The sequence below is a fragment of the Candidimonas humi genome, from assembly GCF_019166065.1.
Lineage (GTDB): Bacteria > Pseudomonadota > Gammaproteobacteria > Burkholderiales > Burkholderiaceae_B > Candidimonas > Candidimonas humi.
Window position 1 is genome coordinate 228808 of record NZ_JAHTBN010000003.1, and the last position, 110312, is coordinate 339119.

General features: G+C 62.6%; 124 protein-coding genes and 3 riboswitches (1 of these 127 running past the window's edge). Of the genes, 59 read left to right on the forward strand and 65 right to left on the reverse strand.

What is annotated here, in order from left to right; genetic code table 11:
* Positions 1-177: 177 nt before the first annotated feature.
* The 4 genes from KVP10_RS07950 to KVP10_RS07965 all read left to right on the forward strand — a co-directional run bounded on the left by KVP10_RS07950 (position 178) and on the right by KVP10_RS07965 (position 4467).
* Positions 178-642 (forward strand): NINE protein, encoded by a 465-nt coding sequence (locus KVP10_RS07950; RefSeq protein ID WP_246600481.1) that lies wholly within the window; start codon positions 178-180, stop codon positions 640-642.
* Positions 643-683: 41 nt separating this feature from the next.
* Positions 684-884, forward strand: a riboswitch (yybP-ykoY riboswitch).
* A gap of 124 nt (positions 885-1008) precedes the next feature.
* Positions 1009-2013 (forward strand): sodium:calcium antiporter, encoded by a 1005-nt coding sequence (locus KVP10_RS07955; RefSeq protein ID WP_217964513.1) that lies wholly within the window; start codon positions 1009-1011, stop codon positions 2011-2013.
* Positions 2014-2114: 101 nt separating this feature from the next.
* Positions 2115-2972 (forward strand): cytochrome c oxidase assembly protein, encoded by an 858-nt coding sequence (locus KVP10_RS07960; protein WP_217964514.1) that lies wholly within the window; start codon positions 2115-2117, stop codon positions 2970-2972.
* Complete coding sequence (locus KVP10_RS07965; protein WP_246600482.1) at positions 2965-4467, forward strand: M48 family metalloprotease; 1503 nt, start codon at positions 2965-2967, stop codon at positions 4465-4467. The genes KVP10_RS07960 and KVP10_RS07965 overlap by 8 nt, the downstream gene beginning before the upstream one ends.
* A 74-nt stretch (positions 4468-4541) precedes the next feature.
* Here the strand turns inward: KVP10_RS07965 and KVP10_RS07970 are convergent, their stop codons facing one another.
* The 4 genes from KVP10_RS07970 to KVP10_RS07985 all read right to left on the reverse strand — a co-directional run bounded on the left by KVP10_RS07970 (position 4542) and on the right by KVP10_RS07985 (position 7473).
* On the reverse strand, positions 4542-5633 hold the full coding sequence (locus KVP10_RS07970) for a YheT family hydrolase (protein WP_217964029.1): 1092 nt from the start codon (positions 5631-5633) through the stop codon (positions 4542-4544).
* Positions 5634-5770: 137 nt separating this feature from the next.
* The gene (locus tag KVP10_RS07975; protein ID WP_217964030.1) at positions 5771-6193 is read right to left on the reverse strand and encodes a YybH family protein; all 423 of its coding nucleotides are present in this window, start codon (positions 6191-6193) and stop codon (positions 5771-5773) included.
* A 29-nt stretch (positions 6194-6222) separates the two neighbouring features.
* Positions 6223-6435, reverse strand: a complete 213-nt coding sequence (locus tag KVP10_RS07980; RefSeq protein ID WP_217964031.1) for a zinc-finger domain-containing protein — start codon at positions 6433-6435, stop codon at positions 6223-6225.
* Positions 6436-6552: 117 nt separating this feature from the next.
* On the reverse strand, positions 6553-7473 hold the full coding sequence (locus tag KVP10_RS07985) for a branched-chain amino acid transaminase (protein WP_217964032.1): 921 nt from the start codon (positions 7471-7473) through the stop codon (positions 6553-6555).
* A gap of 321 nt (positions 7474-7794) precedes the next feature.
* Between KVP10_RS07985 and KVP10_RS07990 the strand changes: the two genes are divergently transcribed.
* From KVP10_RS07990 to KVP10_RS08000, 3 genes are all read left to right on the forward strand, one after another.
* Positions 7795-8502, forward strand: coding sequence for an AzlC family ABC transporter permease (locus tag KVP10_RS07990; protein WP_425514650.1), 708 nt, complete (start codon positions 7795-7797; stop codon positions 8500-8502).
* Entirely contained in the window at positions 8499-8834 is a 336-nt protein-coding gene (locus KVP10_RS07995; protein ID WP_217964033.1) for an AzlD domain-containing protein, read from the forward strand. The genes KVP10_RS07990 and KVP10_RS07995 overlap by 4 nt, the downstream gene beginning before the upstream one ends.
* A gap of 259 nt (positions 8835-9093) precedes the next feature.
* A complete protein-coding gene (locus KVP10_RS08000) occupies positions 9094-10476 on the forward strand; it encodes a DEAD/DEAH box helicase (RefSeq protein WP_217964034.1) in 1383 nt (460 codons plus the stop codon).
* An 8-nt stretch (positions 10477-10484) separates the two neighbouring features.
* Here the strand turns inward: KVP10_RS08000 and KVP10_RS08005 are convergent, their stop codons facing one another.
* On the reverse strand, positions 10485-10829 hold the full coding sequence (locus tag KVP10_RS08005) for a thioredoxin family protein (RefSeq protein WP_343218706.1): 345 nt from the start codon (positions 10827-10829) through the stop codon (positions 10485-10487).
* A 222-nt stretch (positions 10830-11051) separates the two neighbouring features.
* On the opposite strand from KVP10_RS08005, the gene KVP10_RS08010 reads away from it, so the two are divergent.
* The 3 genes from KVP10_RS08010 (at position 11052) to KVP10_RS08020 (ending at position 13609) form a co-directional block, all read left to right on the forward strand.
* On the forward strand, positions 11052-11849 hold the full coding sequence (locus tag KVP10_RS08010; RefSeq protein WP_217964036.1) for an EI24 domain-containing protein: 798 nt from the start codon (positions 11052-11054) through the stop codon (positions 11847-11849).
* Positions 11850-11894: 45 nt separating this feature from the next.
* A complete protein-coding gene (locus KVP10_RS08015; protein ID WP_217964037.1) occupies positions 11895-12701 on the forward strand; it encodes a competence/damage-inducible protein A in 807 nt (268 codons plus the stop codon).
* A 101-nt stretch (positions 12702-12802) separates the two neighbouring features.
* Positions 12803-13609, forward strand: coding sequence for an IclR family transcriptional regulator (locus tag KVP10_RS08020; RefSeq protein ID WP_246600483.1), 807 nt, complete (start codon positions 12803-12805; stop codon positions 13607-13609).
* A gap of 180 nt (positions 13610-13789) precedes the next feature.
* Here KVP10_RS08020 and KVP10_RS08025 read toward each other — a convergent pair whose 3' ends face one another.
* The gene (locus KVP10_RS08025; protein ID WP_217964038.1) at positions 13790-14773 is read right to left on the reverse strand and encodes a tripartite tricarboxylate transporter substrate binding protein BugD; all 984 of its coding nucleotides are present in this window, start codon (positions 14771-14773) and stop codon (positions 13790-13792) included.
* A 692-nt stretch (positions 14774-15465) separates the two neighbouring features.
* Between KVP10_RS08025 and KVP10_RS08030 the strand changes: the two genes are divergently transcribed.
* Together KVP10_RS08030 and KVP10_RS08035 are read left to right on the forward strand one after the other, a co-directional pair.
* Positions 15466-16041: a phasin family protein gene (locus KVP10_RS08030; RefSeq protein ID WP_217964039.1), complete on the forward strand. Its 576-nt coding sequence runs from the start codon at positions 15466-15468 to the stop codon at positions 16039-16041.
* 365 nt (positions 16042-16406) lie between these two features.
* Complete coding sequence (locus KVP10_RS08035) at positions 16407-19505, forward strand: autotransporter family protein (protein WP_217964040.1); 3099 nt, start codon at positions 16407-16409, stop codon at positions 19503-19505.
* Between the two features lie 46 nt (positions 19506-19551).
* Here the strand turns inward: KVP10_RS08035 and KVP10_RS08040 are convergent, their stop codons facing one another.
* The 17 genes from KVP10_RS08040 to KVP10_RS08120 all read right to left on the reverse strand — a co-directional run bounded on the left by KVP10_RS08040 (position 19552) and on the right by KVP10_RS08120 (position 38683).
* On the reverse strand, positions 19552-20589 hold the full coding sequence (locus KVP10_RS08040) for a quinone-dependent dihydroorotate dehydrogenase (protein ID WP_217964041.1): 1038 nt from the start codon (positions 20587-20589) through the stop codon (positions 19552-19554).
* A gap of 48 nt (positions 20590-20637) precedes the next feature.
* Positions 20638-21375 carry an arginyltransferase gene (locus tag KVP10_RS08045; RefSeq protein ID WP_217964042.1) on the reverse strand — a complete coding sequence of 246 codons (738 nt, stop codon included), beginning with the start codon at positions 21373-21375 and terminating at the stop codon, positions 20638-20640.
* Positions 21376-21451: 76 nt separating this feature from the next.
* Positions 21452-22219 carry a leucyl/phenylalanyl-tRNA--protein transferase gene (gene aat, locus KVP10_RS08050; protein WP_217964043.1) on the reverse strand — a complete coding sequence of 256 codons (768 nt, stop codon included), beginning with the start codon at positions 22217-22219 and terminating at the stop codon, positions 21452-21454.
* A gap of 174 nt (positions 22220-22393) precedes the next feature.
* Positions 22394-22993 (reverse strand): NUDIX hydrolase, encoded by a 600-nt coding sequence (locus KVP10_RS08055; protein WP_217964044.1) that lies wholly within the window; start codon positions 22991-22993, stop codon positions 22394-22396.
* Between the two features lie 125 nt (positions 22994-23118).
* Entirely contained in the window at positions 23119-23766 is a 648-nt protein-coding gene (locus KVP10_RS08060; protein WP_217964045.1) for a DUF2946 family protein, read from the reverse strand.
* Positions 23767-24239: 473 nt separating this feature from the next.
* Positions 24240-25391, reverse strand: coding sequence for a mandelate racemase/muconate lactonizing enzyme family protein (locus KVP10_RS08065; protein WP_217964046.1), 1152 nt, complete (start codon positions 25389-25391; stop codon positions 24240-24242).
* A gap of 100 nt (positions 25392-25491) precedes the next feature.
* Complete coding sequence (locus KVP10_RS08070) at positions 25492-27141, reverse strand: GMC family oxidoreductase (protein ID WP_217964047.1); 1650 nt, start codon at positions 27139-27141, stop codon at positions 25492-25494.
* A complete protein-coding gene (locus KVP10_RS08075) occupies positions 27138-28133 on the reverse strand; it encodes an ABC transporter substrate-binding protein (protein ID WP_217964048.1) in 996 nt (331 codons plus the stop codon). Before KVP10_RS08075 ends, KVP10_RS08070 begins: the two co-directional genes overlap by 4 nt.
* A gap of 93 nt (positions 28134-28226) precedes the next feature.
* Positions 28227-29045: an ABC transporter ATP-binding protein gene (locus tag KVP10_RS08080; RefSeq protein WP_217964049.1), complete on the reverse strand. Its 819-nt coding sequence runs from the start codon at positions 29043-29045 to the stop codon at positions 28227-28229.
* 51 nt (positions 29046-29096) lie between these two features.
* Positions 29097-29879, reverse strand: coding sequence for an ABC transporter permease (locus KVP10_RS08085; RefSeq protein ID WP_246600484.1), 783 nt, complete (start codon positions 29877-29879; stop codon positions 29097-29099).
* Positions 29880-29962: 83 nt separating this feature from the next.
* Entirely contained in the window at positions 29963-30760 is a 798-nt protein-coding gene (locus tag KVP10_RS08090; protein ID WP_217964050.1) for a GntR family transcriptional regulator, read from the reverse strand.
* A gap of 118 nt (positions 30761-30878) precedes the next feature.
* Positions 30879-33179 (reverse strand): molybdopterin guanine dinucleotide-containing S/N-oxide reductase, encoded by a 2301-nt coding sequence (locus tag KVP10_RS08095; RefSeq protein ID WP_217964051.1) that lies wholly within the window; start codon positions 33177-33179, stop codon positions 30879-30881.
* 4 nt (positions 33180-33183) lie between these two features.
* On the reverse strand, positions 33184-34182 hold the full coding sequence (locus tag KVP10_RS08100) for a Bug family tripartite tricarboxylate transporter substrate binding protein (RefSeq protein ID WP_246600485.1): 999 nt from the start codon (positions 34180-34182) through the stop codon (positions 33184-33186).
* A 24-nt stretch (positions 34183-34206) separates the two neighbouring features.
* Positions 34207-35241 (reverse strand): M14 family metallopeptidase, encoded by a 1035-nt coding sequence (locus KVP10_RS08105; protein WP_217964052.1) that lies wholly within the window; start codon positions 35239-35241, stop codon positions 34207-34209.
* A 32-nt stretch (positions 35242-35273) separates the two neighbouring features.
* Positions 35274-36467, reverse strand: coding sequence for a cystathionine beta-lyase (gene metC, locus KVP10_RS08110; protein WP_217964053.1), 1194 nt, complete (start codon positions 36465-36467; stop codon positions 35274-35276).
* 9 nt (positions 36468-36476) lie between these two features.
* Complete coding sequence (locus tag KVP10_RS08115) at positions 36477-38060, reverse strand: rhodanese-like domain-containing protein (protein WP_217964054.1); 1584 nt, start codon at positions 38058-38060, stop codon at positions 36477-36479.
* Positions 38061-38095: 35 nt separating this feature from the next.
* Complete coding sequence (locus KVP10_RS08120; protein WP_217964055.1) at positions 38096-38683, reverse strand: cysteine dioxygenase family protein; 588 nt, start codon at positions 38681-38683, stop codon at positions 38096-38098.
* A gap of 118 nt (positions 38684-38801) precedes the next feature.
* Between KVP10_RS08120 and KVP10_RS08125 the strand changes: the two genes are divergently transcribed.
* On the forward strand, positions 38802-39680 hold the full coding sequence (locus tag KVP10_RS08125) for a LysR substrate-binding domain-containing protein (protein WP_217964056.1): 879 nt from the start codon (positions 38802-38804) through the stop codon (positions 39678-39680).
* 134 nt (positions 39681-39814) lie between these two features.
* Here the strand turns inward: KVP10_RS08125 and KVP10_RS08130 are convergent, their stop codons facing one another.
* From KVP10_RS08130 to KVP10_RS08140, 3 genes are all read right to left on the reverse strand, one after another.
* On the reverse strand, positions 39815-40816 hold the full coding sequence (locus tag KVP10_RS08130; RefSeq protein ID WP_217964057.1) for a 2-dehydropantoate 2-reductase: 1002 nt from the start codon (positions 40814-40816) through the stop codon (positions 39815-39817).
* Positions 40817-40833: 17 nt separating this feature from the next.
* On the reverse strand, positions 40834-41598 hold the full coding sequence (locus tag KVP10_RS08135; protein WP_217964058.1) for a class II aldolase/adducin family protein: 765 nt from the start codon (positions 41596-41598) through the stop codon (positions 40834-40836).
* Between the two features lie 65 nt (positions 41599-41663).
* Complete coding sequence (locus KVP10_RS08140) at positions 41664-42428, reverse strand: GntR family transcriptional regulator (protein ID WP_217964059.1); 765 nt, start codon at positions 42426-42428, stop codon at positions 41664-41666.
* Between the two features lie 299 nt (positions 42429-42727).
* Here KVP10_RS08140 and KVP10_RS08145 point away from each other — a divergent pair, with 299 nt between their 5' ends.
* From KVP10_RS08145 to KVP10_RS08185, 9 genes are all read left to right on the forward strand, one after another.
* A complete protein-coding gene (locus KVP10_RS08145; RefSeq protein WP_217964060.1) occupies positions 42728-43594 on the forward strand; it encodes a fumarylacetoacetate hydrolase family protein in 867 nt (288 codons plus the stop codon).
* A gap of 79 nt (positions 43595-43673) precedes the next feature.
* Positions 43674-44693 carry an ornithine cyclodeaminase family protein gene (locus KVP10_RS08150; RefSeq protein ID WP_343218708.1) on the forward strand — a complete coding sequence of 340 codons (1020 nt, stop codon included), beginning with the start codon at positions 43674-43676 and terminating at the stop codon, positions 44691-44693.
* Positions 44694-44808: 115 nt separating this feature from the next.
* The gene (locus tag KVP10_RS08155; RefSeq protein WP_217964062.1) at positions 44809-45945 is read left to right on the forward strand and encodes a cupin domain-containing protein; all 1137 of its coding nucleotides are present in this window, start codon (positions 44809-44811) and stop codon (positions 45943-45945) included.
* Positions 45942-46445, forward strand: a complete 504-nt coding sequence (locus KVP10_RS08160; protein WP_217964063.1) for an aromatic-ring-hydroxylating dioxygenase subunit beta — start codon at positions 45942-45944, stop codon at positions 46443-46445. The genes KVP10_RS08155 and KVP10_RS08160 overlap by 4 nt, the downstream gene beginning before the upstream one ends.
* A 23-nt stretch (positions 46446-46468) precedes the next feature.
* Positions 46469-47737: an aromatic ring-hydroxylating dioxygenase subunit alpha gene (locus tag KVP10_RS08165; RefSeq protein WP_217964064.1), complete on the forward strand. Its 1269-nt coding sequence runs from the start codon at positions 46469-46471 to the stop codon at positions 47735-47737.
* Positions 47734-48057, forward strand: coding sequence for a non-heme iron oxygenase ferredoxin subunit (locus KVP10_RS08170; RefSeq protein WP_217964065.1), 324 nt, complete (start codon positions 47734-47736; stop codon positions 48055-48057). Before KVP10_RS08165 ends, KVP10_RS08170 begins: the two co-directional genes overlap by 4 nt.
* A 79-nt stretch (positions 48058-48136) precedes the next feature.
* Positions 48137-49363, forward strand: coding sequence for an NAD(P)/FAD-dependent oxidoreductase (locus KVP10_RS08175; protein WP_217964520.1), 1227 nt, complete (start codon positions 48137-48139; stop codon positions 49361-49363).
* 35 nt (positions 49364-49398) lie between these two features.
* Entirely contained in the window at positions 49399-49824 is a 426-nt protein-coding gene (locus KVP10_RS08180) for a nuclear transport factor 2 family protein (RefSeq protein WP_217964066.1), read from the forward strand.
* A 174-nt stretch (positions 49825-49998) separates the two neighbouring features.
* Positions 49999-50985, forward strand: a complete 987-nt coding sequence (locus KVP10_RS08185; RefSeq protein WP_217964067.1) for a Bug family tripartite tricarboxylate transporter substrate binding protein — start codon at positions 49999-50001, stop codon at positions 50983-50985.
* A 98-nt stretch (positions 50986-51083) separates the two neighbouring features.
* Here KVP10_RS08185 and KVP10_RS08190 read toward each other — a convergent pair whose 3' ends face one another.
* From KVP10_RS08190 to KVP10_RS08205, 4 genes are all read right to left on the reverse strand, one after another.
* A complete protein-coding gene (locus tag KVP10_RS08190) occupies positions 51084-51320 on the reverse strand; it encodes a hypothetical protein (protein WP_217964068.1) in 237 nt (78 codons plus the stop codon).
* 307 nt (positions 51321-51627) lie between these two features.
* Positions 51628-52734 carry a D-alanine--D-alanine ligase gene (gene ddlA, locus KVP10_RS08195; RefSeq protein ID WP_217964069.1) on the reverse strand — a complete coding sequence of 369 codons (1107 nt, stop codon included), beginning with the start codon at positions 52732-52734 and terminating at the stop codon, positions 51628-51630.
* A 289-nt stretch (positions 52735-53023) separates the two neighbouring features.
* Positions 53024-54802 (reverse strand): uracil-xanthine permease family protein, encoded by a 1779-nt coding sequence (locus tag KVP10_RS08200; RefSeq protein ID WP_217964070.1) that lies wholly within the window; start codon positions 54800-54802, stop codon positions 53024-53026.
* A gap of 147 nt (positions 54803-54949) precedes the next feature.
* Positions 54950-55876 (reverse strand): LysR family transcriptional regulator, encoded by a 927-nt coding sequence (locus KVP10_RS08205; protein ID WP_217964071.1) that lies wholly within the window; start codon positions 55874-55876, stop codon positions 54950-54952.
* Positions 55877-56069: 193 nt separating this feature from the next.
* Here KVP10_RS08205 and KVP10_RS08210 point away from each other — a divergent pair, with 193 nt between their 5' ends.
* Positions 56070-57053 carry a Bug family tripartite tricarboxylate transporter substrate binding protein gene (locus tag KVP10_RS08210; RefSeq protein WP_217964072.1) on the forward strand — a complete coding sequence of 328 codons (984 nt, stop codon included), beginning with the start codon at positions 56070-56072 and terminating at the stop codon, positions 57051-57053.
* 20 nt (positions 57054-57073) lie between these two features.
* On the opposite strand, the gene KVP10_RS08215 is transcribed toward KVP10_RS08210, so the two are convergent.
* From KVP10_RS08215 to KVP10_RS08250, 8 genes are all read right to left on the reverse strand, one after another.
* The gene (locus KVP10_RS08215; RefSeq protein ID WP_217964073.1) at positions 57074-57502 is read right to left on the reverse strand and encodes a nuclear transport factor 2 family protein; all 429 of its coding nucleotides are present in this window, start codon (positions 57500-57502) and stop codon (positions 57074-57076) included.
* A gap of 3 nt (positions 57503-57505) precedes the next feature.
* Positions 57506-58285 (reverse strand): fumarylacetoacetate hydrolase family protein, encoded by a 780-nt coding sequence (locus KVP10_RS08220; RefSeq protein ID WP_217964074.1) that lies wholly within the window; start codon positions 58283-58285, stop codon positions 57506-57508.
* A gap of 2 nt (positions 58286-58287) precedes the next feature.
* The gene (locus KVP10_RS08225; RefSeq protein WP_217964075.1) at positions 58288-59490 is read right to left on the reverse strand and encodes an alpha-hydroxy acid oxidase; all 1203 of its coding nucleotides are present in this window, start codon (positions 59488-59490) and stop codon (positions 58288-58290) included.
* 6 nt (positions 59491-59496) lie between these two features.
* Entirely contained in the window at positions 59497-60402 is a 906-nt protein-coding gene (locus KVP10_RS08230; RefSeq protein ID WP_246600486.1) for a TauD/TfdA dioxygenase family protein, read from the reverse strand.
* 275 nt (positions 60403-60677) lie between these two features.
* Positions 60678-61382, reverse strand: a complete 705-nt coding sequence (locus KVP10_RS08235; RefSeq protein ID WP_217964076.1) for an RNA polymerase sigma factor — start codon at positions 61380-61382, stop codon at positions 60678-60680.
* A gap of 123 nt (positions 61383-61505) precedes the next feature.
* Positions 61506-62132 (reverse strand): hypothetical protein, encoded by a 627-nt coding sequence (locus tag KVP10_RS08240; RefSeq protein ID WP_217964077.1) that lies wholly within the window; start codon positions 62130-62132, stop codon positions 61506-61508.
* Between the two features lie 408 nt (positions 62133-62540).
* Entirely contained in the window at positions 62541-63833 is a 1293-nt protein-coding gene (locus KVP10_RS08245) for an LLM class flavin-dependent oxidoreductase (RefSeq protein WP_217964078.1), read from the reverse strand.
* Positions 63834-63847: 14 nt separating this feature from the next.
* A complete protein-coding gene (locus KVP10_RS08250; RefSeq protein ID WP_217964079.1) occupies positions 63848-64630 on the reverse strand; it encodes a 3-oxoacyl-ACP reductase in 783 nt (260 codons plus the stop codon).
* 47 nt (positions 64631-64677) lie between these two features.
* Positions 64678-64776, reverse strand: a riboswitch (TPP riboswitch).
* Positions 64777-64840: 64 nt separating this feature from the next.
* Positions 64841-64948, forward strand: a riboswitch (TPP riboswitch).
* A 59-nt stretch (positions 64949-65007) separates the two neighbouring features.
* On the opposite strand from KVP10_RS08250, the gene KVP10_RS08255 reads away from it, so the two are divergent.
* Entirely contained in the window at positions 65008-66462 is a 1455-nt protein-coding gene (locus KVP10_RS08255) for a sodium:solute symporter family transporter (protein WP_217964080.1), read from the forward strand.
* A gap of 359 nt (positions 66463-66821) precedes the next feature.
* On the opposite strand, the gene KVP10_RS08260 is transcribed toward KVP10_RS08255, so the two are convergent.
* The 8 genes from KVP10_RS08260 to KVP10_RS08295 form a co-directional block, all read right to left on the reverse strand.
* Complete coding sequence (locus tag KVP10_RS08260; protein ID WP_246600488.1) at positions 66822-67841, reverse strand: tyrosine-type recombinase/integrase; 1020 nt, start codon at positions 67839-67841, stop codon at positions 66822-66824.
* A gap of 46 nt (positions 67842-67887) precedes the next feature.
* Positions 67888-68109: a DUF4224 domain-containing protein gene (locus tag KVP10_RS08265; RefSeq protein WP_217964081.1), complete on the reverse strand. Its 222-nt coding sequence runs from the start codon at positions 68107-68109 to the stop codon at positions 67888-67890.
* Between the two features lie 66 nt (positions 68110-68175).
* A complete protein-coding gene (locus KVP10_RS08270; protein WP_217964082.1) occupies positions 68176-68388 on the reverse strand; it encodes a hypothetical protein in 213 nt (70 codons plus the stop codon).
* The gene (locus tag KVP10_RS08275; protein ID WP_217964083.1) at positions 68372-68893 is read right to left on the reverse strand and encodes a macro domain-containing protein; all 522 of its coding nucleotides are present in this window, start codon (positions 68891-68893) and stop codon (positions 68372-68374) included. Before KVP10_RS08275 ends, KVP10_RS08270 begins: the two co-directional genes overlap by 17 nt.
* A 181-nt stretch (positions 68894-69074) precedes the next feature.
* On the reverse strand, positions 69075-69323 hold the full coding sequence (locus tag KVP10_RS08280) for a Y16D family protein (protein ID WP_217964084.1): 249 nt from the start codon (positions 69321-69323) through the stop codon (positions 69075-69077).
* A complete protein-coding gene (locus tag KVP10_RS08285) occupies positions 69320-69556 on the reverse strand; it encodes a hypothetical protein (RefSeq protein ID WP_217964085.1) in 237 nt (78 codons plus the stop codon). The genes KVP10_RS08280 and KVP10_RS08285 overlap by 4 nt, the downstream gene beginning before the upstream one ends.
* A gap of 2 nt (positions 69557-69558) precedes the next feature.
* A complete protein-coding gene (locus KVP10_RS08290) occupies positions 69559-69840 on the reverse strand; it encodes a hypothetical protein (protein ID WP_217964086.1) in 282 nt (93 codons plus the stop codon).
* Complete coding sequence (locus tag KVP10_RS08295) at positions 69837-70046, reverse strand: hypothetical protein (protein ID WP_217964087.1); 210 nt, start codon at positions 70044-70046, stop codon at positions 69837-69839. Before KVP10_RS08295 ends, KVP10_RS08290 begins: the two co-directional genes overlap by 4 nt.
* A 142-nt stretch (positions 70047-70188) precedes the next feature.
* Here KVP10_RS08295 and tnpB point away from each other — a divergent pair, with 142 nt between their 5' ends.
* Positions 70189-71322, forward strand: a complete 1134-nt coding sequence (tnpB, locus tag KVP10_RS08300) for an IS200/IS605 family element RNA-guided endonuclease TnpB (protein WP_217964088.1) — start codon at positions 70189-70191, stop codon at positions 71320-71322.
* Positions 71323-71361: 39 nt separating this feature from the next.
* Here tnpB and KVP10_RS08305 read toward each other — a convergent pair whose 3' ends face one another.
* From KVP10_RS08305 to KVP10_RS08385, 17 genes are all read right to left on the reverse strand, one after another.
* On the reverse strand, positions 71362-71559 hold the full coding sequence (locus tag KVP10_RS08305) for a hypothetical protein (RefSeq protein ID WP_217964089.1): 198 nt from the start codon (positions 71557-71559) through the stop codon (positions 71362-71364).
* A 2-nt stretch (positions 71560-71561) separates the two neighbouring features.
* Positions 71562-71810: a hypothetical protein gene (locus KVP10_RS08310; RefSeq protein WP_217964090.1), complete on the reverse strand. Its 249-nt coding sequence runs from the start codon at positions 71808-71810 to the stop codon at positions 71562-71564.
* Positions 71807-72388, reverse strand: coding sequence for a hypothetical protein (locus tag KVP10_RS21265; RefSeq protein ID WP_246600489.1), 582 nt, complete (start codon positions 72386-72388; stop codon positions 71807-71809). The genes KVP10_RS08310 and KVP10_RS21265 overlap by 4 nt, the downstream gene beginning before the upstream one ends.
* Positions 72388-73719 carry a hypothetical protein gene (locus KVP10_RS08320; RefSeq protein WP_217964091.1) on the reverse strand — a complete coding sequence of 444 codons (1332 nt, stop codon included), beginning with the start codon at positions 73717-73719 and terminating at the stop codon, positions 72388-72390. Before KVP10_RS08320 ends, KVP10_RS21265 begins: the two co-directional genes overlap by 1 nt.
* The gene (locus tag KVP10_RS08325) at positions 73716-73928 is read right to left on the reverse strand and encodes a hypothetical protein (protein ID WP_217964092.1); all 213 of its coding nucleotides are present in this window, start codon (positions 73926-73928) and stop codon (positions 73716-73718) included. Before KVP10_RS08325 ends, KVP10_RS08320 begins: the two co-directional genes overlap by 4 nt.
* The gene (locus KVP10_RS08330; RefSeq protein WP_217964093.1) at positions 73912-74112 is read right to left on the reverse strand and encodes a hypothetical protein; all 201 of its coding nucleotides are present in this window, start codon (positions 74110-74112) and stop codon (positions 73912-73914) included. Before KVP10_RS08330 ends, KVP10_RS08325 begins: the two co-directional genes overlap by 17 nt.
* Complete coding sequence (locus KVP10_RS08335) at positions 74093-74389, reverse strand: hypothetical protein (protein ID WP_217964094.1); 297 nt, start codon at positions 74387-74389, stop codon at positions 74093-74095. The genes KVP10_RS08330 and KVP10_RS08335 overlap by 20 nt, the downstream gene beginning before the upstream one ends.
* Before the next feature lie 106 nt (positions 74390-74495).
* Entirely contained in the window at positions 74496-74951 is a 456-nt protein-coding gene (locus KVP10_RS08340) for a hypothetical protein (RefSeq protein ID WP_217964095.1), read from the reverse strand.
* 29 nt (positions 74952-74980) lie between these two features.
* A complete protein-coding gene (locus KVP10_RS08345) occupies positions 74981-75541 on the reverse strand; it encodes a hypothetical protein (RefSeq protein WP_217964096.1) in 561 nt (186 codons plus the stop codon).
* Between the two features lie 59 nt (positions 75542-75600).
* The gene (locus KVP10_RS08350) at positions 75601-76074 is read right to left on the reverse strand and encodes a hypothetical protein (RefSeq protein ID WP_217964097.1); all 474 of its coding nucleotides are present in this window, start codon (positions 76072-76074) and stop codon (positions 75601-75603) included.
* A gap of 478 nt (positions 76075-76552) precedes the next feature.
* Entirely contained in the window at positions 76553-77716 is a 1164-nt protein-coding gene (locus KVP10_RS08355; RefSeq protein WP_246600490.1) for a reverse transcriptase/maturase family protein, read from the reverse strand.
* Positions 77717-77903: 187 nt separating this feature from the next.
* Positions 77904-78305, reverse strand: a complete 402-nt coding sequence (locus KVP10_RS08360) for a four helix bundle protein (protein ID WP_217964098.1) — start codon at positions 78303-78305, stop codon at positions 77904-77906.
* Positions 78306-78343: 38 nt separating this feature from the next.
* Positions 78344-78871, reverse strand: a complete 528-nt coding sequence (locus KVP10_RS08365; RefSeq protein ID WP_217964099.1) for a hypothetical protein — start codon at positions 78869-78871, stop codon at positions 78344-78346.
* A 415-nt stretch (positions 78872-79286) separates the two neighbouring features.
* Positions 79287-79757 (reverse strand): DUF1566 domain-containing protein, encoded by a 471-nt coding sequence (locus KVP10_RS08370; protein WP_217964100.1) that lies wholly within the window; start codon positions 79755-79757, stop codon positions 79287-79289.
* Positions 79758-82115: 2358 nt separating this feature from the next.
* A complete protein-coding gene (locus KVP10_RS08375; RefSeq protein ID WP_217964101.1) occupies positions 82116-82391 on the reverse strand; it encodes a DUF3800 domain-containing protein in 276 nt (91 codons plus the stop codon).
* Between the two features lie 75 nt (positions 82392-82466).
* Positions 82467-83063, reverse strand: coding sequence for a hypothetical protein (locus KVP10_RS08380; RefSeq protein WP_217964102.1), 597 nt, complete (start codon positions 83061-83063; stop codon positions 82467-82469).
* Positions 83064-83125: 62 nt separating this feature from the next.
* Entirely contained in the window at positions 83126-83533 is a 408-nt protein-coding gene (locus KVP10_RS08385) for a helix-turn-helix domain-containing protein (protein WP_217964103.1), read from the reverse strand.
* An 83-nt stretch (positions 83534-83616) separates the two neighbouring features.
* On the opposite strand from KVP10_RS08385, the gene KVP10_RS08390 reads away from it, so the two are divergent.
* Complete coding sequence (locus tag KVP10_RS08390; protein WP_217964104.1) at positions 83617-83853, forward strand: transcriptional regulator; 237 nt, start codon at positions 83617-83619, stop codon at positions 83851-83853.
* Positions 83854-83920: 67 nt separating this feature from the next.
* Here KVP10_RS08390 and KVP10_RS08395 read toward each other — a convergent pair whose 3' ends face one another.
* Positions 83921-84118 carry a hypothetical protein gene (locus KVP10_RS08395; RefSeq protein ID WP_217964105.1) on the reverse strand — a complete coding sequence of 66 codons (198 nt, stop codon included), beginning with the start codon at positions 84116-84118 and terminating at the stop codon, positions 83921-83923.
* A 63-nt stretch (positions 84119-84181) separates the two neighbouring features.
* Here KVP10_RS08395 and KVP10_RS08400 point away from each other — a divergent pair, with 63 nt between their 5' ends.
* From KVP10_RS08400 to KVP10_RS08475, 16 genes are all read left to right on the forward strand, one after another.
* Positions 84182-84745: a hypothetical protein gene (locus KVP10_RS08400; protein WP_217964106.1), complete on the forward strand. Its 564-nt coding sequence runs from the start codon at positions 84182-84184 to the stop codon at positions 84743-84745.
* Complete coding sequence (locus KVP10_RS08405; RefSeq protein WP_217964107.1) at positions 84745-85035, forward strand: hypothetical protein; 291 nt, start codon at positions 84745-84747, stop codon at positions 85033-85035. The genes KVP10_RS08400 and KVP10_RS08405 overlap by 1 nt, the downstream gene beginning before the upstream one ends.
* A gap of 10 nt (positions 85036-85045) precedes the next feature.
* Positions 85046-85873, forward strand: a complete 828-nt coding sequence (locus tag KVP10_RS08410) for a ParB/RepB/Spo0J family partition protein (RefSeq protein WP_217964108.1) — start codon at positions 85046-85048, stop codon at positions 85871-85873.
* Complete coding sequence (locus tag KVP10_RS08415) at positions 85870-87678, forward strand: DNA cytosine methyltransferase (RefSeq protein WP_217964109.1); 1809 nt, start codon at positions 85870-85872, stop codon at positions 87676-87678. The genes KVP10_RS08410 and KVP10_RS08415 overlap by 4 nt, the downstream gene beginning before the upstream one ends.
* Complete coding sequence (locus KVP10_RS08420) at positions 87675-88181, forward strand: hypothetical protein (protein ID WP_217964110.1); 507 nt, start codon at positions 87675-87677, stop codon at positions 88179-88181. Before KVP10_RS08415 ends, KVP10_RS08420 begins: the two co-directional genes overlap by 4 nt.
* 132 nt (positions 88182-88313) lie before the next feature.
* Positions 88314-88838, forward strand: coding sequence for a hypothetical protein (locus KVP10_RS08425; RefSeq protein ID WP_217964111.1), 525 nt, complete (start codon positions 88314-88316; stop codon positions 88836-88838).
* Complete coding sequence (locus KVP10_RS08430) at positions 88835-89188, forward strand: DUF4406 domain-containing protein (RefSeq protein WP_217964112.1); 354 nt, start codon at positions 88835-88837, stop codon at positions 89186-89188. The genes KVP10_RS08425 and KVP10_RS08430 overlap by 4 nt, the downstream gene beginning before the upstream one ends.
* Positions 89189-89473: 285 nt before the next feature.
* A complete protein-coding gene (locus tag KVP10_RS08435; protein ID WP_217964113.1) occupies positions 89474-89662 on the forward strand; it encodes a hypothetical protein in 189 nt (62 codons plus the stop codon).
* Positions 89663-89772: 110 nt separating this feature from the next.
* A complete protein-coding gene (locus KVP10_RS08440; protein WP_217964114.1) occupies positions 89773-89937 on the forward strand; it encodes a hypothetical protein in 165 nt (54 codons plus the stop codon).
* Positions 89938-90006: 69 nt separating this feature from the next.
* Positions 90007-91197 carry a replication protein gene (locus KVP10_RS08445; RefSeq protein ID WP_217964115.1) on the forward strand — a complete coding sequence of 397 codons (1191 nt, stop codon included), beginning with the start codon at positions 90007-90009 and terminating at the stop codon, positions 91195-91197.
* The gene (gene dnaB, locus KVP10_RS08450; RefSeq protein WP_217964116.1) at positions 91194-92588 is read left to right on the forward strand and encodes a replicative DNA helicase; all 1395 of its coding nucleotides are present in this window, start codon (positions 91194-91196) and stop codon (positions 92586-92588) included. Before KVP10_RS08445 ends, dnaB begins: the two co-directional genes overlap by 4 nt.
* Before the next feature lie 40 nt (positions 92589-92628).
* Positions 92629-92982 carry a RusA family crossover junction endodeoxyribonuclease gene (locus KVP10_RS08455; protein WP_217964117.1) on the forward strand — a complete coding sequence of 118 codons (354 nt, stop codon included), beginning with the start codon at positions 92629-92631 and terminating at the stop codon, positions 92980-92982.
* Positions 92979-93149 (forward strand): hypothetical protein, encoded by a 171-nt coding sequence (locus KVP10_RS08460; protein WP_217964118.1) that lies wholly within the window; start codon positions 92979-92981, stop codon positions 93147-93149. Before KVP10_RS08455 ends, KVP10_RS08460 begins: the two co-directional genes overlap by 4 nt.
* Complete coding sequence (locus KVP10_RS08465) at positions 93133-93474, forward strand: hypothetical protein (RefSeq protein WP_217964119.1); 342 nt, start codon at positions 93133-93135, stop codon at positions 93472-93474. The genes KVP10_RS08460 and KVP10_RS08465 overlap by 17 nt, the downstream gene beginning before the upstream one ends.
* 204 nt (positions 93475-93678) lie before the next feature.
* A complete protein-coding gene (locus tag KVP10_RS08470; RefSeq protein WP_217964120.1) occupies positions 93679-94128 on the forward strand; it encodes a hypothetical protein in 450 nt (149 codons plus the stop codon).
* Entirely contained in the window at positions 94125-94421 is a 297-nt protein-coding gene (locus KVP10_RS08475; protein WP_217964121.1) for a hypothetical protein, read from the forward strand. The genes KVP10_RS08470 and KVP10_RS08475 overlap by 4 nt, the downstream gene beginning before the upstream one ends.
* Positions 94422-94668: 247 nt before the next feature.
* Here KVP10_RS08475 and KVP10_RS08480 read toward each other — a convergent pair whose 3' ends face one another.
* The gene (locus KVP10_RS08480; protein ID WP_217964122.1) at positions 94669-95310 is read right to left on the reverse strand and encodes a DUF4145 domain-containing protein; all 642 of its coding nucleotides are present in this window, start codon (positions 95308-95310) and stop codon (positions 94669-94671) included.
* 500 nt (positions 95311-95810) lie between these two features.
* Between KVP10_RS08480 and KVP10_RS08485 the strand changes: the two genes are divergently transcribed.
* The 17 genes from KVP10_RS08485 to KVP10_RS08565 form a co-directional block, all read left to right on the forward strand.
* Complete coding sequence (locus KVP10_RS08485) at positions 95811-96224, forward strand: hypothetical protein (RefSeq protein WP_217964123.1); 414 nt, start codon at positions 95811-95813, stop codon at positions 96222-96224.
* Between the two features lie 365 nt (positions 96225-96589).
* Entirely contained in the window at positions 96590-97042 is a 453-nt protein-coding gene (locus KVP10_RS08490) for a terminase small subunit (protein WP_217964124.1), read from the forward strand.
* Positions 97039-98706, forward strand: a complete 1668-nt coding sequence (locus KVP10_RS08495; protein WP_217964125.1) for a terminase large subunit — start codon at positions 97039-97041, stop codon at positions 98704-98706. Before KVP10_RS08490 ends, KVP10_RS08495 begins: the two co-directional genes overlap by 4 nt.
* A 66-nt stretch (positions 98707-98772) precedes the next feature.
* Positions 98773-100779: a phage major capsid protein gene (locus KVP10_RS08500; protein WP_217964126.1), complete on the forward strand. Its 2007-nt coding sequence runs from the start codon at positions 98773-98775 to the stop codon at positions 100777-100779.
* 62 nt (positions 100780-100841) lie between these two features.
* Positions 100842-101108, forward strand: a complete 267-nt coding sequence (locus KVP10_RS08505; protein ID WP_217964127.1) for a hypothetical protein — start codon at positions 100842-100844, stop codon at positions 101106-101108.
* Positions 101108-102469 (forward strand): phage portal protein, encoded by a 1362-nt coding sequence (locus tag KVP10_RS08510; protein WP_217964128.1) that lies wholly within the window; start codon positions 101108-101110, stop codon positions 102467-102469. Before KVP10_RS08505 ends, KVP10_RS08510 begins: the two co-directional genes overlap by 1 nt.
* Positions 102457-103548 (forward strand): collagen-like domain-containing protein, encoded by a 1092-nt coding sequence (locus KVP10_RS08515; protein ID WP_217964129.1) that lies wholly within the window; start codon positions 102457-102459, stop codon positions 103546-103548. The genes KVP10_RS08510 and KVP10_RS08515 overlap by 13 nt, the downstream gene beginning before the upstream one ends.
* Positions 103545-103883 carry a head-tail connector protein gene (locus tag KVP10_RS08520; protein WP_217964130.1) on the forward strand — a complete coding sequence of 113 codons (339 nt, stop codon included), beginning with the start codon at positions 103545-103547 and terminating at the stop codon, positions 103881-103883. Before KVP10_RS08515 ends, KVP10_RS08520 begins: the two co-directional genes overlap by 4 nt.
* A 1-nt stretch (position 103884) precedes the next feature.
* The gene (locus tag KVP10_RS08525; RefSeq protein WP_217964131.1) at positions 103885-104481 is read left to right on the forward strand and encodes a hypothetical protein; all 597 of its coding nucleotides are present in this window, start codon (positions 103885-103887) and stop codon (positions 104479-104481) included.
* Positions 104463-104804 (forward strand): phage head closure protein, encoded by a 342-nt coding sequence (locus tag KVP10_RS08530; RefSeq protein ID WP_217964132.1) that lies wholly within the window; start codon positions 104463-104465, stop codon positions 104802-104804. Before KVP10_RS08525 ends, KVP10_RS08530 begins: the two co-directional genes overlap by 19 nt.
* A gap of 2 nt (positions 104805-104806) precedes the next feature.
* Positions 104807-105346: an HK97 gp10 family phage protein gene (locus KVP10_RS08535; RefSeq protein WP_217964133.1), complete on the forward strand. Its 540-nt coding sequence runs from the start codon at positions 104807-104809 to the stop codon at positions 105344-105346.
* Positions 105336-105719, forward strand: a complete 384-nt coding sequence (gene gp17, locus KVP10_RS08540; RefSeq protein WP_217964134.1) for a tail completion protein gp17 — start codon at positions 105336-105338, stop codon at positions 105717-105719. The genes KVP10_RS08535 and gp17 overlap by 11 nt, the downstream gene beginning before the upstream one ends.
* A gap of 95 nt (positions 105720-105814) precedes the next feature.
* The gene (locus KVP10_RS08545) at positions 105815-106474 is read left to right on the forward strand and encodes a phage tail tube protein (protein WP_217964135.1); all 660 of its coding nucleotides are present in this window, start codon (positions 105815-105817) and stop codon (positions 106472-106474) included.
* 3 nt (positions 106475-106477) lie between these two features.
* Positions 106478-106795: a hypothetical protein gene (locus KVP10_RS08550; protein WP_217964136.1), complete on the forward strand. Its 318-nt coding sequence runs from the start codon at positions 106478-106480 to the stop codon at positions 106793-106795.
* 47 nt (positions 106796-106842) lie between these two features.
* On the forward strand, positions 106843-107112 hold the full coding sequence (locus KVP10_RS08555; protein ID WP_217964137.1) for a DUF1799 domain-containing protein: 270 nt from the start codon (positions 106843-106845) through the stop codon (positions 107110-107112).
* Complete coding sequence (locus KVP10_RS08560) at positions 107112-109991, forward strand: phage tail tape measure protein (protein ID WP_217964138.1); 2880 nt, start codon at positions 107112-107114, stop codon at positions 109989-109991. Before KVP10_RS08555 ends, KVP10_RS08560 begins: the two co-directional genes overlap by 1 nt.
* Positions 109991-110312, forward strand: partial view of a hypothetical protein gene (locus KVP10_RS08565; protein WP_217964139.1) — the 5' portion only. 26 nt of this gene lie beyond the right edge of the window; 322 of the gene's 348 nt are visible here — the first part of the coding sequence; its start codon is at positions 109991-109993; its stop codon lies off the right edge, out of view. Before KVP10_RS08560 ends, KVP10_RS08565 begins: the two co-directional genes overlap by 1 nt.

A 110312-nucleotide genomic window follows, 5' to 3' on the forward strand; every position in this document is an offset into this window, starting at 1 on the left:
ATGATCGAGTCCGGCGCCCGGGCCCGGGATTCGTTTCAAGAATCCGGGTCTGGAAGAGCCCCGGATTATGATTCCGGAGGCCCCGCAGTTTTTGCCGGACGTCCCGTTCATTCATTTTAAGCGCCGGCGGCGCTCGCGTACGCCCAGGCGCGCAATGCCCCCAGAGGTTTTCCGATCATGCAGCCGCAATCCAGCCCGGCCTCGGCCATGGCTACCCCCGCCTCAGTTACGCACCGCAGCAAGACCACCGTCGCGTGGCTGGCGTGCCTGCTGGGCATGTTCGGCGCCCACTGGTGGTACCTGGGGCGCCGCAGGGCCTGGGTGTTCACTGTGTATTCCTGCGTGATGCTGGCGCTGGCCCACCTGTATCCGGTGTGGTGGGACAATCCGGCCTTCCTGCTCTTGCTCCTGCCCATTACCGAGGGCTACATCGAGGCCCTGATCTTCGCCGTCAAGCCTGACGACAAGTTCGACCAGTTGTACAACCCCGATTCGGGCGTGGCCACCCATACCCGCTGGGGCCCCATCCTCGCCGCCATCGTTACCCTGATACTGGCAGGCACCGTGGTGGTGTTCGGCATAGCGCTCACGGTCATGCACATCTATGTCGCGATGGGCTGGCTCGACGGCCTGCAGCTATAGGCTGCTGCGCCCGGCGCAGCCAAGTCTGTTAGAATCCACCCACTTCCGTCATTGGGGAGTAGCCATTTTCGGGCTGCTGTCCTGTCCGGCCTGCCCATGGCATAGGCCCGCACGACACGACACCCTGAAAAGCCTGCGTCAACAAACTTGGCAATCCACAGCCATGGCGCAGGCACTGATGGCCCAGGAACACCCAGAGCCGGCGGCTCGAGGCTGACTGCCTTCCAGGCAGCCGGCTCCATGCCGGATCGGCAGAGGTTCCCCACGGGCCGGCAGCCGGCGAGACCTTTGGCCGCAAAGCATCCCCCCTGCCGGGCGAGATGCGCTTGCGCCATGGTCCTCGTGTTTCGCCCGGCTGTGGACGTCATGCTGCTCACTTTCCTCCTGTTTTTCCTTTCCGCCGCGGCCATTTATTTCGCCTGCGAATTCTTCGTCAATGGCATCGAATGGACCGGCTGCCGCTTGAACCTGGGCGCCACCGCCGTGGGCACCGTGCTGGCGGCTTTCGGCACCGCCTTGCCCGAGAGCGCGGTCACGTTCATGGCCGTGATGTTTGGCGGCTCGCCAGAGCACAAGGACGTGGGCGTGGGCGCGGCCCTCGGCGGCCCGCTGGTGCTGGCCACCGTGGCCTATGCGGTGGTGGGACTGGCGGTGCTGCGCCGCGCGCGCCGCCGGCCGGCCGAGCCCTCTAGCCTGGTGGCGAACCAGCGCAGGCTGGCCTCGGACCAGGCCTGGTTCATGGCGATCTTCGTGGTCAAGGTAGGGCTGGGCCTGCTCGTGTTTTCCTGGAAGCCCTGGCTCGGATTGTTGTTCCTGGCGGCCTACGGCATCTATGTGCGGCACGAATTGAAGGCCGAGGACGACAAGCTCGACGCCGTCGGCCTGGAACCCTTGCGGCTGCGCCCGCGCGATCCGCTGCCTACGCTCGCCTGGGCCTTGCTGCAGACTATATTGGCTCTCGCGGTGATCGCGCTGGCCTCGCACGTATTCGTCGACCAGATCTATACGATAGGGGTGTGGGCGGGCATGCCGGCGCGCATGGCCGCCGTGCTGCTGTCGCCGGTCGCCACCGAGCTGCCCGAAATCATGAATGCCCTGATCTGGGTGCGGCAGGGCAGGGAGCGCCTGGCGCTGGCCAATATTTCGGGCGCCATGATGATCCAGGCCACCATACCCAGCGCGCTGGCGATCTTCATGACGCCTTGGGAACTGGATGCGCCGCTGCTGGTGGCGGCGGCGCTGACCATGGCGTCCATCGCCTTCCTGTGGACGCGCTTCCGGCTCGGCCGCATGCGTGCCGGCTCCCTGGCCCGCGTAGGCCTGCTCTACCTGGTTTTCGCGGCCTATATCCTGGCGCGCCTGGAGACATAATGTAGCGGCCGGGTCAGGCTCCCGAACGCACGGGCCACGGCGCCCGGACGGTCTCGGGCGGCCGCGCCTTGGCTTACAATCGAGGTTTCGACGGACGCGAAATGGACTGGCTGGACTGGCTCATCCCCTGGGAATTTTCCCCCACTCTGGTGCTGCTGTTTATTATCGGCGGCGGCCTGTACGTGCGCGGCGTCCGGGTGCATCGCGTCACGCGGGTGCGCCAGGCGCTGTTCTGGACGGGGATGGTGCTGCTTTATCTGTCGCTGCACACGCGGGTCGACTACTACGCCGAACGCCTGTTCTTCGCGCATCGCCTGCAGCATCTGGTACTGCACCACCTGGGGCCCTTGTTGATAATGGGGTCCTATCCCGGCCAGGTCATGCGCGCCGGCCTGCCCGCGCGCTGGCGCCGCATGCTGCTGGAATTCCGCCGCAGCCTGACGGGCCGCATCCTGGAATCCCTGCTCACCAACAAGTTCCTGGTGCCTTTCCTGTTCGTGTTGCTGGTGGTGATATGGCTGGTGCCCAGCATCCAGTTCTATTCCATGCTCGACTGGCGCCTGTACCGTTTCATGAACTGGTCCGTGGTGGCCAGCGGTTTTCTCTACTGGAACCTGATCCTCGATCGCCGGCCCAGCCCGCCCGCGGTGATGTCGCCGGGCAGCCGCATCATTTCGCCCATCATCACCATGGCGCCGCAAATGCTGGTGGGGGCGATCATCACCTTCACCCAGCACGATATCTATCCGGTGTTCGCCCTGTGCGGACGCGCCATACCCATGTCCGCCGTGATGGACCAGAGCCTGGGCGGCTTGACCATGTGGATCCCCGCCGGCCTGATCGAGATCTGCGGCCTGATGTTCGCCCTGTCGCATCTCATGCGGCTGTCCAGCAAGGGGCGGCTGCGCAGCCGGCGCGAGCGCCTGCGCGCGGCGGCTCCGGCCACCGCGCATGCCTGACAGCAGGGCCTGGGGGCGCCTGCGCCGCGGCGCGGTCTGCGTGGCGCTGGCACTGGCCTTGCCGCTGCCGGCCCTGGCTCAGCCCATAGGGCTGCCCAGCATGGGCAGCGCCGCCGACGCCGAACTTCCTCCCTCGCTCGAGCAACTGCTGGGCGACGCCATCATGGAACAGGGGCGGCGCGACCCCACCTATATTTCCGACCCCGACCTCGATCAGTACCTGACCGGCATGGGCCGCAAGCTGATGGCCGGCGCGCCGGAAGGCGGCACCCACCGCATCACCGTGTTCGGCGTACGCGATCCGCAGATCAACGCCTTTACGCTGCCGGGCGGCTATATCGGCATCAATAGCGGCCTGGTGGTGTCCGCCGCCAACGAATCCGAACTCGCGTCCGTGCTGGCGCACGAAATCGGCCACGTCGTGCAGCGGCACATTGCCCGGGGCATGACCCAGCAATCGCAGAACACCGCGGTCGTGATCGCATCGCTGGTAGGCGCGCTATTGGCCGGGCTGGCGGGCAGCGGCGACCTGGCCATGGGCGTGGCCACCTTCGGGCAGGCCGCGGCGATCGACCGCGAACTGGGTTTTTCGCGCCAGGCCGAGCAAGAGGCCGACCGCGCCGGCTTCGAGATGCTGCGCAAGGCTGGCTACGATCCGCGCGGCATGGTGCAGATGTTCGCCATGCTCATGAATTCCTCCAGCCTGAACGAAGGCAAGGGGGGCGGCGCCTACACCAGCACCCATCCGCTGTCGATACAGCGCATGTCCGACATCCAGAATAGGGTGGCCGAACTGCCGCCCGTGCACCACCAGGACGACCCGCAGTTCTGGTATCTGCGCGCCAAGCTGCGGGTACTGCAGGCGGTGAGCCGCCAGGATCGCCAGGACGCCCTGTTGCAACTGCAGCAGGAAACCGGCCAGGGCAGCGCCGTGCAGCGCTCGGCAGCCTGGTACGGCATTGCCTATGGCTACTGGGAATCCGGCGACTACCCCCGGGCTGCGACAGCGTTGGCCAAGTCTGCCGAAGATCCCTCTGTCGTGCCCGAGACCGCAGTGCTGGCCGCCAGGCTGGCCAATAGCGAGGGCCATGCCGACGAGGCGCTGCGCATCGCCCGCGCCGCCTGGCAGCGTTGGCCTCATAGCCAGGGGGTGGCCTTGATGCTGGTCGAGGTCTTGCAGCAGGCGCGCCGCGACGACGAGGCGCTCAAATTCCTGGAGCCCTGCATCAAGCAGTGGCCCGCGCTCGCCCACCTGTATCGTTTGCGGGCGCAAAGCCAGGAACGCCTGGGGCGCAAGGTGGATGCGCGGCGCTCCATGGCCAAGTACTACGTGCTGACCGGCTCCTTGTCCACCGCGGTCGAGCAACTGCGCCAGGCGCGCGACCTGACTACCGATTTCTACACACAGTCCGAGCTGGATGCGCAGATCCGCGATCTACGCCAGCGCCTCGATAGCGAACGCCAGTTGCTCAGGCGGTTCAAGAAGTCGGACTGAACTCTGCAAGCCCCGAAGCCTGGGGCGCTATCATGCACCGCCAGACGCCAGACGCCAGACGCCAGACGCCCTCGTCAATGGCCGGTTTCGAAGTAGCGGCCGATGCGCGTGGGCAGCCAGCCTGTCGTGCCCGGGAAGGCCCCGGTGACGAAACCCACATGGCCGCCCTCGGCCGGTTGGTGCAGCACGACATTGTCGGAGCAGTCGGCCGAGCCGGGCAGCGAGGGCCCGGGCACGAAGGGGTCGTTGCGCGCATTGAGCACCAGCGTCGGCACGGCGATGGCGGCCAGCCAGGGCTTGCTGGAAGCCCGCGTCCAGTAATCCAGGGCATTGCGGTAGCCGTGCATCGGCGCGGTGTAGAGGTCGTCGAAGTCGCGCAGGGAACGCGCCTGCCCCAGGCGGAACACGTCTATGGTGCCCGGAAAGCGCTTGGCCTTTTCCAGCACCTTTTCTTTCATGGTCTTCAGGAAATGCGGCGTGTACAGGCGCCGTCCGGCAAAGGTGTCGGTCAGCGCATTGCCGCTGGCCACCAGGTCCAGGGGCACCGAGATCGCCGCCGCCGCGCTCAGCCAGCGCGTGGCTTCGGGCTGCTCGCCCAGGTACTTGAGCATGGCATTGCCGCCCATCGATATGCCTACCGCGTGCCAGGCTGCGTGCGGCACGCGGGCGCGCACGGTGTCCAGCATGAAGCCCAGGTCCACGGAGTCGCCCGAAAAATAGGCGCGCGCCATGCGATTGGCGAAACCCGAGCAGCCGCGGAAGTGGGCCACGGCCACGATCCAGCCGCGCGCCCGGAAGTGCTGTGCGATGGCTTGCGCGTAATGGCTGCGGCTGCTGCCTTCCAGGCCGTGGAACAACACCAGCGCGGGCGTTTCCGGCGTGGTCGGCAGGCTGGCCCAGTCGGACGGCCCGACCCAGCGGCGCGCTGCCGTGCCGGCCAGCCCCGGGTCGGGCCTGACCGGCTTGCCGTCGGCGGTCTGGTCGGAAAACAGCCCCGGCCCGACCCAGTCGAAATCGATGAAGTCGCCGTCGGGCGTGTCGACACGCTCACGCACGAAAGCAATGCGATGATAGCGGGCGCCGAGCGCGCCGTAAGTGGTCTGCAAATGCCGTCCCGGAAGCCAGAACGGAATGGGGCAGGGCGAGGAATCTATCTGTGCTGTCACGAACCTTTTGTCTTGTGTGCCGGTTTTCGAGTGCAGGCTTGAACCGGCTTGTCCTGTTGGCGGGTCTCGGCGGATCCCGTCGCGGCCGGCGCAATGCGTGAACGGTGTGCGCCTGTGCCCTGGTTGTTCTTCGGCCGCTAGTGCAGGGTGCCTGGAACGTCCTGCAAGTCGAACATGCCGGCGTTGCTGGGCGCATTGGAGGCATGGTGCAGCACCATGCGCCAGCCCGTGGCGCCTTTCTGGTAGACGTTGGTGCAATAACAGTGCGCGGTCTGGCGGCCTTCGGGGGTCGAGAACGTGAGCTGTTCTATCAATGTATGGGTGGAGCTCATGAGGCTGCTCAGCACCAGCGGACGCGCCGGCCGGATGTCCAGCGGCCCCTTCTCGAGAATTTGCTGCCAGGATTCCTGCACGGCGTCATGCCCGATCAGGCGCAAGCCCCCCGGATGCACGCAGACGATTTCCTCGTCGTCGGCCCAGACCTGCAGCAGCAGCGCCGTGTCGGCGCGGCGCAAGGCCTCGTAAAAGGCGCTTTCGGCTTCTTGGGGAGTGGCAAACATGATGGCCGGGGTCGAAGAACGCGCGCGGCTCAGTGCCCGTGCACGTGCTCGCCTTCCTTGAGCTGGTAGGCCGCCCCGCAATAAGGGCACAGGGCGCGGCCGGTCTTCACGACCTCGATGTAGACCCGCGGATGCATGCTCCAGAGCGGGGCATTGGGGCCCGGGCAGTAGACGGGCAAGTCCTTGGCTTCGACGAAGATGGTGGGCTGCTCGGGATGCGATGACTGGTCTGCGCTGGTCATGGGGTGTCCTGGATGTAACGGGTGTACTTGTATAGGGCTTGGCGCCGCCGGCCCGCCCCGGCATCGGGGCGGCAAGCCGGCAGGCGCGGCGCGGGGCTTTATAAGGAGCGTGCGCCTTTATACCTTGGTGAGCCAGTGGCGGTATTTCGGGTTGTGGCCGTTGACCGCATCGAAGAAGGCTTGCTGCAGCTTGGCCGTGATCGGGCCGCGGCTGCCCTGGCCGATGACGCGGCGGTCGACTTCGCGGATCGGCGTGACTTCGGCGGCGGTGCCGCTGAAGAACGCCTCGTCGGCGATGTACAGGTCGTCGCGGGTCAGGCGCTTGGTGACCAGGGGGATGCCCAGGTCGGCGGCCAGCGTGTGGATGGTGGCGCGGGTGATGCCGGTCAGCGCCGAGGCGATTTCCGGCTCGCACAGCACGCCATCCTTGACGATGAAGATGTTCTCGCCGGAACCCTCGGCCACGAAGCCGTCGGTGTCGAGCAGGATGGCCTCGTCGTAGCCGTGGTCCAGCGCCTCGGCATTGGCGATGATGGAATTGGCGTAGGTGCTGGCCACCTTGGCGCGCGGCATCGTGACGTTGACGTGCTGCCGGGCGTAGGACGACACCTTGACGCGGATGCCCTGCTTGAGAGCCTCTTCGCCCAGGTAGGCGCCCCAGGACCAGGCGGCGATGGCCACGTGCACCTGCGCGCCCTTGGGAGAAACGCCCATTTTTTCCGAGCCGTAGAACACCAGCGGGCGGATATAGCAGGATTCGAGCTTGTTGGCGCGCACCACTTCGCATTGCGCGGCGTTGATGGCGTCGCGGTCGTAGGGGATCGCCATCTGGTAGATATGGGCCGAATTGAACAGGCGGTTGGTGTGTTCTTTCAGCTTGAAGATGGCGGTGCCGATGTCGGTGTTGTAGGCGCGCACGCCTTCGAAGACGGCCAGCCCATAGTGCAGCGAATGGGTCAGGACGTGGGTGGTGGCATCGCGCCAGGGCACCAGCTTGCCGTCATACCAGATGAAACCGTCGCGATCGGACATCGACATAATGTTCTCCGTGGATGGAAATCGAAGAGGCTCCGCCATGCCGGCCCGGCCCGATACCCTGTCTTGGGAGGGGTGCCGCGCCGGCTTGCGCCGAGCTTTCGCGGCAATAATTGTAGCAAGCGGTGAGCCTTACAATAGCGGTCTTTTGGCGCACGCATACTTGCGGCGCGCCGAATCGCCGCGGGCCCGCGGCGCCGTATCGGCCCGACCCGACCCTGACCGAGGTTTTCCTTGCCGGCTTTCCTCCCGACTTCCATGCCCTGGCCCGATGCGTCGGCCCGCCGCAGTTTTTGCACCGGCCTGCGCGATGTGCTGCCCACCATGGTCGCCACCAGCGTATGGGCGCTGGTCACGGGCATAGCGCTGGTCAAGTCGGGGCTGACCGTGGGGATGTCGGTGCTCATGACGGTGCTCGTCTATGCCGGCTCGGCGCAGCTTACCGCGCTGCCGCTGATCGTGTCGGGGGCGCCGCTATGGCTGGTTTTCGCGGCAGCCTGCGTGGTGAATATCCGCTTCGTCATCTTCGGCGCCGCCCTGCATCCGTACTTCCGCGGCTATTCCCGGCGCCGCCGCCTGATCCTGGGCTATCTGTCGGGCGACATCGTGTTCGTGCTTTTCATGCAGCGCTATGCCGATGCGCGCGAAAAAGGCTCGCGCGACCAGCTCTGGTATTTCATCGGCGTCATCGTGCCCGGCTGGCTTTCCTGGCAGGCCTGCTCGCTGCTGGGCATATACATGGGGGCCGGGGTGCCCGCGTCCTGGTCGCTGGACTATGCGGCGATATTGGCCCTGCTGGCCATCATCATTCCGCTGATCACGACCCGGCCCATGGCCATCTCTCTCTGTGCCGCGGCCATAGCGGCCTGGTTCGGGCAGGGCCTGCCGCTGCGCCTGGGCCTGGTCGCCGCCGTGATCGCGGGCGTGGCGGCCGGCGTCGCCGCCGAGCGCCACGACCGTAATCGCAATCGCCCGCGGGAGCGGCCGCGCCTGCGCCGCCGTATCGCCGCCTTGCTGCGGAGACTGGGATGACGAATCACGCAGGCTGGGACTGGTATGTGCTGGGCGCCATTGGGCTGCTGGTGGTCTGCAGCTTCCTGACGCGCTGCGGCTATTTGCTGTTCGGCGATTATTTCCCCTTGCCCGAAGGCCTGCGGCGGGCCTTGCGCTACGCGCCGAACGCCGCGCTGATCGCCATTGTCCTGCCCGAGCTGCTGCCGTGGACGCCCGGGGCCATGCCGCACGTGGGCGCCAAGGCCGTTGCTGCAATCATCGCGGTGCTGATATACCTGCGCACCCGCAGTGCGGTGATGGTGATCGTCGCGGGCATGCTGGCGCTGTGGGGGCTGCAGGCCCTGTCCTGATCGCCTGGCCGCGCGGTTTCCCGGCGCCGCCGGGCTGCCGGCCGCGGGCGGGCGCCTTGCCGGCTTCGGGCCCGGTGTCTACCGATCCCTGCCCCGGGCGCCGTAACTCCTTGGTATTTCGTGGATTTTTCGCGACACTCCGGGGGCTGCCGGCGGCTTCGCACGGCGCCGGATTAGGGGGGAAGGGCCATGCTGCGCTAAAATGGCAGGTTGATAAAAGGCCTGCGTGGGCTCTTCCCGCTGCAGGCGTACCGCTCTGATGACTGACTCCACTCAATCCGACACATCCGCCACCACGTTCTCCGATTTTGGCCTGCACCCCAGCATCCTGCAGGCCGTCGCCGAAACCGGCTACACCACTCCTACGCCCATCCAGGCCCAGGCCATACCCATAGTGATGGCGGGCCGCGACGTCATGGGCGCCGCCCAGACCGGCACGGGCAAGACGGCGGCCTTCACGCTGCCCATACTGCACAGGCTGATGGCCGTGGCCAATACCAGCGCCTCGCCGGCGCGCCACCCGGTACGGGCGCTGATCCTCACGCCCACGCGCGAGCTGGCCGACCAGGTGGCCGAAAGCGTGATGCGCTACAGCAAGCCCACGCCCTTGCGTTCGGCCGTGGTGTTCGGCGGGGTGGACATCGGGCCGCAGCGCGATGCGCTGCGCCGCGGCTGCGAAGTGCTCATCGCCACGCCGGGGCGGCTGCTCGACCACGTAGAGCAAAAGAACGTCAATCTGGGGCAGGTCGGCATACTGGTGCTGGACGAAGCCGACCGCATGCTGGACATGGGCTTCCTGCCCGACCTGGATCGCATCGTCCGCCTGTTGCCCGAACGCCGCCAGGGCCTGCTGTTTTCCGCGACCTTCAGCAACGAGATCCGCAAGCTGGGCCGCAGCTTCCTGAACAATCCCGCCGAGATCGAAGTCGCGGCGCGCAACGCCACGGCCGACACCGTCACGCAGATCGCCTACCCGCTGGCCGGCGACGACAAGCGCGCCGCCGTCGTGCACCTGATCAAGTCGCGCGGCCTGAACCAGGTCATCGTGTTTTCCAACACCAAGATCGGCACCAGCCGCCTGGCCCGGCAATTGCAGCGCGACGGCGTGAAGGCCGAATCCATCCACGGCGACAAGAGCCAGCTCGACCGCATGAAGGCGCTGGACGCTTTCAAGGCCGGCGAACTCGAAGTGCTGGTGGCCACCGACGTGGCGGCCCGCGGCCTGGACGTCGCCGGGATTCCCTGCGTGATCAATTACGATCTGCCCTACAACCCCGAAGACTACGTGCACCGCATCGGCCGTACCGGCCGCGCCGGCGCCAGCGGCGAGGCCATCGCCTTTTTCGCGCCCGACGAAGAGCGGTACCTGCACGACATTGAAAAGCTCATCAAGGCGAGCATCCCGCGCGGGCAGTTTTCGCTGCCGCCTTCGGCGCGTCCGGCGCGCGGTTCGAGCCATGGCCGCTCCGGCGGCAGCCGTCACGGCACATACGGCGGCGCGCCCGCCCAGCCCGTCGACGATTTCTTCTACAAGCCCTACGAGCCTGCCGCAGCGCCGCCGGCGCCGTCGGTGCAGGACACGCCGCTACGCCAGCCGGCCCGCAAATCGGTCGGTGTGCTGCTGGGCGGCGGGCGCCACTGATTCCGGCTTCAGCCGGCCAGCGTGCGCAGCAGCGGCGGCCCTTCCACGACTGCATGCCCGGCATCGCCCTGTAATTGCTCGATGAGCCGTTCCAGGTGGCCGATGTAGGGCAGCAGGGTGCCGAAGAAGCGATTTCCTTCGGTTCCCTGGATGGCCAGGGTAGGGAAGTTTTCCACGTCTTCGTCGCCCAGCAGCTCGGGGCTGTCTTCGATATCCACCCATACGAACGCATGTTGCGGCAGGCGCAGCGCGAGCTGCTCGAAGTCGCCGCGGTATTGCGTGCAGGTGTCGCACCAGGCGGCGCAATAGCAAACCACCACCAGGCCGGAACGGGCCGCGAGGCGGGACTGCAAGGCCGATAGATCGTGTAACGGATTCAGTACGGGCATGGAAGAAAATTACGCCGGGTTTGACTATGATAGGAAAGCTTCGAAACTGCCATTCCCGGAGATTCCCCGGGGCTGGCTTTGCGCAAGCGGCCCGGGCCTGGTCCCGGAGCCCCACGTCCGAGTGCAGGCGCGGAGCCGGCATGTCCGGAGCTTCCCTGTTCCAATGTCTGTCTTTGAAATGATGCGATGAGCGATTCCGATCTGGTACTGCGCGGCACCGCCCGCCCCTCCGTCAACGGCTTTTCCGGCGTGGGCCTGGCCTTCAGGCGCGCGGTGGTTTCGCAATGCCATCCGAAGATGTTGCTGGCGGTGCTGATGCCGTTCCTGATCGCCATCGTCGGGGCCATTATATTGCTGTGGGCCTTCTGGACGCCGCTCACGCACTGGCTGAATACCGAAGTGTCGGGCTGGGGCCTGCTGGATCATATCGACCAGTGGATGCTGGCGATCGGCCTGTTCTCCATCAAGCTGTACCTGGTGCCCTTGCTGGCCGCGGGCATATTGCTGCCCGTCTCCGGCATACTCGGCCTGGTCATCGCCGCCATCTTCGTCATGCCCATCGTGCTGCGGCACCTCGAATCGCACGACTATCCCGGCTTGAAGCGCGAAGGCCGCTACACCACCATAGTCAGCACCTGGAACGCCATATGGGTGGGGATCCTGTTCGTGCTAGGCTGGCTGTTCACCATGCCGCTGTGGCTGTTTCCGCCGCTGGCCCTGGCGCTGCCGGTATTGTGGTGGGCTTTCGCCTTCAGCCGCATGCTGAAGGTCGACTCGCTCATCGAGCACGCCAGTGTGCAGGAGCGTAGAATCCTCTGGCGCCGCTACAGCCGCGGATATTGGCTGCTGGGCCTTTTCCTGTCGCTGATCAATCTGTTCCCGCCGGCCTGGATCATACTGCCGGTGTTTTCCGCGCTGGTATTCGCCCACTACAGCCTCGAGGCCTTGAGGCAATTGCGGCGCGAAACGGTTATCGATGGCTGAGGGCCGCCTGAGGGCCTCGCAAGAATTTCCTGGGAATCACGCAACATGACTACGGCAACGGCGGCCCGCGTACGGCTCATCATCATCGGCGACGAAATCCTGTCGGGACGGCGCCAGGACAAGCATTTCGCCAAAATGGTGGAACTGCTGGGGCAGCGCGGCATGCAGTTGTACGGCGCGGAATTCGTCTCCGATGATTTCGACGCCATCGTCGCCACCCTGAAGCGCAGCTTCGCCAGCGGCGACGTGGTCTTCAGTTGCGGCGGCATAGGCGCCACGCCCGACGACCGCACCCGGCAGGCCGCGGCGCAGGCCCTGGGCGTGGGCCTGGCGCTGCATCCCGAGGCCGAGCGGTTGATCGCCGAGCGCTGCGCCGACAACGCGCGCCGCGGCCAGGGCAGCGCCGACATGTCCCTGCCCGAAAACCAGCAGCGCCTGCAGATGGGGGTATTTCCGGTCGGCTCCGAAATCGTGCCCAACCCCTACAACAAGATCCCCGGCTTCTACATCCACAATCACACTTTCATGCCGGGCTTTCCCGTCATGGCGTGGCCGATGATGGAATGGACGCTCGACAACCGCTATCGCGACCTGCATCATCGCGTCACGCGCGTCGAGCATTCCTTCCTGGCCTTCAGCTTGCCCGAATCGCGCATCACGCCGGCCATGGAAGAGCTGGAACGCAAATGGCCGGGCGTCAAGGCCTTCAGCCTGCCCAGCATGGGCGGGACGGGGCATCCTCATATCGACCTGGGCGTCAAGGGCGAACCCGCCGCCGCCGCCGAGGCCCTGGCCTACCTGCGCGCCGAGGTGCTGCGCGTCGGCGGCAGCCTGACGCCCCCCGAATCCTGATTGGCGCGCAAGACAGCTCGCAAAACACTCGCAAAACACTACTTGCCGAGAGGCTGAATTTTTCATATTATGGGAATGTTGCGCCGCGTCAACATCGACCCATGCCACAGCCTCCCGTTCTTGCCCCCGCCGCTCCGGCCGCCGCCAAAGCCATGCCCATCACCATCCAGGTGCTGGAGCGGGCCATGCAACTGCTCGACGTGCTGGCGCGCCAGCCCGAGCCCGTAGCGCTCAAGGACATTGCCGCCGTCACCGGCCTGCATACCTCCACCGCCCACCGCATACTCAATGACCTCGTGGCGGGCCGCTATGTCGAGCGTGTCGACAGCGGCCTTTACCAGTTGGGCATGAGGCTGCTGGAATTGGGCTCGCTGGTAAAGGGGCGCCTGAACGTGCGCGAAGTGGCGCTGGACGCCATGCGCGAGCTGCACAAGATCACCGGGCAGACCGTCAACCTGTCGCTGCAGCAGGGCGACGAGATCGTCTATGTCGAACGCGCCTGGAGCGAGCGCTCGGGCATGCAGGTGGTGCGCGCCATAGGCGGGCGCGCGCCCTTGCACCTGACTTCTACCGGCAAGCTGTTCCTGTCCATGAGCGACCCGCGCCAGGTGCGGGCCTACGCCATGCGCACCGGCCTTGCCGGCACGACCCGCAACAGCATCACCAAGCTCGACCAGCTCGAGCGCGACCTGGCCTTGGTGCGCCGCCATGGCTATTCGCGCGACAACGAAGAACTGGAACTGGGTGTGCGCTGCATTGCCGCGGGCGTCTACGACGATACCGGCAAGCTGCAGGCCGGCCTGTCGATTTCTGCCCCTGCCGAGCGCATGCGCGACGAATGGATCGGGCTGTTGCAGCGTACCGCCGCGCAGATTTCCGAGGCCATGGGCTACGAAGGCGAGCACTGAAGTTTCGGTGTCCTGCCTGCGGGGCGCCGCCGCGCCCAGGCTTCGGCGGTTCCGCCGGGCTTCTTTGGTGTTTCCCTGGCCTGGGTTTATCGCGGGGCCGGCGCGCGCCGCGCGTGCCGCGAGCATGCCGCCCCCGTCCTGCACGCGCCCTTGCGGCGCGCTTTCAAAATCATCGAAGCGTCATTGCGGCGCGATGCCCGCCTGCTTGAAGAGCTCGGCCCATTGCGGCACTTGTTGCTCGACCTTTTGCTGCAGCGCCTGAGGATTGGCCTGGGCCACCAGCACCTGCGCCCCCAGGCCGGCCATGCGCTTCTGGAAGGCCGGATCGGCCAGCCCGGCCTGCAACGCGGCGATCAGCTTGTCGGTGACCGCCTTGGGCGTGCCCTTGGGCGCCCACATGCCGTGCCAGATGCCGACCTCGAAACCGGGATAGCCGGATTCCTGCATGGTGGGCAGGTCGGGCAGGGTGGCCACCCGTTGCTTGCTGGTGACCGCATAGGCCTTGACCTTGCCGGCCTGGATCTGCTGCGTGGTATTGGTGGTCTGGTCGCACAGCAGGTCTACCTGCTTGCCCAGCAGGTCGTTCATGGCCGGCCCCGTGCCCTTGTAGGGCACCGTCAGCAGTTTCACGCCCAGGGCCTTGGTGAACATGGTGCCGCACAAATGGCTGGCGGCGCCGATGCCGGCGTTGGCCAGCGACACCTGGTCTTTATGGGCCTTGATGTATTCCACCAGTTCTTTGAGATTATTGGCCGGGAAATCGGAACGGGCGACGATGGTCATGGGCACGTCGACCACCAGGCCTATGGGCTGGAAGCCGGCAAGCGCGTCGTAGCCGGGCTTCTTGTATAGCGAGGGCGCGGTCGAGAAGCCTATGTGCATGAGCAGGATGTTGTAGCCGTCGGGGTGGGCGCGCGCCACCTGCGAGGTGCCTATGGTGCCGCCGGCGCCGCCCTTGTTCTCGACCAGTATCGGCTGGCCCAGCGTCGGGCGCATGGCCTCGGCCAGCGAGCGCGCCACGTTGTCGGTGGGGCCGCCGGCCGCGAAAGGCACGACCATATTGATGGCGTGGCTGGGGTAGTCGGCAGCCGCCGCGGCGCCCATGGCGCAGGCCAGCACGCCGCCGAGCAGCAGGGAGGAAAGTTTCGAGGTTTGGTGCTTCATTCGTGCTCCGGAAGTGTTTTTATGATGGTCGTGGCGCTTGCGTCTTTGCCGGGCCGCCTGCGTGCCTTGAGGGCCCCTGCGGATGGCCGGAGCCCTGGCGGCAAAGCCTCGGGCAGGCTGCAAGCGGATTGGAAGAAAACTGTCAATCAGCTGTATTTTTCCTGTCATAAAGCTGACAGAATTCTAGGGGAAAATGGCTTGCATGTCGTGCAGGATTACCCCTACGGAGTTTCCCCGGGGGGGCTGGGCAAGGCGCCTGCGTCATTGGTACGGAGTAAGGGTTGCGGCCCTTTGCGCCATGCGGCCATGACTTTGCGCCACTCGGCCATGAACTGGGGAGCTGTTCCGCTGGCGCGCGTCGTCTTCCCAGGTAGAAAGGCGTATCCCTGGAAGCGGGAGCATCCTTCAGGCGGCTGGAAGAGGCGCCTCGCCAGGGGGCCCGTCGATGCCCGGCTTCTTGGCGCCTGCAGTGCCGAATTGTCGTTTTGCAGCAGTTACTTACCGTTTTTGTTGCGTCGCAACAAAAATTTCTTGACTTCGCTCTCCAGTCCGGTAGAATTTCAATTGTGCAGTGCAGCAAGGCAGGTTTTCACAAACAACCGGTGATTTGCTTGGCCTTCTCAACTTTTTAAGCTTGAACCCTTTGTTCAATTATTGCGCCGGCCCAGCCGGCATTTCGTGAAGGAATAATCATGAGCGCTATCCCCCAACAAGTCCTGGCCAACCAAAAAGCCTCCCTCGACAAGTTCCTGGCCGTGCAAGGCACGTTTTTCGGCGGCTTCGAAAAGCTCGTCGACCTGAACCTGAAGGTCATCAAGGCCACGCTGGACGACGTCGCCGAGAAGTCGCAGCAAGCCATCGAAGTGAAGGACGTCCAGGAAGCCCTGGCTTTCACCTCGGGCCTGGTGCAGCCCAACGCCGAAAAGGCGCTGGCCTACAGCAAGCACGTGTATGACATCGTCTCGGGCGTGCAAGCCGACCTGTCCAAGCTGACCGAAGACCAGATCGCCCAAGGCCAACAACAAGTGTCCGAAGCCATCGAGCAGTTCTCGAAGAATGCTCCCACCGGCTCGGAAAGCGCCGTGGCGCTCCTGAAGTCCTCGCTGGCTACCGCCAACAGCGCCTACGAATCGGTCAACAAGGCCGCCAAGCAAGCCGCTGCTGCCGCCGAATCGAACATCGCCGCCGCCACGAACGCCACGTTCAAGGCTGCCGCCGACGCCGCCGAAGCGACCAAGGCCCCCCGCGCGCGCCGCAGCGCCGCCTGAACGGTCTAGGCAGTTCCGCTCGCAGCCTGCGAGACCGAGGCTGCGATGTTCCCGTGATTTGAGTTGTCTCCCCCCTGAGCCTCGAAGGCATATGCCTTCGAGGCTTTTTTTATTGCGTGCTCTGCGTGAGCAGCGTTTCCGCGGATGCCGGTATTTCGGCGCATCCCTTCTTCCGTTCGCCTCTTGCGGCCCTGCCGCGCAGGGCGCACTTCGCGCATGCGATGCCAATTTTTGCGGTGACTGTGCAATGACTGCAAATTGACTGTTCTTATGTTCCTCGTGGTGCATGTGCCGGGATAGAGTTCCCGGCGCTTTTTTGAATCCTGAGAAAAGGCTTGACCGCCTTGCACACACACGAGGTAATAATGAAGAACACTAATCCCGTCTTGATGCTGGGCTGCGTTCGCGATGCCCCATTGCAATCCATCGGCTATTTGGCCCTGGGGTTTGCTCTTGTGGCTTGCTCCAGCGCGTATGGGCAATTCGTGAACGAGACCGTGACGAGCGGCACCGTGACCGAGTCCGGGTACTCCTACGACGACACCGTTGCGGGAACGGCGGCGATCAAGGCAAGCGGCACGGGCGTGATAAACCTGACGGACACTCAGGCGACGGGCGTCGCAGGCCATACCAACGCTTTGATGGCGACGGCCGGTGGGCAGATTTTCATGCATGGCGGCTCGGCCACCCTGGGCGACAATGCAATCGTGTCGGGTAATGGCCGGAGTCCGGCCGTATATGCCTATAACGGCGGATCGATCACCCTCGATCAGGGCGCCCAGGTCAACATCGGGCAAACTTCGGGTCCCAATGCGCTGGGCAATGGGGTCACGGCATATTCCACCAACGGCTCGGCCACGACCGTCAATCTGGATGACGTGACCATCACCCGTAACCAGAATGGGTACGTGTCCGGCAATACGGGCCGCTATCTGACCGCTACCGGCGCCGGTGCTTCGATAGTCGCCAACAACGTAACGACCGGCGCGGCTACCACGGGGGGTATTGTGGCGGTCGAAAACCAAGCCCGGATGACGATCACCAACTCTACCCTGAACCAGGCCAACGTTTACAACCTGGCTTCGGGCACGAGCGGGCCTGCGACCATGCTTTCGATCAGCGATACGGCCATAAACGGTAGAGGCACTGCGCCCGTCAACGTTCTCGGGACGAGCTGGGTTGCCGCCAATACGGTTCGCGGCAGCACCACGCTGACCAATGTGTCCATCGCCATGGACGGCGACGCCTCCAGCTACGGCGGGGTTTATGCCAGCGGTATCTATGGCGCCGGGGTCATGGCCGATACGACCAGCGATATTGCCGTCCACGGCGGTTTGATCACGACCAGCGGTGTCGACTCGATGGGCATCGAGGCCACCGACAACAGCGCCGGAGTCGCCAAGGGCGGAGCCGGCGCTGTAACGGTCGATGCGGCGGGCGCCCAGGGGCCGGCCAGCATCCAGACCTCGGGCGCCGGGGCCTACGGCGCCTATGCCAACCTGGGCGGCACGATCGCCATTGCGGACGCGTCGATCAGCACCTCCGGCGCCAATGCCGATGGCCTGCGTGCGACGCTGGGCGATGCGTTGAATCCGTCGCTGTCCACGGCCAGTGTGGCGCCGGCCGCCATTACCATGACGGGCGGCTCGGTCACCACCACCGGCGCCGGCGCGAACGGCGTCTCGCTGGACGGCGGAACAAGTGTCGGCCTGAACGGGGTGGCCGTGCATGCCGCCGGCAGCGGCGTGTCGATCACGGATGCGAACCAGAGCGGCAAGACGAATACGGTCACGATGGCGGGCGGCGCCCTGGCCAGCCAGGGAGATGCCTTCGTCGTGAACGGCGCCAGTGCCGGCATCGATGTCAGCGGCACCGCGCCGATCGTGCCCGCTTCGGGCAATCTGCTGAACCTGAGCAACGGCGCTACGGCCACCTTCACCGCCACGGGCGAAACCCTGAACGGCAATATTGTCTCGGATGCCGCGTCCAGCGGCGACGTGTATCTCAACAGCGGCACGGTGCTCACCGGCATGGTGGACCCGGTTTCGATGACGATCGATGCCAGCAGCCGCTGGAATGTCACGGCCAGTTCGGTTGCGACTGATCTGTCCAATGCCGGCACGATCGCTTTCGCCGCGCCGGCCGACCCCGACAATGCGGCGGGATATTCGACGCTGACCGCCAGGAATTATGTCGGCAACAACGGCACGATCATCCTCAACACCAAGCTGGGCGCGGACAACTCGCCCTCCAACAAGCTGATCATAGACGGCGGCTCGGCTACCGGCACTACCACGCTGCTGGTGAAGAACACCAATGGCGCCGGCGCCGCGACTACGGGCGACGGCATCGTGCTGGTCGATGCCATCAACGGGGCCACCACCAGCCCCGGCGCCTTCAAGCTCGGTTCGGCGGTCTCGGTCGGCGCGTACGACTACAACCTGAATTACCAGAATCTAGCCAAGAGCGATCAGAGCTGGTATCTGCGCAGTATCGTGACACCGAGCGGTCCGGCCCTGAGCCCCGCTGCGCAAACGGCACTACCGTATGCCGACGTGCTGTCGAACTTCGCGCAGGCTACGCTGGGCACGCTGCAGCAGCGTACCGGCAATCGCGTCTGGACTGGCGGTACGGTCGACGGCCGGGGAACCTGGGGCCGGGTAGCGGGGCAGTATTCCTCCTATGATCCGAAGTCGGGTTCGCCTTACACGCAAGGCATTGGCTTCCTGCAAGCCGGCTACGAGGGCGTGGCGGCCCGCCGGCCCAGCGGCGAGCTGACCATGGGCGCCTATGCGATCGCCGGCACGTCGAGCGCGCATATCGATGTGACGCACGATCCGGTGACCGGCGCGGCGCGCCCCGGCGGCAAGATAACCTCCACCGGTACCGGCCTGGGCCTGAACGCCACCTGGCTGGGCAAGAATGGCCTGTACGCCGATGCCGTCGGCCAATTCACCTGGTATGACAGCGATCTCAGCAACAAGAGCGGCACGGGCAATCAAGGATGGTCGGGGGCCGCCAGCCTGGAACTGGGCAAGCGTTTCGGCCTGGGCTCGGGCTGGGCGCTCGTGCCGCAAACCCAGTTGGCCTGGACCCATGTGGACTTCGACAGCTACACCGACAACTCGGGCAACAAGATCTCGCTGGGCAAGGGAGACAGCCTCCAGGGCCGGATCGGCGTGCGGGTGGAAAAGCAGTCGGAGTCGGCGGCCCGCGATCTGCAACTCTATGGCATCGCCAACCTGGAATATGAATTCCTGAACGGCACCAGCGTCGAGGTCTCGGGCACCACGCTCGACCAGCGCAACCAGCGGCTGTGGGGCGAAGTCGGCGCGGGCGCAACGTATGTCCTGAATAAAAAATGGAGCCTGTACGCCGAGGCCGACTACGCGACGGCCCTGTCCGGCGGCAGCGGCAACAACTATAGCGTCAGGGGAACTGCGGGATTGCGCTATCGCTGGTAATGCCGCCACGGCGGGCCCCCTGCCGGCGCCCGGGCGGGGGCCTTGCTCAGGCCAGGGCCCGCACGCATTCCTCGATCAGCGCCGGGCCGCGATAGATCAGTCCGGTATAGATCTGCACAGCGTCCGCCCCGGCGGCGATTTTCTCGCGGGCTTGCGCGCCCGAGACGATGCCGCCCACGCCGATGATGGCCATGCTGCCGCCCAGCCGCTGGCGCAAGCGCTCGATGACCCGCAGCGACAGGGCATGCACCGGCGGCCCGGACAGGCCGCCGCCTTCCTGCGCATGGGGCAGGCCCTGGACCGCCTCGCGCGACAGGGTGGTGTTGGTGGCGATCACGCCGTCCACGCCATAGCGCGGCAGCGTGTCGGCGATCACGTCGATCTGCGTGTCGTCGAGGTCGGGCGCGATCTTCACCGCCAGGGGCACGTCATGCCCATGCCGGTCGGCCAGTTCGCGGCGCCGGTCGCGCAGCGGCCCGAGCAGCCCCGCCAGTTCGTCCTGGCCCTGCAGCGCCCGCAGGTTGCGGGTATTGGGCGAGGAAATGTTGACCGTGATGTAGTCGGCATGCGGATACACGCCTTCCAGGCCCAGCAAGTAGTCGTCCACGGCCCGCTCGATGGGCGTGTCGGCGTTCTTGCCTATGTTCAGCCCCAATATGCCGCCCTGGGCCCGCCACTGGCTGCGCCGCACGTTGTCGATGAAGGCTTCCAGGCCTTTGTTGTTGAAGCCCAGCCGGTTGATCAGGGCCTGGGCCTGTGGCAGGCGGAACATGCGCGGCTTGGGATTGCCGGGTTGTGCGCGCGGGGTTACCGTGCCTACCTCGACGAAGCCGAAGCCCAGGTTGCCCAGGGCGTCGATATAGGCGCCGTTCTTGTCCAGCCCCGCCGCCAGCCCGACCGGGTTGCGCAGGCTCAGCCCCATCAGTGTGCTCGGCCGCTGCGGCTGCGAATGCAGCAGGCTGCGGGTCCAGCCGCAGGCCTGGGCCTTGCGCAGCGATTCCAGGGTGAGCTCGTGGGCGGTTTCGGCGTCCAGGGAAAACAGCGCCGGACGAGCCAGGGCGTAGGTCTTGAACAATAGGGACATAGGGACGAGTAGCGTAGTGATGGTCAGCGCGGCATGGGCGCCGCGGCCTCAGTCTTCGAGGCTGGACGCGTCGCTCCAGCCGGTGGGGCCGAGCACCTGGAAGGGCTTGAATTGCGACTTGTACGCCATTTTACGGCTTTCGCGTATCCAGTAACCCAGGTACAGCCAGGGCAGGTCGAGCAGCCGGCATTGTTCGATCTGCCACAGTATGCCGTAGGTGCCCAGGCTGCCGGCGGCGTCCGGGTCGAAGAAGGTGTAGACCGAGGACAGGCCGCTTTCGAGCACGTCTATCATCGACACCATCAACAATTGCCCGCCGTGATCGCGGAATTCCACCAGCCTGGAGTCGACCCGGCTGGTCAGCAGGAATTGGGTGTATTGCGACTGGCTGTCTTCGTCCATGCCGGCGCCGGGGTGGCGGCCGGCCTGGTAGCGCTGGTACAAGGCGAAGTGCTCGCTTTCCCAGCGCAGCGGCATGACGCGGGCGTGCAACTGCGCGCTGTGGCGCTTCCAGATCTTGCGCTGGGTGCGGTTGGGGGCGTAGCGCTGGGCGTCGACGCGGATCGAGATACAGGCGCGGCAGGCATCGCAATGCGGGCGGTAAGTAAACAGCCCGCTGCGCCGGAAGCCCTGCTCGACCAGCCTGGAATAGGTGGCGTTGTCGATCAGGTGCGATGGCGCGGCCACCTGCGAGCGCGCTTCCCGGCCGGGCAGATAACTGCACGGATAGGGGGCCGTAGCGTAAAACTGCAGGGTCTTGAAGCTAAGCTCGGTCGGGTGGCTCATGGCGTCTTGCCGGATGCCGCGCGGCCGTATGCCGCGCGTCGCGCAAGTCCATTATGGCGGTTTTGGCCGCCAAGGATCAAGCGGGCCCCGGAACCCGCCCACCTGGCGGCTCCGGCAGCAGCAGCCCCGACTGTAGCAGCCGGCCATGGCCCCAAGGGGGAGCCGGCTGGCGCCGGGCTTCGTCCAGGATGTCCAGGTAGCGCCGGCGCGGCACGGGCCGGGCGCCCAGGCTGGCAAGGTGAGAGGTCTGTTGCTGGCAATCTATCCACTGCACGCCGTGGCGCCGCAGAAAGCCCACCAGATACGCCAGCGCCAGCTTGGACGCGTCGCTGGCGCGGCTGAACATGGACTCGCCGCAGAACAGGCGTCCCTGTCCTATCCCATACAGGCCGCCGACCAGTTCGCCGTCCTGCCAAGTTTCGACGCTGTGCGCTTCTCCCGCGCGGTGCCATTCCAGGTACGCCGCCCGCAAGGCCGGGGAAATCCAGGTGCCGTTCTCTCTGCCGCGCGCCGTGGCGCAGCCTTCCATGACCGCTGCGAACGCGGTGTTCATGCGGATCTGCAGCGGCGCTGCGGCATCGGCTTCCTCGCGCGCCAGGCGGCGCAGCTTCTTGCGCAGCGAGTGCGAAGGCGAGAACTGCGCGCAGGCTAGCAGCATGCGCGGATCCAGGCTCCACCACAGCACCGGCTCGCCTTCGTTGAACCAGGGAAACAGGCCCTTGGAATAGGCCTCGCGCAGCCGCGCCAGCGACAGGTCCCCGCCCGCGGCCAGCAACTCGCCATGGACGCCCAGCCGCGGGTCGGGCAGCGGGGTCGCGGGATCGAGCCAGATGGGGTTGTGCATGATGTCGTGGCGAGCCGGGAGTCGCTTTGCCGGTTTTTCGATTGCGGGGGTGGAGGGTATTGCTTGCGGGCTGATTGGCGATCCGGCGATTCGGTGGCGTAGAGGTTCGGGCAGGGACGCGGCACCCGTATCCGTGCCGTGGCGCGGCAAGCCGCGCCGCCGTGTGGCGGCGCCCTAGGCCGGCCGCTGCTTGGGCGGCGGAATGGGAATGCTGTAGTGGTGTATGGGGAAATTGCCCGTTTCGAGATCGCGCAGATAGTGTTCCAGCGTGGTGATCACGGTGCGGAAGGACAAGTTTTCCCAGGGAATTTCATTGGGCGCGAAATAGCGCGCCTCGAGGGTTTCTTCGCCCGGGGCGAGGGCCGGGTCGAGCACCTTGGCCAGGTAGAAGAAGTGCACCTGTTCGGCGTGCGGCACGTCGATGACCGTATACAGCGGCCCGAGCTCTATATTGACGCCCGCTTCTTCGATGGTTTCGCGATGCGCGCCCTGGCCGGTGGTTTCGCCCAGTTCCATGAAGCCCGCCGGCAGGGTCCAGGTGTTGTAGCGCGGCTCGATGGCGCGCAGGCACAGCAGGATCTTGCCTTCCCAGACCGGCAGTGCGCCCACCACGTTGCGCGGGTTCTGGTAGTGCACTGCGCCGCAGTTTTCGCATACGTCGCGTTCGTGGCTGTCGCCGGGAGGCACCATGCGCGTGAGCGCCTTGCCGCACTGGCTGCAGAATTTCTCGGTGCGCGGGGAAGGAAAATAAAAGGTCGAGGCGTGTGCGGTCATGCCTCGATTCTACTCAAGCCGCGATCCTTTGTAAGCAAGTTTCTGGCGCCGGCTTGGGCTGGCCGTCCGCCCTGCAGTGCGGCGCGCAGGCGCGCGCCCGGCTCTCTTTTTCCCGCGAATCCCCATCAGGGCTGGGGCAGGCGTTGAAAGCCCAATGCCGCCGGTATGTCCGAGGCGGCGCAGCGATGTAGCGCAACAATGCGGGTCGGGGATGCGCCGCCGCGGCGGCCCGTGCCGCCGGCCGCCGCACTGTCTTCGCGCGCAACCCGCACCCGCAGGGGCTGCGCGCAAGGCTCGTCCTGTTCCAGCGCCTGCAGCAGGGGCTGGCCGTCTTCGGTGCACAGGCCGTCCATCACGTCCATGAGGTCGCGCCCCGCGACCAGGCCCGGCCCCCGGCGGCAGCGGGCGTACAAGCGGCCGGTATTGTCCAGCCACCAGGCCAGCACGGACCCGGCGGCCAGGCCGGTGTGGGTGCGCAGTTCGTGGCCGGTTCCGGCGGTATCCAGGATATAGGGCGCCGCGTCCAGCCGGACATAGACGCGCTGCGGCCCATTCTGGAAATACCAGCGGCCCCATTCGTCCACGCCGTAGTTGCGGCCGATGAACTGCAGGATCTGGGGGCTGGAGATTTCTTCGCCTGCGCCATGAGGGTCGAGCAGCGCATCGCCGCCCGGATGCAGGCGCCATTGCCCGCGCTCCGACAGCGACAGCCAGCCGTAGACATCGGGCACGTCGGGCCAGCGTGCCATGGCGGCGATCACATTTGCGTCCATTCCATCCCGCGTTGTGGTTTGACGATTTGACTATAGGGCGGCGGGCCGGGGTCGCCGCGACGCACGCGTACGTATCAGTTGATGGCGATAGCCGACAGTGTAAGGGCAGGCCGAGGCCCCGGGCGACATGCCGTCACACTTGTAGCACCCGGGTAACCGGATTCCGGCGGTCCGTGGCGTAGTGTAGTACCTGTATGCATCCGTCCGCACGCCAACAAAACCTGGCGGGTGGTGGCCGCCGGTACGCCACCCCCTGCATCGGGAGCACGATGTGAGAGCGATTGCCATGGCCCTGTGCCTGTGCGTCTGCCTGGCAGGCTGCGGCGGCGGCCACGAATCATCCAAACCCACCATCGTGGTGGACCCCGACGTGGCGTTCCTGAGCCTGCAAACCTTCATGGCCCTGCAAACCGTCATGCGGCCGGCCTCGGCCGCGTCGGGCGCCCGAGGCCGGAGCGCGGTGGCCGCAGCCCTCAGCGGTAGCCGTGCGGCACCAGGAATTCGCGGGCGGCCGCCAGATCCGGTTCGATTCCCAGGCCTGCCTCGTCGGGCAGCGTGACTGTGCCTTCGTCCGGCCGCAGCAGAGGGCCGGCAAACAGGTCGCGCAGCGGATTCGGATTGGAATCGACTTCCACATAGCCGGGGTGGCCGACGCCCGCCTTGAGATGCATGGCCGCCACCAGGCCGACGCCGCCGCCCAGCCAGTGCGGGCAGAACATTCGCTGCCCGGCAATGACGCGGCGCGCCACAGGTAGGCAGCCGCTGAATCCGCCCCATTTGCCCGGATCGGGCTGGATCACCGCGAACGATCCGCTGTCTATCGCCTCGTCGAACTGCGCATCGCCGCGCAGGTTTTCCCCGGCGGCCAGCGGCAGCGGGCTGGCCAGGGCCAGCCGCCGCCATTGTTCGGGGCTGGAGTCGGCCCGCAAGGGTTCTTCCAGCCAGATGGGCCCGTATTCGGCCAGCCTGCGGCTCATGTGCGCCGCGGTCTGCTCGTCCCAGGCCTGGTTGGCGTCGGTCATCAATACCGTGTCCGGCCCGAACTGCTCGCGCAGCGCGCGCAGATTGGCCGTGTCGCGTTCTTCGCCGAAGCCGACCTTGAGCTTGAAGGCGCGGTAGCCTTCGGCATGCTTGGCCGCGGCCAGGCGCTGCGGGTCGGTGGGGCTGAGCCCCGAGGCGTAGGTGACGATGCGCGGCGTGCCGCCGAACAGCCGCCACAGCGGCTGGCCCAGCCGGCGCGCGGCCAGGTCCCACAGCGCCATGTCGGCTCCGGCGATGATCTGCGCCACCGTGCCGGGCTCGCCGGCCTGTATGGCCAGCACCTCCAGCCGGCGGCTCAAGGTCTCGAAGGCCTGGGCGGGATGCGCCCATTGCCTTTCCTGCAGGATGGGCGCCACGCAGGATTCGAGCATGCGCGCACGGTGTTCGGCGCCGACCCCCGGAAAATTGCACCAGATCTCGCCCCAGCCGTAGGCGCCGTCGCGATCTTCCACCCGCACCAGCACCGCGGGGCGGTCATGCATGATGCCGAACGATGTCTGCACCGGATTCTCGATGGGCGCGCGGTATACGAAAGCCTGCACTTTGGCTGGGTGTAGGGGCGGGGTGTCTGGAAGTCGATGCATGGTGTCGGGTCCTTGCCTCTTGGGGCCGAGAGGCGCCGGGTATTCGGGAATTGCCGCCGCCATTGTCGCAGTTGCACGCGGGCGGCCCATGCGTGCCTGTTCAGAACGGCTGGCGCAGCACCAGGTCGGCGCCTTTCTCGCCGATCATGATGGACGCCGCATTGGTGTTGGCCGAGATGATCTCCGGCATGACCGAGGCGTCTATCACGCGCAGCCGCTGTATTCCGCGCACCTTCAGCGCCGGGTCCACGACTGCCGTGTCGTCCGAGCCCATGCGGCAGGTGCCTACCGGATGGAATACGGTGCCGCCCGCCTCGCGGGCGAAATCCAGCACGTCTTGCCGCGTGCGCCGCTGCGCCCCAGGCAAGACCTCGGTATCGATCAGGTCCCTGAAGGCCGGCTGGCTGTAGATTTCGCGCAGCATTTCCACGCCCGCGGCCAAGGTGTTGCGGTCGAGTTCCTCGCTCAGGTAGCGGCTTTCGATGCGGGGCGCCTGCAGCGGGTCGGCAGACTGGATTTGCAGCCGGCCGCGCGAGGACGGGCGGCACTGGCAGGCCGAAGCCGTGAAGCCGGGGTAGGGATGCAGCGGCGTGCCGGGCTTGTCGACCGACAGCGGCATGACATTGAATTGCATGTCGGCGCGTCCGTCGACCGCATACGGCGTGCAGGCGAAGCCGCCCACCTGGCCGGCGCCCACGGTCAGCGGCCCGGAACGCCGGAACAGCCATTCCAGGCCCATGGCCGCGAGTTTGTAGGGGTTGCGCACGTCGTTGTTCAGCGACAGCTTTTTCTTCAGGCGTACTATGGTGCGCGCCTGGTAGTGGTCCTTCAGGTTCTCGCCCACCTCGGGTGCGTCCAGCAGCACCGGAATGCCGTGGCTGCGCAGCAGTTGCGCCGGCCCTATGCCCGAGAGCTGCAGGATTTGCGGCGACTGTATGGTGCCTGCCGACAGTATCACTTCACGTTCGGCGCGAGCCTGCGCCAGCCTGCCGTCCTGGCCCCATTCGACGCCGATGGCGGTCGTGCCTTCGAACAGTACGCGCCGCAAATGCGCGCGCGTCAGCACCGTAAGATTGGGGCGGCTGCGCACGGGTTTCAGGAAACACGCTGCGGTGCTGGAGCGCCAGCCATTGAACATCGACAACTGGTAGGCGCCCACTCCGTATTCGCTGGCGCCATTGAAGTCGGGGTTGTAGGGCAGGCCGAATTGCTGGCCGGCTTCGACCCAGGCCGCGCAATAGGGGTGGTCGTTCTTCAGGTTCGAGACGCCCAGCTCGCCATGGCCGCCATGGTATTCGCTGTCGCCGCCTTCGTAGTGTTCCGAGCGCCGGAAGAAGGGCAGCACCGACTGGTAGTCCCAGCCGGTCGCGCCCATCCGCGCCCAGTCGTCATAGTCCCGGTGCTGGCCGCGAATGTAGATCAGGCCGTTGATGGAGCTCGACCCGCCTATCACGCACCCGCGCGGCCAGACGATATTGCGTCCCGCCGAGCCTTCGCAGGGTTCGGTGTCGAACAGGCGCGAGAAGCGCGTGTCGTAGATGGTCTTGAAATAACCCACCGGCAGGTGCAGCCAGAAATTGCGGTCGTCGCCTCCCGCCTCGACCAGCAGCACTCGCACGGCGGGGTCGGCCGACAGCCGGTTGGCCAGCACGCAGCCGGCCGAGCCGGCCCCGACGATGATGTAGTCGTAGGCGGGGGCGACCCCCGCCGCGCCTGCCGCGGAGGATGCGCTCCCTTCTTGCTGCGTCATGCCGGGACCACCTTCAAGTAGATTTTCGGATCGAAGTACTGCGAGGCCGGCACCGAATTAGATATATGCGCGAAGTCGACGAAGAAATCGGTGACCTGCTGCAGCCATTTGGTGACGGTGCCGTCGGCATAGCGCTTGGCCCATTCCTTGGACGTGAACATCTTCTGCGCATGGAACTGTTCTTTCAGGTCGGGCAGCGGCACGTTCGGGTAGCGCTTGGACTGCAGCTCGGCCAGGGCCTTGTCGGGGTTGGCCACGAAGTAGTCGTTGGCGCCGACCCAGGCGCGGATGATGCGCTCGAGCACGTCCTTGCGCTTGTCGTAGAAGTCGTTGCGCGCGGCCCAGCCGTCGACGATCGCCGCCTTGGGATAGTAGGCCGAAGCGTCTCCCAGCATCTTGGCGCCGGGCGACTTGTTCTTGACGGGAATATTGAACGGCACCCACAGGGCCACTGCCGGCACCGCCTTGGAAATAAAGGCCGTGACCGCGTCGGGCATGCGCTGGTTGACGATCTGTATGTCTTTCTTGGGATCTATGCCGTGGGCCTTCAGGGCCGTGTCCAGGAACACGTGGGCCGTGGTGCCCGCCGTGGTCGAGATTTTCTTGCCCTTCAGGTCGGCCCAGGTCTTCACGCCCATGTCGGGGTGGACCCACAACTGCGCGGTGGCGAACTCGATGTCGTTGATCAGGAACACCTTGCCCTGGCCGCGTGCCGGGAAATTCGACATCACCGCGCCCGTGCTGAGCACGTCGATGCTGCCGCCGCTCATGGCCTGGAACAATTCCAGGCCGGTCTGGAACTGCACGAATTCCGGCTCGATGTTCTGCTGTTTCCACAGCCCCTGCGATTCCGCCAGCCACATCTGGCCGTCCACCGCCAGCGTATGCAGATAGCCCACCTTGAGCTTGTCGGCCTTGGCCAGGGCGATGCCGGGCAGGGCCATGGCGGCGGCGCCGGTGGCCGCCAGGCTGATGAATGTGCGTCGCTTCATGAGAGTGTCTCCATTGTCGTGTGTGTCGTGGATATGCGCTGGGTGCTGCCTACTGCTTGCTGCGTGGGTAGGCCCCGGCAAGCCGCACCGGGGTCAATTCGTGTTTCCTGTCGATGCCTGGGCTTCCTGCGCGGCGTATTCCTTCATGACCTGGTGGTGTATGCGGGAACGCAGCGCATTGAATTCCGCGGTGTCCTGCAGCGTGTGCTGGCGCGGATAGGGAAAGGGGATGTCGACCACTTCCTGGATGCGGGACGGCCGGGCGGAAATGACCAGGACCTTGTTGGAGAGGTACACGGCTTCTTCCACCGAATGGGTGATCAACAGCACCGTCTTGCCCTCGGCGTGCAGCACTTCGAGCAGCAGGTCGTGCATGGCGCTGCGCGTCTGCGCGTCCAGCGCGCCGAAAGGCTCGTCCATCAGCACGAATTCGGGGTGCACGGCATAGGTGCGCGCCAGCGCCAGGCGCTGGCGCATGCCGCCCGACAGCATCTTCGGATAGGCTTTGCGAAAGCTCGCCAGCCCCATCAGTTCCAGGTAGCGGTCGACGATTTCTTTCTTTTCGTGCGCGCTGCGCCTGCCGCCGGCTTTCAGGTTCAGGCCGAAGGCGATGTTCTGTTCGACCGTCAGCCAGGGAAACACGCCGTATTCCTGGAACATCACGCCGCGGTCGGGCCCCGGCCCCTGTATGGGCTTGCCGTCCAGCAGCACCGCGCCGCTGGTGGGCCGGATGAAGCCTGCCGCCATGTTCAGCAGCGTGGTCTTGCCGCAGCCCGAGGGGCCGACCAGGGAAATGAAGTCGCCCTGGTTCACCGAGAACGACATTTGCCTCACGACCTCCAGCGGGCCTGTGGGCGTCTGGTATTGCATTGATACATTGTCGAAACGTATGCGTTCCTTGGCTTCCTGCATTCGGGTTCCTTGATTCGTCGGCTCTTGCGTCATGGGCGGGTGCGCATCCGGTCAGCTATCGGCCTTGTCCTGCCAACTGACCAGCCGCTCGGAGATCTTGCGTAGAGCCACATCCATCAGCAGCGCCAGCGCGCCGATGCAGATAATGCCCAGGTAGATCGTGCGCAGGTCGAAAAATGCCGACGCGTTCTGGATCATGGCGCCCAGGCCGCGCTGCGCGGCCACCAGTTCGGCTGCCACCAAGGTGGCCCAGCCCACGCCCAGCGCAACGCGCAGCGCCGTCAGCATGTGCGGCACCGTCATCGGCACCATCACCTTCAGGAATATCTCGAAGTCGGTGGCGCCCAGGGTGCGTGCCACCCGGATGTATACCGGGCTGATCTGCATCATGCCTTCGTACATGACAATCACCGCGGCGAAGAACGACGCGTAGAACAGGATCACGATCTTGGCCAGCTCGCCGATGCCCAGGTACACGATTACCAGCGGGATCAGCGCGATCGGCGGCAGCGCGCGGAAGAAATTGATCAGCGGATCGACGAAGCGGCGCACCGGCCGGTACCAGCCGATCAGGAAGCCGATGGGCACCGCCGCGACCATGCCCAGCAGCAGGCCGGCCAGGACCCGCTGCAAGGACATCGCCATGTCCAGCAGCAGCCCGGCCTGCGTCAGGCGGTTCCAGAATGTCTGCAGGACTTCAAGGGGCGAGGGCAGCAGCCCCGGATTCATCAGGCCGGAAACGCGCAGCAGCCACCAGAAAATGATCAGGCATACGAACGGGAATACGACCCAGAAGATGCGGTTGAGGGGACCGCCGCGAGATTTGCTTGCCAATGCCTGTCTCCATGTGTGTAGGCGTTTGCCGTCTATTTATTATGTATGCGGGTGCTTGCGTTTGTTTAATATGCGTTTGTTGTTTATTTATTGCGCTCGCGGCCATCCGCGCGCTTTGCGCCGGTTTTTTTGCGCCGGGCCGGCGCCCCTTGCATCAGATCGGTCTCGATCTGGATCATTTGCGTCGGGTACTGGATGTGCGCGTAGTAGATGATGTGATCGTTCTCGTCCACGAAGGTGCGGCAGACGTCGGCTATGGGCTCGCCCACCCCGATGCGCAAGTGCCCGGCGGTTTCCTCATCGGCCACCGCCACGCGCGTGACTTGCTTGGCACCCGCGATCCGGACATCCTTGCGGCGCGCCAGTTGCGACACCACCGGAGCCGTGCTGAAGGCCTGCGGGTCGGAATCGAATATCACCTTGTCCAGGTAGAGATCGATCACGCAGTACGGGACCTCCTTGTGATAGTGCACACGTTTCAGGTGCCGATAGGCCGTGCCCACTTCGCCGAACGGGAAGGCGGGGATAGGCGGCTTTTCGGCCTGTTCGATCAACAGCAACCGCACGTTCAGGTCGGCGACTTTCTCGACCAGCTCGTCCAGCGTATTGGCCAGCTTGAACCAGCGTTCTTCGGAAAGATCCTTGGCCACGAAAGTGCCGCGCCCGCGCGTGCGGCGGATGATGCCGAATTCTTCCAGATAATCCAGCGCCCCGCGCAAGGTGATGCGCGAGACCTGGTATTCCTTTTCCAGTTCGTCGAGCGTCGGAATCTGCTCGCCATAGCGCCATTCCTGGCTCTCGATTTTCTGCCGCATCAGTTTTGCCATTTGCAAGTACAGCGGCATGCGATTGCGGTGCAGGGTTTCCGGCACTTTCTTCATAAAGTCATGCTAATAAGCACAATATAAAAAAGCAAGGCCTTTTTATGCGCGTTTTTACGCATACCGAGTGCAACGGGTGAAGATATGGCCGGGGCTAGAGACCTGCCCCGGCCTTGCTTTATGCGCCGTCGCCGGTGGCGATGCGTGGCGGCTGGTGGGCGCGGACTTCGGGCAGCGGGCCGTCGTAGCGTTCGACCTGGATGGCGGTCAGTTGGCCCGAGCAGCCCTGCGCCAGCGAGGATGTGCCGATATCGCGGGTGACGGTGTTGGGGTTGCCGTGGATGCACATCGGGTTGTCCGAGGCGGCGTCGTCCGGGTCGTACCAGGCGCCCGTGGGCAGTTGGACCACGCCGGCCATGACCTCGTCCGTGATGCGGGCGGAGGCCAGGCAGGCGCCGCGTGCGCTATACAGCCGAACGATGTCGCCGTCGGCGATGCCGCGCGCCTGCGCGTCGGCCGGATGGATGCGGCAGACTTCGCGATTCCCGCGCTTGCTTTGTATGCTGGTCCGGCCGAAGTCGAGCTGGCTGTGCAGGCGCGTCGCGGGCTGGTTCGCCACCAAGTACAAGGGGTATGCGCGGGTCGGCGGGTCCGTGGATTCCAGCCAGGCGGGATACCCCGGGCAATCGGCATAGCCGAACGAGGCGATCGCCGGCGAGGTGATCTGGACCTTGCCGCTGGGCGTGGGCAAGGGGTGCGAGGCCGGATCGGCGCGGAATGCGCGCAGCATGCCGCCGTTGTCCTCGCCCAGAGGCAGGCGCAATTCCCCGAGTTCCCAGAACGTGTCGAAGTCCGGCGCGAAATCCCCGCGCTTTTCCAGTGCCGCCCGGGTCGGCTCGTACAGATGGGCCAGCCATTGCCGGCTGCTGCGGCCCTCGGTAAAGGCGGCGCGCCCGCCGAGTTTTTCCGCGATGTCCGCGAAGATGTCGTAGTCGTCGCGGGCTTCGGCATAGGGTGGGGCAATGCGGTGCATGGCGATCATCAGCGAGTCCGTGGAGGTGCCGCCGATGTCCTCGCGTTCCAGTGTCATGGTGCAAGGCAGGACGATGTCTGCATGCCGGGCTGTCGCGGTCCAGGCGATCTCGTGCACGATCAGCGTGTCGAGCCGTCGGAATGCCTCGCGCAACCGCCGCAGGTCCTGGTGATGATGGAAGGGATTGCCGCCCGCCCAATACGCCAGCCGCGCGTGCGGATAGCGGTAGCGCCTGCCGTTGTAGTCGAACTCGCCGCCGGGGTTCAGCAGCATGTCCGAGATGCGGGCGCAGGGGATGAAAGCGTCGATCTTGTTGCTGCCTTGGGGCAGGGCCGAGATCGGCACGGCCACGTCGCGCTTGCCGTAGTGCGCCAGCGTGCCGAGTGCGTAGTTGTAGCCGCCGCCCGGCAGCCCCAGCTGGCCCAGCACGCAAGCGAGCACGACGCCCATCCACACCGGCTGTTCGCCGTGTTCGGAACGTTGCAGCGAGTGCGACACGACCACCAGCGATCGCTTGCCGTGCAGCAGATGCGCCAGGTCGATGATTGTTGCCGCGGCGATACCGGTGATGCCTGAGGCCCATGCGGGGTTCTTGGGCTGGCCGTCGCGGCGCCCCAGCAGATAGTCTTCGAATTCGTCCCAGCCCGAGCAATAGCGGTCCAGGAACGCGCGGTCGTGCAGATCCTCGGCCACGAGCACATGCATTATCGCGAGCATCAGTGCGGTGTCGGTGCCGGGCCGCGGATGCAGCCAGGTCGCGCGCGCCTCTTCGGGCAGGTCCGGCCGCAAGGGGCTGATGCAGAAGAACCGGCAGCCGCGCTCGGCCGCCTTGCGCATCGCCTCGCGTTCGGTGTGCTGGCTGATGCCGCCGCTGGCGATTTGCGTGTTGCGCACCGCCATGCCGCCGAACGCCAGCACCACTTCGGTGTGGCCGACGATCTGGTCCCAGGTCACGTTGCGGCGCGCCACGTCGTCCAGGCGGCCCAGCACGTGCGGCATGATGACCATGGCGGCGCCGGCGCTGTAGTTGTTGACGGATCGGACGTATCCGCCCAGCGTGGCGTTCAGGAAACGATGGACCTGGCTCTGCGCATGATGGAAGCGGCCCGCGCTGGACCAGCCGTAAGAGCCGCCGAAAATGGCTTGCGGGCCGTGGAGGTCGCGCACGCGGCCGATTTCTCTGGCGACCAGGCCGATCGCCCGGTCCCAGGAAACCGGAACGTATTCGTCGTTGCCGCGCCGGTCGTCGGGCCCGGGGCCGTGTTCCAGCCAGCCCCGGCGCACCATCGGCGTGGGCACGCGGACGTTGTGGCGAATCGCGTTGGTGAGGTTATAGAGCAGGGGGCTGGGGGCGGGGTCCGCCGGATGAGGCCGCACAGAGATGGCCGCGCCGTCGAAACGGGCGAAGAACGTTCCCCAATGCGCGCTGTGCGGCCCTTCTTTCATGGACTTATTCCGCCTTCATTCCGGTTTTCTTCGCGAGCGCGTCCCACTTGGCACGCTCGCGGGCCATCAACTGGCCGAAAGCCGCGGGCGTAGTCGAAGTGGCTTCCATGCCGCCGGCCGAGAGCTTCTTCTGTACATCGGGTTCGGCCATGACTTCGACCAACGCCGCGTTCAATTTCTTGATCGCTTCCGGCGGCGTGGCGGCCGGCGCCACCATCCCGTACCAGTTCATCAGATCATAGCCCGGGACGCCCGCCTCGGACATGGTCGGCGTGTCGGGAAACAGCTTCGATCTTTTTATCGTGGTCACGGCCAGCAGCTTCAGCCGGCCCGCGTCGACGAAGGTTTTGGCGGAAGGGTCGGAGAAGGTCAGCGGCACCAGCCCGGCCATCACGTCGTTGATGGCGGGCGTCGTGCCCTTGTACGGCACATGCGTCATCTGGATGCCGGCCATCAGCTTGAACTGTTCGGCGGCGATCTGGCCGATCGTCGCCACGCCGCCCGAAGCGTAGTTGATGTGCGCGCCGGGCGCCTTGGCCGCCGCGATCAGTTCCTTCACGTTCTTGTATGGAGCCTTGGGCGAGGTCACCAGCAAGTTCGGCATCGTCACGAGATTGCTGATGGGCGCGAAGTCCTTGGCGGGATCGTAGTTCAGCTTCTTCAGGTTCGGCCAGATCGTGAACGAGCCCGGCGTGGCGATGTATAGCGTATAGCCGTCCGCCTGGCCCTTGGCGACGTATTCCGTCGCCAGCAGGCCGCCGGCGCCCGGCCGGTTCTCGATGATGACATTGTCGTGCAGCTTCTGGCTGAGCGGCGGTGCGATGACGCGAGCCAGCAGGTCCGCGCCGCCGCCGGGCGGAAAACCGACCACGATGCGGACCGGCCTGCCGGGATCGGGATAGCCTGCTGCCTGGGCGCCGAGCGGGATGGTTGCGTAGGCGAGCAGGGTGCAGGCGAGCGCAACCATGCCCGCGCGTCTTGCGACGAACGGATTGGTATTCATGAAAGTCTCCTTGATGTAGGTGTGTCAACTCCAGGATGCATGGGGAGTGGGCTTGTCCGCCCATTCCCATGCAACGAAAGCGAGGCGTTCGCCGGTATGCACCACCGGGTCCGAACGCAAGCCGATCAGAATCCCGTCCTGCGGGAAAGCCGGCACGGGCGTCACGGTGCCGTCCAGCGCGATGACGTCCCCGATGGACGCGCCCTTGGGCACGGCGTTGCCCGGCCGGTACTTCGGCACGAACAGGCCGCCTTCGTCGGCGGTGATCCAGCCGCGGCGGGAGACCAGCCGCAGGTTTGCGGCCGAGTCGGCGGGCGAGGGGCCGCCCGGCAGTATGCCCATGGAGCGGGCCAGGGAGCGGAAGCCGAGTTCGGCGCACTCCACGTTCTCGGGTTGATAGCGGTTGCCCGCTCCGAGTTCCACCATGAAGGCGCAGATCCCCGCCTTCAGGCATTGGTAGTCCAGTGCGCCGGCGATATTGCCGGGCAATTCGCCCTTGCCGCCGATGTCCATGCGGCATGCCAGCGCGGGGAAGAAAGACGCCATGGCCGCGAGCAGGTCGTCTTCCTTGACGCGGCCATCGGGCGGCGTCTTGTAGACGCTGTACGGCTTCGAATCGAACAAGGGGTTCATCGTGTGCAGATTGATGAGCACGTCGGCCACGCCTTCGACTTCCTGGAACAATGCGTGCGCGAGCCGCTCCGAAACCATGCCCTTGGCGTTGCCCGGATAGGTCTGGTCCAGATCGAGCTCGTCGTAGGGGTTGCGCTTGCGGCGCGCATCCAGGGCCTGCGGATTGCCGGTGGGCGTGACGACCAGGTTGCCGCTCATCGTGGCCGGATCCAGGCTGTTGGCGAAGCGCAGGGCGGCGACTATGCCGTTGATCTCGTCGCCGTGCACCTGGCCGTGCAGCCATAAGGTGCGGCCCGGCGACTTGCCCCGCAGCGCGATGAACGGCAGGCGCAGCTCGACGCCCGAGGCCATCGAGCCCGCGCGTATGTGGCCGCTGCTGCGGGCGGGCCCCGCGTCCTGCCGCAGCCAGGTCTGGATTTGCTTCATTGAATGCTCCCGATGATTTGTTGTCTATGTGTTCAGCCGCGGCGCATGGCGTCGAAGGCGGCGTCGAGGTCGGCGATCAGGTCGCGCGGGTCTTCCAGCCCGATGTGCAGCCGCACTACGATGCCGCGTCCGGACCAGTCGGCCACGCTGCGCGCGTTGCGCATGTCGGTGGGCGTGACCAGGCTTTCGTAGCCGCCCCAGGACGCGCCCAGGCCGAACAGCGCCAGGCCGTCGATGAATCGGTCCGCCGCGGCCTGGTCATGGCCGGCCTTCAGCTCGAACGAGATGAGGCCGTTGGTGCCTTCGCAGTCGCGTTTCCAGATCTCGTGGCCCGGGTGCTGTTCCAGCGCCGGACAGAAGACGGTCTGGATTTCCGGAATGGATTGCAGGTGGCGGGCCACTTGCAGCGCATGGCTTTCGTGCATGGCCAGGCGCGGCGCAATGCTGCGCATGCCGCGCAGGACCAGGTAGGCGTCGTCGGGACTGACCGTCATGCCGAACGCGTCGCAGTACCTGGACAGTGCCGGCCAGGCGGCCTCGGTAGTGGCGACGCTGCCCATCATTACGTCCGAATGGCCGCTCAGGTACTTGGTGGCCGCCATCACCGAGATGTCCGCGCCCAGGGCCAGGGGGCGGTATTGCACGCCCGAGCCCCAGGTGTTGTCGCAGGCCAGCAGCGCGCCGTGCTTGTGCGCGAGCGCCGCCAGCGCGGGCATGTCGCACATTTCATAGACCAGCGAACCGGGGCATTCCGCATAGATCATGCGAGTGTTGGGGCGCAGCTTCGCGGCGGCGTCGGACCCGTCGGCGGCGAAGAAGGAGCATTCGATTTGGTAGGGCGCCAGGAACGTCTCGCTGAGCTTTCTTGCGGGCTCGTACACCGAGTCCGACATCAGCACGTGGTCGCCCGGCTTCAGGTAGGCAAGCAGAGTCATCGCGATGGCGGCCAGGCCGGTCGGGAACAGCTTGCTGCGGTAGGCGCCTTCGAGTTCGCTGATGGCGTCCTCCAGCGCGAAATTCGTGGGCGTGCCGCGCGCGCCATAGGTGAACAGCCGCTCGCCGCCGCGCCGCGCCCGCATGTCGCGCTGATGCGCCACATTGTCGAACAGCACCGTGCTGGCGCGCACCACAGCCGGGTTCACGGGCGAGCCGCCGTCGTAGGCTGGGTGTTTGCCCATGCGCAGCAGGCGGGTCTGGATATGGGGAGTGCGGGAGTCTTTCTTCATTGTTGTGCCCTAATGCGATTCCGCCGCTGCGGGCAGGCGGAATTGCCCGAGCTCGTAATCATCCAATTGCGAGACCAGGTTGACTTCCCACGCCAGGTACTGGCGCGCGGCTTCTTTATTGCCGGCGTGGCGATCATGCACGAAGAACAAGTAGTCGATGCAGTCCGCGTCGGCGGGCAGGTCGGGCGTCGCCTCGATCGGCAGCCCGGCCTCGCGCCAGCCCTTGAACCCTCCTGCCAGCATGTGTATAGGGCGGTCCAGATCCTGCAGCTCGGCGGCCGCGCACGCCAGCACGCCCTCGTCCTCGCCGACCAGCACCACCGCAGCAGTGCCGGCGCCCACCGCTGCACGCAGGCGGGGGCGGATCGACCATGTCGACCCGCTGATATGTCCCTTGCGGTACTGCATGCTCGGGCGCAAGTCGATCACTGCAAGCGGCTTCCCGCCAGCCAGCAGTTCCTGCAGCGCCGGGGCTGCGATGGCGGGCGGGAGGCTCGGCAATATGCCGGCAGCCGCCCGGTCTCGGGCCAGGTCCAGGGTGCTTTGCGTGCCTGCTTCCAGCACCGACGCGTCATGCCCCATCTGCCTGAGCCAGCTCGCCACGACGAGCGCGCGCGCGCCGTCGGAATCGAACAGGACCAGGCGCGCGTGGCGCACGCCTATATATTGGTCGGTAGCCTGGATCAACTGGCCGCCCGGCGTATGCTGTGCGCCCGGCAGGCTGCCGCGCAGGAATTCTTCCGGTGTGCGCACATCGCACAGGAACAGGCTGCGCTCCGTGTCCCGGGCCCACTGCGCCACCGTGGCGTCGTCGACGACCGGCACCTGGTGCTTTTCGGCAAGCAGGCGTGCGCCCTGGATCATGCCGTTCGTCTCTGGCGGTTCTCCGTACAGGCGCGACGAACCGTGTTCCAGTTGCAGGCCCGCCAGCATCCACCCTTGCGTGCCGCTCTGCAGCGCAACCACCGGATTGCGTATGCCCAGGTTGATCAGGGTCTGCGCGCCGATGATGCTGCGCGTGCGGCCCGCGCAGTTGACCACGATGCGGGTCTGCTCGTTCGGGACCAGCGCGGCGATGCGGTGCACCAGCTCGCCATTGGGGCAATTGATCGCGCCCGGGATATTCATCTTCTGGTATTCGGAATAGGGCCGTCCGTCCACCACGACCACGTCCTCGCCGCGCGCCTGCATGGCGGCCAGCTCGTCCGCCGTGACATAGGGCGTGTCGTAGGCATGCTCGGCAAGTTCGCCGAACGATTTCGAGGGCACGTTGACGCCCTTGAACAGAATGTAGCCGGCCGCGGCCCATGCCGTGGTGCCTCCGTCGAGCACATGGACGTCGGTGTAGCCTAGCGCCGCGAGCCGGGCGGCGGCCTCGGGGGCCGGGCCCTTGCCGTCGTCATGGACGACCAGCCGCACGCTCTTGCGCGGCGCCAGCCGTTCTACATCCAGTTCCAGCCGGCTGTACGGCAGCGTAATCCCGTAATAGAGGTGGCCCTCGCCATACTGGCCGGCTTCGCGGACGTCGAACAAGGCGATTTCCGAGCCGTCTTCGAGCCAGGTCTTGAGGGTGCGTGCGTCGATATGATGCATAGTTTGCTGCGTGTCAGGGTTGAATAGGTGATGGTTCAGCGCTTGGTCTGGACGCCGATGGACATGGTCTCGTACGTGCCTTTTTCGAGATCGAAGGCGGTCCGGTGCGTAAGCGTTTCGAGTGCGCGGCCATACAGGTGCAGGTGGCGTATGACCTGGCCGGGCAGGATTTCCACCGAGTGGATGTCATCGGGCATCAGCGCAATGCCGGTGCCGGGCTCGACCATGACGCTGCGCGATTCGCGCAATTGCGCCTTGCCGGGCTGCGAGCTGTCGTCGGTGCGTTCATAGACGCGATTCAGCTCGGCCCCTTCCACGGCGCAGATACAGGCCCAGGTGGTGTGGTCGTGCGGCACGATGCGCTTGCCGGGCCGCATCACATTCAGGTACAGGGCGTAGCTCTGGTCGTCGTCCTCGGCGATCAGGTAGCGCGCCTGCAGTTCGCCGCCCTCGGGGGCCGGAAAGTCTGCCTGGGTCCACAGCGCTTTGTCGGCCGCCAAACTCTTCAATTCCTTAAGTATCGAGTCCAGTGCCGTGCGGCTGAGTTCGCCCTGGCCGGCGATTTTCTTGACACGCCCGATGGCGTCCTGCACCTTGCTGCTGCGTTCTGTTGCTGCGTTCATGGCCGTTTTCCGATAGAGTTCGTGAATGCGTTCAAGCGAAAAGACTGGGACATAATAGGCGGCGCGGCGGTGCCGAACAATGCCGGCTTGCGTCTGGAAATATCAGCAAAGCTAATATATGGAAACGTTCGACCTCGAAGCGCTCCGGACACTCATAGTGATCCAGGAAAAAGAAGGTTTCGCGGCGGCCGCCGTGCAACTGGGCAAGACCCAGTCCGCCGTGACGCAGCAGATGCAGCGGCTCGAGGCCCAGTTGGGGCGCGCGATCTTCGAAAAGCGCGGCCGCCACAAGCAACTGACTTCACACGGCTTGCGGCTGGTGGAATACGCCCGCCACCTGATCACCGTCAACGACGAAGCCATGCGCAGCCTGCGGCAAGGCAGCCTGGAGGGCGTGTTGCGCATCGGCGCGCCGCACGATGTCGCGGACAATATGTTGCCGCCGCTGCTGGCGCAGGTCGCCAGGTCGTCCCCCTTGCTGCAGATCGATATCCATGTGGGCCGCAGCCCCTTCCTGACCGAGGCCTTGCATCGCGGCGAGCTCGACATGACGATCTCGAATCGGGAAGATCCCACACTGGACGCCATTCAGCTGCGGACACTGCCGACGGTGTGGATCTGTTCTTCCGCCTTCCGGTACGACCGGTCCAAGCCCTTGCCGCTGGTCGTGGCGGACGGCCCCAGTATCTTCCGGCGCCTGGCGCAAGAGGCGCTGGACGAGGCCGGGATCAGTTGGACACCCAGCTACACCTCGTCCAGCCTGATCGGCATCAAGGCAGCCCTGCGCGCCGGCCTCGGGGTGACGGCGCGCGGCTACGACCTCGCCGATGCGGAATTGTGCGTGCTGGGTTCCAATGAAGGCCTGCCGCGCATGCCGGACATCACTTACTACCTGTATGTACGCAAGAATGTGGTGCGGCCCCTGACACGCCGGGTGTTCGAGATGGTAAAGGGCAATATGGGGTTGCTGCGCAACCTCGGCATGGCAAGAAAATAGCCTGTTGCGCCTACGATGCGGAAGATCGCGCCCGGCAGGCCGCAGGGGCGGGGCGCCGGGCTATGGATATGCGTGAGCGTGCCGGTTGCCCCGTCCAGCCGCCTCTTTGATGGGCGGGCTGGCGCTTGCCCAGGCTACTTGCGCTTGCCGTCTTCCGGATACAGGCCTCGTACTCGCGCCTGCAGCCTGGCGATGCCGAGCAATGCCTCGGTCCACGGCGTGGGCACGCCCACCTGCCTGCCGATTTCGATCACCGCCGCGACCAGCGCATCCAGTTCCAGCATGCGGCCGGCCTCCGCGTCCTGCAGCATGGACGTGCGGAACGACCCCAGTTCACGCGTCACCGCATGGCGCTCTTCCGGGTCTTGCTCGATCGGCAGCCCGATGCGGGCCCCGATCGCGGCGGCTTCGCGCATCGCCTGCGACATGAAGTTGCGCACATAATCGTCGTCCAGTATGCGGTCGCTGGGCGCGCCGGTGATCGCCGACACGGGATTCATGGTCATATTGCCCCAGAGCTTGAACCACACATCGCGTTGTATGCAATCGCTGAGCGTAGTGTCGAAGCCCGCCGCGCGCAGCGCATCCGTGACGCCGCGCACCCGCCCGGTGCCGCAGTCGCCGTTCGGCTCGCCCACGATCAGGCCATTGCCCGCCACTTGCAGCAGCGCGCCGGGTTCCGGCACGCGGGCCGCCACATGCACGACGCAGCCCAGCACGCGGCTCGCCGGAATCGCCGCCGATATCGCGCCGGCCGGATCGACCGAGTCCAGCCGCAGTCCGGCAGGGGCGCCCGCAAGCCCGCTGAAAAACCACCAGGGTATCCCGTTCATCGCCGACAACACCGCGGTGTCCGGGCCCAGCAGAGGTGCCACCCGGGGTGCGATCTCGGCCAGCGCCGTCGTCTTCACGGCGATGACCACCAGGTCTTGGGGCCCCAGTTGCGCCGGATCTTCCTGCGCCTCGATGCGCCAGGAACGCATGCGGCCTTCCTTGTCGAACTCGCGCAGCCCGTGTTCGCGCAAGGCCTGCAGGGTGTGTCCGCGCGCTACCGCGCAGACCTCGTGTCCCGCCGCGGCCAGTCTCGCTGCGAACAGCCCGCCTATCGCCCCCAGGCCGTAGATGCAAACCTTCATTGATATGCTCCGTGAGATCAGTGCCGGTAATCGGCGCCGTTGCTATCGACCAGGCGCCGTAGCGCATCGAAAACGTCCCGGCCGCCGCCATAGCGCGGATCGAATTGCAGCGAGTCGGCGCTTGCCTGCTTCTGCACAGCTTCGGATATCGGGATCGTCGGCCCCAGCGCGGCGCCGGCGATCTGGATCTCGCAGGCGCGTTGCAGCGTCCACAGATAGGCAAACGCCTGCGCGATCGTGCTGCCCCAGGACAGCAAGCCATGATTGCGCAATATCACCGCCTGCGCCCGGCCTATCGAGCGCACCACTCGCGGCTTTTCTTCGTCGTGCACCGTGATGCCCTCGAAGTCGTGATACGCCACGCGGCCGTGCAACTGCGCCGAATAGAAATTGTCGCGCGACAGCCCCGCCGCGCTGCAGGCCACGGCACAGCCCGCCGTCGTATGCGTGTGCATCACGCAGTGCGCCTCGGGGATGGCTTCGTGTATGGCCGAATGCAGCACGAAGCCGGCGGGATTCACCGGCCAGTCCGAGTGCCCGACGATCTTGCCCTGCAGGTCGATCTTGACCAGGTTGCCGGCCGTCACTTCGGTGTAGTGCAGCCCGAAGGGATTGATGAGAAAGTGGCGCTCGGGGTCCGGAATCCGCACGGTGATGTGGTTGTAGATGAGCTCCGTCCAGCCCAGCATGGCAAAGATGCGGTAGCACGCCGCCAGATCTGTGCGCAGTTGCTGTTCGTCGGCAGGCGCGTCCGGGCGGACCGCGTTAGAGGGTGCTGGCATGATCGTCTCCAGTTTTTCTAGAAGAATACCTCAATGCCAGCCATGGGGTCTGATGCTATGGCGCCTTATGGTATGCGAGGGTCTGGGCCGGGACCGATCAGCGCCGAGCCTGCCGCGTCTTGCGACTGCCCGGGCCGCGCGCGGCGCATTTGTTCGATGAGCTTGCGCTTGTTTTCGCGACTGTGATAGGCGTGCTCGCGCATGATGTTTTCGGCGCGCGCGGCTTCGCGGCGTTCGATCGCCTGCAGTAGATCTTCATGATCGGCCTGTGCGCGCAGTACGAAAGGCGTTTCCAGGAATGAAGGCGTGCTGGGCAGCGGCAGGGACGCCGGCCCAGTCAGCGGCGTCTTGTTATTGTGTTCCAGTGCGGAAGCCAGCGCGCGGTTGCGCGCCTCGCTTATCAGCAGATCGTGAAAGCGCCGGTTGATCAGACTCCATGCCACGGCGTCCACCGTCGAGCGCGGATTGGCTTCGGCGTCTTCCAGCAGTTTGCGGCCTTCCTCGACCACGGCGCGCATCTCCTGCAGCCATTGGGGCGATGCGCCCCGCTGCGCGACTGTGCGCGCCGCCATGCCTTCCAGTACGCCACGCACGTCGACTGCATCGGCTATGTCGTCGACCGAGAAGGCCCGGACCCGGAAACCGCGCGAGGGGAGGCGTTCTAGCAGGCCTTCTTTTTCGAGCTCCGACAGCGCCAGGCGCAATGGCGTGCGAGACACGCCCAACCGTGCCGAGAACTGTAGCTCGATGATGCGTTCGCCGGGGGCCAGCTCGCCCGACACCATCATGGACCGAAGTTCCGATACGACACGATCTATTTGTGCAGCCATAAGTGCGCTTCCCTCTATCTATATGTTGCCGTCTTCTTGCCGACACTAGGGTTGACCGGCCTCGCCACTGGCTGGCGATGCAGGCAGCGTCGTGTCGTGCGGCGACCATGGGCATCGACCTGCGCGTTCGCCGCCGGCCTTGTCCGGCTCCTCGATATTTTGCATGCATTTTATCCGGCAGGCCGCAAAAAACGCTTGATGGCCAGATAAATTGCATGCAATAATTTTGTTTATTGAGGAAAAAAGGCGGTTTGAGTGGCGGAATGCATGCAAAATATAAAACATGCCAGGAGCAAGGCATGAGGCTGGCCAGTGTGCGCCACCCTACCGCCGGCGCGGTCTGGGGCGCGGTCGAAGGCGATGCCCTGATCCCTTTGTCCGCCGAGTGGGCCGATATCAGGGCCGCGCTGGCCTCGGATCCCCATGCCATTCGCAGCGCCGCTGCGGCCGAGTCGGCCAGGCTGGCGCTCGACGGGTGCGAATGGCTGCCACCCATTCCCTCGCCCGGCAAGATCTTGTGCGTGGGTCTCAACTATAAAAAACATGTGGCGGAGGCGCAGCGCGAGTTGCCGCAGCATCCTTCGCTGTTTCCGCGCTTCGCTGATTCTTTCGTGGGCCATGGCGCCGCCGTCACGCGTCCCTGGGTCTCCGGGAAGTTCGATTTCGAGGGCGAGCTGGCCGTGGTCATCGGCCGGGACGGCCGGCACATCCCGCGCGAGCGGGCGCTGGGCCATGTCGCCGGCTACACCTGCCTGGCGGAAAATTCGGTGCGCGACTTCCAGAAGCACAACGCGCAAGTGACTCCGGGCAAGAATTTCGCCGGCAGCGGCGCCATGGGGCCTTGGCTGGTGACGGCCGACGAGATTCCCGATCCCGCCGCGCTGTCGCTGCGCACCTACCTGAATGGCGAACGTGTGCAGGACGGACGACTGGCCGACCTGATTTTTCCCGTCCCCGAACTCATCGCCTATATCAGCATCTTTACTCCGCTTGCTCCCGGCGACGTAATCGCCACCGGCACGCCCGAGGGGGTCGGGTCGAGCCGCAAGCCGCCGTTGTTCATGCGCGCCGGTGATGTGCTGGAAGTCGACATACCTGGCGTCGGCCGGCTGCGCAATCCAGTCGTCGACGAGCCTCGCGCTGACGACGGGGAGCACAGGCCATGAATGCTTGCGCCCGGCGGCCCGAAACGCCCGCGGTTTTTCTTGCTGAAAACGGCTTCCGCAACGACAGGAGGACATGGCCGTGAACACCACTGCCGGCGGCAATGCCGCAACACCCGGGATACGCTACCTCTCCGAAAGCGACGTGGTATCGGTATTGGACATGGGCCGCGCCATCGACGCCCTGGAAGACATATTGCGTTTGCAGGGCGCCGGGCAGGCCCGCAACGTGCCCAAGACCCTGGCAAGCTGGGGAGAAGGCAATTCCATGCACGCCCTGGGTTCCGTCATGACCGATCAGGGCTATGCAGGCTTCAAGACCTGGGTCTATGCCAAGGACGGCGGGGGTTCGATCTTCAGCCTGTTCGATGCGCTCAAGGGTACGCTGCTCGCCATCATTGAGGCGCGCGCGCTAGGCATGCTGCGTACCGCGGCGATCGCCGGCGTGGCCACCCGTCTGCTGGCGCCGGGCGATGTCCGCCGAGCCGCCCTGATAGGCGCGGGCCCGCAGGCCGTCACGCAGCTCGCGGCGCTTGCCGCCGTACAGGAACTCGACGAAGTCAGGGTGTTCAGCCGAAACGTCGAAAAATGTCGCGCATTCGTCGACGGCCTGGCCGGGCGTTATCGCTGCACTTTGCGTCCCTGTGCCACGCCCGAAGAGGCCTTGGACGGAGCGGGCATTGCCACCCTCATCACTCGCGCCCCGGATCCATTCATCTCCGCCGCCATGCTGCGCGATTGCCGCCACATCAACGCCATGGGCGCGATCCTGCCCGCCAAGGCCGAGCTGCATCGCGATGTGCTCGAGAGTGCGGCCCGTTACGTTGTGGACGACCTGGAAAATGCACGGCGCGGTTCTCGCGAATTGCGCGAGCGCTTCGGCCCCGGCCCGGACGGCTGGGAGCGCGTCGAGGTATTGAGCGATTTGCTGGCCGCCGGCCGGCAGCCGCCCGTGGGCGGCCTCACGTTCTTCAAAGGCATGGGCATGGGGCTGTCCGACCTGGCCATGGCCCGCGCCGTCTACGAATCGGCACAGCAACGCGGGCTTGGCGCGCTGCTGCCGGCGCAGACTCGCCGCAACTTGCTGCTCGATCCGGCCTGAGGGCCCGTGCCGGATATTGTCCGTGTTCCCGGATATTTCGTAACGCTCGTCGATCGATCAGCCAACCACATATATCAGTAAGTCATATCAGTAAGTCATACAAGGTGTGCATATTATGGATACTCGCAAGTCTTTCTTCGTGGATGTCAGCGCCGCAGCTCCACGGCCGCAGAACATGTGGCCGTCCATCGTCGTGCCCAAAGAGGCCATAGACCTGGAGATCGAGCGGCTGCTCGACGCTCCGAGGCCGGCCGACGGCCGCCGCGCTTCGCTCATCGTGCATCCCGAGGCGAGCGAGCCTGGCCTGGGGCTGGCTCCGGGTATCGACGTAACCATCAATGTGCTGCGTCCCGGCGAACAGACTCTGAATCTGCGCAAGAACTCGAATATGGTCGAGATTTGCATTAGTGGTTCGGGACTGGCTACGGTTGCGGGCCGGGCCACGCGCATGCAGAAATGGGATGTCTGGAACACGCCGTCGATGCAGGTGCACAGTTACCGCAACGATGGCGACGAACCCTGGGTACGGCTGTCGTATTCGAATGCGCCGCTGCTCGAGAAGCTGGAAGTGCACTATGTCGAACAGTTCGAGGGCGATACGCCCCCGGCCGATGCCGGGACCAGCCGGCCCCAGGTCGACCGCGCGGCAGTGGCGCGTGCCCGCGACCTGGCCGCACGCGAGCAGATCACGCCTGAAGGCGCCTGGCTGCTGGGTTACGAATGGCTGATCGACATCGATGTGCTGGAATCCAAGTCGCTGCATTGGCCCTGGGCCAAGGTGTCGGAATATCTGCCCAGCGTCGAAGACCTGGGCCGCGGCTACAACGGCCGGCGCCTGTTCGTGCTGTACAACCCGGCCACCGAGCGGCGCATTGGCACGACGCACAGTTTCTTTGCGACAATTTCCTGTTCACCGCCCAACAACCACCATGTGCCGCACCGGCACAGCTCGTCGGCCATCAATTACTACCTGCGCGGGCGCGGCTATAGCAAGGTCAGCGGCGAGCGCCTGGACTGGAAGGCCGGCGACATCATCCTGTCGGCGCCGGGCTGGGCCATGCATTCACACCATTCGGGTGACGAGTCTACTTCGGCGCTTACCGTCCAGGACCATCCGCTGCAGATCGCAATGGAATCATTGATCTGGCAGGAACGCCTGCAGGAGCCCATCATCGCGCTGGGTAGCCAGGGCGGCTTCGAGAGCAACCGTGCTATGTTGAGCGCAGCCGAGCAAGGGGCCGTCGCGCGATGAATCATCCTGGCCATATCAAACGAACCGCAGCTCCGGCGGCGCTCCGCGCGGAATTGCGCGATGCCTACGAAGACTATGCCTTGTGCCTGGACGAAGGCGATCTGGAGGGGTGGACGGAATTCTTCACCGAAGATTGCCATTACCGCGTCATCTCGCGAGAGAACCACGATGCAGGCCTGCCGCTGGGGCTGATCTACTGCATGAACAAGAACATGTTGCGCGACCGCGTCACTGCCTTGCGGGAAACCACCATGTTCGAGCCGCGCGCTCTGCGTCATTTCATCAGTTGCGTGCAGGTCGCCGGCATCGAGGGCGAAGAAATCCGTGCGCAGGCCAATTTCGCCATTATGGAATCGCTCTCCGACCAGGAGCCCACGCTCAACATGGTGGGCCGCTACCTCGACCTCTGGCAGCGCCAAGGCGACCGTCTGGTGCTGCGCCGCCGCGATTGCGTATACGACAACTACCGTATCCGGAATTCCCTGATCATCCCGGCCTGACGGCCGGTTAGGAAACCATTGCCATGAACTGCCTGGAAACATCCGCCATGCCGCAGGCGGCCGAAGCGCCGGCCGCCGTCCGGCGCCGCTGGCCCGAACAGGGCTATACGCGCATCCCCAACTGGGTCTACACCGATCCTGACATCTATCGCAAAGAGATGGCGCTGTTTTTTGCCGGCCCGACCTGGAATTACGTCGGCCTGGAATGCGAGGTGCCCGAAGCTGGCAGCTACAAGCGCAACTGGATCGGCGACAAGCCGGTGATCATGGTGCGCAACGAAGCTGGCGAGATCAATGTGCTGGAGAATCGTTGCGCCCATCGCGGTGCGCAGATCTGTTGGCAGAATACCGGCACGGTCAAGGACTTCACCTGTCCTTACCATCAGTGGAACTACAGCCTGAACGGCAATCTGCAAGGGCTGCCGTTTCGTCGCGGCGCCATGGGCAAGGGCGGCATGCCGCGCGATTTCGATCCGAAGCAGCATGGCATACGGCGCCTGCGCAGCGTCAACCGCGGCGGTTCGATCTGGGCGACATTTTCCGAGGATGCGCCTTCGTTCGAGGACTATTGCGGCCCCGAGGTGCTGGCCGAGATCGACCACATGCTGCCGGGCAAGAAGCTCAAGCTGCTGGGCTACAGCCGCCAGCTCATCCCCAGCAACTGGAAAATGTACCTGGAAAACCTCAAGGATCCCTATCACGCCACGCTGCTGCACACCTTCTACATCACCTTCGGGCTGTGGCGCGCGGATTCCAAATCGGAATGCATACCGACAGGCGGCGGCGCGCACAGCGTCATGATTTCCCACAACGAAGGCAAGAAAGTCACCGAGGCCACGTCCGAGATGGCGCGCTTCCGCGGCGATCTGCGCATCCAGGACCTGGAAACTGTCACGCCGCGCGCCGAATTCAACCGCGGGCGCGTGGGCGGCGCCTGGATTTTCCCGGCGGCGCAGTTCGGCATCCAGGCCAATTCGCTCAAGACCCGACACGTGATCCCGCGCGGGCCTGCGGCGCACGAACTGGTGTTCACCTATTACGGCTACGAGGACGACGACGAGGAAATGACGCGCTTGCGGCTCAAGCATGCCAATCTGCTCGGGCCGGCCGGTTTTGTTTCGATGGACGACAGCGAAATGCTCAAGCAGGTGCAGACCGGCGTGACGGGCTATCCGGAAGGCCTCGGCGTGGTGGAGATGGGCGGCCGCGATACCCGGCCGGCCGACTATATGGTCAGCGAAGTCTTGATCCGCGCGTTTTATGAGTTCTATCGCGAGGCTATGGAATTATGAGCGAGCAATGGACACTGTTGGCCGAGGTGGCTGACATCTCGCCCGATACCGGCACCCTGCGCGCTGTGCTCGACGGCGAGGCCGTGTGCGTCTACAAGGTCGACGATCGTATCTGCGCCACGCAGGATCGCTGCCCGCACGGCAATGCCAGCCTGGCCGAGGGCTATATCGAGAACGGCACCATCGAATGTCCGCTGCACCAGGGCGTGTTCGATATCGCCAGCGGCGCACCGCTATGCCCGCCGGTCACTACGCCCATCAAGGTTTATGCCGTGAAAGTCGAGGACGGCCACATTTATGTCAGGACGGGCCAAGCATGAGCACGCCCCCGTGGCCGCTCCGTGCCTGCGCGATTCCTTCCATGAAGAGGGCTTCGCGCAGCGGCTGGAAGGCAAGCCTATGATCGCGCCTGGCATGGTGGTGGTGGGCGCCGGCCAGGCCGGCGGCTGGGCCGTGCGCACCCTCAGGGACGAAGGCTATCAGGGGCCGATTCTGCTGTGTGGAGCGGAACTGCATGCGCCTTACGAACGGCCTCCTCTGTCCAAGGGCTTGTTGCGCGGCCATACGCCGCCCGCCGACCTCGAGCTGTTCTCCGAGCAATCCCTGGCGGATCTCGGCGTGGCGTTCTTGCCCGGCGCGCGCGTGCGGCGCCTGGATCCGGCTGCCCGGAATCTGGCACTGGCCGACGGCCGCGAGTTTGCCTACGAGAAGCTGCTGCTGTGTACCGGGGGCAGGGCGCTGCGCCCTGCCTTGCCCGGAGCCGGACTGCCGGGTGTGCGTACGCTGCGCACGCTGGACGACGCACAAGGCCTGGGCGCCGCGCTGCAAGGCGCAGGCCGTCGCCTGGCGGTGATCGGCGGCGGCTGGATCGGGCTGGAAGTGGCGGCCACGGCACGCCAGATGGGTTGCCAAGTCACGGTGGTGGAGGCTGCGCCCTCGTTATGCAGCCGCAGCCTTGCGTCCGAGGCTGCGGGCCTGATCGCCGCACTGCATCGGGAGCAGGGGGTGGACATTCTCGTGGGCGAGGCCGTCGCCGCGGTGGAGCAAGATTCTCGAGGCCTGCGCGTATTGCTGAATTCGGGCAAGGCGCTGGACGCCGATATAGTGGTGCTGGGCACCGGCATGCAGCCCAACGACGAGCTGGCCCGCGAGGCGGGGCTGGCCTGCGACCGCGGTGTCGTGGTCGATGCGCATTGCCGCAGTTCCGATCCCCACATTTTTGCGGCCGGGGACGTGGCCGTCATCGAGCATGCCAGGGCCGGTGGGCGCCTGAGGCTGGAATCCTGGCAGAACGCCCAGGACCAGGGCTGCGCCGCCGCCCGTGCCATGCTGGGCCTGCCGGGCGAGTACCAGCCTGTGCCGCTGCTTTGGTCCGAACAGTACGACGCAATGATCCAGATCTGCGGCTTCGTCGGCCAGGCGGTGCGCACCGTCATGCGCGGCACGCTTCAATCCGGCAAGCTGCTGGCTTTCGGCCTGGACGCCGAATCGCGGGTAGTGATGGCAGTGGGCCTGAACGCCGGCCGCGATTTCCGCGATGCGCGGCGTTGGGTCCAGGAACATCGCCGCCTCGATCCCGATTCTCTGCGCGACCCCCGCGCGCCCCTGGCCGGGGCCGCCGCCTGAGGCGCCAGGCGCTCACCATAATCCGGAGACTTCTCATGAGCCCCTCGTTTGACGACGCCGATTACCATGCTTGTGCCCGGGCGACGCTTTCCTTTTTCCATGCGCTGGATACGCGCCGCTACGAGGATGTGGCCGCGCTCATGGCGAGGGACGGCGTCTGGCTGCGCCAGGGGGTGGAGCTGGCCGGCCCTGCCGCTGTCCTGGCGACTTTGCGCGCGCGGCCGGCCGCGCGTGCCACCTGCCATGTCGTCACTAATCTGCGCGTCGAACCTGGCGAGGCCCAGGCTGGCGGCGAACCTTTGCGTGCACAGGTGTATTTCTACCTGAGCGCGTACGACAACGGTGATGAGCAGGGCATGCGCCTGGTCGCCATCCGGGACTGTTGCGACGAGCTGGTCAAGACGCCGCAGGGCTGGCGCATATCGCGCAAGAGCAGCCGCAAGCACCTTCCCGCGGAATGAGCCAGGCACGGCGGCGCAAGGCTGGGCACCTGTTTTTATTTATATCCATCCATATCGACATAGGCTTTCATATAGACATCGACACCTGAAGCGCATGGGTCGCGATTCCTGCGACACGTTCAATCCACACAACATACCTACATACATATATATACGGCATTGGAGGAAACCATCATGTATTCGAAGAAAACAATCGCGCTCTGGCTGGGTGCCGGTCTGCTGGCCTGTAGCGCCGCAGGCCAAGCTTGGTCCCAGGATGCTGCGGCGTGGCCGCAGCGCGCCATCACGCTCATTGTTCCGTTCCCCGCGGGCGGGGGTGGCGATACGCTGGCGCGCCTGGTGGCCGACCCGCTGTCGCGCCAGCTCGGCCAGCCTATCATCATCGAGAACCGGCCTGGCGCCGGCGGCAATATCGGCACTGCCACGGCCGCCCGCGCCAAGCCGGACGGCTATACCCTGTCCTATGGCACCAATGGCACCGAGGCCATCAATCACTGGCTCTATAAGAACCCCGGCTACTCCCCCAAGGACTTCGAGCCTGTTTCGCGCTTCACCGTCATTGCCGCAGCTGTGGCCATAAACCCCAGCGAGCCTTTCAAGACACTCAAGGATCTAATCGCCTACGGCAAGCAACATCCCGGCAAACTGACTTGTGGCTCGGCGGGCAACGGCACCACCTCGCACCTGGCCTGCGAACTGCTTAAGCAGATGACTGGCGTGGACATCACCCATATCCCATATCGCGGCGGTGCGGCGGCGCTTACCGACCTGCTGGGCGGGCGGATTTCCATGCTCATCGACGTCATGCCCAATCTGGAAGGGCAGATCAAGGCCGGCAAGGTGCGCGCCCTGGCTGTCACCACCAAGAAACGGGTTGATTCCAATCCCGATATTCCTACTGTCAGCGAAGCCGGTGTCCCGGGCTACGCTTTCTTTGCCTGGGACGGTTTGTACGCGCCCAAGGGCACGCCGACGGCAATATTGGACAAGCTCAACAAGGCCGTCCATACGGTACTGAGCACGCCGTCCGTCGAACAGTCATTGCAATCGCGCGGCGCGATCCCGTCGCCCACCAGCCGCGTGGAACTGCAGAAATTCGGCGCCGAGGAATACGCCCGCCTGGGAGAGGTGGTGAAGAAATCGGGGGCGACGATCAACTGAGCCCATGCCCGGGCTGTACGCCTGAGCGCATGCTGCACACCGACCCGAGCTCATCCGACAGCCCGGACCGGCGTAAGGCGGTTCGGGCCTGGCAAGCGCTACTGCACATGCCAGGCGTCGCGCTTCTTGCGGGCGGATTCGATCTTGCCCAGCATATCGACCTTGGCCTTTAGGCCGCGGATCTCGTCGATCAACAGGTCCACGAGGGCGAATCGCTCGATTTGAAGCACCCCGAAGGGGTTGGTGTCGATCCCATGCGCCTGCAGCTCTTCCATGAGTTGCTGGTAGTCGCCGTTGATGCGGCTCAGTTGGTTCTGAGTTTTTAAATGGCCCATGTCGCCTCCACCTCTTTTCAACTGCGTCAATCTTTGTTGTCGCAGTCCGTAACATTCTACGCGCGTCCAGGCGTATGGGCACAGTTCATATTAAAAAGGAAGTCGATGGCAACGTTTACTATTTGGTAGATAGTTACAAATAGTTTCGTTTTCTCGAAGAGGCCGGCCTCGGCCGAGGGCGGCCATGGGAATGCGCCGGCGTGGCAGCCCGCGGAGAGCCGGCCCGCCGCGGCCCGGTGCCTCTTATATTTGCAGCCCGAAATCAGGGAAATCAGGGAAATCAGGGAAATCAGGGAAATCAGGGAAATCAGAGGATCGAGGTTTTCAGCGCGCTGTCTTGGGCATGCCGCTCCTGTGCCAGTTCTATCAAGCGGGTAATCAGCTCGGTATAAGTCATCCCGCTGGCCTGCCACAGTTTGGGGTACATGCTGATGTGCGTGAAGCCGGGCAGGGTGTTCACCTCGTTGATGATTACCTTGCCTTCCGGGGTCAGGAACACGTCCACCCGCGCCATGCCGGCGCAGTCCAGCGCCAGGAACGCTTCGACGGCAATGCGGCGCACCTCGTCGCTGGCGCGCGCATCGATATCGGCAGGCACCACTACCGCGGCGCCGTCGTCGTTGATGTACTTGGTGTCGTAGGAGTAGAACTCGTCGTGCAGCACCACTTCGCCGCAGACGCTGGCTTGCGGGTTCTCGTTGCCCAGCACTGCGCATTCGATCTCGCGGCCGGCGATGGCTTGCTCTACCAGCACCTTGTGGTCGAATTCCAGGGCCAGGGCGATGGCGCGCCGGAACTCTTCCTCGTTGCGCACCTTGCTTACGCCGACCGACGATCCCATGTTGGCGGGCTTGACGAACAAGGGCAGCCCCAACTCGGCTGCCACTTCGTCGAAGCGCGCCCGCGCCGCCGAGCCGCGCGAATACGCCACGAAGGGCGCCACGGCCAGCCCCGCGTCGCGCAGCAGGCGCTTGGTGACGTCCTTGTCCATGCAGATCGCCGACCCGAGCACGTCGGAACCGACAAAGGGCAGGTTGGCCATGCGCAGCATGCCTTGCAGCGATCCGTCTTCGCCTTGCGTGCCGTGCACGATGGGAAAGATGACGTCGAGCTGCCCCAGCCCAGGGCCGGGCGCGCCTTGCGTGGCGACCAACTGGTGTTCGTGCTTGCCGGGCACCAGCGCCACTTCTACGTTCGAGCGGTTCAGCGCGATCAGCGCAGGGTTCTCGGCGTTGAGCAGGTAATTGGACGCGTCGTTGACGTGCCATTGTCCTTGCTTGTCGATGCCGATCAGCGTGGCCTCGTAGCGGGACTTGTCGAGCGCGTCGACGATGTTCCTGGCCGATTGTAGAGACACCTCGTGCTCGGCTGATTTGCCGCCGAAGATGATGCCGACCCTGGTTTTGCCGCCCATGTGTATTTCCTCTGTCCGCGACGGCGATTCGATCCCGCCGTCCAGAACGCATCATACATGGCCGGGGGTGTGCCGGACGCCGGGCGGCGGGGCCGCTTGTATCAAACTCTTGGGGGCTGTCATGGGAAATTGCGGGAAGCTCGCGCTTCGGCCCGGGCTTCCGAAGCCGGCCGCTCCCGGCCCGGCTCCTGCCCAGGTCGAGGTCGAGGTCGAGGTCGAGGTAGATGCTCCAGGTCCGGCCCCGGCCTCGGCGCAAGACCATGGGCCGGCACGAGGCCAGGTAGCGCTTTCAGTGGTTGAAGTGCAGCCGCAGGTAGGAATATTTGCTGCGGCTGCCGCTGCCCAGGCGATCGGCCAGCCGCGTGAGCAGCACGTGCGAGACATTGAACAGCGCGGTTTCGAGCGCCGCGTGGAAGGTATCGTCATCCGCCTCGAGCACGTTTTCCTCCAGCTTCTTCTGGTCGGCCGCGATGGCCAGCGCGGCGCCGCTGTGCAACAGCTCGATGTTCAGGTTGAATTCGTCGAAGCTGCCGCGTACCCCCGTAACCCGCCGGCCCTGGCCTGCGGCCGCGATGGCCTCGGACGCCTCGAGCGCCGCTTGCGCGGCGCGTACCGCGACGTCGCGCCGGGCGCCCCAGCTTGCGCAGTGGTCTTCGACGAAATCGACGACTCTTCTGCCTATATTGGCCGCGGGCGTGTCTTGCGCCAGGTCGAGCTGCGCGGATTGCTTCACGCCCAGCCGGAAGATCACGTTCAGGATGACCGCGGTAACCCCGCCCACCACGATGCCGTTCTCGACCATGAACCTGAAGGATTGCGGCACCAGTTGCGCTATGCCGGGCAGGAACATGACGCCCACGCCCGTGACGAAAGACAGGCCGATCATGAATATCGCGCGCGAATCCATGGAGCGCGCCGAGATCAGTTGTATGCCCGAAACAATGAGATAGGCCGCGGCATAGACCTCGACCGCGCCGATGATGGGCCGGGGGATCAGGGTCAGGGCCAGCGACACCTGCGGCAGGAACGCGATCAGGCCGATCAGCACCGCGGTCGTCAGGCCGACCCAGCGGGAAGTCGAATGGCTGATGTGGTTCACGGCGATATTGGTCGACGACGTGGTGCAGGGATACGCGCCCAGCCACGCCGTAATGAAGTTGCCCAGCGAATTGGCGAATATGCCGGCGCCCACCATGCGCATATTGGGCCGGTGCCAGTTGGAGTCGTTCATCTTGTGCACCAGCACTACCCGGCCGAAGGTGCACAACTGGGTCATCAGCGACAGCACGGCAATGGCGCCTATGATGCCGGGATCGACATCGAATACCGGCTTGGGCAAATGCGGCACGTCGAAGACGGGCGCGTCGGCCAGGGCCGAGAGCCCGTGCACCTTGCCCATCGCGGCGGCCAGTACCAGGCCCGCGAGGATGCCGGTCAGCAGCGAGAACAGCTTGCTTTGCTTGGTGCCCCAGATGGACAGGCCCACGATCATCACCAGCGTGAAGATGCCGACCAGGGCATCGCTGCCGCTCAGGTGGACCATATCGGCCGACAGGCTGCCGGTTTCGGCCAGGGCCGGCGCGATCAGCGACAGGCCCGCCAGGCAAAGCACGACGCCGGCCACGGCCGGCGGCAGGATGGCGCGCAGATAAGGGAATACGAAGCTGATCACCAGGCCTACCCCGCCGTAGATCAGTCCGACGATGACCATGGAGCCGAAGCCGTATTTGGCGAGAATCGCGCCCAATATGGCGACGAGCAGCGACGTGGGCACGTGCACCAGCAACAGGCCCGAGCCCAGCCGGCCGCCCCAGGCCTGCAGGAAAGTGGCGACGGCCATGCTGAGCAGCGTCGCCGTTACCATGCTTTGCGTGGCTCGCGCGTCCAGGCCGCCGATCTGCGCCGCCGCCAGGACATAGGCGATCAAGGTCAGCGCAGTGGCGATGTGCTGGATCGACAGTGTGGCCAGCGTCAGCGGGGGCGGAAGCTCGTCCGAAGCGTAGGCCAGGTCGCGCGGACGCTTGAACGGCGGAGTGGGAGGCAGTTTGATATTCGGAAGGATGGCCATGGCTGGTTTTCTTGGCGGCGAATCTGTGCCGAATGTCTCGATAGTAGCATGTGATTACATAGGTATTACATGCTTACTTTTATGGGGCTACAGGCTTTTGCCGGCGAATGGGCCGGATTGAAAGCACTTGACGGCGCTTGCAGGTTTTCAGGCGTCGGTGCGCGGCTTGTCCCAGGATTTGGGCGTCTTGGCCCAGGCCTTCAGGAAATCCAGGAACACCTGAACCCGCATGGGCAGGTTTTTGCGCGACGAGTAGATGGCATATACATACAAGCCCGGCGGTTCGTAGCGGGGCAGCACCACTTGCAATTTGCCTTGCTCTATTTCTTCGGCGAGCATGTAGTAGGGGTGCATGGAAATGCCCATGCCGGCCAGGGCCGCTTCTTTTAGCGCATCGCCGAAATCCGCGCGCAAGGGGCCTTGCACCCGTACCGACACAGGCCCCTCGGGCCCCGTGAAATTCCAGGCGCCCGTGGGCGATTTGTTCCAATTGACCAGACACTTGCAGCGCATCAGGTCGCGCGGATGCTGGATCGGCGCCACGCTTGCCAGGTAGGCTGGCGAGGCCACGAGCGCTTGCGGGGCTTCGGCCAGGGGAATGGCGATGAAGCTGGCGTCCTTGAGCACCGGCACGATGATGATGCCGACGTCCAGGCCTTGTTCGATAAAGGTCTCGTGCTTGCGCACGGTCAGCAGGCTTTGGGCGATTTGCACATCCGGGTAGTGCGCGTGGAAATCCTTGATGACGGGCAGCAGCCTGCGCGTGCCGAAGCTCGGGGGCACCCCCACGCGCACCACGCCGGCCACGTCTCCGGACAAATCGCTCACCGACTCGTGCATGTCGTCATAGCGCTGCACCAGGTCGCTGCCGTTTTCCAGCACTTGCAAGCCCGCGGGGGTCAGGCCCAACTGCTTGGTAGTGCGGTTCAACAGCTTGACCCCGAGCGATTTCTCGAGCCACGCGATCTGCTTGGAGCAAGTGGCACGCGATACGCCGAAATGTTGTGCAGCCCCGGCAAAACTATTGCGCCGGGCGACTTCCAGGAACATGCGTAGGCAGGTGAGCTCGTCCATCGAAGCCCCTCATTGTTTCTTATCTAGAAATTCCAAATTTTAAGGCATCGCCTTGTTGCCCGGTGCTCGCAGACGCATAATTTCGTCACCTTTGTTTCTTGTTCGTGCCGTCTTGCGCCGATGGCCTGATGTGCTTGTCATTACGTTGATCATCTGGCGCGCCGGTAAGCCAATAAATATGTGGAGACCCTCTATGCCGCGTTTTTCCATGCGCCGCCGAATTTCCGTGCTGGCTTTCGCTATTGCCGCATCCGGCGCGTATTTTTCTGCTCAGGCTGAAAACTTCCCCGATCACCCGATACGGCTGGTCGTCGCCTATGCGCCGGGCGGCGCAACCGATACTGTCGGCCGCATGCTGGCCCATGAAATGTCGGCCAGCCTGGGCCGCGGCATAGTCCTGGAAAACCGGGCGGGCGGCGGAACGCTGGTCGGCACCGAATACGTACGCCGGTCTGCGGCCGATGGCTACACGCTTTTGTTCGGTACCAATGCCTTTGTCATCACTCCCTTGCTGCACGACACTGCAACCTACGATCCCGTCAAGGATTTCCAGCCCGTAGGGCAGGCCACCGAGCAATCGCTGGGAATATTGGTGACCCCTCGCTTGAAGATTCATACGGTGCAGGAATTCATAGCCTACGCGAAGGCGCATCCGGGCAAGGTGAATTTCGCGTCTTCGGGTGTCGGATCCGCCCAGCACCTGGCGGGCGAGGCTTTCGCCAAGGCCGCGGGCATCAAGATGATGCATGTGCCCTACAAGGGAACCGGCCCGGCCATGATCGACCTGTTGGCCGGCCGCGTCGACGTCATGTTCAGTTCGCTGGTGGGAAACATGAAGTACGTCGAGGACGGCAGGCTGGACTTGATCGGGACCACGGGCCTGCGCCGTTCTCCCGCGACGCCGAAGGTGCCTACCGTCGACGAGAGCGGCCTCAAAGGCTTCCAGGCCCATACCTGGCAAGGGATCCTGGCTCCGGCCGGAACCCCTGCCGCGGTGGTGGCAAAGTTGCATGACGCGCTCGTGCAAGCCGGCAAGTCCCCGAAAATCTCTGACGCGCTTGCCAAGCAAGGCATGGAGGTGCACGTCACGACCCCGGCTCAATTCCATGATCTGTTGGTGACGGAGTCGGCGCAGTACAAGGACGAACTCAAGCATACCCAGGGCGCCTTGCAGTAGCGGGAAAGGCTGGGCAGGAATCAGTCTCCGAATTTGCGCCGGGACTGCTTTTCCTGGACCAGCCAGTCGCCGGCCGGTGTCCGGACCAGGCGTTCTTCATGTATCGAGATCGACAGCGGCGTGCCTAGCGGCACCGGCCCCGAGGGCGGGGCCGGCGCATCGTGTCTGTATACCAATGTCAGATAGCGGGCTTGCGCCAGGCCGGGGTCGACGATATCGATTACCAGGTTCTGCACCATATGGGCGGTAGTGCGCCCCGCCGGACGCTTGGCCAAGGCCGCGCGCACCTGGGCCGGCCCGCATAGGGCTGCGCCTTGCCGATGCCACACGCCTTGGGACGCCATGCAGGCGGCCACGGCGTCGAAATCCGAACTGTCCAGCGCCAAATAAAAACGCTGTATCGCTTGCTGGCAATCCATGATGGCTGCCAGGCGTTCGATTGCGGTCATGGCTTATTGTTCCTGTACAAAGGTATTGCGCAGCGTGCCCAGTCCGGTGATCTCTATCTCGACCACGTCGCCGCCGCGCAGGTCGGGAGATGCCCCGTCGGTGCCCATCCAGATCACGTCGCCCGGCCAGAGGGTGAGGTAGCGGCTCATGGCGCTGATGAAGGTCTGCACGTCGTAGATCATTGCCCCGGTGGGGAATTCCGTCTTCGGCACGCCGTTCACGCTGACGCGCGTGCGGGCGTGGGCCGGGTCGAAGCCGGTATCTATCCATGGCCCCATGGGCTTGAAAGTGTCGGTGTTCTTCGCGCGCCAGAAGGTTCGGTCGGAGCGCTGCCAATTGCGTTCGCTGACATCGTTGCCGATGGTGTAGCCCAGCACGCAGTCCAGCGCCTGTTCCGGAGCAAGATGGCGGGCCTGCTTGCCGATCACCACGACCAGTTCGCCTTCGTAATGGACGGTCCGTGCGTCGGCCGGGATGATGACGTTGTCGCCGTGCGCGACCAGCGCATTGTTCGCGCGATAGCCGATATCGGCATGCTTGGGCAGCCGGGGCTCCTGCCCTTGCTTGCGCGCCGCCTCGATGGCATGTGCCGCGTAGTTCAGTCCTGCGCAATAAAAAGTGCGCGGCACCACCGGCACTTCCAGCCTGACTCGGTCCAGCGTGGTCAGCTCGTCCGTGGCCGTCCAGGCGTCGAAAGGCGTGCCGTCCACACGGCGCACACGTTCCCCTTCGAGTTGTCCGTAATGCGTACCGGTTTGGTCCGTGTATCGTATCCAGCGCATGCTTACAGGCCCTCCTTGGCCGCAGGTCGTAGACTGTGCTCCGCGGTGGCGCGGGCCAGCAATGTTTTATCGATGTCGTCGATGGATCGGGCCCCGCAAAGTTTCATGGCGCGCACGAATTCGTCGGTCAGGATCTCCAGCGCCCGCTGGGCGCCTGCGTTTCCTCCGGCGACCGCCCCGTACAGGGTGGCGCGGCCGACCAGCACGCCTTCCGCCCCCAGGGCGCGCGCCTTCAGGATATCGACGCCTCGCCGCACCCCGCCGTCCAGCCAGACCGGAATGTGGCCCGCTATGGCGTCGACCACGTCCGGCAAGGCATCCAGGGTGGCACAACCCCCGTCGAGCTGGCGGCCGCCATGATTGGAGACGACCACGGCGTCGATGCCCAGCCGCGCCAGGCGGTCGGCGACATCCGGCCTCAGCACGCCCTTGACTATGAGCTTGCGCGGCCAGCGGTCGCGTACCCGGGCCAGGCGGTCCCAATCGAAGGACGGGTCGTAATTGCGCCCGACGGCCGAGGCCGCGCCTGCTACCGATGTGACGTCGCGTTGCAGTCCGATCAGGTTTTTATTGACGGGCATGCCGTGGCGCAGCAGGGACAAGGCCCAGCGCGGGTGCAGCGCGACGTCGACCAGGCTGCGTCGGGTCAGCCTGAAGGGCGTACGAAAGCCGTTGCGCACGTCGCGTTCGCGTTTGCCGCCTACGGCCAGGTCGACGGTAATGACCAGCGCCTCGTAATCCGCCGCGCGGGCTCGTTCGATCAATTGATGAAAGAAGTCCTGGTTCTTGAGCACATAGGCTTGAAACCAGAGGCGTCCCGGCGCTTCGCGCGCCACTTCCTCGATCGAGGCAGTGGCGCTCGTCGACAGGGTATAGGGAATGCCGTGGCGGGCTGCCGCGCGGGCAATGGCGATGTCGCCGCCGTGCCAGCCGTAGCCCACGCCCCCGGTGGGGGCGATGGCGAGTGGATAGCCGGCAGGGGCGCCCAAGGCCTGGCAGCCCGTCGAGACCTGGCTTACGTCGGCCAACACGCGGGGCAGCAATCGCACCCGCTCGAAGGCTACGCGGTTGTCGCGCAAGGTCAGTTCGTCTTCGGCGCCGCCGTCGAAGAAGTCGAATACTACCCGGGGCAGCCGCCGTTTGGCGATCAAGCGCAATTCGGCGATCGACTGCGCCTGTGTCACGGAAGGAGGAAGCAGGGGCATGGGGAGTCAGCGCCTGGCTTGATCGCGTACTGCGCGCACGAATTCCGGATCGAATACCTTGTCTGCCATCACCTGGCAGCGCTTGATCAAGCGATGTTCGTGCGGCTCGTAGTCAGGCATGGCATTGTGCAGCGTGCCGATGTGGTCCCACATCAACACGTCGCCTTCGGTCCATTCGTGCGTGATCTGGTATTTGGCCTGCAACTGGTGGTCGAACAGGATCTGCAGCATGCGCTCGCTTTCCTGCTCGCCCAGTTCGTTGATGCGGATTGCATAGCCAGGGTTGCAGTACAGCACTTTGCGGCCGGTGATGGGGTGGGTCAGGAAAACGGGGTGCACGGACGGCGGCCTCTTGGCGCGTTGTTCGGGTGTCAGCGGCGGGCGCTTGCTGCCGGGCTGCGAGCGCATGTTTTCCCAGAATTTGTTGAAATCGTGGGTGGCGGTCATCCCGGCCAGCCCCTGCTTGATTTCGTCGGGCAAGTCGTCATACGCTGCGTGCATGTTCGCGAAACAGGTCGACCCCAGGGCGCGCCCATTGCGCCGCGGAATCTTGATCGCATACAGCACATTCACGAAGCCGACCACGGCGTTGTAGGACATATCGGTATGCCAGTCTTGCCCGGCGTCCACTATGCCGATGGGTTTGCCGTTTTCGACAATATTGGAAAGAATGCTGACCTCGGGAATGCCCGGCTCGTTGGCGTTGGACACCGTACGCTGCAGCCCTCCGAAATGCGAGGAAAAGTCTCGCAGATCAGCCGGGGAAACCGTCTGGCCGGGGAAGCGCAATACGCCGTGCGTACCCAGCGCCTCGACCAGTTCGGCGAGATTCTGCGGGGCTAGCGGCTGCGAAAGGTCGATCCCGGTGACCGTCGCGCCCAGCACTTGGCCGGCAGGTATAACATCCATCATGTCTATTCCCTCGCTGGATTGTCGATGCTGCAATGGTAGACATCATGGCTGCGTTTGGGTATCCGTCGGGGTGCAAACTTATTATTTCTTATGTGGAAATAACGGGCACGCTTCCGTCTGCCGTGTTGCAGGAAATCCGGCGCTGGCCGGAGCCAGGGATTTGCCCTGCCTTGGGCGTTGTACTATCCGTCTTTTTTTTGTAAGCAGTGTATCGAGGCTACGATTGCCTCTGCACGGAAGGATGCTTGGGGCTTGCCGGAGCGCCTTCGGCCCGATCAGGGCTTGGCGGCTTGCTCTCTTATGCGCGCATGCACGGCCGCCACGATGCGGTCGCAGCGTTCCCCCGCAAACGAGAAGGCGTCCTTGGTGTGCTGGTCGATGTCGCGCGCCAGTGCGTCCTGGAGCAGGCGGCGGGCGCGCATGAAGCGCACGCGGATCGTGGCTTCGGGCAGGTCCAGCGCAGCGGCCACTTCGCTAGCGGACATGCCTTCGACGCCCCTTAGTACGAAGACCGAGCGGTAGATATCGGGCAGGGCGTCGATGCGTTGCTCGATCAGGCCGCGCAATTCCGAACGCCAGGCCTGTTGATCAGGCTGCGAGGAAGCGGGTATAGCCAGGGGAAGTTCGTCCATGGGCATGGTGTCCTGTGTCCGCTGATCCTGATACGCAGATTGGATGACGGCCTCGCGGCTTTGGTTGCGCCGCCGGAGCATCAGGGCCTCGTTGATCGCGATACGGGTCAGCCAGGTCGTGGGCCTGGCCTCGGCGCGGAAGTCCTGCAAATGATTGTAGGCTTTCCACCAGGCTTCCTGCACGGCCTCTTCCGCGTCCGCTTCGTCGTGCAGCACGCTGCGGGCCACGCGATATAGCCGCTGGTTGTGATGGCGCATCAATGCGTCGAAAGCGGCGATATCGCCCGAAGCCGCCAGTTGGATCAACTCCGCGTCGTCGATGGAAACGGCGTCGGCCATTGTGCCCATATAAACCCCCGAGAACCTTTATTCCGCGAACCCGATGTAATGCGTTCTATTGCAATAAGCGGGTCGGGGCGGGGGCGTATCGGGCAGAAACGGATTCCCGTTGCTCCTTGGCATACGCGCGTGCTAGTGCAGCGAGGCCAGTTTGACGTGCGTGTCGCCCAGCGCGTGCGCCACATCGTACATGGCCTGGTTCAATATTTTGTGCGTGTTCTGGTCCGCGCCATGGCCGTATTTCACGTCGATATCGACCATCACCTGGTTGTGCAGCTTGTGCGAGATAGCCTTGTCGAACAGATAGCCGGCCCAGAACGTTCCGTCGGGGGCCGTGCCCGCCTGCACGAGCGTGCGTGCCAGTTTCACTCCTTTGAGGTCGGCCGGCGCTTCGGGTAGTTTCACCCCGGCTTCGGTGGCGCGTTTCAGGCCGTCGGTGATGGCGAAGGTCATGCCGTTCAAGAAGCCGTCCACGTCTTTCTTGCCATATTGCTTGGTGAGTTTCGCCACTTCGGCGTTCACGGTTTTCTCGCCCAGCATCGCCACCAGGGCCTGCGCGAAGCTAAAGTGTTCGGCTCCGCCGCCGGCCTGGACCAGCGCCGCGGTGGCCGCCAGGGCGGGGGCGCCGTCATAGACCGGGCCGCCGAACCAGTTCATGGCCATGGCGTGGGCCGGGGCGGCTTGCGGCGCGTTTTCGGCCGCGATGGCCGAGCTGCCATACGCGAGCCCCACAGAGGCGGTCAGGGCGGCCGAAGCCATGATGAGTTTTTGGGTGATCTTTCACAGTAGCAAGCTCCATAGGGCGCAAGAGCCCCTATCCCCACGCCTGAAAGAGCATGGGGTTTCGGGTCTTGTGCGTAGACGGGAATTCCTCCCGCGGGGGCGGCGCATCGTCGCGTTTCATCACTTTGATGCAGCGGCGAAGCAATACGTTTCAATGGCGCGGCGCTCGCCGCAGGCCCCTCTCGGTTTGGCGGGCAGGCTTTATGTTCGCGCTACGTCTGGGATATGGGTGAAGCCCCCGAGCGGGGGCTTGCGTGATTAGATTAATGAGATGCTTGGCGCCGCTTGCCCGTCAGGCGGCCTTGGCTTGTGCCTGTCGCTTGTTTTGTGCTTGTCGCGCCCGAGGGCTTCAAGGCCGTGCGGAATCCCTTGGCGTATAAGGTGTCATCGTCCCGGAGGCCGATGCAGGCCCAGGTGCCCGCGCAGCGTGTCGGTTTCGTATTCCTTGCGGAATAGCCCGCGTTGCTGCAGCACCGGCACGACGTGGTCGACGAAATCCTCGATGCCTCCGGGCAGCGTGGGCGGCATCAGGTTGAAGCCGTCCGCGCCTTCATGATGGACCCAGTACTCCATCTGGTCGGCGATCTGTTCGGGCGTGCCGACCATGGTGCAGTGGCCGCCGCCGGCCGCCAGGCGTCCCAGGAGCTGGCGCACGGTGGGCTGTTCGGCCTCGATGATGCGCAGGATCGTGGCGTAGCGGCCCTTCGGGCCCTGGAACGCCGACAGGGGCGGCAGTGGCGGAACCGGCGCATCCATTTCCCAGCCCATGCAATCCTGTTCGACATACATGCCGAGTTGCCTGAGGGAGGCTTCTTGCGGCAGCAGTTCGTCGAGCTCGCGCTGCTTGGCGCGGGCTTCCGCTTCGGTCGAGCCGACATATGCCACCAGCCCCGGCATGATGGGCACCGGGTCGGTCCGGCCGGCTTCCCGGACGCGGCGCTTGATGTCCCGGTAGTAGGACTGGGCGGCGGGAAGGTCGTAGGCGACCGCATAGATGGCTTCGGCGCGGCGGGCCGCCAGGTCGCGTCCTTCGGCGGACGCACCCGCCTGGAACAGGACCGGGTGGCCTTGCGGCGGGCGCGGCACGGTCAGCGGCCCGTCCACCAGGAAATGATCGCCGTGATGATGGATGGGCCTGATCCGGTCGGCGGCGCCATAGATGCCCTGAGCGCGGTCGAGCAGCAGTGCGTCGTCGGCCCACGAGTCCCACAGCCGCAGCACGACGTCGATGAATTCCTCCGCGCGGCCATAGCGCCAGGCATGCGGCGGCATGGCTTCGTAGCCGTGGTTGCGCGCCTCGGCGTCGAACATCGACGTCACGACGTTCCAGCCCATGCGGCCGCCCGAGATATGGTCCAGCGATGCGACCAGGCGCGCTGCGTGGAAGGGCGTATAGAACGTGCTGGAGACGGTGCTGATCAGGCCGATGCGTTCGGTTGCGCGGCTGATCGCCGCCAGCATGGTCAGCGGCTCCAGGTACCAGCGCGGGCCGTCTTCGATATGGCTGACCGAGGCGCCGTCGGCGAAGAAGATCGCGTCCAGCTTGCCGCGTTCGGCGACGCGGGCCAGTTCCTCGTAGTAGCCGATATCGCCCAGGCGTTCCGCTGCCGATGCCTGATGGCGCCAGGCTGCCCGATGATGCCCGCAGCCGAATATGAAAAGATTGAGGTGCAGCATGGCGCCCTCGCGGCTCAGTTGTGCACCAGGCCGCCGTCGACCACCAGGTTCTGGCCGGTCACCGAACGCGACCACGGCGATGCGAAGAACAGCAGCGCGTCGGCGAATTCCGCCGGGGTGGTGACGCGGCGCAGCGGCGTGCTGCCGGCAATCAACTCGAACACGGCTTCGGGCGTGGCGGCCGAAGCATCGGTGGTGCGCAGCAGGCCGCCCGAGACCATGTTGACGGTGATACCGTCCGGCCCCAGGTCGTGCGACAGCGTTCGCGTGAAGGACAGTAGCGCCGCCTTGGCCGCGGTGTAGTCGTGGTAGGGCACGACCGGGTTCTGGAACAGATTGGTGCCTACATTAATTACCCGGCCGAAGCCCGCGCCGCGCATGCCGGGCAGCGTCGCCTGGACGGTGTTCAGGGCGCCGCGCAGGGTGCCTTCCATCTGCTGGCTGAGGTTTTCCCACGACAAGGCGTCGGCGTGGGGGCGCTGGTCGCCGTTGAACTGGAACTCGGGCAGGGCATTGTTGACCACCGTGCTTACCGGCGCGCCGAAATGCTGCTGCGCGCGGTCGACCATGGCCTGCACGGCGCGGGCGTCGCGTACGTCCGCCGCGACGGCGAGCGTGCGGTCCGGCGCCTGCGCGGCCAGTGCCGCGGCCGCTTCGGCGCTGCGGAAATAGTTGACGATTACGCGTGCGCCTTCGCGCTGGAAGGCGCGCGTGATGTGCGCGCCCAGGCCGCGTGCGCCCCCGGTGACGAGGACGATTTGTTCATTCAGTGGCAAGGATAGCTTGGAGCCGGGCATGATGTCTCTCGGGTAGCAGGTGAAAGAACCCCGGCGTCGGCAGTACGCTGCCGCGTCGCGAACATCCCTCCGCCAGTGTGAACTGAATCAGGTTCTACGGGTGTCGTCTCAGCCCCGACTTCGTCGGGACACCCCGTGTCGCTATTGCGCAATTTACCACAGGGAATCCTGAAATATCGTTGACAGCCGGCCGCCGCTCTTTTAGCCTTACGCCTGTCCTGGGGGAGCTCGTTGCGAGCTGAGATTGCGCCAAATCGGCGCTAACCCTTAGAACCTGATCCGGGTAATGCCGGCGAAGGGAAGGAGTCGCGCGCCACGCGCCATGCCGCCACAGGCCGCGTCCCTCCCGCCATTTCATTTGTGGGAAGGGTTTCACCATGCTCAGCAGTTCAACAGCCGTTACCTGGCTGCTACTTTGCGCGTTCGGCTACGCGGCCGCCGGCATCCTGTACACCCGGCGCTTCAAAAAAGGCCTCGAAGACTACATCACGGCCCGCAACAGCCAGAGCGCCGTCGCCACCATCCTGACCCTGATGGCCTCGACCCTGGGCGCGTGGATCCTGTTTGCCCCCGCGCAGGCCGCGACATGGGGCGGCCTGGCGGCCATCATCGGCTACGCGCTGGGCGCCATGTCGCCGCGCATCGCCATGATCCCGCTGGGCCGGCGCATGCGCGAGCTGATCCCCAACGGCCACTCCCTGACCGAATTCCTCATCGCCCGCTATGGCCGGCCCATGTACGGCCTGGCGCTGCTCATCATGGTGTTCTATCTGTTCATAGCGATGTCGGCCGAAGTCACGGCGGTGGGCAAGCTGGTGCGCCTGCTCGCGCCGGTGCCCATCTGGCTCACGGCTGTCATTGTCGTGGGCGCCACCTTGATATACACCTCGTACGGCGGCCTGCGGGCGTCGATCTTTACCGATCGGGTCCATATGATCGTCATCGTGCCGCTGCTGTTGTTCCTGGTCGCATTGGGCTGGTACACCGTGGGCGGGGCGATGCCCACCATCGAAGGGCTGCGCACCCGGGCGCCGCGGCTGCTGGACCTGGGCGATCCGGAGGGTGTGAAGGCGGGATTCACCTTCTTCGTGGCCATTCTCCTTACCGGCCTGTTCCACCAGGGCAACTGGCAGCGCATTTATGCCGCGCGCGACTCCCGCACCATGCGCAAGGGCTTTTTGCTGGGCGGCCTGATGGTGGGGCCGTTCATCTTCCTGATGGGCTTGTTCGGGCTGGCCTTCGTCGGCCTGGCCCCGGGCGGAGACAGTTCCGTGGCGCTCTTCAGCGTGCTGATTCCGCATGCCTCGCTGTGGTTCGCGATCCTGCTCATACCGCTGGGCCTGGGCCTGGTGATGAGCAGTTCGGATACCGCGATCAGCGCCGTCTCCAGCCTTATCGCCGTCGACCTGGGCAGGCTGCTGCCCAATGCCCGCAGCGCCACCATGATGCGCCTGGCGCGCAGCCTGATCTTCGTGCTGGCGATTCCCGTCGTGCTCGTCGCGGCCCAGGGATTCAGCGTGCTCTATCTGTTCCTGCTGGCCGACTTGCTGTGTTCCGCAGCGGCCTTTCCCGTTTTCTACGGTTTGTTCAGCAAGCGCCATGACGGCTTCTCGGCGATGACCGGCACCCTCTGCGGGCTGGCGGCAGGCCTGTCCCTGTTCCCCATGCCGGGCGCCAAGCCGGAGCATCTGCTGGAATCCTTCCTGGCCGCGGCGCTGGTGCCTGTGGTGGTGATCCTGATCATACGGCCGCTGCGCCGCTCGATGCAGGAGTTCGATTTCGCCAAGCTGGGCGCATCGGTGCGGCTGCTCGATCAGGATGGAGCGTCGTGACGCTTGAGTAGTAGGTAATTAGTGAGGTAATAGGGCGGGCCACCCGGGCCCGCTGCCCCGGCCCAGAGAGTCCGCAGATTATTATTCCCCGCGCGCGAATCATGGCCGCTTGCAGGCGGCTGGCTCGCTGATCGAATTGCCGGGTATTGGTTTATGCAGCCGCGTTACGGCTCATTTGTGCGCACTAGGCGTGCATTGGAGGCGCGACTCGGAATCGAACCGGGGTACACGGATTTGCAATCCAGCGAGGAAACCGAATATTCATGCGGCTTTCGGTCGGTTTTCAGTCCGCAAACTGCCTATTTTTGATAGTTTGAGAGGCCCTGTTTATGCGGGGGTCTTGATTTTTGCGGACTAAATCATCGCGTCGGGCTGACCTTTTTGCCTAGTCTGTTTCTTACATAGCGGGCAGTTGTTTTAGGGGTGGTGTGTCCCAATTGGTTTTGAGCTGCGATCATGCCTTGAGCATCATCCTTATCAGTGCCCGCTTTAGCACGCAAGTCCATGAATTTGAATGAGTCAGGGTCAATGCCGGTCGCCTTCCGAACGTCGCGCAGCCACGCAGCTACGGTGCGCCGTGATACCGGCCGTCCATATTGATTGATCACCAAATGCATAGTGACGACTTTGTGCCCACGCCTGCGGGCGCGGATGCGTTCGATAACTGCTGCTAGATCCCCCTCTACTGCAATGCGAATTTTTTTCCCGGTCTTCCCTTGTTTAACATGCAAATGACCGTCTTTGATATCTCGTTCGGTCATAGAGACCGTATCAGCGGGACGTTGGCCTGTCAGATAGGCCAAGTCCATGGCGTCGCGTAGCGGTTCGCGTGCCGCGTCCCAAACTATCTTATAAGTCGAATCCTCCACATATACATCCCGCCCCGACTCATCCAGCGTTTCGATACCGAGGCAGGGATTTGTCGCCGCGGTCAAACCTTTCCCGCGTGCATAATTAAAGATGTGGCTGAAGAGCGCCCGCTCACGATTTGCTCGGACATGACCGCTTTCCTTATCAATCGACTTTCCATGTTTTCTCAGCCAATCGCGCGCCTTTTTGACGCGCCAGGCCATGAACTGATTGATGTGCACCGGCTCAATTTCATCAAGCAATCCATCGCCAAAAAACTCACGCAAGTTGGGTAATTCTTTGAGATTATCTTGCTGGCTGCGCGGGGCCTTGTGAGGCAGTTCGTCAATGAGGTATCTATCCGCCGCATCATTGAATGTTGGTTTGGCGATACTGGCAACCTGTTCTAGTTTCGCCCACTCTTGCAGCGCGAGGATGTAATCGCAGCCGAGTGGTCTCTCCTTCCTCGGCTTGCCGCCCATATCGTAGTAATAATAGAGTTTACCCTTGGCTTTCGGACGTGCTCTCATCCTGGGCGGCAAATTCGTATATTTGTATGGCCTTCGCCCCATGGAATCACCTCAATTGCAGCACCTTTGGTTGCCATTTAGGCTTGGATGGTTCTGGTTGACGCCCGATAAGAGCCTCGGTGACTACAACCGGCTTGCCACGGGCGTTGGGGTAAAACGGAATACCGACTTTGCGCAGATGCTCACATTGCAATTGTTCACGGCTTTTCCCATCACGGCCCTTACGAATGCCAGTCAATTCCGCAAGTTCTTCATCGTTCAGGAACATATCGTACTCCCAACGAAAAGCGCCCCTTGTGGGGGGGCGCTGGTGATTCTAGAATCCAGATTTGGTTTAGCGCGAGCGAGAACGCGATCTCAGCGCCCTCAAATGGCGCAGGGCCTTTGCATAGACCACCGCCGCGGGCAGTCGACGCCCAGCTTCGGACTGGATGCGCAGCCCTTCGAGCAGGGCATGCATTTCCTCGACCGCAGCGTTCCAGCCATCACGGTGGGCGCCGTCATAGACGATGCGCGAGAGATCAAGGTGGTTATCTGGCTGATTCATTCTCTGCCTCATCCCATGCGCGCCGCATTTGTCGTGCACTTTCGGTGGGTGCCATACGTCCCGTCAATGTTGCCAGTCCGGGACACAAAATGCAGTCATATCCATGTCGCTTAGCGATTTGCAATACAGCCGAAAAAGCCAGGTATGCATTTTGCGTATGTGGCACCGGCCCCGGATATCGCATCGTGGGGGCGCTGATCATGTACGGAATTTCGGCGTTCTCATTCGGCACCACCAGTGCTTCGCCTACGGGCAGACGGCCGCCAGGCAATTTGGCGATGGCGCCTTTCAATCTCGCTTCCAGCCAAAAACCGAAATGCCGCAGATATTCCAGATCGATGCCGCCATCCATCGTGCCGTAGCTGTTAGCGGGACTGACGATTGCGTCGGCAGGGCCCCCGCTGAAGATATCGGCGCATGCGATATCGAACTGCGACACATCTGCGAATGCTGCTTGAACCGCCGCGACAACGTCGCTTTTCAAGTCTCGAAAAATGACTTTCATGCTCTGTTCCTTGCCGACCGTACGTCCACGACCATTTCCAGATTGCCCATCGCTAATGGTTGAAGTGGTACAAGATCGATGCGCACTACAATGCTCGCCGATTTAGCATCATCGATCAGTTGCTGCGCCCGCGACCTGATTTGCTCAGCTGTCGTTATTTCAGTTTCGGGTTTAGTGCTGTTCACCACAGATCCTCCGAAAAGAGTCGGCCGGCGCGAATGTTGGCGGGGTCTTTGACCTGGCCGGCGTCTAGCGCTACCTGCAGGGCCTCTTCGCGCGTCAGGAAATTGCCTTGATCGTCCAGAAAACCTTGCGTGTCGGGGCCGTGGATGCCGCCCATTGACCGGATAATGTCGTGGTGTCGGTGCGGGGCAGGCAACGCATGAGCTTTGTCGTTGTGCAGGATGGCTACGTGGGTGATTCGGTTCATGCCAGTTCCTCCAGCCGCTTCAGTACGGCATCCAAGCGTTTGTCCGTGGACAGCAACGCATCGATGTGCGTTTCGCCGGAGGCGATGCGAGCGGCATATAGTGTCAGCCACACGTGCTGCTGAATGTTCAGGCCGGGGCAGAAGCCATAGGCTCGTCCTGACTCAATAATTTGGTGAGTAGGGTCATACAGAACCGGCTCAGGAAAAGCCGGCATGGTTCCGAAATCGCTCATGGTCATTCCTTCTTTTCCCAGCGCGCACACGCCGGCGATCCAGCGCGAATGTCCGTGCCCGGGCCGCCAGTCCAGTGCGCTTGCATGAGCGCGCATTTGAGATAACGCTTCGCCGTCCAGTTGCTGGCCACCTTGTGCCGGCATGATCGGCAGGTTTCCCCTGCCGGACCGGTGCCGGGAACGGCCGCATAGCCCTTCGGCTCGGTGGGCTTGCGCTTGGCCTCGCTGATGCGCACGACCAGGGGCTCGCCGAATATATCTGTCATTTCGACGGTGCGCATCATTCCACCTTCAGCTCGAGCGTTTCGGAGTGGTGGCGCTGAGCGAGGACGCGAATACCGTCATGCCAGTCCATCGGATCCCCGTTCAGCCTGTTTAGCTCGCCAGTGATGACTGACAGCCCTAGATGATTCACCAGCGCACAGAGAGAGGCGCATTGGCCAGGACCGAGGTAATCGCGGTTGATTTCGATAATTGTGCGCGTACTCATGTAAAGTCCTTCAAATGCTCTCTCATCAGTTGCTCCGAGAAACCCCGGCGTTCAGGCCGGGGAGGAAAGGAGCGCAGCCGATAGGCTGCACCGCTGGATAAAAATACAGTGTCTTACACACATATCCGATATAATGTGAGGCATGGATATCAAACGCGCTTACCGATTCCGGTTCTACCCGACGCCAGAGCAGGAGCAAATTCTTGCCCGGACGTTCGGCTGCGCGCGCTTTGCCTACAACCACATGCTGCGATTGCGCACCGATGCCTGGATGCAGCGGCAGGAGCGCATCGGCTACCATGAGTCCTCTGCCGAGCTGACTGCCCTGAAAAAGCAACCCGAATACGCTTGGTTGAATGAAGTCTCCAGCGTGCCGGTGCAGCAAGCGTTGCGCCATCTGCAAACCGCGTTTGCCAACTTCTTTGCCAAGCGTGCCCGCTATCCGCAGTTCAAGCGCAAGGACGGCAAGCAGTCTGCCGAATACACCACCAGCGCCTTCAAGTGGGACGGCCAATTGCTCAAGCTGGCGAAGATGGCCGAACCGCTTGCCATCCGCTGGTCGCGCCAGATTCCCAAAGCCGCCAAGGTCACTACTGTCACGGTTTCCAAAGACACGGCAGGGCGCTACTTCGTCAGCCTGCTGTGTGACGATGCCGTAGCCGCAAAGCATGAGGTTTCGGGCAAGGTAGGGATTGACCTGGGTCTGTCTCATTTCGCCATCCTCTCGACCGGCGAGAAAGTCGCCGCTCCCAATACCTTTCGCAAGAACGAAGCGAAGCTGGCAAAGCTCCAGCGTCGTCTTGCCAAGAAGCAGAAAGGCTCAAATCGCCGCGCCAAGGCGAAACTGAAAGTTGCACGTCTGCACGCAAAGATCGCGGACTCGCGCAGGGACTTCCTGCACAAGCTTTCTACCCGGCTGATAAACGAAAACCAAGTGATCGCCGTAGAAAGCCTGTCCGTGTCGAACATGCAGAAAAACCGTTGCCTATCCAAATCCATCGCCGATGCAGGCTGGTCGGACTTCGTGAGGCAACTGGAATACAAGGCCCGTTGGTATGGGCGTGATCTGGTCGGCATCGACAAGTGGTTCCCATCGTCCAAGCGTTGCTCGGACTGTGGGCATACCATGCCCAAGATGCCATTGAATGTGCGACAGTGGACATGCCCGGAATGTGGTTCTATCCACGACCGGGACATCAACGCTGCCCGCAACGTATTGGCCGCCGGACTGGCGGTGTCAGCCCATGGAGAAGCTGTAAGTCCTGTGTCTCTTTGAGGCATTGGCTGGGTTCCGTGAAGTGGGAATCCCCGTCCTTTAGGGCGGGGAGGATGTCAAGTTCTGTGCATGAGACTCGGCCGAGTGCGGCCACGGAACGACTTTCGACGAAAGCCCCAATTTCTCCAGGCTCGGGCGCAGAATGTTGATGTGCGCCTGAGCATCCTTGAGCGATGGCATCGCGTAGAGATCGTCAGGCTCCTCGATCAGTATTGCCCAGAGTTGTGTGTCGCTCATGTCTACTCCTTCGCCTCTTCAACCACAGACCACACGCCTCCCTTAAACCGGATCTTTCCGGCTTTGCTAAGCGCCTGCAATCGTCTGTCGAACACGCGGAACTCTAGCTTTCTTCCGAATCGGTCTGCAGTCGCAAGCGAGGAAGCCCTTTCAGTCATCTGCTGGGTTTGCATCGTCGTGAATGTGTTTCGACCGGACTTGATTATGTGAATCAGAAGGTCGTCAAATTCGGCGTATTTGCTCAATTTCATTCCCCCTTCGGCATGATGGAATCTTGAACACCTGTTGATACGTTGGGTGATCGGCCGCTGAGCGCATGCGCGGTATGACGAGCATAGGTGGCGACGGCACGCCAGTATGCGGCCATCGGCCCCTTCCTACGGCGCCATGCCATTTCGGCTTCGGCATTGGCCTGGTCGCGTAGCTCACGCATCACCGCCTCGATGCGCGCTCGGTCGCCTGCCGGTAACTGCATCAACGCCTTTCCCGCGGGAAGTTCCAGTAAAGGATTTATGTAGCCCATCAACCCTCCTTCGCCGCGTGAGCGGCGTCGACATCCCGAGCCCGCTCCCATGCCTTCTGCCGAATTATTGTCATACACGTCTGGGTGACGTATAGGAGGCTTCACTGGCTCGGCAACTGTCAAGGATTCCTTGACAGATGGATGGGTGGGGCTTTGCGGCGCAAGATGGGCGCAGCGCTCATGAGCTTCGCCGACTCGGGCTCGCAGGCCGGCCTCATAGCCATCTCGGAATGTCGCGAAAGGGTGCGGGGCCCCGGCATCTTCCCAGGCACAGACTGTGGGGTTGAAATCAGCGGTGGTTGTCATTAATGCTCCTTTGCGCGGGCGGCGTCCTGCTGCGCCGTCCGGGATTTCAGGGCGCGGATACGCGCTGCCGACCGTGACATGCAATCTGCTGCGCGATCATCGGCAGAATTGCCCCAAGGCTGATACTTTCCCTCGCATTGCTGGGCCGCTTCTTCCAGCGCCGCTTCGCGGATGGCTTGGGCGTCGGGTTGCCCATCTGCTGTTGTGGTGGATAGTATTGCGGCCATACGGTCACGGCTATCCCAATCATTCACGGGGAATGTAATTAGCAGCGAAGGGACGTGCTTGCCGTCTTCTATTAGAAAACCCCTGTCTTTGACGACGCATGCAGGCACGCCGGTATGTGCGCCATGCCGGGCAATTACGTCTCGTGCAAACGCATTAATTTGCGACTGCTTTGGCCAAGGCTCAGTCATTAATCGGTGCCGCACTATCAGATGGCTGAGTTCCGCATCGCTCGGCACATTCGCGGCAGGTTGTGCGCCATAGCGGGCAAGCAGAGCGCACATATCAGAATATGCCTGCGCAGTCCTGTCGGCCGCATCTCGTTGCTCAGTGTCTGCCGCATCCGTGCATCGGACCTCCGTCATGCTGGCGCGTTCGTCGGCATACCGCTGGATTGCCGACAGCAGTTCGGCTGTACTCGGCACCTTCACCGGCTCGGTAGACAGCGCAACTCCTGCGGAACAGCTACAAATACCTCGCCATTTCCCGTCAGGTGAATGCACATCGCCAGTGCCGTCACAATACGGACAACGCTCGGCAACTTGTAAGGATTGCTGAGTAGTTGATTCGAGTGCTGCACGGGCTTGCCATGCCCACCAGGCAGATTGAGTTGGGGTATCTATGTAATACGGCTCGGAGCCGTCGCAAGGTGATACTTTGTGAAAATGCTTTTTCGCTTGCTGGCACGCCAGCTCAAACGCCTCGCGCTCGTCACCCGTCAGGGATTGCTTAACTGCTGGCTCGGTGGGTTGTGGATATCGGTAAAGTGGAATACTGAACAGTTGTTGAGACACAGCGGGCATGGCCGTATTACGCGTTTTTGCTTTCACAACTCGGCCATCCTCGGACATGTACGCCACAGCCTCCCCGCGTTGCTCATATTCAGCAAGCGCCTTGTCAAGCACGTCGCAGCGCTCACACATCTGTTCGTACAATTCTTTGTAGTCTAGGTGAGTGTCACGCTGCTGCCGATCAAGTTCGACGGCGGCGCGGGCGTAGCACTCCATCTCCACATCTGCGTAGACCGACCCATCGTGGCCTACAATGCCGTGCTCTGTGATGCCCACCGGTAGCGGCGGCAGTGTGATGTCAGTCTTGGTTGTCATGCCTCATACCCCTCTAAGTCTTTGTACGCGGCGATCATCGCCAGCACATCGCCCGATGCAATTGCAGCCTCTGCTGCTTTGATCGAATTGCGCATCATCGTTGCCGCGAATACGCCTGTCGGTATTTCGTCGTACAGGGGCAATATCTCGCGCACACGGTCACATTGGCGCTGGATGCCTTCGATGATGTTTTCAGGCTTGGTTATCATGATGCTCGTCCTCGATCCTTACATGCCACATTCCTATTTGTGCCGGCTTCCCGGTGGTGACCACGGTTCGGGCAAGCATTTTGGCTGGCAGATTGTGGATTTCCTCAATCAAATTTTCCGGGCCGCGCCAGAACACGTCATCGCCCAGGATGTCGCTCTTCACCTCAACGATCACCGTTCGCATCGCTGCCTCCCTGTTCCTGTGCGAGTGCGGCCCGAAATTCATTACGTAGATCTAGGGTGTCGATCATCTCGCCGTCGATTTCGATTTCATCCAGGTTCCAGTCCCCGCAGACTTGGGTGAGTTGTTCGGCCTTACGTAATGATTCCCGCAACTGCGCTATCTGCGCTGCTTGGGCGTCAAATTCGTTTGCCGCGCAAAGCAGGATCAGGGACACATCTAGATCCTTGATTCGCTGCTTTCCCGCGAGCTCGCGCAGTTTGTTTGTGTCCACGCTCACATCGGATCTCCCAGTGCCCATACGAATGTCGCCGCCATGACACCCAAAAGGACACAGGCGCATGCAAAATAGACCGCGACCGTGGCGCCTTGTTTCAGTATTCGTTTCACTTTGATGGCTCCATCGCGGCCTTGATGCGCGTTTGCTGCAGCAAGTCCAATTGGTCTTCGGGGTCGGCCGTAGCCATGAGGCGCTGCAGCATTGGCATCGCCTGGCGCAGCTTGCGAATCGTTGAGGACTGCACTGGGGAGCAAAAGCGGAATGCACGCTCGAGCTCGCGCAGGCCGTCAAGCGGCAAGCTGACGCTGTGTCTGGCTGCGTGCATTTCCAGATGCCAGATCAGCCCCTCGATGCCCCCGGCCGCTTCGTACCAATTACCGTCGCCGTCCTGCAGAATCGGATCACCCCTTTCGTCGACATTGACGGTGCCGTCGATCTCAAGGCGGTCGAGAATGGCAATGAGGGGCCCGAGGACTAACGCCGAGGCGATGATCATAGGTGGATGAATAGGGCGCGGCGTGTAGCGTTTCGTACGCCGGGCCTTGGGATGACGGTTACTCATAGGGTGCATCCAGGCCGGTGGCTGGATATTCAGTGCTTCCAGGTCACGGTGCCATTGGAATTAATCGTTCCGTGCATAGTTTCGGGCAGGCTCGCGGCCACGCGAAATTTAGGCCCCTCGGGGGCGCCTTCGATGCCTTTCGCCGTGGCGGATTCAGGGCATACGCCACCGGACGCCTCAAACGCCTTGCGGGTGAGGTCAGAACCGAAGCAGGCCATCCGCAGCTTTGCGGCCTCATGCAGGCCGAGTTGCCACAGCACGACGACATCCTGCCGCACGTTGCAGTCGAACATTTCTTTGGCGTGGCTGCCGCCAATGACGAACCCTGTCCAGCCTACGCCGGCAGTATCCGAACCACCGCAGTTGCTCGGTGAAAATGAAAAGGCTGAAGAGGCTGTATACAAGCTCGGCGTTGTGTCGACGCGGGTGTGCTGATAGGGCTGCGCCGAGGTGAACGTCACCGCCTGATTGTTGCCCATGTTCGCCGCAGCAGAGGATGCCTGCGTCTGCGCCGAGCTGGAAGCGGTAGTGCCCGCAAATACGGGCGAGGACAGTACAATGGCCGCAGCGGCCAAGGCAATGATTTTCATGTGGAATCTCCTAAGTCTTGGCCGTTAGGGGCCGGTTGCGACCCGGCCCCGTCTGCCGATTACCAGTTGTTGTGGCTGAAATCACCGATCGATTGAAAACCGGCAATGCCGCCGATGGCGCCGGTAGCGAAATTGGCGGTACCCGAGGCCGTGTTGTCGGAAGACGAAAAAGCGGAATTGCCATTCAGGATGGAATTGCCTTGCATGCCGACCTGGTCGGTCGCGCCGAAGCCGCCGGAGACGGCATATTGCGTCGTGCCGGTGTTGACTGTGGCACCGGACGGTGCGACCTGACCGCCGATGGTGGCCGAGCCGCCCGAAATCGCACCCGCTGCCTGCAGGCTGTAGCCGGAGCCTACGACCTCGGTGCCCGCGGCAACCGAACCGGTGGAATTCGATGCTGCCGAACCCGATGCCGAGCCGCCGAAGCCGGCCGCGCCACCCGCGATCACACCACCCGAGGGGCCTTGATTGCCGTAGTTGTTCCCATGGGCGAATGCGAGGGGAGCGCAAACCGCCAGAATGGCGGCCAAAAGGACTTTCTGAACTTGCATGTGGTTTCTCCTAAGTATTGCCAGTGACCGACTGGCGGCGGTTAAAACATCAGCGACAGCAGGAAAGTGCCTGCGGTGATCAATGCGAAGCCTGCCGTAATGCGTAGAACGTCAGACATAGTCAGTTCCCGGGCGCTTATTGGGCGCCCGGGCCTCACGTAGTGAAGAAAAGTTATGATTTCCGAAAACTTCTATCGGAGAGAGCGATGCCAGTCAGAGAAATCGATGGGTTTGAGGTATGGTCATCAGCCAGCCAAGCCGGCGACGGTGCCTATTGGGGAGAGATCTCAACGAAACCGCTTGACGGCTCGGCGGATGCAAAAATTTTCAGGATCCCAACCCAAAGAAAATTGAATTCGCTGCGGGAGGCTCAAATCGTAGGAGCCGATGCGGTAGCCGCCCTGGAGAAGGTGGACACTAGTGGCATACCTGCACCAATCATTGATCCAACTCGGGACTAGCCGCGAGAAAATGCTTTTGTGAGTGCCGCATCGACGCAATGTCCGCGGCGTCGAGCCGCGTTCGCGATGCGTGCGCGGTCGTGGTGAGCCGATGCATGTCGCATTAAGCCCAGGTAACTATTGATTGTGTGAACTGTATTAGCCGGCGGCTGGCGTTCGATGCGGTCAAGCGCATCGCTCACCGTCTTGCGCCGCACTTCCAACCGGAACGGCTTGATGACGTAGCCTGCGAAGTCAATGCCTCGTGCCACCGGCTGCACAATTGTCTTGCGCGGATTGAGTGTGAGCCGAAGCTCTGACAAGAATGCCTCGATCGCCATGCGCGCCGCCATGAGCCACTCCGCAGACGCATGCAGCAGCAGAAAATCATCGACATAGCGCACGTAATACCTGGCCTGCAAGCGATGCTTGGCGAACTTGTCGAGGCAATCCAGAAGAATGTTCGCGCCGAACTGCGAGGGGACGAGGTTTCCGATGGCGAGCCCGCACCCATCTGGCGCATACGTCAGCCGCTTATGGCGCGGCACGCGCTCCAGATCTGCATGGTTACCGCAAAGTTGGAAATCGGTGCGAGGATCGTGAAACAGCACGACGCGGACCAGTTCGCGCCACCATCGCTCTCGAACCCGGCAAGCGATTTTCGTCCAAAGGATGTCTTTGTCAATGCTCCCGAAGAAATTCGCGAGATCCATCTTGCAGTACATGGCGGGCTGCTGCCAGTTCTGGGTGATGCTGCGCGCATAGTGCTGCACACGTTCCGCTGCGCGAAGGGGCCCACGCCCGGGAATACAGGCGAAGGAATCCACAATGAACCGCGGCAGGAAGATAGGCGCGAGGTAGTCGTAAATCAGGTGGTGGACGATTCGGTCACGAAAATCCGCCGCCCAGACCTCGCGCGGCTTGGGGTGCGTGACAGCGAAGCAGATGGAAGTTCCAGGCCGGTAACTGCCGTCCCGGAGATCTTCATCCAGGTCCATCAAATTGCGTTCGAGGTTCAGTTCGAAGCGCAATGCACTATGAGTATTCCGTTTATGGCGCCGGCAATGATAGTAAGCCTGCACCAGGCGCGAGAACGAGTAGCTTGAATCCACAGCAGAAGCCGATTTGATATGCGGACGGGGAGCACGGCAAGCTCGTTGTTGCGATTCCAGTTGTTGCAATTGCCGTTCTCGAAGTCGAGAGCCCAGGCGTTGTTGGAGCCATAAGGCGTAATGTCGCGCTATTCACGTCGCCCCGCCGAAGGCCTCGCCGAATCAGCAGGGAAACTGCGCAGGACCAGCGCGGCCGAAGCCGCCGGTATCCTTGATGCGCCTGTCGGTGGGGTAGTATCCCAGCGGCGCGACCAGATCAATAGCGCATGGGCCGGGCCACCGTGGCGACCTGGCGAGCGAGCGCGTTTTCGGTTTGCTGTTTCCAGCCAGTGGCTTGCTTTCCGATGCTGACGGTGAGCGGTATAAGGCGAGCCTGATGAGTAGGACTCAGTGCGCGCACCTCGGGATCGACGCATATCCTGACGGCCACCTCGATCTGACCTACCGCCCAACGTAGCGCCTCGATTTGCTCGATACGTTCCTTGCCGCTACGACTATTTGCAAGTTGAATGCGTTGAATAACCTCTCGACAGTCGCGCCGCATATCTGCACCGATTGTGCCGCGGTAGTTCTTGTCCATCGTGGCAACGTACTTCGTGCATAGCGTGACAAGTTTCAATGTGGTCTTGAAGATTTCGAGATCGGTAAACAAAGCCATGCTGGAAGCGGGCTACGCCCGCGAAAGGGATAAAGAGATCAAGAGGTGATGCTGCGGACGGGGAGCACGGCAAGCTCGCCGTGGCGACCCCAGCCGCCGCAACCGCCGTCCTCGAAGTCGAGAGCCCAGGCGAGGTCGGAGCCATAAGGCTTTGTGGTCCAGTACACACTCTCCCGCCCGGATTTCGGGAAGTACTGCCGCGCATGAATGAACGCCAGCATCACGTCTTCCATGTCCGCTGGTGCCCAATCGTTAAGTTTGTTGATGGGACCTAGCAGGCTGACGGCGTTCCCGACGTTGTCAAACGTCACGCCCCTAGGATGTTTGCTCTGATCCTCGACGAACACACGATGACGTAGCGATCCGTCGATTATGCGCGGCCCTAGGTAAATGCCGCCTTGCTCTGGCCACGGCTGGCCGATTGCGGGCGCGCCGACCGGAGTATTGCTTATTGCAGTGCGGCTTTTCAAGTACTCCAGAAGTCTCGGGAGAAATACCTGGGCGACCTTTTCGAAGGGAAGGTCGACGCTTCCCTGATCTGCGAGGGGTATATGTAGGGACGACATGGCTATCCTTATTGTGAAAAGTACTGATTCAGAATCCGGCCGCAAAGCCAAGGAAAGGCATAAGGCCAAAAAAGATCAACATAAAAACGATCCCACCGATCCAAGCTTTCTTCGGGATGCGGTGGCTGTCGGGCGCGAATCCGCCGCCCAGGTTGCTGACGCGTGGCGCTCTACCAGTCCAGTTGCTATCCGCCCGATTAACGCCGCCAGGCCAATTCAAATTGCGTGTGTGCATGGATATCTCGATAGGGGGAAGGGTGGCGCTCTTACTTTCTGTCGTGGGCAGTGGCTGTCCGAGGCCGTTTGCATACCCAACGGAGCACATTGCTAGACCGCCATCCCCGAACAACCCGGGAGACTCAGGCTGTTCGGGGATGGGGCTGCCACGAGCGCGCCAGCCGAAGGGGTGAAGAGATCAAGGGATGAATCTGCGGACGGGGAGCACGGCAAGCTCGTGGCCGCGACGCCAGTTGAAGCAACTGCCGAGCTCGAAGCCGAGAGCCCAGGCGTAGCGGGAGCCAAAAGGCGAGGATGAAAAGACGACCGGACCATCCGCTACACGACCCTGCGCGACATGTACGAGCATCAATTCACGCTGCGCTGGTAGAAAGAAATCGGAATGGCCATCGCGGGTGTAGGCCGTCGCAGCCTTCGCGGCCGGGCTATCCAGCTCGATCAGCTTGCGGGAGTTTTCGGCGCCGTCGATATCCGAAAAGTCATCCAGCCGTTTACCGTAGAGGCCAAACTGGAATTCGTCTTTCAACAGGGCTTCGGCGGCGATCAGGTAACCGCCCAGGGGATGCAGACCCTTGAACAGGCCGCCCTGGCCGGGCCAGTATTCGTTGAGCTTGGGAATGGCCAGGTCGGCCGAGGGTATTGTCGACATGCGACGCTCCGTTGGTGGTGGGGGAAAAGGAAGAATGGGTCAGTGGAGAGGCCGGCCCGGATGATTCCGGACCGGCGCCGGGATGCCACCGGCCTGGGCTTGCGCCGCTCGTGTGGGGCCTGCCAGATTGCACTTTGTCGCCCGTGCGGGCCTCGGCCGGTTCCTGCAACTCCCCCGACGGCACACCGCTGGCGCGTACTCTGCATTGCTGCGTACGCTCAAGGCCCTCTCTCTCAGGTATTAAGTGCCGGATTCTCTCCATCCGGCGTAAGTCACGCCTGCTTCCCCCACGCGGCTTACCAGCGTCCGGGCGTTCACGACTTGATATGGATCGTGGGCATCCTGCCATCAGGGGATCGTGGCAGGCATCCTCGCTTCGAAACATCCCCAGGAAATTCAGTGGCCCGTATCGCCGGGACCATGCGCGAGGCTGCACCGCCCTGGTTGATGTCCAGGCTCATGCGGCATCCGCTTCGATTGCTGGCTACCCTCCAGCTTGTCCGCATGCTCACGGCTTCATCTTTGATGGTGGCCGGTGCTGATCTTCGACCTCGGCTTACCCTCTGTGTCCGAGTCTTCGTGCCAGGGCTTGCGCCGCTGTTGATGGAATCACGTTTGAGCGCCCAGCAGTGCGCATTCACCATCAATGGTGCAGCCTTGCCGACATCGAGAGCGCTATCTCTCGATTCAATGCGCCTGCAAGGTGGCGTCGATACAGATAACTCTTGTCCTGCACCATTGATGGTTCTGGCCTTTTACTTCGCCAGAGCGGAAGGATGGGCCGGCCGTCACCGCGCTCCTAGGAACGTGCGCCAGAAAGCGCATTCACCATCAAGAAAGAGGGAACCTGACAGCGGTGTGCATCCTACGTCCGCCCGTTCGCATTGCACGGATGCCCTGATCAGCTTTTTGCACGGGACGCCCTCTTTCTTGATAGTCCTGGCCTTTCTCTTCGCCAGGGCGGAAGTGATGATCGGGGTGCTGCAACACCCAGCATCGGGAGACAACCATCATCGAAACGGGCTGGGCTTGATACCTGCTACCGAACCGCAGCGCCCACCTCCGTTGGGTGTCCAAATGGCGCTTATGAGCGGCTTGTCACTCTGCGGTGCGTGTCCTTCCACGCCGCCGTTTCGATGATGGCCCTGCCCGAAGGCAGGACCGTGATGGCTTACAGTTTCGGCTTCTCTGTCGACCCTTGGCCTGCGCTAGCAACTCCAGGCGGGGTCGATTCCATGTTTCAGGTGCCTCATGGGCTGCTGCCATCCGAAAGCCGCCTGTCACGTAGCTTTCGGATGCGGCCTGTCGCCAGGCCGTAGAAATTTTCTGGCGTGCCACTCCCGGCGCTGTGCCGGCTCACGCTCTCGGGTTCCGTAAGTGCTGCGGTACGGTTTCCTGACCGTCCCCTACCCACTGCTTCAGGGGAGCGCCGCATCCCGCGCCTATTGAAGGCCTCACGCCAATCGCGGGGAACATCCATGCGGTTTTTTCTGTCGTCTTTTTGCCAGGGCTTACACAGTCGCTTTCCCTCCGTTCACCGGGCGCACCTACACCTCACGGCAGTGCGCAGCATCGTTCGTGTGCCGTTATTCGCCAGCCAGAGGCTGGTGTGGACCACACTGCAGGTTTTTAAAGAGCGTTCCGGCTGGGCCGGGGCCTCGTGTTGCTTGAGGCTTGGGAGAATAATAGCAATGCTCTTTTATCGTGTCAATAGCAAAGCTAGTTATTTTTCTGAAGGCGTAAAAAAAGCCGCTTTCGCGGCGTATTTCTAATTTCCGTGCTACCGAAGGCGGCGAACCGCATACAGAATGTCGGCGGAAAGCTCTTCAGCTAAGTCCCGTAAGGCTCGGTCACCCTGGTCTAGGCCAGGAGTTTCAAAGATCTTGCAAAGCAGTGCTTGAAGCTGCTCGGACTTGGTAAGAGCGATTTTGTAGTCTTCGTCTTCTTGGCCGGCTTCTGTACAATTCATGACGCTACCTCCCTGGTGGCAATGCAGTACCCGCGCCTCGGAGGGTCCAAGCTCCGGGGCGTTTCAGTATGTACCCACAAATTACACTGTATAAATATCCAGTACAAGACAGTTGCCGGTGGATAACCGGTGGATAGATTCTGCAAGTGCGCGAAGTGTCGGGAGGAATGGAGAAAGATAGGGAATTACCCGGATATCGGGCGAAGAAAAGCCGCCTCGGTGGGCGGCCTGGAAGGTGCGATTTAGCCTTTTCGATAACATTTGACAAATGCCTTCAAAAGTGCTTGATTTGGTGGCTGTGAGTAGGTAGAATCTCTATAAGGTATCTGAGCCCGTGCCCTTTGGCCGGTCGTAGGATCACCGCCCGGCCCGCAGAAATGCGGGCCTCCTCATTGTGATGGCCACACGACTATGCCCGGAGGGCCGCCGGACAGTCGATTGACATCAGCCACCACGGCATCTCCAAGCTCATCCCAGATATCGGTTCCGAAACTCTTTCCTGGGAACACTCGGCGAAATGCGGCGTATGCGTTCAAGTCCGCAAACTGGACGAAATAGGATTCCTCCGACTTCTTCTCAAAGGGATCTTCAATAATATTCTCGGCATTCCGGTGCAGAGAGTGCCCATCTTCAAACGCCGACGGTACATAATTGAAGCGCCTCATCGCCCTGAGACGTTTTCGTATCAGATCTCCATGGCCTTCGTCCGATACTTCTTCGCATCTTCGAGGAGATAGGCGCTATTGCGAATATTCATCCACGTATATGTGTCCATTTGGGCCTCTTGAGTGATAGAGAGGGCTCCATTTCGTTGACAGGGCCGTGGCAAAAGCGTTTCGCCCGAATATTTGGGAAATTTTCCAGTCTTCGGAGGCGCCGTCTCGTTCCAGTTGATACTTGATATCTTCGCCGCTCTCCTTGTCGCTCTTGTCTTTCGGGCTCAGGGTGGCATTTGCATCGGGCGCAGTGACATTCTTGATCGTCGCATAGACGAAGGCGAGCGTGTCAGACTGGATATCCACGCGCACAATCGATCTCTCATATGCCTCGGTTGAGCAATCGATTCTTTTTGCCGCACTCAGGATCTCTCCACGGAGAATGGCTTCAGCATGGATTCGTCTCGGAGACCTCGGAGCGAGTTCCGGGCAGACGGATTTTTCAAAGGCGCGATTGGCGTCTTGAATATCCCACCAGGTCTTGACCGCACGATCGGGTGAGTTGGCGTGAATCTCGATGGGTTTTATGCCGCTTTCGATCTCTGTCCGGGGCGATTCGGCACGGACGGTGCCAAGCGTCAATGCGATCATCACAAGAAAAGCTGAGGCCGCAACTTTCATTTAATTTTCCTTCGATTTTGTTACTCTGTCGGCGAAAGATCATCGGCTTCTGGTACTGCAAGCTACTCCTTCTTGATATCCAGCCCCACCTGGGCGGCGGCAATGAGAATAGCGGCTTCTAATTGAGCGCGCCTAGAGCCATCCAATTGGCGCACCTTGCTTTGATCGATTGAGATAAATGGCCATGCGTTCATCGCAGTCTCGATTCGTTCGGCGGCCTGCTCGATCTGAGTTGCGAGGGTAGGACTAAATTCATCTATTGGCACGCCCAGGCCTCTGGAAAAAGCCGCCGCAGCCTTGATATTGAGCCCCCTCCTGGCGCTCAAATATTGCCACACCATCCCTTGAGTGCCGATACCGTAGTGATCCCCAAAATCCGTTTGGTTCAGACGCGCCCGCGTCTTGAACAACGCATCCAGGCGCTGCGCATCTTCAATTTGCCAAGGCTCAAGTTTCGTTTGTGTGGCCATAGATTACGAATGTAGCAGTGCTATTAGTCATGGCAACTAGCTACGCTATTGACCAGATGAACTAGCGTTGCTATTATTTGGGCATGAACGCGATCGCCAGCTTCCTCGCCGCGTCCGGTTTGACGCAATCTGAATTCGGACGTCAGGTAGGACTCAACCAATCTATGGTCTACCAACTGATCAAAGGATTGCGGCCTGTTCCTGAAAAGGTTTGTGTCCGCATCGAGCGCGCCACCGCCGGCGCTGTCACGCGCCGCGACCTGCGCCCCGACGACTGGGCCGACATCTGGCCCGAACTCAAAGAGGCCGACCATGCGTGACCCTAATCCCTGGAAGCCCGACCCAAGGGACGAGCGCATTCCCATCGGGGCGCCTGACACCACGGTCTCAATGCACCATCGTCGCACCGTCTTCTCCCAAGCCATGCCGCCGATTGAACATCAGTCGCGCGTATACGCCCACCACATGCTCATCGGTCGCGTCTTCGAACGCTTCGTGGGCAAGCTGCACCGCATCGGCAAAGAGGTCGTCGGCTTCGTCTTCGGTCATAGCGGCAGTGTGCGAGGCGTAGCGAGTCAGGTCCATTCGTGGTTTCCGAGTGATTTTCTCCTCCATGCCAGCACTGTAAGAGCAGCGGGGGCGTAAGTCATGCAAGTCAAATCGCAAAAAACCAAGCTTTCGCTGCTCGCGCATTATGTCGATCAATGGCGCATTCGGGCTGGTAGCCGAGAGACTGTGGCGACGGAAATTGTGCAGGCGCACATGGGAGCGGGCTACAACACGCGAGCCAAGCTCACATTCGAGACGTCCGGCGATGCGTTCATGTTGGCCAAGAGCCGCGCTGACCGGATCTTCCGATGGCTGGACGACAAGAGCAAAGACGGCAATTTCATGCCGGTCAATTTCGAGGACTCGATCGTGCTGGCCATGCCCGAGGACTTGCGTTTGGGCTATCTGAATGAATGGTTGCGCCAGTTCGGCATGGTCACACGCGGGCTACACGAACTCTCCGAGGATGCCGCGCCGAGCCAATTGCTTCCGGGCCTGATCAAGGAAAGCTCCGAAGCGACGCTTGCCCTGGCATCCCTACCCGAGAACCCCTCAATGGCGCAGCTCGAGGCTGCTGATCTGGAGTTTGCGGAGGCCATCGAGGAATTGCAAAAGGGTCGTGCCGTGCTGCAGGCCAAGCGGAAACTCAAGGCGGTGGCGTGATGGAAACGGTGCTCGCAATCGATACGGATCGAAAGTACGGCCGCTACTACTCGGTTCTTTATAGCCGCGGCTGGTGGCACAACCCCAAGGTTGTTGCTGCGTTCGGCGTCGATCCGTCGGCACTCCCCGAGATTCGTGTCTCGCAGATCCGCTACCACATCTACGAAGAGTGCGGCATATCCAGCCTCACCGAACTGTCCCCGCGGCGATTCATGGATCTGTGCACCCACAAAGGCATTGCTGGCACGGTTCCACGTGAAATCGCGGGGGCGCCGGCCCAATACCAATAAAGGAGAATCCATGGCCAAAAATTCCATTGACGCCTATGGCGCCGCCGGCAAATCGAATGTGTTGATGTTCGACCCGTCCGCGCTCAAGGTCATCGACGATCCGACGCACCCGCTGTATGACGAACGCATCCATTTGCCGCTCGATGAGGCGATGGTGCTGAACATCATGGCGCTTGGCGTGCGCGAGCCCATCCTGGTCTGGAAAGACCCTGAGACAGGAGATGTACTGATCGTCGACGGGCGCCAGCGTGTGGCCCACGCCCTGGATGCGAATCGCCGGTTGATGGCGCGTGGCGAGCCGCCCATTCAGGTGCCCGGCATTCCCCAGCGCGGAACCATCGAACGCATGGGCGACATCATGATTTCGATGAACGAAGCCCGCCGTGGTGATGCACCCCTGGTCAGGGCCCGGAAGATGGCGGCATTCATGGAGCGGGGCTACACCGAAGACCGTTTGGCTGTGATCTTCGCCTGCAGCGAACAATCGGTGCGCAACACGCTGACGCTCCTGGATTGCACTCAGGCCGTGCAGAGCGCAGCCGAGGCTGGCCAGATTCGCATGACGCACGTCAAGGCCTTGGCAAAATTGGATCCAGCGGAGCAACGCACCAAGATACAGGAGCTGATCGCGGCGGGTGAGGGCGTCAAGCCTCACGAGCGCGCCCGCCGGCAGCGTGCGGTCCTGGGTGAGAGCAAGCCGCGGATGCGCACGCGCCGTGAGGTCGAGCAAGAGCTCGAGGCGGCTGTGGGTGAGCGTGCGCTGGCTCTTCGCTGGGTGCTGAATCTGGAATTGTCAGCGGAAGATGGCGCCGTCCTCGATATGGAAGCCGCGGCATGAATACTTCCGTCATCAAGCACTTCCATCTGTTCTGCGGCTCTGGCTCCGGCGCGGCGGGTTTCAACGATGCTCGCCCCGAGATCCCCGGCCTGCAGGGCAAAATGATCTGCCTGGGCGGCATGGATGTGGACCCGGTCGGTGCCGAGGATTTCCACATGCTCACAGGCGTACGCTGCACCGTCCGCGACTTGTTCAGCCGCCAGCAGTACGTCGCCTGGCACGGCGACGAGCCGCCGGCGGGCTGGGTCGAGGCCATGCCGGCCGACGTGCGCGCAGCGGCGCAGCACCAGGTGCCGGATATCGTGTTTCTATCGGCCCCCTGCAAGGGCTTTTCCGGCCTGCTGCCGGCAGCGCACGCCAAGAGCCGCCGCTACCAGGCGCTGAACGAACTGACTCTACGCGGCGTTTGGCTGATGCTCGAAGCCTGGGCGTCCGACCCGGTGCCGGTCATTCTGTTCGAGAACGTCCCGAGGATCGCCACGCGCGGCCGGCATTTGCTGGACCAGATCACCAGCATGCTGCGCCACTACGGCTATGTAGTCCGCGAAACCACCCACGATTGCGGCGAGCTCGGCAACCTGGCGCAGAGCCGCAAGCGGTTCCTACTGATCGCGCGGCACGCGGAGAAGGTGCCGCCCTTTATTTATGAGCCGCCCAAGCGGCCTCTGCGTGCCGTGGGCGAGGTTCTCGGGCGCATGCATCTGCCGGGCGATCTGGTCGCCGGCCCGATGCACCGTATTCCGTCGCTATCCTGGAAAACCTGGGTACGTCTGGCCTTCGTCGAGGCCGGCAGCGATTGGCGCAGCCTGAACAAGTTGGCGGTCGAAAACGGTCATCTGCGCGATTACCTGATCGTGCCCGAGTATCGCCGCGGTTATTTGGGCGCCAACGCTTGGACCGAGCCATGCGGCACGGTCCAAGGCGAAAGCCTGCCAAGCAACGGTAAGTTCTCTGTCGCCGATCCCCGATTCGGTCCGTCTGCCGCGTGGAAAGACGGCCAAGCCTACGGCGTACGCCGGTGGGATGATACCAGCGGTGCCATTAGCGGCGTGAAGTCTCCTGGCCAGGGTTCGTTCAGCGTGGCGGATCCGCGCCACCAGGGGCCGGCCAAGCACAGCAACGAATATCGGATTGTCGCCTGGAACCATGCCGCACAGGCTGTGACAAGCGCCCACGGCAGCGGTCAGTGCGTCGCTGACCCGCGTCGCGCCGGCCCAACCTTCGGCAAATACGCCGTTACCGGCTGGCAGGATCCGGCCGGCACAGTCATCGCGGGCAGCACGACCGGACAGGGAGCCTACGCCGTCGCGGACCCACGCAGCGGCATGCGTCGCGCCCAGGGTGACAACTATCTCACTGGTGGCCACTACGGCGTCATCGACTGGCGCCAGCCCAGCGGCGCCGTGTCCGCGTCGGCCTGCCACGACAATGGCCGCTGGTCAGTGGCCGATCCCAGGCGCATGCTGGCGCCCGACGACAAACTGACCTGTCACATAATCCGTCTGGACGGAACCTGGCATCGGCCGTTCACCACGCTTGAGCTCGCCGCCCTGCAGGGAATCTACGACCCAGACGACTACGCCGAGGTCGCGGAGCCTTTCCAGATGCACGGCAGCTCGGACCAGGTGCTGCGCGAACACATCGGCAACGCCGTGCCCAGGCCGGCCGCCCGTGCCATTGGCACCGAGATTGGCCGCACCATCTTGCTGGCCCGCACCGGCGAGACCTTTCAGCTTTCCAGCACGCCTATCTGGGTCCGCCCGGTGGCCGAAGCCATTGCCGTGCGCGGAGGCGAAGCTGCATGACACCTCAGCGCCGAGCCAGCCTACTCGCGGGTCAGACCCACATTGCCCAGAAGGTCTACCAGTTCATTCCCGCTGAGCAGACCACGTCAGCCAGCGTGCTAGACATCGTGTCCGAAATGAAGCGGTCCATGGGATCGGGGATGGACATTCACATCTTGCGCGGGTGTCTGGCGGCGCTCACGAAATCTGGACTTATTCGGGAAGTCGTGCCGGGGGCGTTTCGCCAGGAAGCGGTCAAGGGGAAAAAGGAAGTGACAACGATCAAAAGCACCGAAAAGCCCTCCGCACCTGCGGCTATTGCCGCGTCGCATCAGGAGCTTGGCGAGCCGATAGGCATCATGGGCGACATCGCATCACGCTTGCGCGTGACTGCCGGCGGCTTGCTCAAAATTGCCGACGAGATCGATGCGGCAGCCATCGGCATTGCGGAACACGGGGACGCCCAAGAGCAGCAATTGGAAAAGTTCCGCCAATTCAAAGCCTTGTTCAAGGAACTGGGGTAGACATGAAAGGTTTGAGCCTCTGGTTCCTGATGTGCGCAATGATCCTGGTCGCACCCCATCTGTCCGAGCGGTTTGCGAATGGTGCTGCGTGCATCTGCATATTGCTCGGCATCATATTCTGGGTGATCGAAATTGCTCTCTCGTAATTCCATCCTCAAACCGGGCAAACCGCTGCAGCGCAAGACGCCGCTGCAGGGTGGCAAGCCCCTGAATCGCAGCCGCGAACCCAAAGGTCCAGGCCTGGCGCAACGCATCGCCGCGTCCTTGGGCCGTGCACTGGGTCATCAGCACAGCGAGCCGTCGGTCTTCCGCAGTCCGCGCCATCGGAAAAACGTTGCGGCGATGCGCTGCATCTGCTGCGGCCGGCCGGGGGCGTCGCAGGCCGCGCATCTGAATCTGCTGGCCCTAGGGAAAGGGCGGGGCTGGAAGCTGTCTGATGCGCTCACCATCCCGCTGTGCGTGGATCGGATAGGCGTAATCGGCTGCCATGTGCGGCTGGATAGCTCCGGCCAGTACGACAAGGGGACCTCGGCGGCGCTGCAAATCCATTGGCTGGGAGAGACCCGGGACCGTCTTTGCGCGGCCGGCCAATGGCCCGAAGCGGCCGAGGCGGACTTTCAGCGGTTCGTGGTGACCTACCTGGAGCGTGCAGCATGATCGTCGCCTGCTTGTCGGCCTCGATCCCACGGATCTATATCGCTGGGCCGATGACGGGGCTACCAGGCCTGAATTTCGAGGCTTTCCGCCATGCCGCACACCAGCTGCGGGCGGCCGGCCATGTGGTGGTGAATCCCACCGAGATCAACCTGGATCCTACTGCTGCCTGGAGTACTTGCATGCGGGCCGATATCGCGCACCTCGTGACCTGCAACGCCATGGCGCTACTGCCCGGCTGGGAATGTTCGCGCGGCGCCACATTGGAGCATCGGATTGCCCGTGCGCTGCAGATGGACATTCGCGAGCTCGGCGCTTGGTTACCCATCGCCGCGGAGGAAATCCCATGCTGAAGGTCCTCGGGTGTGTCATTTCTGAACGTGCGCAGCGTGCTGGCCGTGTCGCATTGGCAGCCCAGGTCGGCACGTTTGGTGCCAGCAATATTGCTCACGCGATGCAGAGATACGTGCGGCTGGGGGCGGACGCCTGGGCAGCAGCCACAGTCTCGCTTGTCGCCAAGGCGGCCGCTGACGTACTGCTTTGGGAGGCGTGCCGGGTCGGCCAGATTCAACCCGCGGGGTTTCTGTTCGGGGTCCAGCAATGGCGCCGCACCGTCGGCACACAGAAAGGAGAAGCTGATGGAAGCGATTGCCACCAAACGCCCAGTTCCCACTGCCATATTGGATGAATCACCTGAATATCGAGAAGCCATGAAACATGCCCATTCGCTGAAAACGCTCACGCCCATCGTCCCGCGTCGCATGCTGGTGCCGCATGCCCATGACTGGGCGGTGGCGATGAAACAGATGCTCGCTCGGGGGCGCTAGGCGTCCTATCGCATGATTTACCAGCACACGGCTAGGGCAGATCACCCGAAAAGCGGATTTCCCACCCGCCTGCCGCTGTGTTCCTTATGTGGGGTGATATGGGAATCACGATGAAAATGTACGACATAGAAGTCACTATTCAAGATGAAATTATCGAAGTGACGCAGCAGGATGACGAAGGTCTTCGCACGGTCAAAATTACGCCCGAGCAGGCGGCCTTGGTGTGCGAGTGGATCCTGGGCGCTGCGAACAAGTTGATCGGAACCGAGGGCTGATATGCGACGCCCGCCGTTCCAGTTCCATTCGAGCGGCGGGGCTGTCGCTAATCGGTCGCAGCAGTGACTATGAGCAACGTTATCCCCATGCCCAAACCCAAGTCGCCTCAAACCGAAGATGGGTTTGTGCGTATCGCGCGTGAGTTGCATCTCGCGATCTTGGCATATCCCCTCAAACTCAGTGCGTTCAGGGTGTTGCAGGCTGTCATCCATAAGACCTATGGCTACCAGAAGACTGAGGACGATATCTCTGCATCTCAAATTGGCGCGCTTTGCGGCGGCATGCTGAGGGAACATGTGACGCGAGCGCTGAACGAACTGGCGAGCCTTCGCATCATTCTTAAGCGCAGCGGCCGCTATGGCTCCATCATCCGAGTGAACAAAGACTATTCGCAGTGGGTGGGTTGGCCCAATGGCTGCCCCGATTTCCGCAAGAAAGATAGTGCGAATCTCGCACACCCCGGTGCGGATTTCGCACTAGAAGAGCAGGAGGATAGTCATTCGGAGATTAGTGCGAATCTCGCACTAGATAGTGCGAATTCAGCACTAGCAGATAGTGCGAGTTTCGCACAGGTGTGCAAAACCGAGGGTGCGGATAGTGCGAATCTCGCACAGGTCGGTAGTGCGAAACTCGCACACACAAAAGACAACCTTCCAAAAGACAATAAGACAAAAGAAAAAAACATATGCGCTCCGCAAGCGGATCGCGTGAATGCCAAACCGGCACGAGCAGGCCAAACAGGCCGGGCCATGACTGCCGAGACGCAAGCGCGGTTCGAAAAGTTCTACCAGGCCTATCCTCGCAAACGCAGCCGTGGTGTGGCAGAAAAGGCATTTGCCCGGATCAACCCGGACGATGAGCTGCTGGAAACCATGCTGGCCGCTATCGAGGTCGCGAAACGCTCCGAGGGATGGAACAACGGCTACATCCCGCATCCAGGGTCCTGGCTCAACGCCAAGGGTTGGCTGGACCACATCGACACCGCTTACTCCGCCGTGGAATCTGAGGTTATCCAGGCCTACAACGACGCCCTGGGCTCCGAATGCGGGCGGATCGATCCCGACATCTATACCTCGGCCAGGGCGGGGCGTATCCGGGATTTTTTGACATTGTCGCCTGTCGAGAATTTCTGGAAGGCCTATTTCCCTTGGGTGCGTGACCGCTGCAACCTGCCCACGCATGTCGGCTTCGACTACCTCATCTCCCGCGATGGGTTCTCGAAGGTCAAGGGCGGCATGTTCCAGGTGGATGCACCATGACCGACCGTCCGAACATCCCTGCGCACAACGCGGACGCCGAGCAGGCGGTGCTGGGCGGCCTGCTGCTGGAAAATCGGGCGTGGGAAGCCTTGGACGGCCTATTGGCTGACGGGGATTTCTACGTCCACTCCCACCGGCTCATCTTCCGCCAGATCGCGGGATTGCTCGACCAGGGGCGCCCGGCGGATGTCCTGACGGTGTCGGACGCCCTAATCGCCGCCGGATGCGCCGAGGAAGCCGGCGGCCTGGCCTACCTGAATGCACTGGCGCAAAACGTTCCGAGCGTGGCCAACATCCGCCGCTACGCCCAGATCGTGCGTGACGAGCGCGTGCGCCGGGATGTCGAAGGGCTGGGCCGGCAGATCTGCACGCTGGCAACTGACCGCTCCTACGACGCGTCCGGGCTGCTCGATCGGGCCACGGGCCTGGCCATGGGCATCGCCGACAGCCGCCAGGCCGGCAAAGAGCCCCAGGCAATCGGCGAGTTGTTGCATGGCTTCGTTGAGACGCTGGAGGAGCGCACCAGTCGGGAAGGTGGCATTTCGGGCACATCGACCGGCTTTCGTGATCTGGACTGGCGGACCTGCGGCCTGCAAGCCGGCGACCTGATCATTCTGGCTGGGCGCCCCTCTATGGGGAAAACTGCTCTCGCCTACAACATCGCGGAAAACGTCGCGCTCGGGGGCGGTGTGTCGCTGGTGTTCAGCCTTGAAATGTCCGCGGCACAGTTGGCCGAACGCAGTGTTGCTCGGTTCGGCGCCATCGACATGCAGCGGCTGCGGTCGGGCAAGCTCAGTCAGGACGATTGGGGGCGCCTGACAGGTTCGTTTTCACGTCTGCAGGATCAGAACCTGATCATTGTGGACGACCCGAACGTTACGACAGTACCGCGTATGCGGCTGGGCGCCCGCAAGCAAAAGCAACGTCTGGGGGCGCTCAATCTCATCGTTGTGGACTATCTGCAGCTCATGGAAGGCGAGGGCAGCAACCGCAACGAGGAACTCGGGGGCGTCACAAGGGCGCTCAAGCATCTGGCGCGCGAAATGAATTGTCCGGTGATCGTGCTGTCTCAGCTTTCGCGCGAGGTCGAAAAGCGCACCGACAAGCGGCCCATCATGAGTGATCTGCGGGAATCGGGGGCGATTGAGCAGGATGGCGACGTCGTCATGATGTGCTACCGGGATGACTATTACAACCCGGACAGCCCCTGGAAAGGCTTCGCAGAGATCCTGATTCGCAAGCAGCGCATGGGGCCGCTGGGCGACGTGCATCTGGTCTTCGAAGGCCAGCACTCCCGCTTCTTGAATGCAGATACGTCCGCCATCGCGGCGGTGCGCAACGAACTTGCCAGCCAGCCGGCGCGGGCTCGGCGCAGAGGATTCGAGGCTTAGCGCTCACGGGGGCGCAGCCGTATATAACCATGGGGAAACAATGATCATTCTGGAATTGCCTTGGCCTCCCAAAGAATTGAGCCCGAATGCGAGAGTGCATTGGGCCAAGAAGGCGGCGGCCGCCAAGCGCTACAAGCGGATCTGCTGGACCATCACCAAAGCGGCGAAAGGGGATCGCATCCAGGGGCGACGGCGCGTTGATCTTCGCTTTTATCCGAAGACGCCGCGACGGCGCGATGAAGACAACCTGATCGGATGGATGAAATATGGGCTGGATGGCATCGCGCTCGCACTGGGCATTGATGACAGCCAATTCCAGATTGCGCCACCCGAAGTCTATCCGGCGACCGGAAGCGAAGGCCTGGTGCGCGTCTTTCTGAGTGAGGCGCAATGATGCAAACCTTTCTCCTATGCCTCGCTTGCACCATTCTCGCCCTGACGGCACTGGTGACGGTCTTCTCCATCGGTATTCACTACTTCGGGCCGCCCGCTTTTGTCGCGCTCGTTTTCCTTGCCGCCGTGGTCGGCATACTCGGAGGTCGCTATGGACAAAAGCACTGAATTTCGACGCCGCGTCGCCGCCAACCTCAGAAGGCTGGGCATCTTCGTCGATCCCGAGAAACAGGATTGCAGGGATATTGCAAAGGTCGTCGCCAGGGCGACTGGCAACCCCATAGGCGCACGGCGCACAGCGACTGAATACCTGGAAGCGTATGCCCAAGAATCGACCACTACCGTTGTCCCGGCGCGCTCGCCACGCAAGTTCCGCCCTTATCGACCGGCGCCTCATCTGCGCGCAGCCGACATAGACCGAGATCAGCCGGATCTGATCACGCCGTGTGGTGTGGGCAACGGCTCGGAAAACTCTCCCATATGGACGAGGTAAATCATGGAAGTCGTTGAAATAAGTTTCGCGTGGTTGCTTCTCCTCATCCTCATAGGTCTGAAATTGGCCGGCGTTGGAGTTGTTGCGGCTTGGCCGTGGGTGTGGATCTTGTCACCTCTCTGGGTTCTCGGGTTCATCATTTTGTCGTTTGTGGTGCCATTTTCCATCGCAATAGCGATCCGCAAAGTCTGGGGGCGGCGATAAATGGCTGCGTTGCCTGAGAATTCCGCGCCGGGCTTTGAGGCCTGGGTCTATCACCGGATGTGGAACTGGTCGGCCTGGTGTTGGGATGGCGCGTGGCCGCATCCGCTCCCGGTCATCAGTTGCGGGTCGGCTGAGCGCCGCTATCGACCGCCGGTGTCGCGTGATGATGAGGAGCGTCTCCCGAAGCGTGCGATTCACGTGGAACACGCGCTGATGGTGGATCGCATCTATCAAGAATTGCCGCGAGTCGAGCAGCGCATTGTCCAATTCGAATACCCGCGGCGTTATGAGTTCGACGAGTTCAATTTCCGCGGCGAATTGATCCGCAACGTTCGGCTGCAAAAAGGCTGCCGTATGCTCGGCATCAAGCAGGTGTATTACCAGGTGGCGCTGGGAAGCGTGCTCGCTCAAGTCCAACAGGTTTTTTTGGATAAAGGAATCAAGGGTTGAAGTACGCAGCAGAAGTTATCGGCCTCTTGGCAGAGTTCCCAGGTCGCGAGTTTCGGATTATTCAGATCGTTCGCCACGTCTTGGGCGGCCATCCGCGCACACCTTATCAATGGGAAAGAGTGCGCAAAGGTGTGCGTCGCGTGCTCTCCACGCTAGAAGATTCTGGCCAGATACAAAAAATTACTGCCGCTGGAAACGGCAGCCACGCTGCCTATTGCTGGAAACCGGGACATTTGGTTGTTGAAAACCGGGACAGAAACCGGGACAATAAGGGCTCCACAGTTGCGTCCTGAAAAAATGAACCCCGCCAGTAAGCGGGGTTTTTGCGTTCCATGTGTTGTTGCGCATTAGCAGCGCACCTGCTTCATAAGCCGAAGGTTGGTGGTTCAACTCCATCCGCCGCAACCTTATTTCTCGCGTCCATCGGTGGGCGGGCGGCAGCAGCCAGCCCCTGTACCCGATCCCCTCGCAGGCACGTCTCCGCCTCCCTTAGATCGGGGCCAGCTGTCCACCCATGGGCGCGATACTGATGTTCTTGAATTAAGCGTCTCGCTTTTCGACCGCCTCCCGGGCGCCGGCTGGCAGTTGCCCATAGAGTGCTTCGATTGCGCGGGGCTGGGTGATCTGGTTCTCAACAATGATGTTGATCAGCTCGAACATTGAATGAACCATCTCCGGCGAATCGTTCAAATCGATATTTCCGGGATGGACCGCGCAATTTCCGATTACCCGCAAGTAGTCGAGTGACTGTTGGATGCGCGCAGGCAGTCCGCCAGCGACCAGGCTTGCAATGTTTTCGTTTATGGATTTGTTGGGCGTGCCGGTCAGGTGCGCGCACAACTTTTCGAGGCAGAGTCTCAGTAATGCGCCAGCACCTCGAGGCGATCGGTCAACCACATCTTTTGCTTCGTCATAGTCAGCATGACAAATTTCAGGGAGATCGGGGTGCCTTGGTGGTGCGGTGGATGTCGATGGGAAAATTAGGCGTCCGTCGGTCTCATCTTTGTTCGCCAACCAAACCATTCGCCCCTTGCAGTGCGCGCACATGGATATCAAGAAAGGCGTCCACGATCCGCCAGCGCTCAATGTGCTCCATCCTATTTGCGCATATGCATGGCATAAGGGACATGTAAAGCCTTTGCCGTAGAACTTTGGAGGCACGGCGCTGTTTGTTGGGTTCATTTCAGTCATCCCCTGAATTTGTTAATAGATAGTAACAAAGCGCGCAACATTCTGGCTGAGTGATATCCGCGATTCCGCGCCGACGATATGGGCCGACTGAAAACCCTCCCACCCCGCCTCGGGGCACCGCCGCCCAAGCGCCAGCAGATATCGAGCAACCCGGAAAGCTGGCGCAACGACAAGCGCACATCCGCCCAGCGTGGCTACGGCCACAAATGGCGAGTTGCCCGGGCCGCGTATCTGCGCGAGCATCCGCACTGTGCCATGTGCTTGGCCGAGCTGGGCATGACTGGCATGCACCCGGCCGATGTGGTGATTGCCTGTGCGGGGCACGGTGTGCCCGAGCCGGTGGCGACGGTTGTTGACCATAGCGTCCCGCACCGCGGCGATATGACCATATTTTGGGATAGGTCGCTATGGCAGGGACTATGTAAGAGGCATCACGACAGCGATGCACAGCGGCGGGATAAGAACGGCGGCGGTCAATAGGGGATTGAGCAATGGTTCAAGCAGTGCAGCGTCCACGCGGGCCGATGGGCTGGTCGCCTGAATACTCGCATCTGGCCTGGCCTGGCGACACCACGCCTGCGCAGCGCGAATGGTGGCGGCAGGAATACGAGGCTGGCCGCCGAAAGGTCGGGCACAACCCGCCGCCGACATATCCCAAGCCGCCGCCTCCACCGTCGCCGCCGCCGGCTTGGGTCATCCACGCAGGCTTGCGTGCCGACGTGCTGAAGGTCAAGACACGGTTCCGGTCTGGCTGGCGTGGCCGTCTGGTGCTGCAGGTCTATGTACCCAATCCGATGGTGTGGCCCCACGGTTTCCACTACCCCGGATTCGTCGGCTGGCGCGATGCGACCATCGAAGACCTGCAGCGGCTGTATGAGACTGGCCAGGATGCACTGGGTCGATAGGCGGAGCCGCGTGGCTAGCACAACGATAACCGTCCGCGTTTGGGTCTCATGGTGGCTGCGCTGGTATCTGTCAGGTGCGGCGCTCATGACCTGGATGACCGGGCTGGATCCTGATCTGCAGCAGGTCGTGGGCTGGATTCGGCGCGGCATCAAGGTCGATGAGGCTGGCGGGTGCGAGAAGAGACTGTGAGAGGCTCGCGTATTCGGATGTAGCGAAACGCCAGAACAGGGCTGATTGGGTCGCGTAGGGCGTCCAGAGACCGGGGGGGTGGTTCCAAATCATGGAAGGTGACGGGTTCTTGACCGGTCGTTCCCCCATGCACAGAAAATATCCCATTAACATGGTTTGTTAACTGAGGTTGTTCATGGCGTTAACCGACAAAAAGCGCCGATTCGTCGTCGCGCTGCAGTCGGGATTGGCTGGTGCAAAAGCGGCGGTGAAGGCGGGCTACAGTGAGAAAGGGGCCGCTCAGGCGGCGTCTCGGCTGATGAAAGACGCCGATGTTAAGGCGGCGCTGGAGCGTAAGAAGGCTGTTAACAAGGCCAAAGCCGAAGCAAAAGCGTCGGGACGGGAGTTCAATCTGCCCGATCTTGGCAAGATGTTCTCCGACCCGAAGGAGTTTCTGAAAGCAGTCATGAATGATCCGAGCGAAGAAATGAAGCTGCGGGTAGAGGCTGCCAAGACCCTGATGCCGTTTGATCATGGCAAAGTTGCCGATCAAGGGAAAAAGGGCGCAAAGGCAGACGCGGCTAAAAAAGCGGCGACAGGCCGATTTGCTCCGAAAGCGCCTCCTCGGCTGGTGGTCAACAATAAATGAGCGAATGGACGACTGCGCTTCCAGACTGGGAGCGCAGAATTGTCGCGGGTGAGTCGCTCATTCCGTGTGATCCGATTTTTCCTGACCAAGCCGAAGAAGGGTTGAGTATTTTTCGTCAGCTTGTCGCCGTCGATGTGGCTGGCAAGCCCACTTTTGGCGAGATCAGCCGGAAATGGATACTGGACCTGGTTGCTGCGATTTTCGGGGCCTATGACGCCGATACGGGAAAGCGGCTGATACGAGAAGTCTTCCTGCTCATCAGCAAGAAGAACGGCAAAAGCACTGATCTCGCGGGAATCATTCTCACGGCGTTGCTGTTGAACTGGCGCGAATCGGGAGAAATGGGCATTCTCGCGCCGACGATTGAGGTCGCGAACAATGCATGGAAACCGGCGCGCGATGCAATTCGGGCCGACGAAGAGCTTTCAGACCTTCTGCAGGTTCAAGACCACATTCGGACGATCACCCACCGCGGAACCAATGCGACTTTGCAGGTCGTTGCGGCCGATAGCGACACCGTGGCTGGCAAAAAGTGGATTGTCACGCTCGTCGATGAGCTGTGGCTCTTTGGTAAGAAGCCAAATGCCGACAAGATGCTGTTGGAGGCGACAGGCGGCATGGCGAGCCGTCCCGAAGGCTTCGTGATGTATTGCACCACTCAGTCGGACGATCCTCCCGCTGGTGTCTTTAAATCGAAGCTCCAGTATGCAAGGGATGTACGGGATGGAATCATCCGTGATCCCGAGTTCTTGCCTGTGCTTTACGAGTTTCCGAAGGATATCGTCAAATCCAAGGGATACCTGGACGAGTCGAATTGGTACATCACCAATCCGAACCTGGGCGCGAGCGTCGATCCGGCTTTTATTCGCCGAAAAATTCGCGAGGCAGAACATGAACCGGGGACGGGTTCGCTTCAATCCGTCCTCGCCAAGCATCTGGATGTCGAAATCGGCACCGCATTGCGGTCCGATCGATGGAAAGGGGCCGATTATTGGGATCTAACGACCAGGCGCGAGATCACGCTGAAGTACCTCCTGGAGGTGAGCGAAGTCATTGATGTGGGCATTGATGGCGGCGGCTTGGATGACCTCTTGGCCCTCGCGCTGCTGGGCCGTCACGCTGAAACGAAAGAATGGCTAGCCTGGTGTCGGGCGTGGGCTCACCCGACAGTCATGGAGTTGCGCAAAGACATTGTGCCCAGGCTACATGACTTCGAGAAACAAGGCGATTTGGTAATCGTGCGTCAAATGGGCGACGATATCGATGAATTATCCCAAATCGTTGCTGGGGTAGAAGAGGCAGGACTTCTTGACCGGGTGGGAGCGGATCCCGCCGGTGTTGGGGCAATTCTCGATTCCTTGGAAGCGAAGCAGGTTCCCGCGGAAAAGCTTGTTTCGGTCAGCCAAGGCTGGAAGATGTCCGGCACGATCAAGACTGCGGAACGTCGATTGGCGGAAGGTACCTTCTGGCACGCGGACCAGTCGATGATGCAGTGGTGCGTGGGAAATGCCAAAACGATTCAGGTGGGCAACGCCACCAATATCACGAAGCAGGTCAGCGGCTCAGCCAAGATCGACCCGCTCATGGCGCTATTCGATGCGGTCACACTCATGGCGTTGAACCCGCCTGCAATGCATAAGAAATACCAACTAATGGTCTTCTGACCATTCCCTAATACCTATCTGGCCCCATCGGGAAACCGTGTGGGGTTTTTCTTTTGGAGCGCCAATATGAATCGCGCCTATTCCATCCTTGAAATCAAAGCCGCCGAGGATGGTGGCGAAAAACGCACCTTTCAGGGGATTGCCACAACGCCGACGGCCGATCGTTCGGGCGACATCGTGGAACCGAAGGGTGCGGTCTTCAAGTTGCCGATCCCGTTCCTCTGGCAACACGACAGCGGTGACCCGATCGGCTGGATTACATCCGCCACGGTGACCGATAAAGGCATTGAGGTCGAAGGCGAAATTGCCCAAGTGGAAGAAGAAGGCCCTCTCAAAGAACGACTGGACATGGCGTGGCAAATGCTTAAGGCCAAGTTGGTTCGAGGATTGTCCATCGGCTTCAGGCCATTGGAATCCGCGCGCATCGGCGAGTCCTGGTCTTATCGCTTCCTCTCCTGGGAGTGGCTGGAGCTGTCTGGCGTGACGATTCCGGCCAACCTGGAAGCCACCATCACCTCCATCAAATCCATCGACGACGCCCTGCTGGCCGCGACTGGCCAATCTAAGCCGGGCGTCGTTCGTTTGTTCTCTCCCGGCGCCTCGGGAACCAAGTCCGCTTTGACCAAGAGCGTTTCTCTCATTCCCGCGAAGGAAAACGACATGAATCTGCAAGACCAAATCAAGCGCCTGACCGACATGCGCACCCAGAAGGCCACCGAACTGTCGGCCATTCAGGAAAAGGCGGCCACCGAAGGCCGCACCAAGGACGCTTCCGAGCGCGAAGCGTTCGAAGGCCTGAAGGCCGAGATCGCCCAGATCGACGAAGAGCTCGAAGATCTGAAGTCCCTCGAAGCCCTGAACGTTGCCAAGGCCACCCCGGCCGTCGGCAACACGCCTGCTGGGGCTGCCGAATCTCGCGGCGCCCTGGCTACTGGCGGCGCGCCCTACATCCAGGTCAAACGTGACGCCGAAGAAAAGTTCAAGGGTCAGAACTACACACGCATGGTGATTGCCAAAGCGATAGCCCGGCTGAATGACTGCTCGCCGGTGGCCGTTGCCATGCAGCGTTGGGGCAAGAGCAACCCGACCCTGGTCGAAGTCGTGAAAGCGGCTGTGACGGGTGGCGGTTCGGACTCGGGCGAATGGGGCGCCGAACTCGTGCAGGCGAACACCCAATATATGGGCGACTTCATTGAGTATCTGTACAGCCAGACCGTCTACGACAAGCTGCCGCTGCGCCAGATTCCGGCCAATGTCCTGATCAAAGGCCAGGACGGCGCGGCTACTGGCTACTGGGTGGGTGAATCCAAGCCCATTCCTGCATCGACGGTCGACTTCGCGAACGTCACCCTGGGCCCGCTGAAGGTGGCCGCCCTGGCTGTGGTCTCCAACGAGCTACTGCGCGATTCGACCCCGGCAGCCGAGATGCTCGTGCGTGACGCACTGGTGCAGGCCTCAGCCCAACGTGTCGACCAGACCTTCCTGTCGACCGCTGCGAAGTCCGAGGGCGTATCGCCGGCCGGCATCCTGAACGGCTTGACGGCAATCACCTCGAACGGCACCGACGGCGCCGGCGTGCGCGCGGACGTGAAGGCGCTCTACGCCCCGTTTATCACCGCCAAAAATGCCACTGGCCTGCAGTTCGTGACTTCGCCATCCCTGGCCAAGGCCATCCAGCTCATGGTCAACGCTCTGGGCCAGACCGAGTTCCAGGGCATCACGGCCACCGGCGGCACGCTGCTGGGTGATCCGACGGTTACGGGTGACAACGTGGGTTCCGATCAGCTGATTCTGCTCAAGCCGTCCGACATCTACCGTATCGGTGACTACGGCATCGAGGTTTCGATTTCCCGCGAAGCTGCCATCGAGCAGGATACGTCCCCCACGGGCGCGACCGATACGCCGGTGGGCATGACCGCCACCAACATGACGTCCATGTTCCAGTCGGAATCGACGGCCATCAAGGTGGTGCGCCCGATCAACTTCGCCAAGCGGCGCGCTTCGGCAGTCGCTTATGTCAGCGGTGCGGACTATGGTGCCGCTGCGGCCGCGGACTCCAGTTCGGGCGCCTAATCGGGTCGTCAGTAACGGGCCGGCTGTTCCATATGGCGGCCGGCCCATCTTGGGAAATCCCAATGAATGAAACACTGATAGCGACCAAGCCGTTCACCTATGCCGGGAAATGGCTGGCTGCGGGCGATTCATTTTTCGCATCACGCCAGGATGGCCGCGCGCTGCGCGCGCTGAAGATGGCGAAGTTTCCCGACCCGACGCCCGACCCCGTGTCTGAGCCGGATCCCAAAATGCCATCGGCGGAAGCCTTAAGTGAGGATGAAGGCGGCAAAGCCGCGCTCACGAATGACACTCCGATCGCCCGCAAGCGGGCGAAAAAGGCGAACTGATGCGTTTCCCCTGGTCTCGATCCAAGGCCAAGCAGCCGTCCTCACTGTCGCCGCCCACATCATTTTCGAGCAGCGCTTGGCTGGATATCACGCCTGCCGTACCGGCGTCCTATTTCCAGTTGGATATGCGCGTGCAGCCCGAAATGCTGCTGCAATTCCCAACGGTCTATGCGTGCTTAACGCTGATTGCCAACGATATCGGGAAGTTGCGTGCGCGATTGATGCAGGTTGATGGCAATGGCATCTGGACGGAAACCAGCAGCGCCGCATACTCGCCGTTCCTGCGGCGCCCGAACCGGTTCCAGAACGGCATCCAATACCGCCAGCTGGTCACCATGTCCAAGCTCTCCTGGGGAAATTCCTACACGCTCAAGCAGCGCGATGGGCGCGGCGTGGTGACGGCAGGTTATGTGCTGGATCCGCTCGGAGTATGCCCGCTGGTGGCTCCTGATGGTTCGATCTACTACCAGGTAACGCCAGATAACCTGAGCGGGCTGGAAACGAAATCGATCATCGTTCCGGCCTCTGAGATCATTCACGATCGGATGAATTGCCTGTTTCACCCTCTGGTCGGCATCGGGCCGCTCTTTGCGGCCAACCTCTCAGCCAAGCATGGCGCCGAAATCCAGAAGGATTCATATAAGTTCTTCAGCCAGGGCGCTAAACCCAGCGGCGTGCTGGCCGCGCCAGGTCAGATCTCGCAGCAGACCGCGCTGGAACTGAGGGATTACTGGAACAAGAATTTCACGGGTGACAACGCGGGCCGCGTGGCGGTGGTGGGCGACGGCTTGAATTACCAGCCCATCCGCATGAATTCCACGGATGCGCAGCAGCTCGAGCAGTTGAAGCTGTCGGCCGAGTTCATCGCTCAAACGTTCCATGTGCCGCTGTTCAAACTGGGCATCGGTAATCTGCCGGCCGGCCAAAAGGTCGGGGACATGAACCTGATCTACTTCCAGGACTGTCTGCACTCGCTCATTGAAGAGCTTGAGGCCTGTCTGGATGAGGGTCTGGGCTTGCCGTCGACCCTGCGCACAGAGCTGGAGCTGGATAATCTGCTGCGTATGGATCCCGGCACTCAGGCTGATGTGCTGGGCAAGCTGGTGGGGGGTGCGATCATGCGCCCCAATGAAGCCCGCGCAAAGATGAACCTGCCGCCCACGGAAGGTGGCGACACCGTATATCTGCAGCAGCAGAACTATAGTCTGGCGGCCCTGGCCCGGCGCGATGAGAACCCGGCGCCCAGTAATGCCACGCCGGCTCCAACGTCTGCGCCGCCCAACCCAGAACCCGATGAAACCGGCAAGGCCCTGGCACTGCTGTGGAAACGCGACCCGGAGACCCTGACATGCTCGATATAAAAACGCTGATCGAGTCAGTCCAGGACTATATCGCCCGGGCATTGAGGCCGCTGGCCGACCGACTCTCTGGGCTTGAGCAACAGATCAAGTCCATGCCGGCGCCGAAGGATGGCGTGGATGGTAAGGACGGGTCGAGTGTCACGGTAGGCGATGTGTTGGCCGCCCTGAAAGAGCAGGTCGACGACTATCTGAATTCGCTGCCCGTGCCCAAGGATGGCGCTGATGGCGTGGACGGCAAGGATGGAGAGAACGGCTCCAGTGTGACGATCGAGGATGTCTTGCCAGCCTTGAAGGCGCATATCGAGGACCAGATTAAGGCGATTCCTGCGCCGAAGAATGGAACAGATGGCAAGGACGGGCAGGATGGCAAGGATGGCACATGCGTCACCATCGACGACGTATTGCCCGGTATCAGGGAACAAGTCGAAACGCACCTCAAATCGCTGCCGGTGCCGAAAAATGGAAATGACGGGAAGGCCGGTAAAGACGGCGCCAGCGTCAGCATCGACGACATCCTGCCGGCGGTTGAGGATCAGGTCGCCAGCTTTTTGAAGGGCTTGCCGGTTCCGCAAGACGGTCGCGACGGAAAGGACGGTCAGGATGGGCAATCCGTGACTGTCGAGCAGGTTTTGCAAGCTCTGAATGCGCATGTCGCCAAAGCCATGGCCGAGCACATGCTGGCATTCGAACGCCGCGCCACGGATCGCATCGAGCGGATGCTGACCGAGATCCCCAAGCCCAAGGATGGCCGTGATGCGCTGGAGCTGGAAGACTTTGATCTGACGGTGGGCGAGGATGGTCGCACCGTCACGATGTCGCTCAAGCGCGGCGATGTGCTGGTCGAGAAAACCGTGCGCATGGCCACGTTGCTGGATCGCGGCGTATTTAAAGATGGCGAATCCTACGATGCCGGCGACGGTGTGACCTGGGGCGGTTCATATTTCATCGCGCAGAAGGATGCGCCGATCGGAAAACCTGGCGAACCTGGCTCCGATGGTTGGCGCCTGGCCGTGAAGCGCGGTCGCGACGGCAAAAATGGTCGCGACGGCATCGACAAGACCGCGGCGGTGACGCTATGAATCTGGTTACGCTCGATCAGGCGAAGCTGCGCCTGCGAATGGATACCGATGATCTGGATGACGACATCGAACTGATGATCTCGGCGGCATCGACCATCATTCTGCGCTACCTGGATTCGGCCGCCGATGAGTTCCTGGACAGCAATGGCGATGTGCCGACCGACAGCAACGGTGACGCAGAAGTGCCCGCCGATGTGCAAACCGCCGCTCTGTATCTGGTCGGCACCATGCTGCGCGACCCGGACGGCTCGGACACACAGAAATGGGAATCGGGCTATCTCCCGCCAATGGTGGTGAGCCTGCTTGCCTCTCGCCGCATTCCGCCCTTGGCCTGACATGATGATTCAGAAAAGTTGGGGCACGGTCGTTTGCATCGCCAGCGGGCCCAGCCTCACCGAAGCTGATTGCTTGGCGGTTAAAGCATGGCGAGATCAGTCTTCCAAACACGGTGTCATCGTGACGAACACGACGTTTCGTCTGGCGGCGTGGGCGGATGTACTGTGGGCTATGGACAAGAAGTGGTGGCGCGAGCATCACGAGGAAGTCATATCCGGCTTCCAGGGTGAGCTGGCCGCGCCATATTCATTCGGGCAGGACGTGGCCGCTTTGCCGCTGCGCGATCAGCAGAACTCGGGCGCCGGCGCCATCGCGCTGGCCATGCGGTTCGACGCCAAGAAAATCATCCTGCTGGGCTACGACTGCAGCGTGTCATATGGCACGCACTGGCATGGCGATCATTCGGCGACCGGCAACCCGGACGCGGCCAAATGCGAGAAATGGCAGGCGCACTTTGCTGGGCTCGCCGCGGCGGCGGAAGGGCATGGATGCGAAATCGTCAACTGCAGCCGGCACTCTGAACTGATCGCATTCAGGCGGTCGAGCCTGGAAGCGGAATTGGCGGATGGGGGTGAGGCATGCAAGCGGGAAAACTGAACCGTCGCATCACCATCCAACAGAAGGTGGCCGGCCAGTCAACGAGCGGACAGCCGATCTCGACATGGGAGGATTTCGCCAAGGTGTGGGCCAATATTGCCGGTGCCACCGGCATGGCCTCGATTCGGCAGACAGCGAACCAGGGCAATGTCGCGGCCTCGATCAATTCGTACAGTTTCCGCATCCGGTATCGCACGGACATCACCGACGCCATGCGCGTGCTGTATAGCGGGCTGATATTCGACATTAAGCAGGTTCGGCTTGATCTGGCCGGCCACGACAGGACTGATCTCGTTTGCGAGCAGGGCGGCAGTCAAGGATAGTCATGGATGCCGGTCTAGAAATCGACATCAGCGGCGCGCTGGCTGGCCTGGATGCGCTCGGAAAAGCCGCCGTCGAGCATCTGCCGCGCAGCATGGCGGTTGCCGGCGGCAAGGTGCTGCGCGACGAAGCCAAGGCACGGGCCCCTGTCTACGACGGCAGTACCGCATTGAAGGGGGGCGATACGGTAAAGCGTGTGCCAGGCGCGGCCATCTTGCGTAATGCCATCTATCTGGCCTATTCGGAGAGTAGATCGAACCCGGCCAATGGAATTGCAACATACAGCGTGTCCTGGAATGCCGCCAAGGCGCCGCACGGTCATCTGCTGGAGTTTGGTCACTGGTGGACCAACGTCATCCGCAATGGGTATCCGCTCAGGGAGGCAATGCCGACCGCCAAGTGGGTTCCAGCACATCCAACCCTTCGTCCGACCATCACCGCCAAAGGTCATGAATCCGTGCAGGTCGCGCTGGAACGTGGCCGGGTACGCTTCGCTGAAATTAAGGCCAATCCGGCCGCACTGGACACCTACGATGTCAATTGAAGCCGCCATCTTCAGCCTGCTGGGCCCGCTGGTGTCGAATCGATGCTATCCAGACACGACGCCCGATGCTCCGGTATTTCCGCTGATCGTCTATCAAATCGTCGGCGGCCAGGCTTATGAATATCTGGCTCGCAAGTTGCCGGACTGCGAGAACTACCGGGTTCAAGTCTGGTGCTGGTGGAAAGACGAAGATGGTGTAGCCGTGCGCGATGAAGTCGGAGCGCTGGCCCTGCAAGTCCGCCAGAAGATCATCGAACAGGGCGCCGCTTTCGTGTCCGCCCAGACCATAGGCCAGGGCATTTCTCAATACGAAGAAGCCCTGAAGCTCTATGGCATTCAGCAGGATTACAGCGTCTGGCTGAAAGTCAGGTAGCCAACCACACACAATCATTGCCCGCCAGGCGAAAGCTCGGCGGGTTTTCTTTTTCGACCATGCCGCAGCACGCGGCTTTTTCTTTGGAGGCTCACATGAGCACGATCTTCGCTGACGGCAGCGTGGTTGGCTTTGCCACGGTCGCGGGCACCGCCGTTCCCTTTTCGGCGATCACCAACGCCAAACCGCCCATTGCCGACATCACCGGCGACTTGGACGAGGGCGATGTTATCGCCATTTCCTCGAACAATGGCGCCCTGAACCGCCGGCCCACGGTCGCGGGCACGGTCGATTCCTCGGGCGCCGAACTGCTGGGCCTGGACACGACGAACACCACGCTGTACCCGGCCTCGGGCATCACCGGCTCGCTGGTGGCCTGGTCGGATTTCGTGGATTTCAGCCAACAGGGCGATCTGGCGATCTCGGGCGGCGAGCCGCAGACCTACACCGGGAAGTACCTGGAAGACCCATTCGGCCAGGAATTCGCCATTCCCATCGGTGCGACGGCCCGCCAGTACACGCTGCCGCTGGATTACGACGACACGCTGCCCTGGTACGCGGCGGCCATCACCGCCACGGCGGAGCGCAAGCCGCGCGTCATCCGTATCAAGCTGCCCAACGGCGACATGTACTACGAGTACGGCTACCTGCATTTCAATCCCAGCCCGGCCCTGTCTTCGGGCAACCCGGCCAAGAATACGGCCACGCTGCTGGTGTTCAACGAGCGCGGCACGCTCATCAAGGCGGGGGCGTAATTCATGGCGATTAAACGCGGCAACGCGCCGACCACCATCCCCGCGCGGCTCACGATCAAGGGTGCGGGCGAGTCGAACAAGCTGGAGTTGACGTATTTCAACCGGAAATCCAGTGAATACGACGACAAGGTTGCCGAATTGAAGGAATCCTCGGTGCCATTCCTGCCGTCCCTGGTCGTGTTCCTGGTCAAAGAATGGGATACGGATTATTCGCTATCCATCGAAGGCGTCCTCGAATTGGAGGATGAACGCTCCGGTATCTGCGAAGCCATCTTGCAGGGATTCTGGCAGGCCCGTCGGATCGAGCTGGAAAAAAACTGACTGCGGCAGTTCGGGTGTTGATGTGGCGGCGCCCGACTGCCGAGAACATGCGAAAGCTCGGGCTCGGCCCCGAGCATTTCCCGGATCGACAAGCGGCGGTCTGGCCGGAAGCCTGGCCAGCCGTCGAGCTTTACATCGAGAACCAAACCCAATGGGCACAAAGTATGGCCGGCCCCACCGGACTGAACTACGGCGTGTTCTTCGCGGAAATGGACAGGCAAGGCATTCAAGGGAAGGAGCGCGAAGCAATGATGGATCACCTTCGATTCATCGAGCGCGAAATTCTCAATCGGATCTATGAGGACAAGGGCGAATAATGGCTGATGACGCAATCGGAACCGCACGGATCGACATTACCGTCGATGCGTCGACCCTGCAGGCGGGCATTACTTCGGCCAAGGGGGCGCTCAGTTCGTTCTCGACCCAGGCGCAGGCAGCATTCAAGGGTGCGTCGTCTTCGGCCAAATCAGCCGCCACAAGTCTGAACAAGTGGATTACCACGCAAGAGACGCTGAACATCTCGATCAACCGTGCGGAGGCGTCCCAGCGACTGCTGAATGCGGCCATGCGAGACGTGCCGGTCCCGGTCATCGAAGGGTTTCGGCAGCGCATCAACGCACTGGCCGATGCACAGGAAAAGGCCTCCGCGGCAGCAGGCAAAGGTAGTTCGAAGTTCAACCAGTACGGGAAATCGGTCGGAGAGGTCAATATGGCCTTGCGCGGCGTCCCGGCGCAGTTGACCGACATTGTTGTTGGCCTACAGGGCGGCCAACGACCCCTGACGGTGCTGCTGCAGCAAGGCGGCCAGTTGAAAGACATGTTCGGCGGCATCCGGCCCGCCGCCGAGGCCCTGGGCGGCGCGCTGCTGAAGTTGGTCAATCCATACACGGTCGCCGCAGCGGCGGCTGCGGGCCTGGCGCTGGCCTACAAGCAGGGTTCGGACGAACAGGAGGCGTTTTCCAAGTCCCTGATCCTGACCGGCAATGTCGCGGGCCTGACCGCCGTGCAACTCTCTGGCATGGCCGCGCAGATCGGCACATCGGTCGATTCCACCACGCACGCCGCGGCGGCTGCGCTCAATACGGTGGTGTCCTCGGGCAAGATCGCGCCCACGGCCTACCGCGAAGTGGCCGCTGCCGCGCTGGAAATGTCCGATGCGACCGGCCAGAGCATCGACAAGATCATTGCGCAGTTCGAGACGCTGAACGACAAGCCGGCCGACGCCATTGCCAAGCTGAATGACCAGCAGCATTTCCTGTCGGCCGCGACCTATGAGCAAATCAAGGCGCTACAGGATCAAGGTCGCGAGCAGGAAGCCGCGGCGCTCGCGCAATCGACCTATGCGAACGCCGTGCACAATCAGGCCGTGCAGATCGAGGCGGCGCAGGGCACGCTGGAGCGGGCCTGGGATTCGCTGGGCAAGGCGGCGAAAGGTGCTTGGGACGCGATGCTCAATATCGGGCGCCCCACGCCGGTAGATGAACTGAAAGCGCAGGCCGACGCGTTGCGCAAGCAAATCGCTGCGCTTGGTGCGAACCCCGATGCGAGCCCGGATCAGGATTTCGCCTCCAACGCGGGGGGCGCGGCATTCGGTAATCCGAATATCGTTCCAAAGGCACAGAAATTACAGGCGCAATTGAGAGCCATCAATGCTCGGATCACCGCTGATGACCTAGACGAGGACGACAAGCGCCGTGCTGCGGCTGCTCAAGCGGCGCAGGATGCCAAAATCAATGCCAAGCAGTGGCTTGATAGTGAAATGAAGGGCCTACAAACCCGGAAGGAAAATAGAGACAAAGAGATTGCGGATTTCAAGCGTTATGCGGCGACCTACGGATTGACCGCTACGCAGATTGCTGATGGTATAGCACGCATCAATAAAAAGTATGAGCAAAAAGGGGGCGGCACCAATGCCGGCAACAGCCTGCTGGAAGCGGCGAAACAACAGACCGCAGCGCTTCAGTCTCAACTCGATGCATTGCGAAATGGCTATGCAAAACTCACGCCCGAACAGCAAAAACTTGCCAAGGATCAGCAACTTTTTAACGATCTGGCGTCAAGCAAAGCGCCGCTGACCGCTGCGGACAAGCAAAAGCTTGCCATGAAGGATCTGGTCCTCGCGCAGGATCAGATCAACGTCGCCAAGGCTGAAGAGATCCAGAAGATCAAGGATGCTGCCAAGCTTGATGCGCTGCGCGCCGCTAACGCCCAGGCGTTGGCGAACGATCTCATCAAGTATAGCAATCAGCTTGCGGGTATGACGCTTGGGCAGACGTCGAAGCAGCAGCTTACCGACCAGCAACAGATTAGCCTGGAGATATTGCGGCAGCAGCAGCAATACACAAAGCAATTCGCCAGCGGCAGTATCGATAAATCGACCTATGACGCCTTCACGACGGAACTGCAAAAGAACCTGCAAGACCGTCTTGCCGCGAATGCCAGCTATTACGCGCGTCTGAAGGACCTACAAAGCAGTTGGTCGCAGGGGGCGATAGGCGGGCTGAACAGCTACGCCGAGGATGCCGACAACGTCTTCGACGGGATGAAAAGCGCCGCGACAAATGCCTTTAAAGGCATGGAAGACGTATTCGTCAATTTTGTCACGACAGGGAAACTCAGTTTTACCGATTTGGCGAACAGCATCATCAGCGACTTGGCCCGCATTGCAATTCGGCAAAGCCTCACCGGGCCGTTGGCATCGGGATTGAGTTCGGCGCTTGGCAGTTTGTTCGGCCCACTTGCAGGCGTCTCTGCGTCTCCGGGCCTGGATTTAAATGCTTCGCTTGGAACTTCCATGCCAGGCACCCCCGGCGTCGATTGGATGTCCTACAGTCTACACAATGCGCATGGCAACGTATTTGACAATCCGAGCCTCTCCGCATATTCCAATGGCATCTATGACCGCCCGCATTACTTCGCTTTCGCTAAGGGCGCCGGGGTGTTCGGAGAAGCCGGCCCGGAAGCCATCATGCCCCTGACCAGGATGTCCAATGGGAATCTTGGCGTTCGTTCGGACAGCGGTAATAGCGCACCGAATGTGCAAATCCAGTTCGTCAACCAAACCAGTCAACCCGCTCAGGCCAAAGTCAGTTCCCCAACGTTCAACGGTAAAGATTGGGTGGTGCAGGTTGTATTGACTGACCTACAAACCGGTGGCCGCATTCGCAAGCAGATGCAAGCACTGGGAGCGACCTGATGGCAACCTTCCCCGATTACGCAACGATCCTGCTTGATGGATTTGATAAACAGGCCGACTACGGCGTGCTGCGCACGGACATGGATGGCGGCATTGCCAAGCAGCGCGCCCGTTACTCATTGCCAATCGTCACCCGCAATGCGCAGATATTAGTGGAAAGTGTCGAGGATAAGAACGGATTCGATGCTTGGGTGAAGACCGATCTGTTTGGCGGCGCCGGATGGTTCGATTGGACTGACCCCCTCGATGGCGTAACGAAACAGGCGCGGATCGTAAAGGGCGCGGTCAAGTGGACTTCGCCGGGCATCATCTGGCTCGCCC

Coding starts and splice junctions, on each gene's coding strand:
- KVP10_RS08040 (WP_217964041.1), bottom strand. CDS start 20,589: ATGTCCCTATTGTTCAAGACCTACGCCCTGGCTCGTCCGGCGCTGTTT.
- KVP10_RS08330 (WP_217964093.1), bottom strand. CDS start 74,112: ATGCGAACGGTGATCGTTGAGGTGAAGAGCGACATCCTGGGCGATGAC.
- KVP10_RS07965 (WP_246600482.1), top strand. CDS start 2,965: ATGCCTGACAGCAGGGCCTGGGGGCGCCTGCGCCGCGGCGCGGTCTGC.
- KVP10_RS08395 (WP_217964105.1), bottom strand. CDS start 84,118: ATGGACCTGACTCGCTACGCCTCGCACACTGCCGCTATGACCGAAGAC.
- KVP10_RS08290 (WP_217964086.1), bottom strand. CDS start 69,840: ATGATGCGCACCGTCGAAATGACAGATATATTCGGCGAGCCCCTGGTC.
- KVP10_RS07950 (WP_246600481.1), top strand. CDS start 178: ATGCAGCCGCAATCCAGCCCGGCCTCGGCCATGGCTACCCCCGCCTCA.
- KVP10_RS08000 (WP_217964034.1), top strand. CDS start 9,094: ATGACTGACTCCACTCAATCCGACACATCCGCCACCACGTTCTCCGAT.
- KVP10_RS08360 (WP_217964098.1), bottom strand. CDS start 78,305: ATGGCTTTGTTTACCGATCTCGAAATCTTCAAGACCACATTGAAACTT.
- KVP10_RS08095 (WP_217964051.1), bottom strand. CDS start 33,179: ATGAAAGAAGGGCCGCACAGCGCGCATTGGGGAACGTTCTTCGCCCGT.
- KVP10_RS08210 (WP_217964072.1), top strand. CDS start 56,070: ATGCCGCGTTTTTCCATGCGCCGCCGAATTTCCGTGCTGGCTTTCGCT.
- KVP10_RS08075 (WP_217964048.1), bottom strand. CDS start 28,133: ATGAAGCGACGCACATTCATCAGCCTGGCGGCCACCGGCGCCGCCGCC.
- KVP10_RS08130 (WP_217964057.1), bottom strand. CDS start 40,816: ATGAAGGTTTGCATCTACGGCCTGGGGGCGATAGGCGGGCTGTTCGCA.
- KVP10_RS08440 (WP_217964114.1), top strand. CDS start 89,773: ATGAAAATGTACGACATAGAAGTCACTATTCAAGATGAAATTATCGAA.
- KVP10_RS08240 (WP_217964077.1), bottom strand. CDS start 62,132: ATGGCTTCGGCCGCCCTGACCGCCTCTGTGGGGCTCGCGTATGGCAGC.
- KVP10_RS08180 (WP_217964066.1), top strand. CDS start 49,399: ATGAGCCCCTCGTTTGACGACGCCGATTACCATGCTTGTGCCCGGGCG.
- KVP10_RS08015 (WP_217964037.1), top strand. CDS start 11,895: ATGACTACGGCAACGGCGGCCCGCGTACGGCTCATCATCATCGGCGAC.
- KVP10_RS08390 (WP_217964104.1), top strand. CDS start 83,617: ATGAACGCGATCGCCAGCTTCCTCGCCGCGTCCGGTTTGACGCAATCT.
- KVP10_RS08045 (WP_217964042.1), bottom strand. CDS start 21,375: ATGAGCCACCCGACCGAGCTTAGCTTCAAGACCCTGCAGTTTTACGCT.
- KVP10_RS08375 (WP_217964101.1), bottom strand. CDS start 82,391: ATGAGGCGCTTCAATTATGTACCGTCGGCGTTTGAAGATGGGCACTCT.
- KVP10_RS08545 (WP_217964135.1), top strand. CDS start 105,815: ATGAGCACGATCTTCGCTGACGGCAGCGTGGTTGGCTTTGCCACGGTC.
- KVP10_RS08230 (WP_246600486.1), bottom strand. CDS start 60,402: ATGATGGATGTTATACCTGCCGGCCAAGTGCTGGGCGCGACGGTCACC.
- KVP10_RS08275 (WP_217964083.1), bottom strand. CDS start 68,893: ATGAAAGTCATTTTTCGAGACTTGAAAAGCGACGTTGTCGCGGCGGTT.
- gp17 (WP_217964134.1), top strand. CDS start 105,336: ATGTCAATTGAAGCCGCCATCTTCAGCCTGCTGGGCCCGCTGGTGTCG.
- KVP10_RS08445 (WP_217964115.1), top strand. CDS start 90,007: ATGAGCAACGTTATCCCCATGCCCAAACCCAAGTCGCCTCAAACCGAA.
- KVP10_RS07990 (WP_425514650.1), top strand. CDS start 7,795: ATGGTCGCCACCAGCGTATGGGCGCTGGTCACGGGCATAGCGCTGGTC.
- KVP10_RS07955 (WP_217964513.1), top strand. CDS start 1,009: ATGCTGCTCACTTTCCTCCTGTTTTTCCTTTCCGCCGCGGCCATTTAT.
- KVP10_RS08285 (WP_217964085.1), bottom strand. CDS start 69,556: ATGAGCGATTTCGGAACCATGCCGGCTTTTCCTGAGCCGGTTCTGTAT.
- aat (WP_217964043.1), bottom strand. CDS start 22,219: ATGCACAACCCCATCTGGCTCGATCCCGCGACCCCGCTGCCCGACCCG.
- KVP10_RS08105 (WP_217964052.1), bottom strand. CDS start 35,241: ATGAAGCAAATCCAGACCTGGCTGCGGCAGGACGCGGGGCCCGCCCGC.
- KVP10_RS08550 (WP_217964136.1), top strand. CDS start 106,478: ATGGCGATTAAACGCGGCAACGCGCCGACCACCATCCCCGCGCGGCTC.
- KVP10_RS08120 (WP_217964055.1), bottom strand. CDS start 38,683: ATGAACGCAGCAACAGAACGCAGCAGCAAGGTGCAGGACGCCATCGGG.
- ddlA (WP_217964069.1), bottom strand. CDS start 52,734: ATGGGCGGCAAAACCAGGGTCGGCATCATCTTCGGCGGCAAATCAGCC.
- KVP10_RS08405 (WP_217964107.1), top strand. CDS start 84,745: ATGGAAACGGTGCTCGCAATCGATACGGATCGAAAGTACGGCCGCTAC.
- KVP10_RS08215 (WP_217964073.1), bottom strand. CDS start 57,502: ATGACCGCAATCGAACGCCTGGCAGCCATCATGGATTGCCAGCAAGCG.
- metC (WP_217964053.1), bottom strand. CDS start 36,467: ATGAAGAAAGACTCCCGCACTCCCCATATCCAGACCCGCCTGCTGCGC.
- KVP10_RS08280 (WP_217964084.1), bottom strand. CDS start 69,323: ATGAACCGAATCACCCACGTAGCCATCCTGCACAACGACAAAGCTCAT.
- KVP10_RS08310 (WP_217964090.1), bottom strand. CDS start 71,810: ATGAAATTGAGCAAATACGCCGAATTTGACGACCTTCTGATTCACATA.
- KVP10_RS08455 (WP_217964117.1), top strand. CDS start 92,629: ATGATCATTCTGGAATTGCCTTGGCCTCCCAAAGAATTGAGCCCGAAT.
- KVP10_RS08070 (WP_217964047.1), bottom strand. CDS start 27,141: ATGACGCAGCAAGAAGGGAGCGCATCCTCCGCGGCAGGCGCGGCGGGG.
- KVP10_RS08145 (WP_217964060.1), top strand. CDS start 42,728: ATGAGGCTGGCCAGTGTGCGCCACCCTACCGCCGGCGCGGTCTGGGGC.
- KVP10_RS08060 (WP_217964045.1), bottom strand. CDS start 23,766: ATGGACGCAAATGTGATCGCCGCCATGGCACGCTGGCCCGACGTGCCC.
- KVP10_RS08465 (WP_217964119.1), top strand. CDS start 93,133: ATGGACAAAAGCACTGAATTTCGACGCCGCGTCGCCGCCAACCTCAGA.
- KVP10_RS08065 (WP_217964046.1), bottom strand. CDS start 25,391: ATGCATCGACTTCCAGACACCCCGCCCCTACACCCAGCCAAAGTGCAG.
- KVP10_RS08270 (WP_217964082.1), bottom strand. CDS start 68,388: ATGAATCAGCCAGATAACCACCTTGATCTCTCGCGCATCGTCTATGAC.
- KVP10_RS08200 (WP_217964070.1), bottom strand. CDS start 54,802: ATGGCCATCCTTCCGAATATCAAACTGCCTCCCACTCCGCCGTTCAAG.
- KVP10_RS08530 (WP_217964132.1), top strand. CDS start 104,463: ATGCAAGCGGGAAAACTGAACCGTCGCATCACCATCCAACAGAAGGTG.
- KVP10_RS08245 (WP_217964078.1), bottom strand. CDS start 63,833: ATGCTGCACCTCAATCTTTTCATATTCGGCTGCGGGCATCATCGGGCA.
- KVP10_RS08305 (WP_217964089.1), bottom strand. CDS start 71,559: ATGAGCGACACACAACTCTGGGCAATACTGATCGAGGAGCCTGACGAT.
- KVP10_RS08295 (WP_217964087.1), bottom strand. CDS start 70,046: ATGAGTACGCGCACAATTATCGAAATCAACCGCGATTACCTCGGTCCT.
- KVP10_RS08520 (WP_217964130.1), top strand. CDS start 103,545: ATGAATCTGGTTACGCTCGATCAGGCGAAGCTGCGCCTGCGAATGGAT.
- KVP10_RS08435 (WP_217964113.1), top strand. CDS start 89,474: ATGGAAGCGATTGCCACCAAACGCCCAGTTCCCACTGCCATATTGGAT.
- KVP10_RS08470 (WP_217964120.1), top strand. CDS start 93,679: ATGGCTGCGTTGCCTGAGAATTCCGCGCCGGGCTTTGAGGCCTGGGTC.
- KVP10_RS08345 (WP_217964096.1), bottom strand. CDS start 75,541: ATGAAAATCATTGCCTTGGCCGCTGCGGCCATTGTACTGTCCTCGCCC.
- KVP10_RS08225 (WP_217964075.1), bottom strand. CDS start 59,490: ATGCCCCTGCTTCCTCCTTCCGTGACACAGGCGCAGTCGATCGCCGAA.
- KVP10_RS08185 (WP_217964067.1), top strand. CDS start 49,999: ATGTATTCGAAGAAAACAATCGCGCTCTGGCTGGGTGCCGGTCTGCTG.
- KVP10_RS08175 (WP_217964520.1), top strand. CDS start 48,137: ATGATCGCGCCTGGCATGGTGGTGGTGGGCGCCGGCCAGGCCGGCGGC.
- KVP10_RS08415 (WP_217964109.1), top strand. CDS start 85,870: ATGAATACTTCCGTCATCAAGCACTTCCATCTGTTCTGCGGCTCTGGC.
- KVP10_RS08080 (WP_217964049.1), bottom strand. CDS start 29,045: ATGCAGGAAGCCAAGGAACGCATACGTTTCGACAATGTATCAATGCAA.
- KVP10_RS08430 (WP_217964112.1), top strand. CDS start 88,835: ATGATCGTCGCCTGCTTGTCGGCCTCGATCCCACGGATCTATATCGCT.
- KVP10_RS08235 (WP_217964076.1), bottom strand. CDS start 61,382: ATGGGCACAATGGCCGACGCCGTTTCCATCGACGACGCGGAGTTGATC.
- KVP10_RS08480 (WP_217964122.1), bottom strand. CDS start 95,310: ATGAACCCAACAAACAGCGCCGTGCCTCCAAAGTTCTACGGCAAAGGC.
- KVP10_RS07960 (WP_217964514.1), top strand. CDS start 2,115: ATGGACTGGCTGGACTGGCTCATCCCCTGGGAATTTTCCCCCACTCTG.
- KVP10_RS08220 (WP_217964074.1), bottom strand. CDS start 58,285: ATGCGCTGGATACGATACACGGACCAAACCGGTACGCATTACGGACAA.
- KVP10_RS08155 (WP_217964062.1), top strand. CDS start 44,809: ATGGATACTCGCAAGTCTTTCTTCGTGGATGTCAGCGCCGCAGCTCCA.
- KVP10_RS08555 (WP_217964137.1), top strand. CDS start 106,843: ATGCGAAAGCTCGGGCTCGGCCCCGAGCATTTCCCGGATCGACAAGCG.
- KVP10_RS08140 (WP_217964059.1), bottom strand. CDS start 42,428: ATGGCTGCACAAATAGATCGTGTCGTATCGGAACTTCGGTCCATGATG.
- KVP10_RS08135 (WP_217964058.1), bottom strand. CDS start 41,598: ATGCCAGCACCCTCTAACGCGGTCCGCCCGGACGCGCCTGCCGACGAA.
- KVP10_RS08490 (WP_217964124.1), top strand. CDS start 96,590: ATGGCGTTAACCGACAAAAAGCGCCGATTCGTCGTCGCGCTGCAGTCG.
- KVP10_RS07975 (WP_217964030.1), bottom strand. CDS start 6,193: ATGTTTGCCACTCCCCAAGAAGCCGAAAGCGCCTTTTACGAGGCCTTG.
- KVP10_RS07995 (WP_217964033.1), top strand. CDS start 8,499: ATGACGAATCACGCAGGCTGGGACTGGTATGTGCTGGGCGCCATTGGG.
- KVP10_RS08250 (WP_217964079.1), bottom strand. CDS start 64,630: ATGCCCGGCTCCAAGCTATCCTTGCCACTGAATGAACAAATCGTCCTC.
- KVP10_RS08365 (WP_217964099.1), bottom strand. CDS start 78,871: ATGTCGTCCCTACATATACCCCTCGCAGATCAGGGAAGCGTCGACCTT.
- KVP10_RS08460 (WP_217964118.1), top strand. CDS start 92,979: ATGATGCAAACCTTTCTCCTATGCCTCGCTTGCACCATTCTCGCCCTG.
- KVP10_RS08400 (WP_217964106.1), top strand. CDS start 84,182: ATGCAAGTCAAATCGCAAAAAACCAAGCTTTCGCTGCTCGCGCATTAT.
- KVP10_RS08420 (WP_217964110.1), top strand. CDS start 87,675: ATGACACCTCAGCGCCGAGCCAGCCTACTCGCGGGTCAGACCCACATT.
- KVP10_RS08255 (WP_217964080.1), top strand. CDS start 65,008: ATGCTCAGCAGTTCAACAGCCGTTACCTGGCTGCTACTTTGCGCGTTC.
- KVP10_RS08205 (WP_217964071.1), bottom strand. CDS start 55,876: ATGGACGAGCTCACCTGCCTACGCATGTTCCTGGAAGTCGCCCGGCGC.
- KVP10_RS08170 (WP_217964065.1), top strand. CDS start 47,734: ATGAGCGAGCAATGGACACTGTTGGCCGAGGTGGCTGACATCTCGCCC.
- KVP10_RS08495 (WP_217964125.1), top strand. CDS start 97,039: ATGAGCGAATGGACGACTGCGCTTCCAGACTGGGAGCGCAGAATTGTC.
- KVP10_RS08190 (WP_217964068.1), bottom strand. CDS start 51,320: ATGGGCCATTTAAAAACTCAGAACCAACTGAGCCGCATCAACGGCGAC.
- tnpB (WP_217964088.1), top strand. CDS start 70,189: ATGGATATCAAACGCGCTTACCGATTCCGGTTCTACCCGACGCCAGAG.
- dnaB (WP_217964116.1), top strand. CDS start 91,194: ATGACCGACCGTCCGAACATCCCTGCGCACAACGCGGACGCCGAGCAG.
- KVP10_RS08515 (WP_217964129.1), top strand. CDS start 102,457: ATGCTCGATATAAAAACGCTGATCGAGTCAGTCCAGGACTATATCGCC.
- KVP10_RS08525 (WP_217964131.1), top strand. CDS start 103,885: ATGATGATTCAGAAAAGTTGGGGCACGGTCGTTTGCATCGCCAGCGGG.
- KVP10_RS08030 (WP_217964039.1), top strand. CDS start 15,466: ATGAGCGCTATCCCCCAACAAGTCCTGGCCAACCAAAAAGCCTCCCTC.
- KVP10_RS08020 (WP_246600483.1), top strand. CDS start 12,803: ATGCCACAGCCTCCCGTTCTTGCCCCCGCCGCTCCGGCCGCCGCCAAA.
- KVP10_RS08115 (WP_217964054.1), bottom strand. CDS start 38,060: ATGCATCATATCGACGCACGCACCCTCAAGACCTGGCTCGAAGACGGC.
- KVP10_RS08265 (WP_217964081.1), bottom strand. CDS start 68,109: ATGTTCCTGAACGATGAAGAACTTGCGGAATTGACTGGCATTCGTAAG.
- KVP10_RS08035 (WP_217964040.1), top strand. CDS start 16,407: ATGAAGAACACTAATCCCGTCTTGATGCTGGGCTGCGTTCGCGATGCC.
- KVP10_RS08505 (WP_217964127.1), top strand. CDS start 100,842: ATGAATGAAACACTGATAGCGACCAAGCCGTTCACCTATGCCGGGAAA.
- KVP10_RS08510 (WP_217964128.1), top strand. CDS start 101,108: ATGCGTTTCCCCTGGTCTCGATCCAAGGCCAAGCAGCCGTCCTCACTG.
- KVP10_RS08320 (WP_217964091.1), bottom strand. CDS start 73,719: ATGACAACCAAGACTGACATCACACTGCCGCCGCTACCGGTGGGCATC.
- KVP10_RS08010 (WP_217964036.1), top strand. CDS start 11,052: ATGAGCGATTCCGATCTGGTACTGCGCGGCACCGCCCGCCCCTCCGTC.
- KVP10_RS08325 (WP_217964092.1), bottom strand. CDS start 73,928: ATGATAACCAAGCCTGAAAACATCATCGAAGGCATCCAGCGCCAATGT.
- KVP10_RS08340 (WP_217964095.1), bottom strand. CDS start 74,951: ATGAGTAACCGTCATCCCAAGGCCCGGCGTACGAAACGCTACACGCCG.
- KVP10_RS08410 (WP_217964108.1), top strand. CDS start 85,046: ATGGCCAAAAATTCCATTGACGCCTATGGCGCCGCCGGCAAATCGAAT.
- KVP10_RS08500 (WP_217964126.1), top strand. CDS start 98,773: ATGAATCGCGCCTATTCCATCCTTGAAATCAAAGCCGCCGAGGATGGT.
- KVP10_RS08100 (WP_246600485.1), bottom strand. CDS start 34,182: ATGAATACCAATCCGTTCGTCGCAAGACGCGCGGGCATGGTTGCGCTC.
- KVP10_RS08535 (WP_217964133.1), top strand. CDS start 104,807: ATGGATGCCGGTCTAGAAATCGACATCAGCGGCGCGCTGGCTGGCCTG.
- KVP10_RS08385 (WP_217964103.1), bottom strand. CDS start 83,533: ATGGCCACACAAACGAAACTTGAGCCTTGGCAAATTGAAGATGCGCAG.
- KVP10_RS07980 (WP_217964031.1), bottom strand. CDS start 6,435: ATGACCAGCGCAGACCAGTCATCGCATCCCGAGCAGCCCACCATCTTC.
- KVP10_RS08370 (WP_217964100.1), bottom strand. CDS start 79,757: ATGTCGACAATACCCTCGGCCGACCTGGCCATTCCCAAGCTCAACGAA.
- KVP10_RS08380 (WP_217964102.1), bottom strand. CDS start 83,063: ATGAAAGTTGCGGCCTCAGCTTTTCTTGTGATGATCGCATTGACGCTT.
- KVP10_RS08485 (WP_217964123.1), top strand. CDS start 95,811: ATGGTTCAAGCAGTGCAGCGTCCACGCGGGCCGATGGGCTGGTCGCCT.
- KVP10_RS08560 (WP_217964138.1), top strand. CDS start 107,112: ATGGCTGATGACGCAATCGGAACCGCACGGATCGACATTACCGTCGAT.
- KVP10_RS08025 (WP_217964038.1), bottom strand. CDS start 14,773: ATGAAGCACCAAACCTCGAAACTTTCCTCCCTGCTGCTCGGCGGCGTG.
- KVP10_RS08055 (WP_217964044.1), bottom strand. CDS start 22,993: ATGACCGCACACGCCTCGACCTTTTATTTTCCTTCCCCGCGCACCGAG.
- KVP10_RS08260 (WP_246600488.1), bottom strand. CDS start 67,841: ATGAGAGCACGTCCGAAAGCCAAGGGTAAACTCTATTATTACTACGAT.
- KVP10_RS08165 (WP_217964064.1), top strand. CDS start 46,469: ATGAACTGCCTGGAAACATCCGCCATGCCGCAGGCGGCCGAAGCGCCG.
- KVP10_RS21265 (WP_246600489.1), bottom strand. CDS start 72,388: ATGACAACCACCGCTGATTTCAACCCCACAGTCTGTGCCTGGGAAGAT.
- KVP10_RS08090 (WP_217964050.1), bottom strand. CDS start 30,760: ATGAAGAAAGTGCCGGAAACCCTGCACCGCAATCGCATGCCGCTGTAC.
- KVP10_RS08125 (WP_217964056.1), top strand. CDS start 38,802: ATGGAAACGTTCGACCTCGAAGCGCTCCGGACACTCATAGTGATCCAG.
- KVP10_RS07985 (WP_217964032.1), bottom strand. CDS start 7,473: ATGTCGATGTCCGATCGCGACGGTTTCATCTGGTATGACGGCAAGCTG.
- KVP10_RS08160 (WP_217964063.1), top strand. CDS start 45,942: ATGAATCATCCTGGCCATATCAAACGAACCGCAGCTCCGGCGGCGCTC.